This window comes from Paenibacillus cineris, assembly GCF_018333335.1.
Lineage (GTDB): Bacteria > Bacillota > Bacilli > Paenibacillales > Paenibacillaceae > Paenibacillus_AQ > Paenibacillus_AQ favisporus.
Genome location: NZ_BORU01000001.1, coordinates 1,495,021 through 1,610,363, shown reverse-complemented (window position 1 = coordinate 1,610,363; position 115,343 = coordinate 1,495,021). Strand labels below are relative to the sequence as shown.

114 protein-coding genes (2 of these 114 only partly in view) are annotated in these 115,343 nt (G+C 53.9%); 7 read left to right on the top strand and 107 right to left on the bottom strand.

The features are described 5' to 3' along the window. The 77 genes from KI379_RS07825 to KI379_RS07445 all read right to left on the bottom strand — a co-directional run. Positions 1 to 695: the beginning of an FtsK/SpoIIIE family DNA translocase gene (locus tag KI379_RS07825; RefSeq protein ID WP_373309537.1), read on the bottom strand. It extends 1,984 nt beyond the left edge of the window; only the first 695 of its 2,679 coding nucleotides appear in the window; it begins with the start codon at positions 693 to 695; its stop codon lies beyond the left edge, outside the window. A 78-nt stretch (positions 696 to 773) separates the two neighbouring features. Next, a complete protein-coding gene (locus KI379_RS07820) occupies positions 774 to 992 on the bottom strand; it encodes a YlzJ-like family protein (protein WP_076168012.1) in 219 nt (72 codons plus the stop codon). Beyond that, the gene (locus KI379_RS07815) at positions 989 to 1,750 is read right to left on the bottom strand and encodes a ClpP family protease (RefSeq protein ID WP_076168014.1); all 762 of its coding nucleotides are present in this window, start codon (positions 1,748 to 1,750) and stop codon (positions 989 to 991) included. Before KI379_RS07815 ends, KI379_RS07820 begins: the two co-directional genes overlap by 4 nt. A 254-nt stretch (positions 1,751 to 2,004) precedes the next feature. Beyond that, the gene (locus tag KI379_RS07810) at positions 2,005 to 3,684 is read right to left on the bottom strand and encodes a ribonuclease J (RefSeq protein ID WP_076168017.1); all 1,680 of its coding nucleotides are present in this window, start codon (positions 3,682 to 3,684) and stop codon (positions 2,005 to 2,007) included. A gap of 304 nt (positions 3,685 to 3,988) precedes the next feature. Then, positions 3,989 to 4,876, bottom strand: a complete 888-nt coding sequence (gene dapA / locus KI379_RS07805; protein ID WP_212983227.1) for a 4-hydroxy-tetrahydrodipicolinate synthase — start codon at positions 4,874 to 4,876, stop codon at positions 3,989 to 3,991. Between the two features lie 50 nt (positions 4,877 to 4,926). Then, positions 4,927 to 6,144 (bottom strand): aspartate kinase, encoded by a 1,218-nt coding sequence (gene dapG / locus KI379_RS07800; protein ID WP_076168022.1) that lies wholly within the window; start codon positions 6,142 to 6,144, stop codon positions 4,927 to 4,929. A gap of 458 nt (positions 6,145 to 6,602) precedes the next feature. Then, on the bottom strand, positions 6,603 to 7,199 hold the full coding sequence (locus KI379_RS07795; RefSeq protein WP_076168024.1) for a dipicolinate synthase subunit B: 597 nt from the start codon (positions 7,197 to 7,199) through the stop codon (positions 6,603 to 6,605). Further along, entirely contained in the window at positions 7,196 to 8,095 is a 900-nt protein-coding gene (dpsA, locus tag KI379_RS07790; protein WP_076168027.1) for a dipicolinate synthase subunit DpsA, read from the bottom strand. The genes KI379_RS07795 and dpsA overlap by 4 nt, the downstream gene beginning before the upstream one ends. Positions 8,096 to 8,345: 250 nt before the next feature. Then, positions 8,346 to 8,792, bottom strand: coding sequence for a dUTP diphosphatase (gene dut / locus KI379_RS07785; RefSeq protein ID WP_076168030.1), 447 nt, complete (start codon positions 8,790 to 8,792; stop codon positions 8,346 to 8,348). Further along, positions 8,767 to 9,996: a M16 family metallopeptidase gene (locus tag KI379_RS07780; protein ID WP_373309585.1), complete on the bottom strand. Its 1,230-nt coding sequence runs from the start codon at positions 9,994 to 9,996 to the stop codon at positions 8,767 to 8,769. The genes dut and KI379_RS07780 overlap by 26 nt, the downstream gene beginning before the upstream one ends. A 190-nt stretch (positions 9,997 to 10,186) precedes the next feature. Continuing rightward, positions 10,187 to 11,176, bottom strand: a complete 990-nt coding sequence (locus tag KI379_RS07775) for a polysaccharide deacetylase family protein (protein WP_212983226.1) — start codon at positions 11,174 to 11,176, stop codon at positions 10,187 to 10,189. Between the two features lie 203 nt (positions 11,177 to 11,379). Continuing rightward, positions 11,380 to 13,476, bottom strand: a complete 2,097-nt coding sequence (pnp, locus tag KI379_RS07770) for a polyribonucleotide nucleotidyltransferase (protein ID WP_212983225.1) — start codon at positions 13,474 to 13,476, stop codon at positions 11,380 to 11,382. A gap of 150 nt (positions 13,477 to 13,626) precedes the next feature. Beyond that, positions 13,627 to 13,896 carry a 30S ribosomal protein S15 gene (rpsO, locus tag KI379_RS07765; RefSeq protein ID WP_076168040.1) on the bottom strand — a complete coding sequence of 90 codons (270 nt, stop codon included), beginning with the start codon at positions 13,894 to 13,896 and terminating at the stop codon, positions 13,627 to 13,629. 161 nt (positions 13,897 to 14,057) lie between these two features. Then, positions 14,058 to 15,038 carry a bifunctional riboflavin kinase/FAD synthetase gene (locus KI379_RS07760; protein ID WP_373309536.1) on the bottom strand — a complete coding sequence of 327 codons (981 nt, stop codon included), beginning with the start codon at positions 15,036 to 15,038 and terminating at the stop codon, positions 14,058 to 14,060. Next, positions 15,038 to 15,958, bottom strand: coding sequence for a tRNA pseudouridine(55) synthase TruB (gene truB / locus KI379_RS07755; protein WP_212983224.1), 921 nt, complete (start codon positions 15,956 to 15,958; stop codon positions 15,038 to 15,040). The genes KI379_RS07760 and truB overlap by 1 nt, the downstream gene beginning before the upstream one ends. Beyond that, positions 15,955 to 16,932, bottom strand: coding sequence for a DHH family phosphoesterase (locus KI379_RS07750; RefSeq protein ID WP_076168048.1), 978 nt, complete (start codon positions 16,930 to 16,932; stop codon positions 15,955 to 15,957). Before KI379_RS07750 ends, truB begins: the two co-directional genes overlap by 4 nt. A gap of 25 nt (positions 16,933 to 16,957) precedes the next feature. Continuing rightward, positions 16,958 to 17,311: a 30S ribosome-binding factor RbfA gene (gene rbfA / locus KI379_RS07745; RefSeq protein WP_076168050.1), complete on the bottom strand. Its 354-nt coding sequence runs from the start codon at positions 17,309 to 17,311 to the stop codon at positions 16,958 to 16,960. 14 nt (positions 17,312 to 17,325) lie between these two features. After that, the gene (gene infB, locus KI379_RS07740) at positions 17,326 to 19,950 is read right to left on the bottom strand and encodes a translation initiation factor IF-2 (RefSeq protein ID WP_076168052.1); all 2,625 of its coding nucleotides are present in this window, start codon (positions 19,948 to 19,950) and stop codon (positions 17,326 to 17,328) included. Next, complete coding sequence (locus tag KI379_RS07735; RefSeq protein ID WP_076168054.1) at positions 19,943 to 20,266, bottom strand: YlxQ family RNA-binding protein; 324 nt, start codon at positions 20,264 to 20,266, stop codon at positions 19,943 to 19,945. The genes infB and KI379_RS07735 overlap by 8 nt, the downstream gene beginning before the upstream one ends. Next, positions 20,259 to 20,567 carry an RNase P modulator RnpM gene (rnpM, locus tag KI379_RS07730; protein ID WP_076168056.1) on the bottom strand — a complete coding sequence of 103 codons (309 nt, stop codon included), beginning with the start codon at positions 20,565 to 20,567 and terminating at the stop codon, positions 20,259 to 20,261. Before rnpM ends, KI379_RS07735 begins: the two co-directional genes overlap by 8 nt. A 25-nt stretch (positions 20,568 to 20,592) precedes the next feature. Then, positions 20,593 to 21,690, bottom strand: a complete 1,098-nt coding sequence (gene nusA, locus KI379_RS07725; protein WP_076168058.1) for a transcription termination factor NusA — start codon at positions 21,688 to 21,690, stop codon at positions 20,593 to 20,595. 38 nt (positions 21,691 to 21,728) lie between these two features. Then, a complete protein-coding gene (gene rimP, locus KI379_RS07720) occupies positions 21,729 to 22,190 on the bottom strand; it encodes a ribosome maturation factor RimP (RefSeq protein WP_076168060.1) in 462 nt (153 codons plus the stop codon). Positions 22,191 to 22,385: 195 nt separating this feature from the next. Next, positions 22,386 to 26,702 (bottom strand): PolC-type DNA polymerase III, encoded by a 4,317-nt coding sequence (locus tag KI379_RS07715; protein ID WP_212983223.1) that lies wholly within the window; start codon positions 26,700 to 26,702, stop codon positions 22,386 to 22,388. Positions 26,703 to 26,899: 197 nt separating this feature from the next. Further along, positions 26,900 to 28,348 (bottom strand): proline--tRNA ligase, encoded by a 1,449-nt coding sequence (proS, locus tag KI379_RS07710; RefSeq protein WP_076168065.1) that lies wholly within the window; start codon positions 28,346 to 28,348, stop codon positions 26,900 to 26,902. 52 nt (positions 28,349 to 28,400) lie between these two features. Further along, complete coding sequence (rseP, locus tag KI379_RS07705) at positions 28,401 to 29,672, bottom strand: RIP metalloprotease RseP (protein WP_076168067.1); 1,272 nt, start codon at positions 29,670 to 29,672, stop codon at positions 28,401 to 28,403. 216 nt (positions 29,673 to 29,888) lie between these two features. Then, positions 29,889 to 31,028 carry a 1-deoxy-D-xylulose-5-phosphate reductoisomerase gene (locus tag KI379_RS07700; protein ID WP_212983222.1) on the bottom strand — a complete coding sequence of 380 codons (1,140 nt, stop codon included), beginning with the start codon at positions 31,026 to 31,028 and terminating at the stop codon, positions 29,889 to 29,891. Positions 31,029 to 31,046: 18 nt separating this feature from the next. Then, on the bottom strand, positions 31,047 to 31,847 hold the full coding sequence (locus KI379_RS07695; RefSeq protein ID WP_145134901.1) for a phosphatidate cytidylyltransferase: 801 nt from the start codon (positions 31,845 to 31,847) through the stop codon (positions 31,047 to 31,049). Positions 31,848 to 31,868: 21 nt separating this feature from the next. Then, positions 31,869 to 32,636: an isoprenyl transferase gene (locus KI379_RS07690; RefSeq protein ID WP_076168074.1), complete on the bottom strand. Its 768-nt coding sequence runs from the start codon at positions 32,634 to 32,636 to the stop codon at positions 31,869 to 31,871. A gap of 71 nt (positions 32,637 to 32,707) precedes the next feature. After that, positions 32,708 to 33,262, bottom strand: a complete 555-nt coding sequence (frr, locus tag KI379_RS07685; RefSeq protein WP_076168076.1) for a ribosome recycling factor — start codon at positions 33,260 to 33,262, stop codon at positions 32,708 to 32,710. Further along, the gene (pyrH, locus tag KI379_RS07680; RefSeq protein ID WP_076168079.1) at positions 33,262 to 33,990 is read right to left on the bottom strand and encodes a UMP kinase; all 729 of its coding nucleotides are present in this window, start codon (positions 33,988 to 33,990) and stop codon (positions 33,262 to 33,264) included. The genes frr and pyrH overlap by 1 nt, the downstream gene beginning before the upstream one ends. A gap of 201 nt (positions 33,991 to 34,191) precedes the next feature. After that, positions 34,192 to 34,842: a translation elongation factor Ts gene (tsf, locus tag KI379_RS07675; RefSeq protein WP_076168081.1), complete on the bottom strand. Its 651-nt coding sequence runs from the start codon at positions 34,840 to 34,842 to the stop codon at positions 34,192 to 34,194. A gap of 151 nt (positions 34,843 to 34,993) precedes the next feature. Then, the gene (gene rpsB, locus KI379_RS07670; RefSeq protein WP_076168084.1) at positions 34,994 to 35,692 is read right to left on the bottom strand and encodes a 30S ribosomal protein S2; all 699 of its coding nucleotides are present in this window, start codon (positions 35,690 to 35,692) and stop codon (positions 34,994 to 34,996) included. A 206-nt stretch (positions 35,693 to 35,898) separates the two neighbouring features. Next, positions 35,899 to 36,534: an endolytic transglycosylase MltG gene (locus KI379_RS07665; RefSeq protein ID WP_212983221.1), complete on the bottom strand. Its 636-nt coding sequence runs from the start codon at positions 36,532 to 36,534 to the stop codon at positions 35,899 to 35,901. Beyond that, on the bottom strand, positions 36,531 to 37,124 hold the full coding sequence (locus KI379_RS07660) for a hypothetical protein (protein ID WP_212983220.1): 594 nt from the start codon (positions 37,122 to 37,124) through the stop codon (positions 36,531 to 36,533). Before KI379_RS07660 ends, KI379_RS07665 begins: the two co-directional genes overlap by 4 nt. 45 nt (positions 37,125 to 37,169) lie before the next feature. Next, entirely contained in the window at positions 37,170 to 37,481 is a 312-nt protein-coding gene (locus KI379_RS07655) for a hypothetical protein (protein ID WP_076168090.1), read from the bottom strand. Positions 37,482 to 37,589: 108 nt separating this feature from the next. Next, positions 37,590 to 38,999, bottom strand: coding sequence for a DUF342 domain-containing protein (locus KI379_RS07650; RefSeq protein ID WP_212983219.1), 1,410 nt, complete (start codon positions 38,997 to 38,999; stop codon positions 37,590 to 37,592). A 30-nt stretch (positions 39,000 to 39,029) separates the two neighbouring features. After that, positions 39,030 to 39,818: a FliA/WhiG family RNA polymerase sigma factor gene (locus KI379_RS07645; RefSeq protein WP_212983218.1), complete on the bottom strand. Its 789-nt coding sequence runs from the start codon at positions 39,816 to 39,818 to the stop codon at positions 39,030 to 39,032. A 12-nt stretch (positions 39,819 to 39,830) separates the two neighbouring features. Then, a complete protein-coding gene (locus KI379_RS07640; protein WP_076168097.1) occupies positions 39,831 to 40,229 on the bottom strand; it encodes a hypothetical protein in 399 nt (132 codons plus the stop codon). Between the two features lie 2 nt (positions 40,230 to 40,231). Beyond that, a complete protein-coding gene (locus KI379_RS07635) occupies positions 40,232 to 40,729 on the bottom strand; it encodes a chemotaxis protein CheD (protein WP_076168100.1) in 498 nt (165 codons plus the stop codon). Next, positions 40,722 to 41,315: a chemotaxis protein CheC gene (locus KI379_RS07630; protein WP_285855177.1), complete on the bottom strand. Its 594-nt coding sequence runs from the start codon at positions 41,313 to 41,315 to the stop codon at positions 40,722 to 40,724. Before KI379_RS07630 ends, KI379_RS07635 begins: the two co-directional genes overlap by 8 nt. Positions 41,316 to 41,351: 36 nt before the next feature. Beyond that, complete coding sequence (locus KI379_RS07625; RefSeq protein WP_076168106.1) at positions 41,352 to 41,813, bottom strand: chemotaxis protein CheW; 462 nt, start codon at positions 41,811 to 41,813, stop codon at positions 41,352 to 41,354. 79 nt (positions 41,814 to 41,892) lie between these two features. Continuing rightward, positions 41,893 to 43,977, bottom strand: a complete 2,085-nt coding sequence (locus KI379_RS07620) for a chemotaxis protein CheA (RefSeq protein ID WP_212983217.1) — start codon at positions 43,975 to 43,977, stop codon at positions 41,893 to 41,895. A 13-nt stretch (positions 43,978 to 43,990) separates the two neighbouring features. Beyond that, positions 43,991 to 45,388 carry a protein-glutamate methylesterase/protein-glutamine glutaminase gene (locus KI379_RS07615; RefSeq protein ID WP_212983216.1) on the bottom strand — a complete coding sequence of 466 codons (1,398 nt, stop codon included), beginning with the start codon at positions 45,386 to 45,388 and terminating at the stop codon, positions 43,991 to 43,993. A 35-nt stretch (positions 45,389 to 45,423) separates the two neighbouring features. Then, positions 45,424 to 46,338 carry a MinD/ParA family protein gene (locus KI379_RS07610; RefSeq protein ID WP_089546553.1) on the bottom strand — a complete coding sequence of 305 codons (915 nt, stop codon included), beginning with the start codon at positions 46,336 to 46,338 and terminating at the stop codon, positions 45,424 to 45,426. After that, entirely contained in the window at positions 46,335 to 47,768 is a 1,434-nt protein-coding gene (flhF, locus tag KI379_RS07605) for a flagellar biosynthesis protein FlhF (protein WP_212983215.1), read from the bottom strand. Before flhF ends, KI379_RS07610 begins: the two co-directional genes overlap by 4 nt. Continuing rightward, a complete protein-coding gene (gene flhA, locus KI379_RS07600) occupies positions 47,765 to 49,798 on the bottom strand; it encodes a flagellar biosynthesis protein FlhA (protein WP_076168118.1) in 2,034 nt (677 codons plus the stop codon). Before flhA ends, flhF begins: the two co-directional genes overlap by 4 nt. Before the next feature lie 21 nt (positions 49,799 to 49,819). Further along, on the bottom strand, positions 49,820 to 50,908 hold the full coding sequence (gene flhB, locus KI379_RS07595; protein WP_240913006.1) for a flagellar biosynthesis protein FlhB: 1,089 nt from the start codon (positions 50,906 to 50,908) through the stop codon (positions 49,820 to 49,822). 22 nt (positions 50,909 to 50,930) lie between these two features. After that, the gene (fliR, locus tag KI379_RS07590) at positions 50,931 to 51,719 is read right to left on the bottom strand and encodes a flagellar biosynthetic protein FliR (protein WP_089546550.1); all 789 of its coding nucleotides are present in this window, start codon (positions 51,717 to 51,719) and stop codon (positions 50,931 to 50,933) included. A 12-nt stretch (positions 51,720 to 51,731) separates the two neighbouring features. Next, positions 51,732 to 52,001: a flagellar biosynthesis protein FliQ gene (fliQ, locus tag KI379_RS07585; protein ID WP_076168126.1), complete on the bottom strand. Its 270-nt coding sequence runs from the start codon at positions 51,999 to 52,001 to the stop codon at positions 51,732 to 51,734. Between the two features lie 32 nt (positions 52,002 to 52,033). Next, positions 52,034 to 52,786 (bottom strand): flagellar type III secretion system pore protein FliP, encoded by a 753-nt coding sequence (gene fliP, locus KI379_RS07580; RefSeq protein WP_076168128.1) that lies wholly within the window; start codon positions 52,784 to 52,786, stop codon positions 52,034 to 52,036. After that, a complete protein-coding gene (locus KI379_RS07575) occupies positions 52,783 to 53,316 on the bottom strand; it encodes a flagellar biosynthetic protein FliO (protein ID WP_076168131.1) in 534 nt (177 codons plus the stop codon). Before KI379_RS07575 ends, fliP begins: the two co-directional genes overlap by 4 nt. A gap of 8 nt (positions 53,317 to 53,324) precedes the next feature. Beyond that, entirely contained in the window at positions 53,325 to 53,690 is a 366-nt protein-coding gene (locus KI379_RS07570; protein WP_076168133.1) for a response regulator, read from the bottom strand. Between the two features lie 26 nt (positions 53,691 to 53,716). After that, positions 53,717 to 54,991 (bottom strand): flagellar motor switch phosphatase FliY, encoded by a 1,275-nt coding sequence (fliY, locus tag KI379_RS07565; protein WP_212983214.1) that lies wholly within the window; start codon positions 54,989 to 54,991, stop codon positions 53,717 to 53,719. Next, complete coding sequence (fliM, locus tag KI379_RS07560) at positions 54,981 to 55,979, bottom strand: flagellar motor switch protein FliM (RefSeq protein ID WP_076168138.1); 999 nt, start codon at positions 55,977 to 55,979, stop codon at positions 54,981 to 54,983. Before fliM ends, fliY begins: the two co-directional genes overlap by 11 nt. 34 nt (positions 55,980 to 56,013) lie before the next feature. Further along, positions 56,014 to 56,481, bottom strand: coding sequence for a flagellar basal body-associated FliL family protein (locus tag KI379_RS07555; RefSeq protein WP_076168140.1), 468 nt, complete (start codon positions 56,479 to 56,481; stop codon positions 56,014 to 56,016). After that, positions 56,478 to 56,702, bottom strand: coding sequence for a flagellar FlbD family protein (locus tag KI379_RS07550; protein ID WP_076168142.1), 225 nt, complete (start codon positions 56,700 to 56,702; stop codon positions 56,478 to 56,480). The genes KI379_RS07555 and KI379_RS07550 overlap by 4 nt, the downstream gene beginning before the upstream one ends. A 56-nt stretch (positions 56,703 to 56,758) precedes the next feature. After that, entirely contained in the window at positions 56,759 to 57,574 is an 816-nt protein-coding gene (gene flgG / locus KI379_RS07545; protein ID WP_212983213.1) for a flagellar basal body rod protein FlgG, read from the bottom strand. 83 nt (positions 57,575 to 57,657) lie between these two features. Continuing rightward, positions 57,658 to 58,047, bottom strand: a complete 390-nt coding sequence (locus KI379_RS07540) for a TIGR02530 family flagellar biosynthesis protein (protein ID WP_116231250.1) — start codon at positions 58,045 to 58,047, stop codon at positions 57,658 to 57,660. Then, positions 58,044 to 58,670 carry a flagellar hook capping FlgD N-terminal domain-containing protein gene (locus KI379_RS07535; protein WP_212983212.1) on the bottom strand — a complete coding sequence of 209 codons (627 nt, stop codon included), beginning with the start codon at positions 58,668 to 58,670 and terminating at the stop codon, positions 58,044 to 58,046. The genes KI379_RS07540 and KI379_RS07535 overlap by 4 nt, the downstream gene beginning before the upstream one ends. 18 nt (positions 58,671 to 58,688) lie before the next feature. Next, positions 58,689 to 60,155 (bottom strand): flagellar hook-length control protein FliK, encoded by a 1,467-nt coding sequence (locus KI379_RS07530; protein WP_212983211.1) that lies wholly within the window; start codon positions 60,153 to 60,155, stop codon positions 58,689 to 58,691. Positions 60,156 to 60,233: 78 nt separating this feature from the next. Then, positions 60,234 to 61,169, bottom strand: coding sequence for a MotE family protein (locus KI379_RS07525; RefSeq protein WP_212983210.1), 936 nt, complete (start codon positions 61,167 to 61,169; stop codon positions 60,234 to 60,236). A 42-nt stretch (positions 61,170 to 61,211) separates the two neighbouring features. Beyond that, complete coding sequence (gene fliJ / locus KI379_RS07520; protein WP_076168154.1) at positions 61,212 to 61,661, bottom strand: flagellar export protein FliJ; 450 nt, start codon at positions 61,659 to 61,661, stop codon at positions 61,212 to 61,214. Between the two features lie 9 nt (positions 61,662 to 61,670). Next, positions 61,671 to 62,990, bottom strand: coding sequence for a flagellar protein export ATPase FliI (gene fliI / locus KI379_RS07515; protein ID WP_076168156.1), 1,320 nt, complete (start codon positions 62,988 to 62,990; stop codon positions 61,671 to 61,673). Next, positions 62,977 to 63,822, bottom strand: coding sequence for a FliH/SctL family protein (locus KI379_RS07510; protein WP_076168158.1), 846 nt, complete (start codon positions 63,820 to 63,822; stop codon positions 62,977 to 62,979). Before KI379_RS07510 ends, fliI begins: the two co-directional genes overlap by 14 nt. Then, positions 63,815 to 64,831, bottom strand: a complete 1,017-nt coding sequence (gene fliG / locus KI379_RS07505; RefSeq protein WP_076168160.1) for a flagellar motor switch protein FliG — start codon at positions 64,829 to 64,831, stop codon at positions 63,815 to 63,817. The genes KI379_RS07510 and fliG overlap by 8 nt, the downstream gene beginning before the upstream one ends. A gap of 11 nt (positions 64,832 to 64,842) precedes the next feature. After that, a complete protein-coding gene (gene fliF / locus KI379_RS07500) occupies positions 64,843 to 66,423 on the bottom strand; it encodes a flagellar basal-body MS-ring/collar protein FliF (protein WP_076168162.1) in 1,581 nt (526 codons plus the stop codon). Positions 66,424 to 66,521: 98 nt separating this feature from the next. Then, positions 66,522 to 66,833 (bottom strand): flagellar hook-basal body complex protein FliE, encoded by a 312-nt coding sequence (fliE, locus tag KI379_RS07495; protein WP_212983209.1) that lies wholly within the window; start codon positions 66,831 to 66,833, stop codon positions 66,522 to 66,524. 41 nt (positions 66,834 to 66,874) lie between these two features. Next, positions 66,875 to 67,318, bottom strand: a complete 444-nt coding sequence (flgC, locus tag KI379_RS07490) for a flagellar basal body rod protein FlgC (RefSeq protein ID WP_234489631.1) — start codon at positions 67,316 to 67,318, stop codon at positions 66,875 to 66,877. A gap of 12 nt (positions 67,319 to 67,330) precedes the next feature. Further along, the gene (gene flgB, locus KI379_RS07485; protein WP_212983208.1) at positions 67,331 to 67,738 is read right to left on the bottom strand and encodes a flagellar basal body rod protein FlgB; all 408 of its coding nucleotides are present in this window, start codon (positions 67,736 to 67,738) and stop codon (positions 67,331 to 67,333) included. A 526-nt stretch (positions 67,739 to 68,264) separates the two neighbouring features. After that, the gene (gene hslU / locus KI379_RS07480) at positions 68,265 to 69,668 is read right to left on the bottom strand and encodes an ATP-dependent protease ATPase subunit HslU (RefSeq protein ID WP_076168169.1); all 1,404 of its coding nucleotides are present in this window, start codon (positions 69,666 to 69,668) and stop codon (positions 68,265 to 68,267) included. A gap of 16 nt (positions 69,669 to 69,684) precedes the next feature. Next, complete coding sequence (gene hslV, locus KI379_RS07475; protein ID WP_076168171.1) at positions 69,685 to 70,227, bottom strand: ATP-dependent protease subunit HslV; 543 nt, start codon at positions 70,225 to 70,227, stop codon at positions 69,685 to 69,687. Between the two features lie 18 nt (positions 70,228 to 70,245). Then, positions 70,246 to 71,586 (bottom strand): FADH(2)-oxidizing methylenetetrahydrofolate--tRNA-(uracil(54)-C(5))-methyltransferase TrmFO, encoded by a 1,341-nt coding sequence (gene trmFO, locus KI379_RS07470; RefSeq protein WP_212983207.1) that lies wholly within the window; start codon positions 71,584 to 71,586, stop codon positions 70,246 to 70,248. Positions 71,587 to 71,611: 25 nt separating this feature from the next. Continuing rightward, complete coding sequence (gene topA, locus KI379_RS07465) at positions 71,612 to 73,714, bottom strand: type I DNA topoisomerase (RefSeq protein WP_212983206.1); 2,103 nt, start codon at positions 73,712 to 73,714, stop codon at positions 71,612 to 71,614. A 53-nt stretch (positions 73,715 to 73,767) separates the two neighbouring features. Continuing rightward, positions 73,768 to 74,886: a DNA-processing protein DprA gene (gene dprA, locus KI379_RS07460; RefSeq protein WP_244879215.1), complete on the bottom strand. Its 1,119-nt coding sequence runs from the start codon at positions 74,884 to 74,886 to the stop codon at positions 73,768 to 73,770. A 128-nt stretch (positions 74,887 to 75,014) separates the two neighbouring features. After that, positions 75,015 to 75,944, bottom strand: a complete 930-nt coding sequence (gene sucD, locus KI379_RS07455; protein ID WP_076168177.1) for a succinate--CoA ligase subunit alpha — start codon at positions 75,942 to 75,944, stop codon at positions 75,015 to 75,017. A 34-nt stretch (positions 75,945 to 75,978) separates the two neighbouring features. Then, positions 75,979 to 77,139, bottom strand: a complete 1,161-nt coding sequence (gene sucC / locus KI379_RS07450; RefSeq protein ID WP_076168179.1) for an ADP-forming succinate--CoA ligase subunit beta — start codon at positions 77,137 to 77,139, stop codon at positions 75,979 to 75,981. Between the two features lie 322 nt (positions 77,140 to 77,461). Next, positions 77,462 to 77,932 (bottom strand): MarR family winged helix-turn-helix transcriptional regulator, encoded by a 471-nt coding sequence (locus KI379_RS07445; RefSeq protein WP_089546539.1) that lies wholly within the window; start codon positions 77,930 to 77,932, stop codon positions 77,462 to 77,464. Between the two features lie 337 nt (positions 77,933 to 78,269). On the opposite strand from KI379_RS07445, the gene KI379_RS07440 reads away from it, so the two are divergent. Then, positions 78,270 to 79,862, top strand: coding sequence for a YifB family Mg chelatase-like AAA ATPase (locus KI379_RS07440; RefSeq protein WP_212983205.1), 1,593 nt, complete (start codon positions 78,270 to 78,272; stop codon positions 79,860 to 79,862). Between the two features lie 1,408 nt (positions 79,863 to 81,270). On the opposite strand, the gene KI379_RS07430 is transcribed toward KI379_RS07440, so the two are convergent. The 11 genes from KI379_RS07430 to rplS form a co-directional block, all read right to left on the bottom strand. After that, positions 81,271 to 81,657: a YraN family protein gene (locus KI379_RS07430; RefSeq protein WP_244879214.1), complete on the bottom strand. Its 387-nt coding sequence runs from the start codon at positions 81,655 to 81,657 to the stop codon at positions 81,271 to 81,273. Continuing rightward, positions 81,654 to 81,956 carry an EscU/YscU/HrcU family type III secretion system export apparatus switch protein gene (locus KI379_RS07425; RefSeq protein WP_076168193.1) on the bottom strand — a complete coding sequence of 101 codons (303 nt, stop codon included), beginning with the start codon at positions 81,954 to 81,956 and terminating at the stop codon, positions 81,654 to 81,656. Before KI379_RS07425 ends, KI379_RS07430 begins: the two co-directional genes overlap by 4 nt. Beyond that, positions 81,953 to 84,007: a hypothetical protein gene (locus KI379_RS07420; RefSeq protein WP_212983204.1), complete on the bottom strand. Its 2,055-nt coding sequence runs from the start codon at positions 84,005 to 84,007 to the stop codon at positions 81,953 to 81,955. The genes KI379_RS07425 and KI379_RS07420 overlap by 4 nt, the downstream gene beginning before the upstream one ends. Positions 84,008 to 84,436: 429 nt before the next feature. Then, positions 84,437 to 85,117 (bottom strand): ribonuclease HII, encoded by a 681-nt coding sequence (locus tag KI379_RS07415; RefSeq protein ID WP_280518750.1) that lies wholly within the window; start codon positions 85,115 to 85,117, stop codon positions 84,437 to 84,439. Between the two features lie 742 nt (positions 85,118 to 85,859). After that, positions 85,860 to 86,609 carry an amino acid ABC transporter ATP-binding protein gene (locus tag KI379_RS07410; protein ID WP_212983203.1) on the bottom strand — a complete coding sequence of 250 codons (750 nt, stop codon included), beginning with the start codon at positions 86,607 to 86,609 and terminating at the stop codon, positions 85,860 to 85,862. Positions 86,610 to 86,627: 18 nt separating this feature from the next. Continuing rightward, entirely contained in the window at positions 86,628 to 87,305 is a 678-nt protein-coding gene (locus KI379_RS07405) for an amino acid ABC transporter permease (protein ID WP_145134961.1), read from the bottom strand. Between the two features lie 21 nt (positions 87,306 to 87,326). Continuing rightward, on the bottom strand, positions 87,327 to 88,139 hold the full coding sequence (locus KI379_RS07400) for an amino acid ABC transporter substrate-binding protein (RefSeq protein ID WP_163879111.1): 813 nt from the start codon (positions 88,137 to 88,139) through the stop codon (positions 87,327 to 87,329). A 171-nt stretch (positions 88,140 to 88,310) separates the two neighbouring features. Beyond that, complete coding sequence (locus KI379_RS07395) at positions 88,311 to 89,147, bottom strand: YitT family protein (protein WP_212983202.1); 837 nt, start codon at positions 89,145 to 89,147, stop codon at positions 88,311 to 88,313. A 145-nt stretch (positions 89,148 to 89,292) separates the two neighbouring features. Next, positions 89,293 to 90,159 (bottom strand): ribosome biogenesis GTPase YlqF, encoded by an 867-nt coding sequence (gene ylqF, locus KI379_RS07390; protein WP_116231770.1) that lies wholly within the window; start codon positions 90,157 to 90,159, stop codon positions 89,293 to 89,295. A 48-nt stretch (positions 90,160 to 90,207) separates the two neighbouring features. Then, on the bottom strand, positions 90,208 to 90,828 hold the full coding sequence (lepB, locus tag KI379_RS07385) for a signal peptidase I (RefSeq protein ID WP_076168207.1): 621 nt from the start codon (positions 90,826 to 90,828) through the stop codon (positions 90,208 to 90,210). Positions 90,829 to 91,045: 217 nt separating this feature from the next. Next, the gene (gene rplS, locus KI379_RS07380; RefSeq protein ID WP_076168209.1) at positions 91,046 to 91,390 is read right to left on the bottom strand and encodes a 50S ribosomal protein L19; all 345 of its coding nucleotides are present in this window, start codon (positions 91,388 to 91,390) and stop codon (positions 91,046 to 91,048) included. A gap of 451 nt (positions 91,391 to 91,841) precedes the next feature. On the opposite strand from rplS, the gene KI379_RS07375 reads away from it, so the two are divergent. Beyond that, positions 91,842 to 93,119, top strand: coding sequence for an MFS transporter (locus KI379_RS07375; protein WP_212983201.1), 1,278 nt, complete (start codon positions 91,842 to 91,844; stop codon positions 93,117 to 93,119). A 97-nt stretch (positions 93,120 to 93,216) separates the two neighbouring features. Then, a complete protein-coding gene (locus KI379_RS07370; RefSeq protein ID WP_145021968.1) occupies positions 93,217 to 93,765 on the top strand; it encodes a helix-turn-helix domain-containing protein in 549 nt (182 codons plus the stop codon). 116 nt (positions 93,766 to 93,881) lie between these two features. Here KI379_RS07370 and KI379_RS07365 read toward each other — a convergent pair whose 3' ends face one another. From KI379_RS07365 to trhA, 10 genes are all read right to left on the bottom strand, one after another. Continuing rightward, a complete protein-coding gene (locus KI379_RS07365) occupies positions 93,882 to 94,124 on the bottom strand; it encodes a hypothetical protein (protein ID WP_076168215.1) in 243 nt (80 codons plus the stop codon). 21 nt (positions 94,125 to 94,145) lie between these two features. Then, entirely contained in the window at positions 94,146 to 95,105 is a 960-nt protein-coding gene (locus tag KI379_RS07360; RefSeq protein ID WP_212983200.1) for a GNAT family N-acetyltransferase, read from the bottom strand. Between the two features lie 391 nt (positions 95,106 to 95,496). Beyond that, positions 95,497 to 96,852, bottom strand: a complete 1,356-nt coding sequence (locus KI379_RS07355; RefSeq protein WP_089546530.1) for a dipeptidase — start codon at positions 96,850 to 96,852, stop codon at positions 95,497 to 95,499. 144 nt (positions 96,853 to 96,996) lie between these two features. After that, on the bottom strand, positions 96,997 to 97,758 hold the full coding sequence (gene trmD / locus KI379_RS07350; protein WP_212983199.1) for a tRNA (guanosine(37)-N1)-methyltransferase TrmD: 762 nt from the start codon (positions 97,756 to 97,758) through the stop codon (positions 96,997 to 96,999). Then, positions 97,758 to 98,279: a ribosome maturation factor RimM gene (gene rimM, locus KI379_RS07345; RefSeq protein ID WP_145021978.1), complete on the bottom strand. Its 522-nt coding sequence runs from the start codon at positions 98,277 to 98,279 to the stop codon at positions 97,758 to 97,760. The genes trmD and rimM overlap by 1 nt, the downstream gene beginning before the upstream one ends. Positions 98,280 to 98,403: 124 nt before the next feature. After that, positions 98,404 to 98,634, bottom strand: a complete 231-nt coding sequence (locus KI379_RS07340; protein ID WP_076168224.1) for a KH domain-containing protein — start codon at positions 98,632 to 98,634, stop codon at positions 98,404 to 98,406. Positions 98,635 to 98,656: 22 nt separating this feature from the next. After that, positions 98,657 to 98,929, bottom strand: a complete 273-nt coding sequence (gene rpsP, locus KI379_RS07335; protein ID WP_105443645.1) for a 30S ribosomal protein S16 — start codon at positions 98,927 to 98,929, stop codon at positions 98,657 to 98,659. Between the two features lie 86 nt (positions 98,930 to 99,015). After that, positions 99,016 to 100,398, bottom strand: coding sequence for a signal recognition particle protein (ffh, locus tag KI379_RS07330; protein WP_145134972.1), 1,383 nt, complete (start codon positions 100,396 to 100,398; stop codon positions 99,016 to 99,018). A gap of 24 nt (positions 100,399 to 100,422) precedes the next feature. After that, complete coding sequence (locus tag KI379_RS07325) at positions 100,423 to 100,779, bottom strand: putative DNA-binding protein (RefSeq protein ID WP_089546527.1); 357 nt, start codon at positions 100,777 to 100,779, stop codon at positions 100,423 to 100,425. A 126-nt stretch (positions 100,780 to 100,905) separates the two neighbouring features. Continuing rightward, entirely contained in the window at positions 100,906 to 101,553 is a 648-nt protein-coding gene (gene trhA / locus KI379_RS07320; protein ID WP_116231771.1) for a PAQR family membrane homeostasis protein TrhA, read from the bottom strand. Positions 101,554 to 101,782: 229 nt separating this feature from the next. On the opposite strand from trhA, the gene KI379_RS07315 reads away from it, so the two are divergent. From KI379_RS07315 to KI379_RS07300, 4 genes are read left to right on the top strand one after another with little or no spacing between them, the layout of a single operon-like run. Then, positions 101,783 to 102,808, top strand: a complete 1,026-nt coding sequence (locus tag KI379_RS07315; RefSeq protein ID WP_212983198.1) for a glycosyltransferase — start codon at positions 101,783 to 101,785, stop codon at positions 102,806 to 102,808. Between the two features lie 19 nt (positions 102,809 to 102,827). Next, a complete protein-coding gene (locus KI379_RS07310; RefSeq protein ID WP_212983197.1) occupies positions 102,828 to 103,835 on the top strand; it encodes a polysaccharide pyruvyl transferase family protein in 1,008 nt (335 codons plus the stop codon). Between the two features lie 51 nt (positions 103,836 to 103,886). After that, positions 103,887 to 104,321: a hypothetical protein gene (locus KI379_RS07305; RefSeq protein WP_244867304.1), complete on the top strand. Its 435-nt coding sequence runs from the start codon at positions 103,887 to 103,889 to the stop codon at positions 104,319 to 104,321. A 37-nt stretch (positions 104,322 to 104,358) separates the two neighbouring features. Beyond that, positions 104,359 to 104,562 (top strand): hypothetical protein, encoded by a 204-nt coding sequence (locus KI379_RS07300; protein ID WP_076168236.1) that lies wholly within the window; start codon positions 104,359 to 104,361, stop codon positions 104,560 to 104,562. 224 nt (positions 104,563 to 104,786) lie between these two features. Here KI379_RS07300 and ftsY read toward each other — a convergent pair whose 3' ends face one another. From ftsY to plsX, 9 genes are all read right to left on the bottom strand, one after another. After that, complete coding sequence (gene ftsY, locus KI379_RS07295; protein WP_076168238.1) at positions 104,787 to 105,800, bottom strand: signal recognition particle-docking protein FtsY; 1,014 nt, start codon at positions 105,798 to 105,800, stop codon at positions 104,787 to 104,789. A gap of 31 nt (positions 105,801 to 105,831) precedes the next feature. Next, a complete protein-coding gene (gene smc / locus KI379_RS07290; protein WP_212983196.1) occupies positions 105,832 to 109,401 on the bottom strand; it encodes a chromosome segregation protein SMC in 3,570 nt (1,189 codons plus the stop codon). 156 nt (positions 109,402 to 109,557) lie between these two features. Next, the gene (rnc, locus tag KI379_RS07285; protein WP_076168242.1) at positions 109,558 to 110,265 is read right to left on the bottom strand and encodes a ribonuclease III; all 708 of its coding nucleotides are present in this window, start codon (positions 110,263 to 110,265) and stop codon (positions 109,558 to 109,560) included. Positions 110,266 to 110,277: 12 nt separating this feature from the next. Next, positions 110,278 to 111,516, bottom strand: coding sequence for a beta-ketoacyl-ACP synthase II (gene fabF / locus KI379_RS07280; protein WP_089546522.1), 1,239 nt, complete (start codon positions 111,514 to 111,516; stop codon positions 110,278 to 110,280). A gap of 120 nt (positions 111,517 to 111,636) precedes the next feature. Continuing rightward, the gene (gene acpP, locus KI379_RS07275) at positions 111,637 to 111,870 is read right to left on the bottom strand and encodes an acyl carrier protein (protein ID WP_019638123.1); all 234 of its coding nucleotides are present in this window, start codon (positions 111,868 to 111,870) and stop codon (positions 111,637 to 111,639) included. A 99-nt stretch (positions 111,871 to 111,969) separates the two neighbouring features. After that, entirely contained in the window at positions 111,970 to 112,719 is a 750-nt protein-coding gene (gene fabG, locus KI379_RS07270; protein WP_076168247.1) for a 3-oxoacyl-[acyl-carrier-protein] reductase, read from the bottom strand. A 45-nt stretch (positions 112,720 to 112,764) separates the two neighbouring features. Beyond that, positions 112,765 to 113,694, bottom strand: coding sequence for an ACP S-malonyltransferase (gene fabD / locus KI379_RS07265; protein ID WP_212983195.1), 930 nt, complete (start codon positions 113,692 to 113,694; stop codon positions 112,765 to 112,767). Between the two features lie 135 nt (positions 113,695 to 113,829). After that, the gene (locus tag KI379_RS07260; RefSeq protein ID WP_212983194.1) at positions 113,830 to 114,819 is read right to left on the bottom strand and encodes a beta-ketoacyl-ACP synthase III; all 990 of its coding nucleotides are present in this window, start codon (positions 114,817 to 114,819) and stop codon (positions 113,830 to 113,832) included. A gap of 11 nt (positions 114,820 to 114,830) precedes the next feature. Next, positions 114,831 to 115,343: the 3' portion of a phosphate acyltransferase PlsX gene (gene plsX, locus KI379_RS07255; RefSeq protein ID WP_212983193.1), read on the bottom strand. 486 nt of this gene lie beyond the right edge of the window; only the last 513 of its 999 coding nucleotides appear in the window; the start codon falls outside the window, past its right edge; the stop codon is at positions 114,831 to 114,833.

The following is a 115,343-nucleotide window of genomic DNA, read 5'->3' as shown; positions in this document are numbered from 1 at the left end:
TGCGGTTTCTTCTGCCTGGACGAAGCCGCCCGTTTGGAAGCGACCTTGGCCGACTGGCGGCGGTTGTCCATCCGCTTCTGGACATTCTCGCCGGCCTTCACCAGCCTGCTGCGGAAGATTCGCATCAGATCGACATACGACAGATTCGTAATCAGCATAAAGCTGATAATAAACATAACGATCATCATCAGCTTCGAGCCCAAGGTCCCAAACAGCCAATACAGCGCCGCAAACTCGATGGCGCCGATGTAGCCTCCACTGATGTCCTTATTCAGCATGGAGTGATCGCCGCGGGCCGATGGCGACAGCAGTGCTCCCTGCAAGTCCGTATGTACCTGGGATAATATGTTCCCGGTGCTCAATGCGCCAACCGGACCCAGTTTCTTTTCCAATGAAGAAATGCTGCTCATAAGTACCAAGGCCAGGATCAACAGCAGAATTCCGCTTCTCCGCGTATTCCACCGTTTCGGCCATTTTCGCTGAATCATGACGCTGAGGCCCAAGTAGATTCCCACCAGGGGGATCACAAAATAAAACCGCCCTAACAGCAGTCCGAACATTTTGGATAATGACCACCCTACCGTCGCTTCACCGGATAAGGCGATAACGGAAAGGGTGATCAGTATAATTCCGTATATTTCGTATTTCAGCACATTGGTCAGTACTGCCTTCTTCTTCTTTCTTCGCTTAGCCAAAATGTCACCCCCGGCCAATATTATACCATATAATACCGTGGGGCACCTATGTTCTGTTTCTGCTGCTAAAAGTCCATTTTACAGTGTCGGAATGTAGCGTATTACCTGTCCTGGGGCAAACGCCGGGTTGAGGTACGATTCAAGCGGGCAGTCGAGCAGCCGGACGATTTCGGCCCGGCCCGCATCAAGCGGTTTGACTTCCATCAGGACGCCCTGCAGCCTTACCTCCGCCGTTTGGACAGGGGTAAAGCCCTCCTCCCACACAGCATCAAGCGGCATAATGGTATGAAGCGTCATTGAGTAATCCCCTCCGCCTCAATCGGTTGTTTACGCTCATCGATCAGCTTGTTCAGCTTGGCCAGAGCCTGGCCTATGCCTCCTACTTCGTCCATCAGGCCGTATTTGACGGCATCCAGTCCGCCCACCGCCGTACCGATATCCCGGTTCAGCTCGCCGGTGCGGAACATTAATTCCTTAAACCGCTCCTCCGTAATCCGCGAATGGGAGGTGACGAAGCGGACGACGCGCTCCTGCATTTTCTCCATATATTCGAACGTCTGCGGCACACCGATCACAAGTCCGTTCAGGCGGATCGGGTGAATGGTCATGGTGGCGCTCTCGGCGATAAGCGAGTACGTCGAAGCTACCGCGATCGGCACACCGATGCTGTGCCCGCCCCCGACGACGACGGTGACGGTAGGCTTGGTAAGGGACGTGATCATTTCGGCGATGGCCAGTCCAGCCTCCACATCACCGCCTACTGTATTGAGAATAATCATAATTCCGTCCACCTGTTTGCTTTGCTCCGCAGCAACCAGCTGGGGAATAATGTGCTCGTATTTCGTCGTTTTGTTCTGCGGCGGAAGGACCAGATGCCCTTCGATTTGCCCGATGATCGTCAGGCAAAAAATGTTCGACTCGGTTCCCTGCGGCACGTTCATTTGTCCCAGCTGCTTCAGCGTATCCAATGCCGTCGGTTCCGGGTTTACAGCAGGGGCTTGTTCCGGCGCCTCCGTTTCGCTCATCGGCGCACGGCGTGTATTTTGTGTCATCATGTCCTCGTCCTTTCCTAACCATATAATTTCCTGTCATTGTAGTATGGTGGAGGAAAGACATGAATTATACCGAAAAAATAACCCTATTCACAGAGCCTATGCCCGGCCGTCTCTTCAGGTTCCAGTTCCTTTCAGAATCTCCTATTATATCGTCATTAAACGACAAAAAGCCCCCTTCCGCAGGAAACCGTCCAATATTGCCTGCGGAAAGGGGGCGACTGTGTGCTGTTCAAGACGCTGGTTTATTCAATTGATTACACTTCCATGATGATCGGCAGAATCATCGGTCTGCGGCGGGTCTGCTCATAGAGGAACCGGCCCAGTGCATCCTTCACGCCTGTCTTCAAGGAAGCCCATTCATTAACATTTTCACTCATCAATTTCTGCAGTGTACTGGAAACAATGCGGTTCGCTTCATCCAACAGCCCTTCCGATTCGCGAACATATACGAATCCTCTGGAGATAATGTCCGGTCCGGACATGATCGTGCCGTCTTGTTTGCTCAGCGTAACGACTACAACCAGAATTCCGTCCTGTGACAGCAGTTTACGGTCGCGGAGGACGATGTTGCCAACGTCTCCAACGCCCAATCCGTCAATCAGCACGTTGCCAGCTGTTACTTTACCGGCTTTACGGGCAGATCCGTTCTGGATTTCGACGATCTCGCCGATATCCGTAATAAAGATATTGTCCGGATCTACGCCGACAGACTCGGCCAGCAGTGCGTGACGGCGCTGCATGCGATATTCACCGTGGATCGGGATGAAGAATTTCGGCTTCATTAAATTCAGCATGAGCTTCAATTCTTCCTGACTGCCGTGACCCGATACGTGTACTCCGGAATTCGAACCGCTGTAGATGACATCCGCTCCGAGACGGAACAGCTCGTCGATCGTACGGCCGACATATTTCTCATTTCCCGGTACCGGTGTCGCGGCAATGATAACGGTATCACCCGGCAGAATATCAACCTTGCGGTGTGTGGAACGGGCCATCCGCGTCAATGCGGACATTGGCTCTCCTTGGCTGCCTGTGCACAATACGACGACACGGTCAGCGGCCATCTTGTTAACTTCTTCAGGCTCGATCAACATGCCGTCCGGCACGTGAAGGTATCCAAGCTCGGCTGCGATGGAAACGACGTTTACCATGCTGCGTCCGATGACGGTAATTTTCCGTCCTGTGGATTCCGCCGCATTGACCACCTGCTGAATCCGGTGAACATTCGAAGCAAAAGTAGCGATAACTACGCGCTGGGATGATTTCCGGAAAATATCTTCAAGGACGACACCCACGTTTTTCTCCGATGGCGTGAAGCCCGGTTTCTCAGCATTGGTACTATCCGACAGAAGCGCCAATACGCCTTCTTCTCCAATAGCGGCCATCCGCTGCAAGTTCGCATATTGTCCGTTAACCGGCGTATGATCGAACTTGAAGTCGCCTGTATGAACCACGTTGCCTTCCGGCGTTGAGATGCAAATCCCGACCGAATCCGGAATACTGTGGTTGGTTCTGAAGAACGTTGCTTTCAGCGTGGAGCCGAGCGCCACTTCGGAATCTTCGTGAATCAGAATCCGCTTCGTTTCGCCAAGGAGATTGGCTTCTTTCAGCTTGTTCTCCACCAGGCCAAGCGTCAGCTTGGTTCCGTATACAGGAACGTTCAGATGCTTCAGCACGTAAGGCAATCCACCGATGTGATCCTCGTGTCCGTGCGTCAGCAAAATGCCTCTCACCTTGTCACGATTCTCCGTCAGGTAGGAAATATCGGGAATGACGATATCGATCCCGAGCATGTCCTCCTCTGGAAACTTCAATCCGGCATCTACGACTACGATGTCATTGCCGTATTGGATGACATACATGTTTTTCCCGATTTCACCGACGCCGCCCAACGCGAAAATCGCCAATTTATCGTTATTATTTTTTTTAGACAAATGAATCTAACCCTCCTATGGTTTTGGACGTCGTACCATTTAATATTTATATTTCAAAAATATACCGCACCCAGTCACTTGACCTCATTATACATGATAAAAAAGTCAAAACACAAGTCACCCTGAAAGTAGGCATTAGAGTTCCCCAAATCCATGCTGTTTATTTGAAATATCCCTATTGACAAAAAGCCCGTTCAAAAGCAGCGTCCCTGCTTAGGCCTTAACCCAAAGACATGCATCCTAAACACATAAAAACAGCGCCCTGGTAAGGACGCTGTTTCTGTCAGCTTATAAGAGGATTCAATTATTCCGCAAGCGAATGAACCAACCGTTCGATAAATTCCGCTTCTTTTTCATTCGGTCCGATGAGCGGAAGCCTTACGCCTCCGACGGAGTGACCCAACAAATTGAGCGCATACTTGACAGCAGCCGGATTCGGCAGCGGAGTCGGGGACTCAAACAGGCCCTTGAATACAGGAAACAGCTTCTGGTGAAGCCGTGCGGCCTGCACCTGCTCACCTTCCAAATAGGCCGTAATCATGTCCTTCATGGAAGCGCCGATAATATGTCCGGCCACGCTCACGATACCGTATGCTCCTACGGCCATAGCCGGCAGACCCGATGCATCGTCACCGGAATAAACCCGGAAATGCGCCGGCGCCCCGGCTGCGATCTGGGTTACCTGCTCGAGCGAAGCACATTCCTTGGTGGCGACCACGTTCGGAATTTCAGCCAGTCTAAGCGTCGTTTCGGTGCTCAGGCCTATGACGGTCCGTCCAGGGACGTTATACAGCATAACCGGCAGTTTCGTGCTGCGGGCAATGGCTTCGAAATGACGGTACAACCCCTCCTGGTTCGGCTTGTTGTAATAAGGCACAACGAGCAAAACGCCATCGACCCCAAGCTTCTCGGCTTCCTGGGTCAGATGGATCGAATGCGCGGTGCTGTTACTGCCGGTACCGGCAATAATTTTGCAGCGCCCTTTGGCATGGTCTACCGCAAATTCGAACAGCTTGAGCTTTTCTTCCTCCGTCAGCGTCGGGGACTCACCGGTCGTTCCGCAGACAACCAGTGATTCGGACCGCTGGTCCTCAATTAAGTAATCGATCAGCTTGGCGGTTTCTGTCCAGTTCACATTTCCCTGCTCATCAAAGGGAGTCACCATGGCCGTAATCAACCTACCGAAATCCATCTTGTACAACCTCCTAATAGGACGTAAAAGTGCGTTTTCCAGATTTATGACTACCGATGCAGCTCGAATTTGGCGTGCAGCGCCCGAAGAGACTGTACCATATCCTCTTTTTTCACCAGCACCCATATGGTCGTATTCGAATCTGCCGACTGCAGAATTTGGATATTTTGTTCACTTAGGGATTCGACGATTTTGGCCATGATTCCCGGCACTCCGTTGATCCCGCCTCCGATGACGGAAACCTTGGCGCAGCCGGAAAGGCTCTTAGGCCGGAATCCCAATTCCTGAAGCACCCGGATCGCTTTCTCCGAATCATGGTCAAAAACGGTATAGACCGCTCCTGTCGGGGTAACATTAATAAAATCGACGCTGATGGAATTTTCAGCCATGGCTTTAAACACTCTGAGCTGAAGATTATCTCCTTCGTTCTCGCATTCCACCGTGATTTGAGTGACGTTGCTCACGTAGGCGATTCCCGTCACATACCGGTCCATGAAGCCCAGCTGAACGTCCCTGAAGCCTTCCGGCTGGGTAACCAGCGTTCCTTCATCTTCCGAAAAGGTGGACCGCACCCGCACCGGCACATGCGCCTGCATCGCAATTTCAACGGCTCTCGGGTGGATAACCTTGGCTCCGTATTGGGCCATGTTGCAAATTTCAGCGTAGCTTACGACGGAGAGCGGTTTGGCGTCTTCGACGATCCGAGGATCCGCTGTCAGAATCCCGTTGACGTCCGTGTAGATGTCAACCATTTCGGCACGCAGCGCCGCACCCAGCGCCGTTGCCGAAGTATCACTTCCGCCCCGCCCCAAAGTGGTGAAGTCCCCGGTTTCGGTCTGACCCTGAAAACCGGTGACGACGACCACCTGATGTGTTTCGAGCTCCTTCACAATCCGCTCCGGACGGACGTCCTTAATCCGCGCGTTGCCGTATTGATCATCGGTGACAAATCCGGCCTGAGCCCCGGTCAGCACCGTGGAGGTGATGCCTTCATCCTCCAGCAGGCTGCACAGCGTGGCAGCCGATATGATTTCACCGCAGCACAGCAGTAAATCCCGCTCCCGCGACGGGAGAGCGTTCCCGTTCTGGGAGACCCAGTCCAGGAGCGTGTCTGTCGCATACGGCTCCCCCTTGCGTCCCATGGCGGAAACGACGACAACAAGCTGATAACCGTTGTCCAGCTCGCGTCTGATGTGCTTGATGACGAGTTCCCTTGCTTGCGGAGTCGACAAAGATGTACCGCCGAATTTCTGTACTAAGATGCTCATTTCAATTCCCCCATGCTAGATAAGAACGGCAGAACGTTTAGCTGCGTCGATTTCCTGTGACGTGTACAGCCGTGACGGCTGTACCCTTCCTCAGAGCCAAAGCATGAACACATGCGCTTTGGCCAGCAGTTCGTAATCGCAGCCTAGTTTCCTGTTCCCGCCCGAATCGGCATCCTCACAAGATCCGGTGCCGCATCCAACCGGGATAAGCAAAACAGGCTGCGATCACTTCGATCGAGTCGTCCTACATTTACTATTTGGTCTCTACGACCATTTGGTTCATTCAACTTATGTCCTGTACACTGATATTTATCCGATTACGGCGGCCCGGAATAAACGATGCAAACAGCCCCGTGTCTTACGGCATGGGGCGCAAAATTACCGCCCGCAGCATCTGCTAGGGGCTGGACAATGCAGTTTCGGGTGCCGGAACTCGAAACGAATGCAGCCGATCTGTATTACGCGGAAAACATGCGTTGAATCAGCATAGGCTGCAGTTGTCTTCCTTCAAGAGCCGCATCGCATGCTTCGGGGATCAGCTCCATGTTCGCAACCAGCGAATTGGGCTTCTGCACCGGATTATCCTGACCGAACGGAACAAAATAAATGTTCTTGGTCACAAGCAGCTTGGCGATATTCGCTGCGTTTAATCCCAATCCGTCATTGGTGGAAATCGCCAGCACCAGCGGACGCAAATTCCGCATTTGTGCCTTGGCGGCCATCAAGACAGGACTGTCCGTAATGGCATTGGCCAGCTTGCTTGTCGTATTGCCCGTGCAAGGCGCAATGACCAGCACGTCGAGCAGTTTGGACGGTCCCAGAGGCTCCGCATCCACAATTGAGGTGATGATGTCGCTCCCCGTGATGTTCTTCAGCTGTTCCAGCCAGCTCGCGGATGTGCCGAAGCGGGTGTCCGTTACCTGCACCGAATTGGATACAATCGGCACCACTTTGGCACCGGCGTCCATAAATCGTTGAATCTGCGGCATAATTTCAGCAAGCGTACAATGTGAACCCGTAATCGCATAACCTACCGTTTTACCCTGCAAGTTCATTCCCCATCCCCCCGAATCTTGATCTCGTCCGAAATCAACTGTACCAAAGCATTGGCAATAATCATTCCAGCTGTTTTGGGAGCTACGATTCCAGGTAATCCGGGAGCCAGCAAGGCCTTAATTCCCCGCTTCTCCGCATACCGGAAATCACATCCTCCGGGAGCCGAAGCAAGGTCAATAATGACGGCGCTTTGGGGCATTCTTGACAGGATTTGCGCTGTGACTATCATAGTCGGAATCGTGTTAAAAATCAAGTCGACACTTCGCACATGATCCTCCAAATCCCTTGTCAGGAAAGGCTCCCAGCCCATGACCTCCGCTCTGGCAAAATCCTTTTCCGACCTGACGCCGGCCCTCACCTTCGCCCCGAGTCCCTGCAGGCTTTTCGCCATCGTAAACCCGGTTCTACCCAATCCCAGCACAATACAATCCGAACCGTGGATCGTAAACGGCGTATTCTGGATTGCCATCACCAGTGCGCCTTCCGCCGTTGGGATGGAATTAAAAATGGCAACATCATCCCGGTCCAGCAGTTCCAACAGGCGTACCTCGTGGCTTGCGCATAGGCTGCGCAGATAGGGTTTGGCCATTCCCGTATAAACGGTACAATGCGACGGAAGAGCGGCCAAATGCTCATCCAGCAGCTTTAAGGATTCTCCAGAATATGGCGTCTGGATCGCTCCTGTATCATCACACCCGACAACAGGCAGCACGAGAACGTCTGCCGCAGAAAGCAGTTCAGAAGAGAGGCGTTCCCACGAGACTCCCAGGACCCTTTCATTCAGCTTGTCGAATCCGACCACGCTGACGGTGGCATCCATCTCCGAACATTTACGGATCACCTCGATCTGCCGTGCATCCCCGCCTAGGAACACAATATGAACTCCAGTCAGCACAAGGATGTCACTCCTTTCAAAAACACTGTTATGAATCCATCATATGCCGCTGCCTAAGGAGGGGTGAAAGACGCCCGTCAAATAAAAAACGTCTGTAGGCGCAGTGTTCAGGGAGCCGGACCGCACTTAACAGCAATTTCGCTTGCGATATAGGAAGCAGGGTCTCTGAAGCCGATATTTCCTTCTATGTAAAAAAGCCTGGAGACCGAACCCTTTCGGGAACGAACTCCAGGCTGTATTGAACTATAAATTATTTGCCGGTGTGTCCGAATCCGCCCTCACCACGAACGGTTTCGGACAGCACGTCCACCTGCTCAAACGTCACCTGCGGCACTTCCATGAACACCATTTGGGCGATGCGCTCGTTTCGGGTGATCGCAAAAGGCTCCTGGCCGAGGTTGATCAGCAGCACCTTGATTTCCCCGCGGTAATCGGCGTCGATCGTTCCCGGCGTATTAAGGCAGGTGATACCGTGCTTCAGGGCCAGCCCGCTTCTCGGGCGGATTTGTGCTTCCAGCCCGTCGGGCATGGCGATGGCAAACCCGGTCGGGATGAGCCTGCGCTCCCCCGGCTGGAGGACGACTTCTTCTTCAACGGCGGCGTACAGGTCATAGCCGGAGGCGGAGCCGGACATTTTCTCCGGCAGCCGCACATCCTCGTGACCCGGCAATTTATGAATTTGTACGTAGTGTGACAAAATCGTCCCTCCTTAACCCAGCAATAGCGCGGTCCGTCGATCCGACCATCGCCAGCGCGAACGGCTGGCTGAACATCCGGTCCAGCACCGCGTTCACGTCGTTCATCGTCACGTTTTCGATCTTTTCGATCATGTCATCGAGCGAAAAATGCTTGCCCAGCATCAGCTCGTTTTTGCCGAGCCGGTTCATACGGCTTCCAGTGCCCTCAAGGCTCAGGATCAGGCTGCCCTTCAGCTGCTCCTTGCCTTTCCGGAGTTCGTCCTCGCTCATCCCATGAACGGCCACATCCGCCAGCACCTCTTTGGTTAAGCCCATGACCTCATTGGTTTGCTTCGGCGCGGTTCCGGCATAGATCGTAAACAACCCGCTGTCTTCGTTGGAGCTGTGGTAGGAATATACCGAATAAGCGAGTCCCCGCTTTTCCCGGATTTCCTGGAACAACCGCGAGCTCATCCCGCCGCCGATGCTGTTATTGAGCAGAATCATGGCATACTGAAGCGGATCGTGGATCGAGCATCCCGGGAAGGACAGGCAGATATGATTCTGCTCCGTCTTCTTTTTATGATACAAGATCCCGCTCTGGAATGAAGGCACGGTCAATTCGCTCACCCGCCCGCTGGTTTGGAAACCGCCGAAATGGCGTTCCAGCAGCTCCACAATGTTATCGTCAATGTTACCTGCCACGCTGATGACGGTGTTCTCGATCGTATAGTGGTCATCCATGTAGGCGCGAAGGTCGGAAGATCCCATGCTTTCCAGCTGTTCCTTCGTTCCCAGAATCGGATAGGCGAGCGGATGATCCCCGTAGACCGCCTTAGCCATTAGGTCGTGCACCATGTCGTCCGGCGTATCTTCGTACATCGAAATCTCTTCCAGAATGACGTTCTTCTCCTTGGCCAGCTCCTCACCGTCCAGCTTGGAACGGAAGAACATATCAGCGAGCACGTCTACGGCGATCGGCAGATGCTCATCCAGCACCTTGGCATAAAAACAGGTATATTCCTTAGAAGTAAAGGCATTCACATTGCCGCCAATGGCATCGAATTCCTCGGCAATCGCCTTGGCGTCAAACCGTTCAGTCCCTTTAAACAGCATGTGCTCGATAAAATGGGAAATGCCGTTATTGGCCAAGGTTTCGTGGCGGGAGCCTGTCTTTACCCAAATGCCAAAGGAAACCGACCGCATCGTCGGAATCTTCTCCATAACTACTCTAAGGCCGTTGCTTAAGTTTATTTTTTTCACGCGAGAGGCCCTCCTAAAATTAATCCAATGAACCTCCAGGCTGCCCCTGTCCAGTTCTAACTAGTAATCCGTTCTTCATGCAAATGATGGCCGAGCCGTAACTTTCCTGACTACAGCCAGCGCAATCCCTATCCTATCAAAAAAAGACGTCTCACTCAACCTTGGGCGCCGTGACTCTCTCGGGGGACAGCGTCTGGCTGACCGTACCCAGTACAAGGCCTTTCGCCTTGATCACCCGGATCATGCCCTTCAGCGCCTGGGAGGAGGAGGAGGTCGGATGCATAAGAATCAAGGTGCCCGGCTCCACCTTGGCCGAGATCTTGTTGACGATGGAATCCGGTGAAGGCTTCCGCCAATCCACCGTGTCCAGTGTCCACAGCACCGTCTTCAGGCCGAGGCTGGCGGCGATTTGGACAGTCTGCTGATTAAAATCTCCGGAAGGCGGGGCAAACCACTTGTTCGTCACACCCAGTGTATCCTTCAGCAGCTGCTGGGTTTTACTGATTTCGAGCGTGGCCCGTTCGCGGCTCAGTTGGCTCATGTTTGGGTGCGTATACGCATGGTTCTCCAGCTCATGCCCCCGCTTTTGGATCTCCTTGGCCATCTCCGGATTTTTCTTCAACCAGCTTCCGTCAAAAAAGAAGGTTGCCTTTACGTTCTCCGCATCCAGCGTATCGAGCATCGGAACGATGTACTCGTCCCCCCACGCGACGTTAATCATCAGGGAAACCATCGGCTTTTTCGGGTTCCCTTTATAAATCGGTTCAGCCGCCAAATCGCCCAGGTTCACCTTGGGGGGAATTTGACGGTATACATATGTAATCGGAGCCGTGGCTCCCTGGGCCTTAGCCCGCTTATAGGTCTCATCTACGTCGATCTCCAGGCCGTTGTACCCTGGAATGGCTTTCCAGACGCGGTCCACGACCGCATCCACCGGTGGAATCCTCGTGGCCTCGGCCTTCTCCTGAATCTGCTTGTACAGCGGATCCAGCTGCTTCTCGTCCGTCTGGGGCTCAAACGCGGTTTGAGCAGTCAGGTGGTGCCGTACGTCCTGAAAATAGTCCCCGACCGCACCGGTCTGCGCGAGCCCGACGATGGTGGCAAAACAGGCAAGCACGATGGCTGTCCGTCTCCCGTTCATTTTTCCGCTCATCTCCCTTAACATACTTTGTCCCATCATATGAAGGGACGAGCGGGATTATGAATGAGAGGCCGCAGGAAGCAATGGCTCTGGAGTTTATACATTCTGATATCATAAAAAAAGAGCCAGAAGTGAGTACTTTCTGTCTCTTAGACTGCATATGGTAGCAAGCGTGGCTTCTTGACGAAGCCGTTCCGCTTGATTTAAGCCTTGGATTCTGCAACCAATACCGCTTTGCGCGACAGGTTGATACGTCCCTGCTGGTCGATCTCGGTCACTTTGACGGTGATCGTATCTCCGACATTCACGACGTCCTCAACTTTGCCGACACGCTCGGTCGAGAGCTGGGAAATGTGCACAAGTCCCTCTTTATTCGGAAGCACTTCGACGAAAGCGCCGAATTTCTCGACCCGTTTGACGGTGCCGACATAAATTTCGCCGACTTCGACTTCACGGACGATGCCTTCAATAATAGAGCGGGCTTTCTGGTTCATTTCCTCATTGGACGATGCGATGAAGACGCGTCCATCCTGCTCGATGTCGATCTTCACGCCGGTTTCCTCGATGATCTTGTTGATGATCTTGCCGCCTGCGCCGATCACGTCGCGGATCTTGTCCGGATTGATGTTCATAACGATGATCTTAGGGGCATAAGGAGACAAAGTCTCTCTTGGCTTCTGGATCGCTTCCATCATTTTGCTCAGGATAAACATCCGGCCTTCTTTGGCCTGCTTCAGAGCGTCGTTCAAAATCTGGCGGTCAATACCGGCAATTTTGATGTCCATCTGAATGGCGGTTACCCCTTCAGCCGTACCGGCCACTTTGAAGTCCATATCGCCCAGATGGTCTTCCATCCCCTGAATATCCGTCAGAATGGATACATGCTCTCCATCTTTAATCAGACCCATCGCTACACCGGCAACCGGCGCCTTGATCGGTACCCCGGCATCCATCATGGCCAGCGTGCTTGCGCAAATACTTGCCTGGGATGTGGAACCGTTCGACTCCAGCACTTCGGAAACGAGACGAATCGTGTACGGGAACTCGGTCTCCGATGGAATGACCTTCGACAGAGCGCGTTCACCCAGCGCGCCGTGGCCGATTTCGCGGCGTCCCGGTGCACGAAGCGGACGGGCTTCGCCTACGCTGAACGGAGGGAAGTTATAATGGTGCATAAAACGTTTGGTTTCCTGCAAATCGATGCCGTCCAGAATTTGCACGTCACCGAGCGCACCCAACGTACATACGCTGAGAGCCTGGGTTTGACCACGAGTGAACAAGCCTGTACCATGCGTGCGCGGCAGAATGCCTGTATCGCATTCGATCGGACGGATCTCGTCCAGACCCCGGCCGTCAGGACGGACTTTATCGTGGGTGATCAGGCGTCTTACTTCTTCTTTGACAATATCATGCAGCACTTCTTTGACATCTTTCAAGAGCTCAGGCGACTCTATGTATTTTTGTTCAAAGAAAGTTACCGTTTCTTCGTTGATCGCATCGATCGCATCCTGGCGCGCATGCTTCTCGGCAATGCGTACCGCTTCTACGAGGCGCTGTGCAGCGAATTCGCGTACTTCGGCATTAACCTGAGCGTCAACCGCATGAAGCTTCACTTCCATTTTCGGTTTGCCGGCTTTTTGCGTCAGTTCGTCAATGACGGACACGATCTTTTTGATCTCCTCGTGACCGAACATAATCGCTTCCAGCATCGTTTCCTCAGGAACCTCGTTCGCCTCGGCTTCAACCATCATGATGGCGTCTCTGGTGCCTGCGACGACCAGGTAAATGTCACTTTTCTCCTGCTGCGCGATGTCCGGATTAATAATAAATTGTCCGTCTACGCGTCCTACGATGACACCGCCGATCGGTCCGTCAAATGGCACGTCCGAAATGCTCAGCGCTGCGGAAGTACCGATCATGGCCGCAATATCCGGCGAGCAGTCCTGATCCACGCTCATGACAAGGTTCAGCACCTGCACATCGTTACGGAAGCCTTCCGGAAACAGCGGACGAATCGGACGGTCGGTCAGACGGCTGGCCAGAATGGCCTTCTCGCTCGGTCTGCCTTCCCGTTTGATAAAGCCCCCCGGGATCTTACCTACGGCATACAATCTTTCTTCATAGTTTACAGTCAGCGGAAAAAAGTCCAGATCCTTCGGTTCGCTGGAGGCGGTCACTGTACAAAGTACGGCCGTTTCCCCGTAGCGGACCATCACGGCGGCGTTAGCCTGCTTCGCGAGGCGTCCGGTCTCCATGACCAAGGTTCTGCCGCCCAACTGCATTTCAACACGACTTTCCATGAAATCCCTCCTTTATTACTCAATCAGTATTCCCCAGATGGGGATAATTCATATAGTCCTGCATAAAAAGCAACCCGGTTGCCCCGCTGTCACTCCTAGAAGGACAAACGGTGAACAACCAGGCTGCTTTCCGTAGAACAATATGGATTATTAACGACGCAATCCAAGTTTTTCAATCAGAGCGCTATAGCGTTTAACATCCTTGTTTTTCAAGTATGCCAACAGCTTACGGCGTTGACCGACCATTTTCAAAAGACCGCGACGGGAATGATGATCCTTCTTGTGCGTACGCAGGTGGTCTGTCAAATTAACGATGTTCTCCGTAAGGATAGCAATTTGCACTTCAGGAGATCCTGTATCGGACTCATGAGTTTTGTGCTCTTCGATCAGTTGTTGTTTGCGTTCTTGAGTCAATGCCATCCTGTTCACCTCCTTAACATAAATAATCGCCGTTAGCCTAGAAACCGTCGGTGAGATCGTGTATCCAAGCTAAGGTTTCTTTCAGCCCATGGGCATCCAGCAACGTTTATCAGTATAGCATACTTCACCGGCAAAAGTAAATGTTCGCCAGCGCGTAAGCTTTAGCGGCCCGACTTCAAAAGTTCTCTGGCGCGATCCGCGTCCGCCTGGATCTGGGCGATGAGTTCCGGTACGGAAGGAAACTTCCGCTCATTCCGGATAAAATGGACCAGTTCCACCGAGACATGCTCGCCGTAAATTTCCCGGTCAAAGTCAAACAAGTGAACCTCAAAGCTTGGCACCGTTTCGTTCTCATGAAACGTCGGTTTAACCCCCACATTCATGACGCCGGGAAAAATCCTTCCGTTCAAAAAGGCTCGTACCGCGTACACACCCTTAACCGGAATGACAAACTTATCGTCCAGTTTCAGGTTGGCCGTCGGAAAACCGATGGTACGGCCGCGTTTTTCTCCGCCGACAACGGTTCCGCGCAGCCGGTAGCTGCGGCCGAGCAGACGGCCGGCCCGCTCCAGGTCACCCCTTTGCAGCGCTTTGCGAATTTCCGTACTGCTGACCTTGCCGCCTTCCAGTTCGAACGGCGGGATGACTTCGACGTTCAGCCGGCCGTCCCCCAGCAGGCGGAGCATCTCAGCATTGCCTTCCCCCTTGTGGCCAAAGCGGAAATCGAAACCGACCACGGCCGCCTCGATGCCCAAGGGAAACAGCACACCTTCCACAAATTCCTGCGGACTTACATGGGAAAAGGAATCGTTAAACTCAACGACGTATACGATATCGACCCCCAGGCCGGCCAGCAGCTCCTGCTTCTCCTGCAGGGGCGTCAGGCTGCCCTCGTAGTCCCCTTTCTTCATCACGTCCTTCGGATGCGGATGGAATGTCATGACGGCCGAAGGGATGTGCTTGCCCTTTGCCAGATTCACCGCAGAAGAGATGACGCTGGCATGACCAAGGTGCACTCCGTCGAACTGTCCGATGGCTGCGACCTGCGGCTGGGTATGCTCCCGGATGACCTCCGCAGGCAGCGGGTACGATAAATATACGGTCTTCACTGTTCTTTCACCTGCAATTCCATAGATAATCATTATGACTCTGGCAGAAATACCTTGACCGGAGCGATGGCCCCCGTCTCTGCCTGTTTTTCGAAAATGCCGAGAAACGTTCCCTTTGGATCATACAGTCGTATGCATCCGGGCAGCATGACCTCCGGCGTAACCGCTCTGCCCGAGAGCCTCTGACCCTGCAAGGCGGCAGCCGCCTTGTCCTCGGCCACGGTATGTGCCGGAAGATGCCGGACCGCTTCGTCGACCGGAATCAAATGCTCGTCCAGCTCACCCGTCGCCGTCAGGCGCTCGATATCTTCGAGCGTGAGGCACTTCGAAGCGGGAATTCCTGCCGACATCGTGCGCTCCAGCTTCACCATCGTTGACGGCAGATGCAGAGCCCGCCCGATATCTACGCATAACGTCCGAATGTACGTCCCCTTGGAGCACAGAACCCGAAAGGAAATGTCCAGATAAGGCCCTTGCCAGGCCGAGCCGGTCATTTCAATTTCGTGAATCGTCACCTCGCGGCTTTTGCGCTCAACCGTCTTGCCCTCCCGGGCCAGCTCGTAGAGCCGTTTGCCTCCGACCTTGACCGCAGAGTACATGGGGGGCACCTGGGAAATCGTCCCTTCAAAAGAGTGGAGCACCTTCTCCACATCTTCCGGCGTGACATGGACCCCATCCACAGATTCCGTGACCGTACCGGTCAAATCCTCGGTGTCGGTGGCAATGCCCAGCCGCAGGGTAGCTGCATATTCCTTCGGAAGCTCCTGCATGTACTCCACCACCCGGGTCGCCCGGCCAAGGCAAAGCGGCAGAACACCGGTAACTTCGGGATCCAAGGTTCCGGTGTGCCCAATCCGCTTCATTTTCAATATACGGCGCGCCTTGGCAACGACATCGTGCGAAGTCATCCCCGCCGGCTTATCGATGGCCAATACACCTTCTAAGCTGTTCATAAAAATTGTCTCACCCGCTCTATAACCTGAGGAATAATCGTATCCAATGTTCCTTCGATCCGGCACCCCGCTGCGCGGACATGCCCGCCGCCACCAAACGTCTGCGCCAGGGCGGCCACGTCAACTTTGCCTGCAGAACGCATGCTTACTTTGACCGCTTGGTCATTGATCACTTTGAATAAAATGCCGACCTCGACGCCCTGAATATTCCGCGGATAGTTCACGATTCCTTCCAGGTCATCGTTGGCCGCGCCGGCCTCCACCATATGCTCGGGAGTGACGTATACCCAGCTGATTTTGCCGTCCGGCGTCATCTCGAGTGTATTCAACGCTTTGACCAGCACCTTCATCTGGGGCAGGGTCATTGCTTCGAGCAGGGTCTCCGACAGCTCCGGCCCGTTGACCCCATAGCCGAGCAGCTCGGAAGCCGCCGCCATCACTTTAGGGGACGTATTGGAATAACGGAAACCGCCGGTGTCCGTCAGCAGCCCGGTGTAGATCGCGGTCGCAATCTCCTTCGTCCATTGAAATCCGAAAGCATGGATCAGATCATACAAAATTTCGGCCGTCGCCGCAGCGTCCGGCTTAATCAGCGTCGCGCTCCCGTAACCGTTGTTGGTCGGGTGGTGATCGATGTTCAAGATCAAGGCATCCGGAGCGAAGCATTGCTGCGTCAATCCCACTCTCCCAAAATCGGCGCAATCCACACAAATGACATGCTTGAATGAACGTTCCGGTGGATGAAGCTCCATATTCACGATCTGCTCTGACAGGCATAAAAATTTCATCCGTTCAGGAATCGGCCCTTCATTGATCAGAGTAAATTTTTTGCCCAGACATGAGAGAAGCCAGCCCACGGCAACTGTGGAACTGACTGCATCTCCGTCCGGCTGAATATGAGACACTACAAGATAATCATCATGCGTCAGCAAAAACTCCTTTGCCTGCTCAAGCGATTGTTCATAGGTCTGCATTGGCCGTCTCCTTTAAATCTTTTATTTAGTTATCTTCGTTTTTTCCGATTTCACCGAGGAGCTTCTCGATGTGACTGCCATACGCGATGGATTCGTCAAACTTAAAAATCAGCTCCGGGGTATGGCGCAGCCGGACTCGCTTGCCGAGCTCCGAGCGGAGAAAGCCGTTCGCCTTCTCCAGAGCCTTCAGCGTGTTGTTCTTCTGCTCGTTATCCCCCAGAACGCTTAAATAAACTTTCGCCTGCGACAAATCGTTCGTCACATCCACACCGGTTACGGTAACGAAACCGATGCGCGGGTCCTTCAGTTCGCTTTGGATCAGCTGGCTCAGCTCTTTCTTGATCTGCTCTCCAACCCGTCCAGCCCGAATTTTAGCCATGCCTGTTCACCTCTCTACTTGCGCTCCACCGTTTCCATGATGAACGCTTCAATAACGTCGCCTTCCTTGACGTCATTATAGCTTTCCAAAGTAATGCCACATTCATAACCCTGTGCCACTTCTTTAGCGTCGTCCTTGAAACGTTTGAGCGTATCGATCTTACCTTCATGGATGACGATGCCGTCGCGGATCAGGCGGACTTCGGCGTTACGCGCGATCTTGCCTGACGTAACCATACATCCGGCAATCGTACCCACTTTGCTGATTTTGAAGAGGTTGCGCACTTCCGCGTGGCCGATAACCACTTCTTTATATTCCGGATCCAGCATGCCCTTCATGGCCTGCTCGATTTCTTCAATGACGTTGTAAATGACGCGATGCAGGCGGATATCCACTTTCTCCTGCTCGGCGGTTGCGCCGGCCTGCGGATCTGGACGGACGTTAAAGCCGATAACGATCGCATTGGACGCCGCTGCCAGAATGATATCGGACTCGGTAATTGCCCCTGCGCCGCTGTGGATGATTTTGACGCGAACGCCTTCCACTTCGATCTTGGAGAGCGAGCCTTTCAGCGCTTCGACCGAACCCTGCACGTCGCCTTTGATGATGACGTTCAGGTCCTTGATCTCGCCGTCCTTGATGTGCTTGAACAGATCGTCCAGCGTGACGCGGACGTTGCTGCCAAGATCGGACTGACGCTGGGTGATGGCACGTTTCTCGGCAATCGAACGGGCCTTGCGCTCGTCTTCAAATACCATGAACGGATCGCCGGCAAGCGGAACCTCGGTCAGACCGGTGATTTCCACCGGCGTAGACGGTCCGGCCTCCTTCAAACGGCGTCCCTTGTCGTTGACCATCGCCCGGACGCGGCCAAAGCAGTTGCCTGCCACAAACGCATCCCCGACTTTCAGCGTACCGTGCTGTACCAGCACGCGGGCTACCGGTCCGCGGCCTTTATCCAGCTCGGCCTCGATCACCGCACCGCGGGCGCGTTTGTCCGGATTCGCTTTGTATTCGTTCACTTCGGCGACCAGAAGGATCATCTCAAGCAGATCCTCAAGCCCCATTCTTTGCTTCGCGGATACGTTGACGAAAATCGTGTCTCCGCCCCACTCTTCCGGAACGAGACCGTATTCGGTCAGCTCCTGCTTCACTTTATCCGGATTAGCATCCGGTTTGTCGATTTTGTTCACCGCCACGATGATCGGCAGCTCGGCTGCCTTCGCGTGGTTGATAGCTTCCACCGTCTGCGGCATGACGCCGTCGTCGGCAGCGACCACAATGATCGTAATGTCGGTAATTTGCGCACCGCGCGCACGCATGGCCGTAAACGCTTCGTGGCCCGGCGTATCAAGGAACGTGATCTTCTTATTGTTGATCTCTACCTGATAAGCACCGATGTGCTGGGTGATGCCTCCGGCTTCGCCGCCGGTTACGTTCGTGGAACGGATGGCATCCAGCAGCGTCGTTTTACCATGGTCGACGTGACCCATAATGGTGACAACCGGCGGACGCGACTTCAGATCAGCCGGATCGTCGTTCTCTTCGACGGTCTCGAAGCGATCGTCCTCGACCACGATCTTCACTTCGACTTCGACGCCGAATTCGCCGGCAAGCAGCAAAATCGTATCGATGTCGAGTTCCTGGTTGATCGTTGCCATGACGCCCATCTGGATCAGCTTCTTAATGACTTCGGAAGCGTCCTTATGGAGCAGTTTGGCCGTTTCGCCAACGGTCATGTTGCCGCGGACGATAATCTTCTTCGGCGTGTTGTCGATCTTCTCGCGCGGCGGCTGCTGAGACTGTTGTCTGCCGCGGTTGTTCTTACCGCCGCGATTGTTCCGGTTAAATCCTCCGCCCTGGCGGTTGTCGTCAAAGCGTTTCGAACCGTTGTTATTGCCGCGGTTCTGACCGCGATTGCCGCCGCCGCGGTTATCGTTGCTTCTGGAGAAGTTGTTGTCGCCGCCGGCGTTTCCTTGAGGACCGCGGTTTCCGGTGGATTGCTGCTGCGGGCGTCCTGCGCCCGAGCGCTGGCCGCCACCCTGCTGCGACCCTTGAGGGCGATTGCCGCCTTGACCGGATCCTTGGGGGCGATTGCCGCCCTGGCCGGATCCTTGCGGACGGCCTCCTTGAGAACCTTGATTCCGGTTATTCGATCCGGCACCCGCGCCTTGCGGACGGTTGCCCGATCCATTCGATTGACCTTGCGGTCTGCTTTGCTGAGATCCTGAGTGACTTCTGCGGGAATCTTGCCCGCCCTGCGGTCTTTGCGACCCTGTTTGTGTGGTGTTATTCAATTTATTATTCATACCTACCTGCTTTTCCTGTTGTTTTTGTGATGGGTCCGATCCGGCTGCCCGGCCGCCCTGGTTACGCTGAGTGCCTGCCTCGTTTCTGACCGCGGAAGTGCTCGCCACGGTCTGGCGGTCTCCGCCTTCCCGCTTGGCGGCCGCATTCGACTTAATATCCTTGAAAAATTGTTCCACCTTCGAGACCGCATCATTCTCCATAACGCTCATATGATTGTTAACGGGAATATCAAGCCTTTTCAAAATGGTTATGATTTCCTTACTGCTCATATTAAGTGATTTTGCATATTCGTACACGCGCAGCTTATCTTTACTGTCCTGTTTACTCAATATACTCCACCTCCGAATTATCTCCAAGACTCTTGGAGATCATTTCTGCGAATCCTTGATCCGTAATGGCGAGCACAACCCTTTCGGGCTTTCCAATGCTTGTGCCCAGGCTTTCCCGGTCAAATCCGATCACCAGAGGAATGTTGTATGTTCCGCATTTGTCGCGGAACTTTTTTTGTGTATTGGCTGAGGCGTCAGCCGCCAGCATGACCAGTTTCGCTTCGGAAGACCGGATCGCTTTCAGGACGATTTCGTCGCCGGTGACCACTTTCCCCGCCCGCATGGCAAGACCCAGGCGGGATAAAGTTTTACTCATCAACCGAACGTTCCTTTACGGCCAAAAATTCGTCTTCCACGAGCACAAAGTCATCTGCGAGCTGTTCGTAAATTTCCGGTTTGACATGATGCTTCAGAGCCCGATCCAGTGATTTGTTCTTCTGTGCCAGTTTAAAGCAAGATACTTTGCCGCAGAGGTAAGCCCCCCGGCCCGACTTCTTGCCAGTCAGGTCGATCAGCACTTCATCTTCCGGCGTTTTGACAATACGGATCAGTTCCTTCTTGGGCATCATTTCCTGGCATGCCACGCATTTGCGCAGCGGGACTTTTCTTTGTTTCATGCCGCGACCCCCGTCCTGTTTGGAATTAATCGACGGAGACGGAATCTTGGTGCATTTCACCCGAGGATGTTTTCGGTCTGCCGAATTCCTGTTCCGCCTGGCTCTCACTCTTAATATCGATCTTCCACCCTGTCAGCTTGGCTGCAAGGCGGGCGTTTTGCCCTTTGATCCCGATTGCGAGAGACAATTGATAATCCGGCACGATGACACGTGCCATCTTCTCATCTTCAAATACAATCACTTCCAGAACCTTGGAAGGGCTGAGGGCATTGGCCACATACTCTTCCACCTGTTCGGAATAACGGACGATGTCGATTTTTTCACCGCGCAGCTCATTGACAATGGTCTGCACACGCAAGCCCTTCGGCCCGACGCAGGAGCCGACAGGATCCACTTCCGGGTTGCGGGAATACACCGCGATCTTCGAGCGGAATCCGGCTTCACGGGCGACGGAGCGAATTTCCACGACACCGTCAAAAATTTCCGGTACCTCCAGCTCGAACAATCGCTTCAAGAGCCCCGGATGCGTCCGGGACAGCATAATTTGCGGCCCCTTGGTCGTATTCTCCACCTTCGTGATGTAGGCTTTGATCCGGTCGCCGTGCTTGAACTTTTCGTTCGGCATCAGCTCGTTGAGCGGCAGCACCGCTTCCACCTTGCCCAGATCCACGTAGAAGTTGCGAGGATCCTGGCGCTGGACCGTACCGGTCACGATATCCTCTTCTTTGTCGACGAAGGCGTTATAAATCAGGCCGCGCTCCGCCTCGCGGATCCGCTGCGTAACGACCTGTTTGGCCGTCTGGGCGGCAATCCGGCCGAAATCCCGGGGAGTGACCTCGATTTCCGCAATATCGTCAATTTGGAAATGCGGATTGATCTCGCGGGCGGCAGGCAGGGAAATTTCGGTGCGGGGATCCAGCACCTCTTCCACGATCAGCTTGCGGGCAAACACTTTGATAACCCCGGTATTCCGGTTCATGTCGACGCGAACGTTCTGCGCCGTGTTAAAATTCCGTTTGTAGCTGGAGATCAGCGCCGCCTCAATGGCTTCGAACAAAATGTCCTTGCTGATTCCTTTCTCTCTTTCCAACTCATTCATCGCTTCAATAAAATCCATACTCATTGGAAATCAATTCCCCCTTTCAAAGTGCAGCCTTGTATTTAAAAAATAATCGCCAGTCTGGCGCTGGCAACTTTTGCATACGGGATGCTGTATTCCTTCTTGCCCGCAGAAATGACAAGAACGTCGTCCTCGAACGAAAGAAGCCGGCCTTCAAATTCCTTCTGGCCTTCTACCTGCTCGTAAACCGTTACAAAAACATCTTTGCCGACGGCTTTGGCTACGTCTTCCTTCTTCTTGAGCGGACGTTCGGCGCCAGGGGAGGAAACTTCCAGAAAATAAGCTTCGGGAATCGGATCGTTCTCGTCCAGCTTCCCGCTCAGATACTCGCTGATCATCCCGCAGTCATCAATGTCGATGCCGCCTTCCTTGTCAACAAAGACGCGAAGAAAGTAGTTGCTGCCTTCCTTCACGTATTCGATGTCGACAAGCTCGAAGTTATGCTCATCCAAATAGGGCTGTACCATTTGTTCCACAATTCCTTTGATCTTCGGTGTGCTCAAAGATTATAACCTCCAAGGCTTCAAATATCCTATATACCAAAGAGTAAAGAGTGGGTCGCCCCACTCTTTAAACAACGGTTTTATCTACATGATTACCAAAAAAATTATAACATAGTCTGGCAGTACTGACAAGTATGATGCCTTGACTAAACCTTGTGCAGCAAGGGGTTAGGGCGTTGCACACAAAAGACGGAATTAAAATAACGAAAGCTGGTTGCTCTCCGGAAGCCCCCTGAAGCAGCCCATTCCCGTGAGCAGCTCGATGATCGTCTTGCTCGCTTTGGATTTCTGCTGGAAATCCTCAATGGAGAGAAACTCCCCGTATTCGCGGGCGGCGGCGATGTTCTTGGCCGCGTTATCCCCGATACCGGCCAGCGCCGAGAACGGTGGAATCAGCGATTCTCCGTCCACCGTAAACCGGGTAGCATCGGAACGATACAGATCGATCGGCTTGAACGTAAAGCCGCGTGCGGTCATTTCCAGCGCCATCTCGAGGATCGAGAGCATGCTTTTTTCCTTGGTCGTCGCCTGGAAGCCCTTCTGCTCGATCTCTTCGATTTGCCGGTAGATGGCCTCATAGCCCTGGCAGCACAGCTCGATATCGAAGTCTTCTGCCCGGACCGAGAAATAAGTGGCATAATATTCGATCGGATGGTACAGCTTGAAGTAAGCCGTACGCACCGCAGAAATAACATATGCAGCGGCGTGCGCTTTCGGGAACATGTACTGGATTTTCAGACAGGAATCGATATACCACTGCGGCACCTTGCACCGCTTCATCTCCTCGATCCATTCCGGCGTCAAGCCCTTGCCCTTACGTACGCTTTCCGTAATTTTAAACGCCAGGCTCGCATCCATGCCGGCTTTATAAATCAGGAACAGCATGATGTCGTCACGGCAGCCGATCACCGTTTTGATGTTGCAGGTGCCGTTCTTGATGAGCTCCTGTGCATTGCCGAGCCATACGCCCGTTCCGTGGGACAGGCCCGAGATTTGCAGCAAGTCGGCAAAGGAGGATGGCTTTGACTCAATCAGCATCTGGCGGACGAACTTCGTCCCCATCTCCGGCACGCCGTAGGTGGCCACCGGTGTCCGGATTTGTTCGGGCGTTACCCCGAGCGCCTCCGTTGAGTTGAACATGCTCATGACCTTCGGATCGTTCATCGGAATCGTCGTCGGATCGACCCCTGTCAAATCCTGCAGCATCCGCATCATGGTCGGATCATCGTGCCCCAGAATATCGAGCTTGAGCAGGTTCGCGTCGAAGGCGTGATAATCGAAGTGGGTCGTCTTCCATTCCGCGTTCGTATCGTCAGCAGGGTATTGAACCGGCGTGATGTCTTCCACTTCCATGTAGTCAGGGACAACGACGATACCGCCCGGGTGCTGGCCCGTGCTCCGCTTGACGCCGGTGCATCCGGCGGCGAGCCGGTTCAGCTCCGCTCCGCGCCACTTTTTATGGTATTCCTCTTCGTATTTCTTTGTATAACCGAATGCCGTTTTTTCCGCCACGGTACCAATCGTTCCTGCGCGGAACACACATTTTTCGCCAAAAATCTCTTTTGTATAGTTGTGTGCCGTCGGCTGATATTCCCCGGAAAAGTTCAAGTCGATATCGGGAACCTTGTCGCCCTTAAAGCCAAGGAACGTTTCGAACGGGATATCCTGACCTTCGCCCTTCAGCATTTGGCCGCAGTTCGGGCATTGCTTGTCCGGAAGGTCAAATCCGCTTGGCACGCTGCCGTCCAGGAACCATTCGCTGTGCTTGCATTCCGGATTTTTGCAAATATAATGCGCGGGCAACGGGTTAACCTCGGAAATGCCGAGGAAGGTCGCGACGACGGACGATCCGACGGATCCCCGCGAACCGACAAGGTAGCCGTCCTGGTTCGACTTTTTCACCAGCCGCTCGGAAATGAGATAGTTGGCGGAGAAGCCGTATTTGATAATCGGCTCCAGCTCCTTCTCCAGCCGTGCGACGACAACTTCCGGCAGGTCTTCGCCATAAATCGACCGCGCCGTGGCATAGCAAGTGTTGCGGATTTCCTCATCCGCCCCCTCGATAATCGGCGTAAACAGCTTGTCCGGGAACAGCTCGTATTCCTCAAAGCGGTCGGCCAGATCGTTGGTATTTTTCACAACCACTTCCATCGCCTTCTCCGGACCAAGGAACTCGAATTCCTCCAGCATCTCTTCCGTTGTCCGGAAATGGGCATCCGGCTTGCGGATATCTTTCAGCGGGCTGAAGCCTGTGATGCCGTGAATCGTAATGTCCCGGAACAGCTTGTCCCGCGGCTCCAAGTAGTGCACATTGCCGGTGGCGATCACGGGCTTGTTCAGCTTTTCCCCGATCTCGCACACGGTTTTGATGGCGTTCTTCAGCTCTATTGTGCTTCCGACGAGCCCTTTTTCTACAAGGTGCATGTACATCGTCAGCGGCTGAATTTCCAAAATATCATAAAACTCCGCCACCTCGGTCGCCTCCTCCACCGTCTTGTTCAGCACGGTTTCGAAGAACTCGCCCTTCTCGCAGCCGGAGATGACCAGCAGCCCTTCGCGCATCTCCTCCAGCTTCGATTTCGGGATGCATGGCACCCGTTTGAAATATTCGGTGTGCGACATCGACACCAGCTTGTACAAGTTTTTCTTGCCGATCGGGTTCAGCGCGTAGATTCCGCAGTGGAACGGACGAGAATTGGATAGATCCTTGCCGACGTAATCGTTCAGGCGTTCCAGGCGGGTCAGCCCTTTGATCTTCTCGGCATCGGCCAGCAGTCCGTCCAGAATGCCGGCGAGGGCAATCGTATCGTCAATCGCCCGGTGGTGGCTTTCCAGCGCCACTTTATACTTATCCGCCAACGTGTTGAGGCGGTGGTTTTTCATCGTCGGGTGAAGCAATCTGGCCAGCTCCAGCGTATCCAGCGCCGGGTTGTCCAGTTCCGGCATGCCGAGCCCCTTCAGGGCAGCCTGGATGAAGCCCACGTCAAACCGTGCGTTGTGAGCAACAAGTACGCCGTCACCGACAAACTTGACGAAGTCCTGGATGACGGGCTCAAGCTCCGGCGCATCCTTGACCATCTCGTCGTTAATGTTGGTCAGCTGCTGGATGTGATACGGTATTTTTTCATGCGGGTTAACAAACGTAGCATAGCGGTCGACTTCCTTGCCTTCATGCATTTTGACGGCCGCAAGCTCGATGATTTTGTTGTTCGTGATCGACAGGCCGGTGGTCTCGATATCGAATACGATGTATGTCGCAGACTTCAAGTCCATCGGCTTCGGCTGCATGACGACCGGAACGGAATCGTTCACCACGTTGGCCTCGACGCCGTAAATCATCTTGATCCCGTTTTTCTTCGCGGCTTTCGCCGCTTCGGGATAACACTGCACGCCGCCGTGATCGGACACGGCAATCGCTTTGTGGCCCCACTTGGCGGCTGTCTTGATGTACTGGTCGATTGGCGTCACGGCGTCCATCGTGCTCATCGTTGTATGCAGATGGAATTCCACCCGCTTCTCCGGAGCGTTATCCTTGCGGGTAGGTGGCGCCTGGACTTCGATCAAATCCGAAGGGATCATGACCAGCTCGGGAATCGTCATAAAGCGGTCCATCTCGACGCGTCCGCGGGCTTTCACCCATTTGCCGTTGGCGAGCAGGCTCAGAACTTTGACGTCTTCCTTCGTCTTGGCAAACATTTTCATCTGCAGAGAATCCGTAAAGTCCGTCAGGTTAAACATGAACAGCGTGCTGCCGTTGCGCAGCTCTTTGCGGTCCAGGCCAAAAATCGTGCCCTGAACCGTAATTTTCTTCTCTTCGTCCTGGATTTCCTGAATCGGAACCGGCTGCTCCTTGATATCGTAACCGACCTGAAGAAAGACTTCCTCATCGTCACCCTCGGCTGCGCGCGATTCCGCCTCCATGCTGGAAATCATCTTCTGGATAACCTCACGCTCTTCCTCGAGCTTCTTCTGCTCGAACTCCTCGTACATTTCCCGCTGGATTTCGCCGACTTGAATTTTGACGCGGAGAGGAACCTCGAAGTAATGCGCGAAAAAACGAGTGAGCGCCTGGTCGATCTGCTTCTTTCTCGCCAGCTCCAGCGACGTATTGTCGGACATCGTGACCATCAGGGTTCCCCCGTCCAGCTCATGCTTAGCCCTGGCCATCCAGCCGTTGACGGAAGGTATTTCGCGGTGAACCCACTCCAGGAAAAGGTTCCAGTAAGCGCCGACGATGTCTTTGCGGTCTACTTCGTCTGCATATCTGAACACAAACGACAGCTTTGCAATATGCTGCATTTTCTCCTGAAGCCTCAGACAGAACGTCCGGTACACCTCACCGGGGACCAAGGTTTCCTTCCAAATGGTGATTCTCCATTCCTGATTGCTCCGGCTGATCTCCACCTGTTCGATATGACCATCCAGAAAATAGGGATCCACGATCGCGGGCGGTATTTCCCCCTGCTTCATCAGCAGCTCGAACCGTTTTCTCTTTTCCCCCACGTTTTCCATGCTCTCCTCCCCCTTTAAAGCGCTAATCCATAAACATGAAGAGCCTCTGTTCACAAAAATGTCTCGATCTCGTGCACCGACTCATTTCTGGCAGAAGCTCCTCATTCATTATTTCATCCGGCTTCACTACCGATCCGCCGGGTTCTTCCCTGCTTATGCGGGAAACGAATCAAACTCGCAGCTTGGCTGCCGCAGTATTAATACGCTCTGGCAAAAACGACGGTGTGCTTGGCAGGCTGCCCGCATACCAGACAGGTATGCTTCTCTTCCGCAGGCTCGAAAGGAATGTTCCGGCTGGTTGCCCCGGTCTCTTCCTTCACCTTGCTCTCGCAGGCTTCCGAACCGCACCATCCTGCCAGTGTAAATCCGCGCTGCTGTTCCATGCTGCTCTTCATTTCCTCCAGCGTATCCACCGAATAGAAATGGTCGTTCATAAACTGCTTCGCACGATCGAACATTTCCTTCTGTACCTGATCCAGCATCGTCTGAACTTCTTCAACCAGGTTGGCCTGCTGAACGACCTTCTTCTCGCCGGTAATCCGGGAGACGAGCACGCAGACGCCGTTCTCCATGTCACGTGGACCGATTTCCAAACGGACCGGAACGCCGCGCATTTCGTATTCGTTGAATTTCCATCCCGGGCGAAGGTCGCTGCGGTCGTCCACGCGCACGCGGATGCCTGCCTGCTTCAGCTCGGCGAACAGCTCGTCCGTACGGCCAACGACGGCATCCCATGTTTTCGGCGGGCCGATCGGAATCATGATCACCTGCGTCGGAGCCACCTTAGGCGGCAGCGCCAGGCCGCGGTCATCGCCGTGCACCATAATCATCGAGCCGATCAGGCGCGTGCTTGTGCCCCAGGATGTCGTATGCACGTATTCCTGCTTGTTGTCTCTGCTTAAGTATTGAATGTCAAACGCCACCGCAAAGTTCGTGCCCAGGTAGTGGGAGGTTCCCGCCTGAACCGCGCGCCCGTCCTTCATCATCGCCTCAATGGAGAATGTCTCCACCGCACCGGCGAATTTCTCGGAAGGCGTCTTCTGGCCGGTAATGACCGGAATCGCCAAAAACTCTTCCACGAATTGACGGTACACTTCCAGCATCTTCATCGTTTCTTCGCGTGCTTCGGCTTCCGTCTCATGAGCGGTATGGCCTTCCTGCCACAAAAACTCGCTCGTGCGGAGGAACGGCAGCGTGCGCTTCTCCCAGCGGACGACGTTGGCCCACTGGTTAATGAGCACCGGCAGGTCGCGGTAGGATTGGATCCATTTGGCGTACATGTGCCCAAACATCGTCTCCGACGTCGGACGGATCGCCAGACGCTCCTCCAGCTTGTCTCCGCCTGCCTCAGTTACCCAAGGAAGCTCGGGATTAAAGCCTTCGACATGCTCTTTTTCTTTCTGGAAAAAGCTCTCCGGAATAAAGAGCGGAAAATAGGCGTTGCGATGACCCGTTTCCTTGAAACGGCGGTCCAGATCACGCTGGATGTGCTCCCAGATTTCGTAGCCGTCCGGACGGAAGACGATGCAGCCGCGGACCGGCGAATAATCCATCAGATCGGCTTTCTTGATCACATCAATATACCAGCGGGAAAAATCTTCTCCCTGCGGCGTAATCTCCGTCACAAATTGTTTATCGTTTGACATAAAAATGGACTTCCTCCCAAGTTCACCCCGTTCTAGCCGGGGACATCATTAGTTATCCGTTAATCAATCGTAATATATCATTGTAGGTTACGGCAATCATTAATAGGAACAGCATGGCGAAGCCCACAAAATGGACCATGCCTTCCCGGCTCGGATCGATCGGCTTGCCCCGCAGCGCTTCGACACCGAGGAACACCAGCCGGCTTCCGTCCATCGCCGGGATCGGCAGCAGGTTGAAGATCCCCAGGTAGAGGCTGAGAATCGCCGCCCAATACGTCAGCTGCACGATGCCCTGCTTCGCGATCTGGCCCGTCACCTCGAACGTCCGGACAGGTCCGCCCAGATCGTCCATGTTAAACTGCTTGATCAGTTGGCCGAAGCCCTCGAAAATAATTTTGGTCGTATCGACCATCGCGACTCCCGCTCCGCTGAACGTTTCGCCGATCGACGCTTTGCGGCTTGGCAGCTGCGGCGTAATGCCTACCTTGCCGCCTTCCTGGCCTTCCATTGCACGCGGAGTCAGCGTCACATTAAATACCTCGTCTCCCCGGCGGATCGTCCATTCCATCGGCTTGTCCTTGGATTTGGAGGTCAGATCGATCATTTTCTGATAATCCGCGCCGATCTTCACGCCATCGATCGAATCGATGATGTCGCCCTTCTTCAGGTTCGCTTCATAGGCAGGCATTCCTTTGGAGATGTCGCCGATCTGCACGTACGTCGGATTTTCCAGCGGAATCCCCGCCATCTGCAGATGGACCCCGAAGAGTACGAAGGCCAGAATAAAATTCATCAGCGGCCCCGCAAAAATCGAAAGCGCGCGCTGCCCCACCGTCTTGCTGGCAAACTGGCGGTCTCTCGGGGCTATTTGCGTCTCATGGGATTTGGCGACCAGCATCGCCTTCGGATAAATCGGATACTGCTGGCTCTCGCCGTCCACGTTCAGGCGGACCTTCAAATCATCGACCATATCGATGAATTCCACTTCTCCGCGGATGACGTTCTTTCGGTTGTCCAGCTGATCCAGATATATTTTCTTGACTTCGCCGCCGCTGACGCGGACCGCGATGGTCTGGCCGGGGTGAATTTCCACGATTTCAGGATCTTCCCCCGCCATCCGGGCATAACCGCCAAAAGGCAGCAGCCGCAGCGTAAACTGCGTTTCATTCCGTTTATAAGAAAACAGTTTCGGACCGAAACCGATCGCAAATTCCCGTACCAGTATGCCGGCGCGTCTGGCAAAGTAAAAATGGCCCCATTCATGCACCGTCACGATGACGAAAAACATGAGTACCGTCAAAAATACTACCTGCACCATTTCCAAGCGTCGCATCCCCCTTAATTTGTCTGAGACCGAAGTTTCTGTCGCATCTATATCATCAGATGGATTAAAGCCCGCAGCGCGAAAAGAAGCTCGTCTTTAATTCAGTCTATATAGATTATCATTATTCTCCGGTCCCGCACAAGAGAATCACATTCTCGTCATTTTTTAAAATCAGGGGAGTAGAGTGATGTATTGTTATGCCGCTTGCATGCCCGCTTACAGCTTGGCAGCAAGCAGCCGCGTATTCCGGTCGCACTCCTCAATGTCCGCCAGCTGCGGATTCGAAATGTTGGCGTGCCGGTCAAGCACTTCCTCAATAATATCCTCTATTTGTAAAAACGAAATCTCCCTGTTTAGAAACCGGCCTACCGCCACTTCGTTGGCTGCGTTAAAAGCGGTGGTTGCTGTACCACCCATTTTACCACATTCAAAGGCAAGTCTTAAACAAGGGAACCGCTCCATGTCCATTTCTCTAAAATGCAGCTTGCCCACTTCGGCCAGCGACAGCCGTTTGGCAGGCGAATCCCAGCGTTCCGGGTAGGTCAGTGCGTACTGGATCGGTACGCGCATGTCCGGATTGCCCAGCTGGGCGATGATGCTCGTATCGCGGAATTCCACGAAAGAATGAATGATGCTCTCGGGGTGAAGCAGCACGTGGATCTGCTCATACGGCAGGCCGAACAGCCAATGGGCTTCAATCACTTCCAGCCCCTTGTTTACCATCGTCGCCGAATCGATAGTGATTTTCGCCCCCATCGACCAGTTGGGATGCTTCAAGGCATCCTCCACCGTCACCGATTGGAGCTGCTCCCGGGTCAAATCCCGGAACGAACCGCCGGAAGCGGTCAGCGTGATGCCGGCCAGGTCATCGCGGCGTTCACCGTTCAGGCATTGAAATATAGCCGAGTGCTCACTGTCGATCGGCAGCATATTTACGCCTTTCCGCTTAATGGCCTCAGTGACAAGATGTCCTGCGGTTACAAGCGTCTCCTTGTTGGCCAGTCCAATGTGCTTCCCGGCTTCGATCGCCGCCAGCGTGGAATGCAGCCCCGTGCTGCCTACCACTGCCGTTACGACCGTATCGGCGTCCGTGCCGGCCGCTACCTCCACCAGCCCTTCATTTCCATAGAAAATTTCCGTACTTGGCGAAACCTGCGTCTTCACCTGTTCAGCCAGTTCTTTGGTCGCGACCGAAACCTTCTTCGGTCTGAACTGATGAACCTGCCGGAGCAGCAGCTCCACGTTCGACCCGGCCGCAAGCCCTTCGATTTGAAAATGCTCCGGATGCTTCGACACGACATCCAGCGTCTGCGTGCCGATCGAGCCGGTAGAGCCGAGAACGCTTAATTTCTTCATATTGAACCTTCTCTCGTATTAATAAGGCATCAGCATCATGATATGTACGAACGGAAATACGATAATCCAGCTGTCGCAGCGGTCCAGGATTCCCCCATGACCCGGCAGCAGATTTCCCGAATCTTTGATGCCGTATACACGCTTGTACGCCGATTGGACCAGATCCCCAAGCTGACCGGCCACTGCGCATGCCAGCCCGATCGCCAGGGCTCGTCCGATCGTGAGCAGACCGCCCGACAGAAGCGCAAAGACCGCCGATGTCAACATGGCGATGATAACACCGCCAAGGGCGCCTTCGATCGTTTTATTCGGGCTGATCGCCGGCCACAGCTTGTGGCTGCCAATCCATTTGCCCACGAAGTACGCTCCCGCATCGCTCGCCCATATCGACACCAGCAGCAAAAACGTCCAAAACACCCCGTGCCCGTCCGGGGCGCTGCGGGATTCGGCAATGTACGAAAAGCCGACGCCCACATAAACGGCTCCCAGAAAGAGCAGGGAGGTCATCTGAATGTCCACCTTGTTTTTGGTAACGACGGTTACCAGCAGGAACAGGAACAGAAGCAGCCAGATGACGTGCCCGAGTGGAAGCGGAAAGCTGATATCCAGCAGCTTCCACGGGAACATAAACACAAGCACGCCCAGGTATCCCAGCATGGCCGTACCGCTAAACGGAGATACCCGGGTCATTTTTACAAATTCATAATATCCGATCATTGCCATCGCCAGGACTAGAATGTGGTACGGCAGGCCGCCAAGCAGGCAAAATCCCAGAAAAACGACACCCGCAACAATTCCTGTGATCAGTCGTTGTTTCAACGGTATTCATCCCCCATCAGGCTAAGTCAGTCCGCCGTATCGACGCGTTCTGCGCTGGTATTCAGCAACCGCTTCGTATAAATGATTTCGGTTAAATTCAGGCCAGTAAATATCGGTAAACCACATTTCGCTGTACGCGAGCTGCCACAGCATGAAATTGCTGAGCCGCATTTCGCCGCTCGTCCGGATAATGAGGTCCGGATCCGGCATGCCTCCCGACAGCAAATGACGGTCAATCAACTCAGGGGAAATCTCGTCAGGCGACAGCCTGCCTTCCTGAATCTGTTTACCCAGCTCCTTCATGCAATCCGTCATTTCCTTGCGGCTGCCGTAGTTGAGGGCGAAATTGAGGACAAGCCCGTCATTGCCGGCCGTCCGGCGCATCGCTTCCTCCATGGCATTCAGCGTGTGCTGCGGCAGACCGTCGCGGTCACCCATCATGCGGACCTGCACATTTTTTTGGATCAATTCGTCCAACTCGATCGCCAGAAATTCCTGCGGCAGACGCATCAGAAAGTCGACTTCGTCTTTGGGACGCTTCCAGTTTTCCGTAGAGAAAGCATACAGCGTTAAATATTTAATGCCCAGCTCGTCGGCAGCAATGGTTGCCCGCTTCACTGCCTTCATCCCGGTCTGGTGCCCGACGATTCGCGGCAGCCCTCGACTTTTGGCCCAACGCCCGTTGCCGTCCATAATGATGGCCACATGCTCAGGAACGTTGTCCATGGATCGCTCTGGCAAAAGCTGCGGGTCCTTCTGTTTCCACCACGATCGAACTCGTTTGATCATTCTAGTTCCTCCAAGCGGGTTTCTGCAAAAAAGACACAAACCCCACCATAAAAGGAGGGGCCGCAAGTCTCTTATACTTCCATGATCTCTTTTTCTTTAGCTACGAGCACCTTGTCGACTTCCGCAATAAATTTATCCGTCGTCTTCTGGATGTCTTCCTGATGACGGTGCGATTCATCCTCAGAAATATCGGTTTTCTCCATCTTTTTGATGTCGTCGTTGGCATCTCTGCGAATGTTGCGGATCGCCACTTTCGCCTCTTCGCCGAACTTCTTCGTCAATTTCACAAGTTCCGTGCGGCGTTCTTCGGTCAGCGGCGGAATCGAAAGACGAATGATGTTGCCGTCATTGGCCGGCGTAAGTCCGAGGTCGGACTTCATAATCGCTCTTTCGATATCGGCCAGCGAAGATTTGTCCCAAGGCTGGATGAGCAGCGTGCGCGGATCCGGCGTGCTGATGTTGGCCAGCTGGTTCACCGGTGTCATCGCTCCATAATACTCCACTTGGATCCGGTCAAGCAGTGCCGGGGCGGCGCGGCCGGCGCGCAGTGTGGCGAGGTCTCTCTTCAAAGCGCCGATGGCTTTTTCCATGCGTTCTTCTGCGTGTTTTTTTACCGTTTCTGGCATTAGTCTACGCTCCCTTTAACAATCGTTCCGATTTTTTCACCCAAAACGACCCGTTTGATGTTCCCTTGCTCGGTAACAGCAAATACGATCAGCGGAATGTTGTTGTCCATGCAGAGGGATGATGCCGTGGAATCCATCACACCCAGATTCTTGTTCAGCACGTCCATGTAAGTAAGCTGTTCATATTTCTCGGCCGTACTGTCTTTGAACGGATCGGCGGAGTACACGCCATCCACTTTGTTTTTGGCCATCAGAATCACTTCGGCCTCGATTTCAGCCGCACGCAGGGCAGCGGTAGTATCGGTCGAGAAGAACGGGTTACCCGTTCCTGCGGCAAAAATGACCACGCGGCCTTTCTCCAGGTGGCGGATCGCTCTGCGGCGGATATAAGGCTCTGCAATTTGCTGCATGGCAATCGATGTCTGTACGCGCGTCGGCACGTCGATTTGCTCCAGGGCATCCTGAAGCGCCAGCGAATTCATGACCGTCGCGAGCATCCCCATGTAGTCGGCTGTTGCGCGGTCGATCCCGCTGGAACTGCCGGCGATGCCGCGCCAGATGTTGCCGCCGCCGCAGACGATTGCAACCTGAACGCCAAGATCCACCACTTCTTTGACTTGCTCTGCAATGGATCCGATCGTTTCCGCATCGATACCATAACCGTTCTGACCTGCGAGGGATTCCCCGCTGACCTTCAAGACAACTCGTTTAAATACAGGCTGTTCCAAATGTTTACCCTCCACTTTAAAGACATCACCATATGGCGCCAGTTGCTGCAACTAACGTTCGGCGGGCCCTATCCGGTAAACACCACACCAAACCGATGTCATTCTCTTCAGAAAAAAACGTCTGCTCTTTTAAAAAAGAGGGAACACTGCGTGTTCCGCTCTTCTCTTGTTCTAGTTATAGATGCCGCAAAAAAAGGGCTCTTATTGTTTAACTTGCGCCATAACTTCTTCAACGAAGTTGTCGACTTTTTTCTCGAGACCTTCGCCCAGTTCGTAACGAACAAAGCGGCGGATGGAGATGTTTTCGCCGATCGTGCTGATTTTTTCGTTCAGCAGCTGAGAAATCGTTTTGTCCGGATCCTTAATGAAGGATTGCTCCAGAAGGCAGAACTCTTCGTAGTATTTACCGATGCGGCCTTCAACCATTTTTTCAACGATTTTTTCAGGCTTGCCTTCGTTCAAAGCTTGGGCTTTCAAGATTTCTTTTTCTTTCTCTACTTCTGCTTGAGGCACTTCTTCGCGGGAAACGTAACGCGGGCTCGAAGCCGCGATATGCATCGCGATGTCGCGTGCGAACTCTTTGAACTGGTCTGTTTTACCAACGAAGTCGGTTTCGCAGTTGATTTCAACCAGAACGCCGATTCTTCCGCCAGCGTGGATGTAAGCTTCTACAACGCCTTCCGTAGCTGCGCGTCCAGCTTTGTTTGCTGCTGCAGCCAGACCTTTTTCACGAAGGAGTTCTGTTGCTTTGGTGATATCACCGTTTGCTTCTTCCAGCGCTTTTTTGCAATCGAGCATACCTGCGCCTGTTTTTTCACGAAGTTCTTTTACCGCACTAGCACTTACTGCCATCGAATATTCCCTCCAAATAGGATGCTAATTTTTCAGCCAGGCGTCACACCTGATCTTTGTTTTCATCTTAAAAAAAGGGCAGTGAGAGGTTATCCACCTACCAACCACCCTTTTCATTTAATTCATGTCTATATTACGTAACTGTCGAAACTTAGGCAGAAGTTTCTTCGCCTTGGTGAGCTTCCACCACAGCGTCAGCCATTTTGCCAGTCAACAGCTTAACGGCACGGATCGCGTCGTCATTACCAGGAATAACGTAGTCGATTTCGTCCGGATCGCAGTTCGTGTCAACGATACCTACGATTGGGATACCCAATTTGCGGGCTTCGGCAACCGCGATGCGCTCTTTGCGCGGATCGATGATGAACAGGGCGCTCGGCAGGCCTCTCATGTTCTTGATGCCGCCCAGGAATTTCTCAAGACGATCTTTCTCTTTGCGGAGAAGGATGACTTCTTTCTTAGGAAGAACGGAGAATGTGCCGTCTTCTTCCCATTTTTCGAGTTCTTTCAAACGGTTGATCCGTTTTTGGATCGTTTCAAAGTTAGTCAGCGTTCCGCCGAGCCAACGTTGGTTGATGTAGTACATGCCGCAACGTTCTGCTTCTTCTTTGACGGAGTCTTGGGCTTGTTTCTTCGTGCCGACGAAAAGAATTGTTCCGTTCTCTTCTGCCACGCTTTTCACGAAGTTAAAAGCTTCTTCGACCTTTTTAACTGTCTTTTGCAGGTCAATAATGTAAATTCCGTTTCTTTCAGTGAAGATATATTTATCCATTTTCGGGTTCCAGCGACGTGTCTGGTGACCGAAGTGAACGCCAGCTTCGAGAAGCTGCTTCATGGAGATAACTGCCATCTTCACACACCTCCTAAGTTTGGTTTTTTATTGTGTCCTCCGCTGCTTTCATTTCCCGTCAAGACTCCCCATATGGAAAGCACCCTTTACGAAATCCGACAGCGTGTGTTTTAACACCGTCATTTAATATACCATATCTAAAAGCTCGATGCAACGCCTAAGGGACGGCTTTTTTTACATGCAAAAAACCGTCCAGCCGATTGTCGTTAGCGTGACGGTTTTGTCGTAATTTTAGCGATGATGGAACTGAATTCCTCGCCGGGTGAAAACGTGTATTGGCCGGTCTGGATTTTCGTGCTGATCTTGAGCGATCTGCCTTTTTGCACGAATTGGTCGGCGTCGGCGATGACCCCCGCCTTCTCCAGCTTGCCGGCAACGTCTTCCAAGTTGTTCCCGCTGGCGATTTTCACTTCAACCGCTTTGGCCGCCGGCACAGAAGGCGTTTGCGGCTGCTTGGCTGCTGAAGCCTCACCGGATCCCGGAGTGACCGACTGCGGCTGCTTCGAAGCGGCAGGCTGCTGCGGCTTATCCGGCTGAGCCGGCTGTTTACCCGCGTCCGCGGCCTTCGGCGCCTTCGCTGCGTCACCTTTGGGAACCGAGCTCTGCTCAACCATCTGCTGCTTCCATTCCTCCTCGGTCATCAGCTTGTCCTCCTTGCCGACGACCTTCAGGTCCATCGTCTCCGCCTGCTGCTCAAGCTCTTCCTTCGTCAGGCCGGCAGCTGACGGGACCTCTCCGGCCGGGCGTCCGGCACCCTGCCCAAGGATCATCAGCTGCAGCAGGAGGGCTCCAAGCAGGAGGCCGAGGCCAAGTCCCATCATGAATGTCCGATTTCTGATCACAGCGTCTCCTCCTGTTTCGCAAGCTGAAGAATCAACTGGATTTCGCCGCGGTGCATGCCGGTCATTTTTCCGATCGCATCAATGGATTTACCCGTGTCGTACAACTCGAACAGCTCCGGGTACCTGTCCCTGATCGTTGGCTGCTGCTCAGGCAGCGTCGATTCCGTTCCGTCCTGACCCTCTGAATCTGCACCAGCCGCAGCTGCTGACTCCAGGAAAGCTTCCGGCTCCACGGCCGCGGCCGTTTCACGGCTAACCGTGGCCTGTCCGGCAGGCAGGCTCTCCATTTGCGAAAGTCTGGCATCCTGCTGCGCAACCTGCTGTTCAAGCGAAACGAGCCGCTGACGCATCTCCGACAGCTGTTCCTGCTGGGACAGCTGCTTGGCCGCCATATCCTGCTTCATTTGGGAAACCAGCTCGACGAGCTCGACGTTTTCATTTTCAATTTCGGCCATATACTGCTCCAGTGTAGCCTCGACCTGCTTGACCACGCTGCCCTGCTGGCTCTGCTCCTCCTTCCGTTTAGGAAGCATCAAGGCATATACCAACGCGGCAGCGCCCAATATAACGACGATTAACCAAGGTTCCAAGTAACGGCTCTCCTTTGACTGTGATATTCATGACGGGGCATCGGATCATAGGGACACATCCAGATGATGTCCCTTGAAGGGGTGCTGCGCATTTTGCAGGTCCTCATGCTCCTCTGCCGATGTGCTTGCGGTTTGATTTCGCCGTTGCCTGTTCCGTCCGCCCTCATCCCGTACAGCGGCATCCGCCGCTTCGTCCACCGATTCGCTGCGCTTGCTCATTTCCGCCGTTTTCTTAAGCTGCTGTTCAGCCAAAAACTGCTGATCCTGTGCAGGCCGGTGCTGGAGCTCATTTTGCACCTTCCCGACCTCGCTGGTCCGTGGGATCGCAATTTGCATTTCAACCGCCTTCATACTCATTCGTCTTCCCCCTCTTATCGATAGGAATCGTATCCAGAGTACTTTGCTTCTTTTTAGAGATTGTTCAAAAAGACCGCTTTTGACACCTTTTTGAACTCGCACTTTATATTAAATGTACGGAGCCATCGTAATATCGCCATCATGGTAATAAAATGAAACCCGTTCCGCCGGGTCCTTAATAAATCTGGTGTATCTGCCGATAACTATTTTAGAGCCTCCGTAGACCACTTTCACGACGTCGACGCGGGCCCTCACCGAATCTTCCAATGTTTTCTCGATTTCCAGTATACGTTCTTTCGCTTCCATCTGCTCCCGGTCATTCGATTTCTTGGTGGCGTTCAGTTTAAGCCTAAGCGCCATCTTGTCGGGCGGCAGCTGTCCTGAAGCAGCCAGCTGATTCAACAAATACAATGCCTTGTCCGTCTTGTCCTGCGCCTCCACCAGCTGCCTGATCTTGCCCCGCAGGTCGGCCAGCTCGTTTCTAAGCTCGGGCAGAACCCCCACCTCAATCGTCGTCATGGTGGACATGCTGTTGCCGATGGTTCTGGCAATGACCCGCTCTCCCGCCTGAATGACGCCGCCGACGATCAGCCCTTTGGTAGCGTTGCACAGTACGTTTCTTCCTGCCCGGATGTTGGAGTGCATGATGCTCTGCGAGACGATGACATCTTCCCCGGCGATGACGTTGCCGTCCTGGATGAAAGAGCTTTTTACATGTTGGCCCGCTTTCACATAACCTTTGTTGTAACCGATGATCCCGCTCGTAATTTCAATGGCCCCTTCCGCTTCCAGCTCCGCGCCCTCTACACCGCCGACTACCCGGATATCCCCTGCCGCTTTCACACGGAATCCGGTCAGAACGTTCCCGCGGATGACCACGGTACCGACAAAGTCGATGTTGCCCACACTGTAATCCACGTCCCCATTCACCTCATAGACGGGAAAAACGTTGATTTTTCCTTTATCCGTCGTGGCGATCAGGCCGTCGATGGCGGCATACATGGCTGTGTTTTCCGGGTCGACCACCACATTTTTTCCTACCTTAAAATAGGCTTCTTTGCCGGGCTTGAACGGAATCATTTCCCCGGTAACGCTGAGTCCCGGTTTGCCAGGCTCGGGCGGAATCCGTTTGGCGATCAGCTGGCCCTTCATGACATTGTTGAGACTGATCAGTTCTTTATAGTCCACTCTGCCGTCTTCGGTCTCGAGCGGCCTGTGCTCCTTGTCATCTCTGAGGTTGAAGGCAAACTCAATCCGGCCGTCCTTGCCGCTGACCGGCTGCTCACCGAAGGCAATCGCGGTCCGTCCAAACATGTACTCCTGAGGATGGCTGCAAATCCGGCTCAAGACCGCCTGGTCCATGCCGAACTGGACTTGATGGCTCCTCAAAAAGAGCTGAAGCTCTTCCTCCGTCACCTCAAAATCCTCGGAACGCTTGGAGAACTGCAGATAGGCGACGCTTTTATCCTCCGAAAAGGTAATATCCAAATAAGTTTCAAGCGCAATTGGAGCTGTCAATCGTTTTCCTCCTTTCTACTCGTGCAACGGTTAATCGTTTTGCATCAGTAAATCCCGGTGCTTCTCCAGCGTTGCGCGCAGCCGCAAAATGGCCTTGGAATGAAGCTGGGATATTCTTGAAGGTGAAAGAGACATGACTTCGGCGATTTCGCTTAAAGATAAGTCCTCATAATACAGCAGGGATACGACAGTTCTTTCTTTCTCGGTAAGCTTCTCAATTCCTTTAATGAGAGACTCCCGCAAATAAAACTCGTTGACTTTGTAATCCGGATTTCTGGCCTTGTCGTCGACCATCACGGAAAGACGTGTCTCGGATTCCTCCTCGCGAATCGGATCTTCCAGCGAGCAGAGCGACATCACGGCAACTTCCTGGAGCATTTGGTGAAAATCTTTCTCGGACACGTTTAAATATTCGCTCATCTCCGAGTCCGTCACCGTCCGCAGGTGCCTCTGTTCAAGCTGCTGATAGGCGTCCTCGATCCGCTTGGCCTTCTCCCGGACGGAACGGGGCACCCAGTCCCCCTGCCGCAGAGAATCGAGAATAGCTCCCCTTACCCGGAAAGAAGCGTAGGTCTCAAACTGCAGTCCGCGTTTATAGTCAAATTTGTCAATAGCATCGATCAGCCCCATGACGCCGTTGCTGGCCAGATCATCCTTGGAAACATTCCTTGGAAGGCCGATAGCAAGGCGGCTGGAAACATAATCCACAATGTGGAGGTGTTTCTCGATCAGGGACTTTTTCGCTTCAATATTTCCGTGTTCTTTCCATTGCTCCCAGAGCTCGGCATGATTCAGGTGAGAAGCTTTGCGCTCGCTCATTTCCCCCACCCCCTATTTTTCTGACAGGTGTCGAACGGCTTTCGCCAGTTCTTCCGGATCTTTCGCCGAAACCAGCTTCGGCGGATTGAGTGGTGTAAAGCCTCCCCCATCCTCTTGAACGGAGGCAGGCTTCGGCGTCAACAGATCATTTAACTCATCGCTCTCATCCGGGGTCGTCACATCGAACCGGGCACCCCGCTCCTGTTCGGCTGCTGCCTCCTGCTCCGCTTCGGGAACGCTGACCACACCCCATACCCAGCGGAGCAAAAAGGCGAGCAGAAACCAGATGACAAAGGATATCAGCCCTCTGATCAAGCTGGTCATAAACAGGTTGTTTCCCATCGAGATCAGCAGCGTCAGCACGAATCCGACAGCACCAAACACAAGGTTAAACAACAAATTTCCTTTCATGGCTACAATTCCTTTATACCCATTTGTACACTGCGCACGGACAGGATTCCGCTGCCTGAATCCAGTTCAATGGTTCGTCCGTGACTTCCGCCCGTGTCTTCGGCGATTAACGGGATATGAAGATTTGACAGCATCATTTTGCATGATTCCACATTCCTGGGACCGATTCTCATCGTATCCCCGGTACCGGCCATCAGGAACATTTGCGATCCTCCGGCCATCTTGGCGACAATTCTGGAAGGCGAGGCCCCCATGGCCACCAGCCGCTCCAACAAAGCAGGCACTGCGGTATCCGCATATTTGGCGATATTCAGCTGCCCTTCACGGGCAATGTCTGAGGACGGCAGCATAATATGAGCCATACCCGCAATTTTGAGCAGAGGGTCGTGAAGGGTAATTCCGACGCATGATCCGAGGCCCAGCGTGCGGATGACCCCGGGATCGCGCACGACGTTCATGTCGGCCATGCCTACTTTAACGATGCTTTGCTCTTCAATCATTCTCTAGAGGCACTCCCAGGGCTTGAAAAATTTTCGCGAACGAGTCCGGATCGGGGATCAGAAAGAACTTCCCTTCCACCTCATGATCGCCCTCGAGAAAAGTCGTATCGATCAGCAGCGCATCATCACCCATTTGGCCAAACTGGAGCAGCCCGTAGCTCAGAACGGCGCCGGCCATGTCCATCGCCAGGCCAGGGACCGTCGGGGACAAATCCAGCTTCGTAAAGTCGGCGAGCGAGGACAGGTACGAGCCGGCCAAAATATTGCCGATCTCGCAGAGTGCCGATTGCTCCATCTCATCGAACATCCCGTCCTGGTCGACCTGCATGCCGGCCAGCCTCTTCAGCAGGCTTTTGGCTGCTTCCGGGCTTAGAATAAAGAACAAATTGCCTGGAGCGTCGCCTTCCACCCTCAGAAAAATAGCAATGACGATCCGCTCGGCCCCGCCGACCCTGTCGGCAATCTCTTCAAAGGGAAGCAGCTGCACTTTGGGAACCGCCATATCGACCGGCTTATCGAGCAGGCGGGACAGCGCCGTTGCCGCATTGCCCGCCCCGATATTGCCGACTTCCTTCAGGACATCCATTTTGAATTCCTTAAAATGCTTAAAGACCTCCACAAACTACTCCTCTAAGCTTTCCAGCTGAATGATTTCGCTCTTCTTCAGCACTTCGGACAAGTTCAGCATGATGAGCAGACGGTCATCGCCGATTTTTGCCACGCCGTCCAGGTATCTGGCTTTAATGCCTCCGACGACTTCCGGCGGAGTCTCGATCCGGTCTCTGTTCAGATCGATGACGTCATTGGCCGAATCGACGATAAAGCCGACTTCCATTTCGCCTACCACCACGATAATGATCCGCGTTTGGTCCGTATATTCGGTTTCCGGAAGGCCGAAGCGTCCCCGCAGGTCGATCACCGGAATGACGACGCCCCGCAGGTTGATGACGCCCCTAACGAACGTGTATGTCTTCGGAACGCGTGTAATGGGAAGCATGCGCTCAATCGTTTGGACTTTGTCGACTTCGATTCCGTACTCTTCACTGCCCAGCTTAAATACAATGACTTTGATATCTTCTCCCATGCCCTAAACCTCCTTATTTAAATGCGGCGTATTGCAATTCTGTATCGTCGCCGCACGCCTTCCTTTATCGCAAACCTTCCTATTTAATAAAGACGTTCGGATCCAGAATCAAGGCCACCTGGCCGTCGCCCAGAATCGTTGCCCCTGAAATTCCTTTGATTTGCGGCAGATATTTGCCAAGGTTTTTCAGGACGATTTCGTTTTGTCCGATAAATTCGTCGACGGTCAAAGCCGCCAAACGGTCTCCCTTATGGATGACGATGATCTCGGTTTCGCTTTCGTCCTCTTCATTAAAGTCAGGAACCTCAAAAATGCGGCTGAGCGAAATGAGCGGGATCATCGATCCGCGGAAATCCACCATTTTGTTGCCATGCACCTGGCGGATTTGCTCCTTCTTGACGATGCCGGTTTCCACGATCGAGCTGAGCGGGATGGCATATTTCTCGGATCCCATCTTCACGAGCATCGCGGCGATGATCGACAAGGTGAGCGGCAGCTGCACCGAGAAATTGGTTCCTTTCCCCGGTGTCGAATAAATGGTCACCTGCCCGCCGAGCGAAGTGATCTTTGCCTTCACGACATCCAGTCCGACTCCCCGGCCCGATACGTCGGAGATTTTTTCGGCGGTGCTGAAGCCCGGTGCGAACAGCAGCTGGTGCACCTGCTCGTCCGACATGCCCTTCGCTTCCTCCTCGGTAACGATGCCTTTCTTCAGCGCGGATTTCAGGACGTTGTCGCGATAGATGCCGCGCCCGTCTTCTTCTATTTCGATAAAGACGTGATTCCCGCTGTGGAAAGCCCGAAGGTGTACGGTACCCGTCTCCGGTTTGCCGGCGGCAACCCGGTCCTGGGGCGACTCGATGCCGTGGTCGACCGCATTGCGCAAAAGGTGAACGAGCGGATCCCCGATCTCATCGATAACGGTCCGGTCAAGCTCTGTTTCTGCGCCGGTAATGACCAGCTCCAGCTTTTTATCCAGCGATTTGGCCAGGTCGCGGACCATCCGCGGAAACCGGCTGAACACCGTATCGACCGGGACCATTCGCAGCTTCAGGACGATATTTTGCAAATCGGAGCTGACGCGGCTCATGTGTTCTACGGTCTCGGTCAAAGCATGGTTCTGCACCTCCGAAGCCAGCTGTTCCAGACGTACCCGGTCGATCAGCAGCTCGCTGAACAGGTTCATGAGCACATCGAGCCGTTCGATATCAACCCGGATCGTGCGGGCCGGGGCACCGCCGGTTTTGGCGGCCGGCTTGGCGGCTGCCGCAGGCTTGTTATCCTTGCTCTCAGCCGTTGGCGCAGCGGCTGCCGGAGCGGCAGTGTCTGGTTTCGTTTCTTCGGCCACAGCCGCCGCGGATTGAGCGGATGCCGCCCCCATCTCGGCCATTTGCTGCAGGGATTCGTGATCGAGTTCTACTACTGAGGCTTGGTCAATCTCCGAAACGTTCAAAATTTGCTGTTTGAGTTCGGCAGGATCTTTTTGTGTTATGTAGTAGAGTGAGAAGCTTTTTTCGAATTTTTCCTGCTCAATATCCTGCACGGTTGGATGGGACTTAATGACTTCGCCGGACTTCTCCAGCAGATCAAACACCATATAGGCGCGGACCGCCTTCAGCTGGCAATCGTCCCGAATGGCGACGTCAATATACAGCACGCGGTGCCCTTCCCCTATGGACTGCTGTAAAACGGAGTATTGAAATTCATCAAGCTGGATGGCGGTATTGGTTTCTTGCTTGGCCGGAGCGGAGCCTGCGGACTTCGCGCTGCCGGTGGAAGGGGCTTCTCCGCGAACGATCGCCTGAAGGTCGGCAACGATTGCTGATACGTCGGCTTTCCCTTCGCCGCCCTGGGTGATATCCTCCACCATAGCCTCAAGTGCATCGAGCCCTTTAAACAGCGTGTCGAAGATAAAGTCCTGCATTACCAGCTTTTCGTTCCGTACCAGGTCGAGCACGTTCTCCATTTGGTGGGTCAGCGACGCCAGGTCCTCAAAGCCCATCGTAGCCGCCATCCCTTTCAGCGTATGAGCCGAGCGAAAAATAATCTGGACGATGGAGAGATCATTCGGTGTCTGTTCGAGCAGCAGCATGTTTTCATTCAAGGATTGCAGATGATCATTGGACTCATCGATAAACATGGATAAATACTGATTCATGTCCATTATGAGACACCTCCTAATAAGTTTGCTTTCCGTTGCCTACAGCCTGGACGAGCCCTGCGGCAATATTGTGAAGCGGTAACACATGACTCACGCAGCCAAGTTCCACTGCGGAACGCGGCATGCCGTAAACGATGCAGGTCTCCTCGCTCTCCGCAAACGTGCTGGTAACCCCGGCATCGTACAGCCGCTTCATCATCTTTGCCCCGTCACTTCCCATCCCGGTCATCAGCACCACGTGGCGTTTCAGGGACGGAAGCTCAAGCAGGGATTCGAACATGACATCCACCGACGGACGGTGGCCGCCCACCGGACTCTCCTCCGTCAGCGAGATCATTAGGCCCCGGCTCTGATCCGGTACGATCTTCGTATGATAGCCGCCCGGGGCAATATAAGCGAACCCTGGCTCCAATGTCATTCCCTGCTCGGCTTCAACCACGGTCAGCGGGCTGAACGTATTCAGCCGTTGGGCGAGGGATTTCGTAAAATTGGGCGGCATATGCTGCACGATGACAACGGGTGCCGGAAAATCGGCCGGAATGCCCTCAAGGAGCGTCTTCAGCGCCCGCGGTCCGCCGGTAGAGCAGCCGACCGCAACAAGCTGCGTATACGAGGTTGCTGCCCTGCCCTCCGCTGTCCGGCTGGGCTTGGCGGCATCCGTTCCCGCCGGCTTGGTTGTTTTCGCTTCTTGTGCCGAAGGAGCGGATTCCAGCACCTGGTGCGTCAGTTCGCGTGTTGTCCTGCTACTCGTAGAATCCTGATGTTTCTTTCCTGCTCCAGGCTTGGAAAGCTTCGTTGCCTTGGGCTTGTCAGGCTGCTGCAGGACAACCTCCTTATCGGGAGCGCTCTCCTGCGCGGCTGCCCCGTTACGAAGAACGCCGATTTCTTTTGCCAGGTCCGGGAGCGGCCGCTTCCGCCCAAGCTTTGGCAGGACTGGCGTTGAAACCGGTGCAGCCGCGGCGGGCTTGTTCTTCCGCTTCTCTTCCTCCGCTTTCCAAAGCGCTCTCCGTTCCTTGGCCGCCATAGCTGCCTTCATCTGCTCAAGCAGGGCATCCCGAACGTCATCGATCTGCTGCGCATGCGCTACGGACGGCTTGCGGATAAAATCAAACGCTCCGGCCTCAAGCGCCTTGATCGTCTCCCTCATGCCGGCCTCATTGATGCCGGACAGCATGATTACCGGCAGCGGATGCGCCTGCATAATGACCGTAAGCGCTTCGAGTCCGTTCATCACCGGCATCTCCACGTCCATCGTGACGAGGTCCGGCTGCTGGCTTAAAATTTTGTCTACGGCTTCCTTTCCGTTAACGGCCGTATCAACGACCCGAAATGCGGGATCCTTTTCAATGAGATCGGATACGATCTTCCGCATGAAAGCCGAGTCGTCCACTACTATGACTTTGTATGGCGTCATGCCGCTTGTTCACCTCTGTTCCTTAGTACAGAAAATCATTTTGTACGACGAAGCCATTTATGCATAAACCCTTTGATTCCTGTCAAGGCACTTGGTTCCGGGGGAGCCGGTACGAGCAAGTAACGGTATGCGATCCGCTGCAGATCCTTCGCTGCATTGCAGTTCGGGTATGCAAGGGAAAAGGGAACCTGCTTCTTCACGGCTTGTACAACATGACTGTCATCTGCGATATAACCCAGCATGGTCGTTTCCACGCCCAGAAAACGCCGGGCCGCCATGGCGATTTTGTCGGCGGTTTGAGCCGCTTCCTTCTCATCGCCCGCCCGATTAATGATCAGCTTGAAGGTAACGCCCGGTTCCGCGCCGCTGACCACCTTGATTAAAGCGTAGGCGTCGGTGATTGAGGTCGGCTCCGGGGTGGTCACAACCAGGCATTCATCCGCCGAACGGATAAAATTCAGGTTCTCCTTGGACAGCCCGGCGCCGGTATCGAAGATGATATAGTCCATCTCGTCTGCCAGTCCTTCAATCTGCTCCGTAAAATAAGCAAGATCCTGTTCGGAGAGTGAGAGCAGCTCGGATAACCCGGAACCGCCGGCGATAAAAGACAACGAATGCGGTCCCTTCTCGATGATTTCGCTCGCCGACTTCTCACGCTGGAGTAAATGGTACAGGTTGAATTTTGGCGAGATGCCCATCAGGACATCGATATTGGCCATACCGATATCGGCGTCAAACACCAGCACTTTCCGTCCCATCGCCTGCAGGGCAAGGGCAAAGTTGAGCGTAAAGTTCGATTTGCCTACGCCTCCCTTTCCGCTCGTAACGGTGATCAGCTTGGCGGTTTTCCCCTTTCCGGTCAGCCTGGGTTCCATTCCGGCTTCGGCTCCTCTCCCGCCGGATCCCCGCTGCCGGATCAAATCCCTTAATGCTTGTGCCTGGTCCATCATGGCGCCTCTTCTCCAAGCAGCATACCGCACAGCTTCTTGCTGTCCGGAAGCAGAAGGTCTTCAGGCACGTTCTGGCCGTTGGTCATGTAGGACAGGTACAGCGGGTATTCCCGGATCAGGTTAAAGACGGAGCCGCAGCTTCCGGTCTCATCCAGCTTGGTGAAGATCACCTTGTCCAGCCCATACTTGCTGAAGTGTTCTGTAATCTTCTTCATATCCTGGCTCTTGGATGTCAGGCTGAGCACCAGAAAGGTTTCGCTGTGGTCCGTTATGGCGGAAAACAGGCTTTGCAGCTCCGAAACGAGCAGCTCGTTACGATAATTGCGGCCGGCCGTGTCCATCAGGATGATGTCGCAGTCCTGAAGGCGCTGAAACGCCCGCTGCATATCACCGGGCGACTGCACCACCTCCAGCGGGACATTCAGAATGGAGGCGTACGTCCGAAGCTGGTCAACCGCCGATATCCGGTAGGTGTCGGATGTGATCAGGCCAACTTTCCGGTGAAAACGCAGCAGCTGTTCCGCAGCCAGCTTGGCGATGGTCGTCGTTTTGCCGACCCCCGTAGGACCTGCGACATAGACGATCCGTGTCCGGTTGGCAATGCCTCCGCCAAACCGCTCCGAAAGGAACGCCAGCACCTGGCTGCGTACATGTGCAAACAATTCTGCATCCCCAAGCGTCCGGCCGCTCTCTTCCCAAAGATCGAAGGAGGAGGTTATCCATTTCTCGATGAGGTCGAAATCGACCTCCTGCTGGATCAACCGCTCCTGCAGCTTCTCCAGCACAGCCGGCAGCTGCTGCTTCATCATCGACTGACGGGAGATTTTGGCCATCCACGCCTTCATTTCCTGCAGCTCTTCCAGCAGCTTGGCCTCCACGCTGTTTCTTGCCTCCGGCTCTCTATCCTCTGCCGGCCGAGGCTGTTCAGAGCGGCTGAGCGCTCCGGTGTTCTGCCCCCGTTCCGAAAGAGGGAACGTTACGTTGGAAGGCGGCGTCTCGTTCGCAGCTGCTGATTCCCCATAGCCTGCCGCCTGGGTCACGGCCTGGCCGGATTGAACGGATGTCATCTCCGCCCCCCGAGGCTCCGGACGAGCAGGAGTGGTCTCCGGCTGGGCTTGATCAGCAGAATCCTTGGCGCCGGTTGCGGCAAGGGTCAGCTCGGCGGTCTTCTTGTATGCCTGCGGCACGGCCTTCTGTGGGACGGCCGCCTTTTGAGGAGCCGGGGCCTGCCGCTGTTTCGTTGCTGTATTCGCCTGCTCGTCTGCTTCCACCGCGGCGATGACCTCGATTTTTTTCTTCTTAAACATGCCCAGGAAGCCGCCCAGCTTGGTCTCCTTCGTGCTCAGAATGACGGCATCGCTGCCCAGGTCATTGCGGATTTGGAGCATAGCTTCAGGCATCGTATCGACCACATATCGCTTTACTCTCATAAGTTCACCACTCCGACACTTTGAATTTCTACATTGGGTTCAAGCTCGCTGTAAGAAAGAACCGGAATATCCTGCATGGTCCGCTCAATCACCTGGCGCAAATACATCCGGATGGTCGGCGAGGCAAGCAAAATGGGCTGCTGCCCCGATTGAAGCAGGCGGTTGATCTGCTCGCTAAGCTTCTGGTACACCGTCTGGGTAGATACCGGATCCATCGCCAGATAGCTCCCCTGATCCGTCTGCTGGACGCTGTCGGCAATCTTTTTCTCCAGCGTTGGCCCTACTGTAATGACCTTGAGCGTCTCGCCTTCCCTTGAGAACTGCTGCGTAATTTGCCGGGATAATGCCTGCCGCACATACTCGGTCAGCACATCGGGGTCTTTCGTATATTGGCCGTAATCGGCCAGCGTTTCAAAGATCGACACCAAATCCCGAATCGAAATTTTCTCACGAAGCAGCTTGGCCAATACTTTCTGAACATCTCCGATCGACAGCACCGACGGGATGAGCTCGTCGACGAGAACCGGATAATTTTCGCGCAAATTGTCGACCAGCGTTTTCGTCTCCTGCCGTCCAAGCAGCTCGTGGGCATGCTTTTTGATCAGCTCGGTCAAATGGGTCGCCACGACGGACGGCGGATCCACTACCGTATAGCCCGAAAGCTCCGCGCGATCCTTCGTCGCTTCGTCAATCCACAAGGCCGGGAGTCCGAAAGCTGGTTCCAAAGTTTCAATTCCCGTGATCGATTCGTCATCGTAACCGGGACTCATGGCCAGGTAGTGATTTAATAGTAATTCACCGCTTCCGACGGTATTCCCTTTAATTTTGATGACATATTCGTTCGGTTTTAGTTGAATATTGTCGCGGATCCGGATCACCGGTACCACAAGTCCCAGCTCCAAGGCGCACTGCCTGCGGATCATAATGATCCGGTCAAGCAAATCTCCGCCCTGCTGTGTATCCGCCAAAGGAATCAATCCGTAACCGAATTCGAATTCGATCGGGTCTACCTGCAGCAGGTTGATGACACTTTCCGGACTGCGCACCTCTTCGATCTGCTGTTCCTCTTCCAGCTGTTCCACCTCGATCTGCTTTTTGTCCATGTTCCGCTGCATCCGGTAAGCGGCAAAGGCGAGCAGCCCGGCCAGCGGAAGCGTCGTGATGAGATGAATCGGAGTAAACAGCCCGAGGAGGGCAATCGTCGCCGCCACAATGTACAGCAGCTTCGGGTACGACAGCAGCTGTTTGGTCAGATCGTTCGCCAAATTGCCTTCCGAAGAAGAACGCGTCACGATCAAACCGGAAGCCGTTGAAATTAAGAGTGCGGGAATTTGACTGACCAGACCATCCCCGATAGTTAATACCGAGTAGGTGGACATCGCATCCTGGAAGGACAAGCCCCGCATGGCGATCCCGATAATAAAACCGCCGACCAGGTTGATCAGCAAGATGATGATGCTCGCAATCGCGTCCCCTTTAACGAACTTGCTCGCACCGTCCATCGCGCCGTAAAAGTCCGCTTCGCGTTCCACTTTGCGGCGCCGCTCCCTGGCCTGCTGCTCATTGATCATGCCGGCGTTCAGGTCGGCGTCAATGCTCATCTGCTTGCCGGGCATCGCATCGAGTGTGAACCGGGCGGCGACTTCCGCCACGCGTTCCGATCCCTTCGTGATGACGATGAACTGCACGACGACCAGAATCAGAAAGACGATAAACCCGACGGCGATTTCCCCTCTGGCGATCCAGCTGCCGAACGTTTTGACGACGTCTCCGGCAAAGCCCTCGGACAGGATAAGCTTGGTCGTCGAAATGTTCAGCGCCAGCCGGAACAGCGTCGTAATGAGCAGAAGCGAAGGGAAAATGGAAAACTGCAGCGCTTCCTGCGTATTCATCGCGACGAGCAAAATAATGAGCGCGAGCGAAATATTGATGACCAGCAGCACGTCGAGCAGCCAGGACGGGATCGGAAGAATCATCATCATTACAATGCCGATGACGCCGGTCAGTATCGTTATCTCTTTTAATTTCAAAGCTTCCTTACCTCCGATCCCTTATCTCACTTTGCCTTTTAATTTATATACATAAGCCAGTACTTCAGCCACGGCTTGAAACAAATCGGCGGGAATCGAGTCCCCGATCTCCGCCCTTTGAAACAGCGCACGGGCCAGCGGCTTGTTTTCCATCGTAATCACGCCGTTTTCCTTGGCGATCTCCTTGATCCGCAGAGCCACAAAATCCTGCCCTTTGGCTACGATTTGCGGGGCTTCCATGTTCGAGCCCTCGTACTTCAGGGCCACCGCGAAGTGGGTCGGGTTCGTGATGACGACGTCGGCCTTCGGCACTTCCTGCATCATCCGCTGCATCGCCATCCGGCGCTGCCGCTCCCTGATCTTCCCCTTGATCAGCGGATCCCCCTCCATTTTTTTATATTCATCTTTAATGTCCTGTTTCGACATCCGAATGCTTTTCTCGAACTCATACTTTTGATACAAAAAATCCAGTGCGGCCATCACAAACAGGGCGGCCCCTATTTTTAGGCCGAGCGTCATCGTCAAACTGGCCACAAAATGAAACGTCTTCTCGATATTAACCTCGGACAGCTTGCCGATATCCGCGATAGCTCCTCTAAGCGTTTGATAAACGAGAAAGCCGATGATCACCAGCTTTAAGATCGATTTCGCGAACTCGACCAGAGAACGGACCGAGAATATATTTTTAAACCCCTTGATCGGGTCCAGCTTGCTGAATTTGGGCTTCAGCGATTCCCCCGTCAGCATGAAACCGACCTGCATCAAATTGGCGGCGAGCGCCATGACGACGACGGTAAGAAACACCGGCGCCAGCAGCAGCAAAATGTCGATGCCGTATTCCACGGCGAGGCTCATGACGTTGTTAATCGACAAATCCATGGTCAGGCGGTTCAGAAAAATGTCCTTGAACAGTCCGACAAGCCGCTCCTTGAACGATGAGCCGAACATGAGAAGGCTGAAAAAGGAAGCCAGCAGAACGACCGCGCCGGTTAAATCCTGGCTTTTGGCGACCTGGCCCTTTTTCCGGGTATCCTGCCGCTTTTTCGGGGTCGCTTTTTCGGTTTTTTCTCCGCCAAACAGCTGCAGATCCAGGGGATACCTGTAGGACACGTTCCTTCCCTCCATCCTCACATTACGCAGGCTTGTGACCGATAATCCCCAGAAGCGTCTGCATCGACTCAAACATGATTCCGAACAAGTCGCCGAAAATATAGGAAAAGCTCGGTACCAGCAAAAACAGAATCATCAGTCCGACAATAATTTTCAGCGGCATCCCGACGGCAAATACGTTGAACTGCGGTGCGGTGCGTGCCAGAAATCCCAGCCCGATGTCAGTCAGGAACAGCGCTGTGACGAGCGGAGCCGACATTTGAAAGGCAAGGACAAACGACTGGCCGAACGTCTTGATCAAAAATTCCGACAAGCTGCCGTCCGCCATTCTCATAAACAACTCGTTGGAAAGCGGAACCCAGTCATAGCTCCGGATGATGCCGTCCAGCAAATAGTGGTGCCCGTTCATCGTCAGAAACAGCAGCAAGGCGAACATGTATTTGAAGTTGCCCAGCATTGGCGCTGAGGTGCCCGTCATTGGATCCAGCACGTTCGCGATCCCGAAGCCGATCTGGATGTCGATGAAGGAGCCGGCCGTCTGGATCACCATAAACAGCACATAGGCAACGAATCCGAGCAGCAGCCCGATCAGCACTTCCCTGATGATCAGGAGGACGTACGTCACATCTGCCGGAACGCTCTGATGCACGCCATATGTTAGGTACACAAGCGCAGATACGAAAAAAGCGATGCCTATTTTGAAAATATTCGGGACTCCTTTAGAAGAAAGCACCGGAACGACAACAAAAAAGGCTGTAATTCGACAAAAAATAAGCATAAAAACCGGCAGACTTTCCAGCAGCATGTTCATGAATAAGTCCGCCTATCCGATATATTTGTACAAGTTGTCCAAAATGTTAAAAGTGAAGTCCACCAGCGTCGTCAGAATCCATGGCCCAAAGAAAAGAATCGCCAGCAGTACGGCCACGATCTTTGGCACAAATGCCAGCGTCTGCTCCTGAATTTGGGTTGTCGCCTGGAAAATGCTGATCACCAGACCGACGATGAGTCCCAGCAGCAGCATGGGCGCACTGACCTTCAGCACGGTATATACCGCCTGGCCGGCGAGACCGATAATAAATTCCGAATTCATGGCTGAACATCCCGCCCCTTCTTCATACTCATTCAGGTATTAAAGCTCATCAGCAGCGACTTGACGACCAAATACCAACCGTCCACCAGCACAAACAGCAAAATTTTAAACGGCAGCGAGATCATGACCGGCGGGAGCATCATCATGCCCATCGCCATCAAGGTACTGGATACGACGATATCTATAATGAGAAAAGGAATAAAGATCATGAATCCCATCTGAAAGGCCGTTTTGAGCTCGCTGATCGCGAACGCCGGCACCATGACCGTGAGCGGAATGTCCTTGTAGGTATTCGGCTTTTCGATCTTGGTATACTTCATAAACAGCAGCAGGTCCTTCTCCCTTGTGTTGGAGAACATGAACTTTTTCATCGGTTCCGCCGCTTTGTCCAAAGCCTGCGTCTGTGTCAGTTCTCCTTTTAAATACGGCTGCAGGGCCACATCATTGATGGAGGAAAAGGTTGGCGTCATGACAAACAGCGTCAAAAAAAGAGCCAGCCCTACGATGACCTGGTTAGGGGGCATCTGCTGAGTTCCAAGCGACGTTCTGACAAAACCGAGCACGACCACGATCCGCGTAAAACTGGTCATCAGCACAAGCAGCGCCGGCGCGATGCTGATGACCGTGATGAGAAGCAGAATCGAGAGCGAGCTGGTGCTTGGCTTCCCTCCGGAGTCCCCTACCTGGATATCGATATTCGGTATCGGATCCGCAAAGGCGGCCGTCACCGAGAGCAGGCTGATCAATGTAACGATGATACAAACGAACAAAACCTTCTTTTTCATGGCTCCCTCAACCGATCTGTAGTATTGTCTTCCCGCAGGAGCTCTTCCATCTTCTCTTTACGGTTTGACATCCGGCGCAGCTTCTCGTCAAATACTTCATGAAATTCCGGCGTTTCCTCCAGGCTGATCTCCTCGGATACCGGACCCGTTTTGCGCAGCTTTGCAGCAAGCTTGGCCACCAATGGCGATAACCCGTTCTGCGAGTATGCCGGATCCTGTTCAAACGATGCCAGGATGACGGCGACCTCGTCAGGGTCGGTAATTTTATCGACGAGGCGAATATCTTCGCCTACGCCGACCAAATATACGCTGCTGCCGATTTCAATGACCTGGAGCGATTTGTTCGGCCCCAGCCCGACAGCCCCCAGCGTCCGGATCGAACGGCTGCTGAACCAAGTTTTATTTTTCCGGCCGAGAAAACGGATCAGAAGAATAATGAGTGCAATAATCACCGCCAGGACGATGATGACATAAACCAGGCTGAGAGCGTAATTACCGGAGCCGGGAAGCGGCGTATCTGGATTACTCATCTAAAGTCCTAAACTCCCAGCGTCTTATTGATGGCTTCAATAACGCGGTCGGTCTGGAACGGTTTGACGATAAAATCCTTGGCGCCTGCTTGGATGGCGTCGATGACCATCGCCTGCTGCCCCATGGCGGAGCACATGATGACCTTCGCGGCCGGGTCGATCTTTTTGATTTCTTTCAGCGCGGCGATCCCGTCCATTTCCGGCATCGTAATATCCATCGTAATCAGGTCCGGACGAAGCTCTTTAAACTTCTCGATCGCCTGGGATCCGTCCTGGGCCTCTCCGACTACCTCAAAACCGTTTTTAGTCAAAATATCACGGATCATCATTCTCATAAATGCAGCGTCATCCACGATAAGAATTCGATTTGCCATTGATTAAAAATCCTCCCTAAATTTTGCTATTGTAATTTTTGTATTCGGTCCCACTGGCTGAGAATATCCGTGACACGCACCCCGAAATTTTCATCGATAACGACAACCTCGCCTTTGGCGATCAGCTTGTTGTTGATCAGGATGTCAACCGGTTCGCCCGCCAGCTTGTCCAGTTCGATGATTGAACCTTGAGACATTTCCAGGATATCCTTAATTTGCTTCTGGGTCCTTCCTAATTCTACGGTGACTTTAAGAGGAATGTCCATCAATAAGTTTAAATTATTTTGATCGACCTGGCCGAACGAGCCACCTTGTAAATTCGCAAATTGCACAGGCTGCACGTTGACGTTGCGGTTAGGCATAGACCCGTAATGCTGCGGCATGGCCGCATAAGGATTCTGCATGTTCGGATCGTACGCTTGCCCCGGCATGGAAGCGGGCATCCCGGCAGCTGGAGCACCGTAGCCCGGCGCGCCGGACGGCATTCCGTAATCCTGCTGCTGCGGAGCCGGCTGACTGGCTGACGGAGGCGGGTAAGAGGCCTCAGGCTGAGATGCCGGCCGCTCAGGCGCTTCAACCGCTGGAGCCGCCTGCTGCATCGACTGCTCCGCCTCGTCCGAACCATGGATCAGCATGCTGACCATATCCTTGGCGAACTGGACCGGAAGCAGCTGCATGATCGTGGAATCGATCAATTCTCCGATTTTGAGCCGGAAAGAGATCTTGATCAGCGTCTGCTCGGAAGGCAGGCTGTTGACCCCGTCGCCGTTGGCCATGTCCAGAATGTCGATGCCTGGCGGCGAAATATTGACGAACCGGTTAAATATCGTCGACATCGAAGTGGCCGAAGAGCCCATCATTTGGTTCATCGCTTCCTGAACCGCGCTGATATGGATTTCGTTCAGCTCCGCATCCTGCGGATCACCTTCTCCGCCCAGCATCAGGTCGGCGATGACCTGCGCGTCACGCGTTTTAATAACCAAAGAGTTGATCCCTTCAAAACCGTCCACATACGTGACATGAACAGCCACATGGGGCTTGGGGAACTCTTCCTCAAACTGGCTGCGGGTAATGATGGACACCTTCGGCGTCGTAATGTCCACCTTCTTGCCCAGCAGCGTCGAAAGTGCAGTGGCTGCACTGCCAAACGTAATGTTGCCGATCTCTCCCAGTGCATCTTGCTCCAGAGGCGTTAAATAATCGTCTACCGTCGAACCCGCATTTCGGGAGAAGTCGGCCGCTTCGGTCTGTTTCAGCAGGGCGTCGATCTCTTCCTGGGATAAATAATCTTTACTCGTCAAGTTCCTCAGCTCCTTCGCTGACAATTTCGTCGATTTGCACGGCCACGCGGTCTTTGACGGTACCCGGGCTTCCTATAAACTTCAACCGGTCACCAACCTTGATTTTCAGTCCCGAATGTACCGGCTTGGCCAGGCTGATGACGTCCCCTACATTCAATCCCAAAAACTCGGATACGGAGATATAAGACTCCCCAAGCTCGGCGATCATGCTCAGCTTGGCTTGGCTGATCCGGTTTTTGAGCGACTCGGCTTCCTCCGGCACGCTGGACTTCTTCTCCGATACAAACCACTGATGGGCCGAGAGCTTCGACATGATCGGCTCCAGCACTACATGCGGAATACAGAGGTTAATCATGCCCGTCGTATCGCCGATTTTAGTGCTGAGCGAAATCAGGGCGATGGTTTCGTTCGGTGAGACGATCTGCATAAACTGCGGATTCGTCTCCATCGCTTCCATCCGCGGAGAAATATCCAGCACCGTTTTCCACGCTTCCGCCAAGCTCTCGAACGCCCGGCTGAAAATCCGCTCCATGATCGTCGTTTCGATTTCGGTGAGCGAGTTGATTTTGGAAGGAGCGTTTCCGACTCCGCCCAGCAGCCGGTCCAGCATGGCATAAGCCACGTTGGGGTGTACTTCCAGCACCATTCTTCCTTTCAAAGGTTCCGCCTCAAAAATATTGAGAATCGTCATCTTCGGAATCGAGCGGATAAATTCGTCATAAGGAAGCTGCTCAACCTGAACCACGTTAATTTGAACAAACGTCCGCAGCTGTGCGGAAAAATAGGTCGTCAGATAACGCGCGAAATTTTCATGAATCCGTGTCAGACTTCGGATATGATCCTTGGAAAAGCGGACGGCCCGTTTGAAATCATAGGAACGGATTTTTTTCTGGGTCTCTTCTTTTTTAAGTTCCTCCGCATCCATTTCACCGGACGACAGTGCGGCGAGCAGGGCGTCAATCTCATTTTGCGATAATACATCAACCAATCATCTCACCCCCTTACGGTTTCCGGTCGTTATGTTACAGCGGCGTCAAAACAAAGTTCGTGATGGAGATTTGCGTCAGTTTCCCTCGTGTCAAGGTTTTATTGATCAGATTGATCAATTTTGCGCTTAATTGGTCTTTTCCTTTGGAGCCCTTCAGTTCCTCGGGTCTCGTATCGGCGAGCGTCTTAATAATGATGGGCTTGATCTCGAATTCTTTGATCTTATCGAATTCTTCCTTCGATTTTTTGTCGTTCAATTGGAACGCAAAATTCATCAATACGATATAATCCTGATCCGCGAGATTGGTCTTGATATCCGTAATCTCCGAAGTGATTTCCACAAGCTCGTCTGCCGATAATTTTGGAGCCTCGATCGTTTGGGCGGCCGATTTCGTTTCGTTTGAACTGCTCCCGAAATATTTATCCATCAGCAAAAATGCGGCAAGCACGATCAGTGTAATCGCCAGCAGTATCGTTATTAGCCAGGGCAGCATCTTTTTCATGGGGATTCCTCCGTTTGTTGCACTTTAATAGTTGCGTTGTGAACGCCGATTTCCTGATTGTATTGCTTCACCAGGGAAATGACTTCCGCCGCTTTTTCCAAAACAATCATTCGTTTGCCCGTAACCAGGGTAATATACGTGTCCGGCGTTTCTTCCACTGTTTCGATAAGCAGGGCATTCAGCCATAATGGTGAGCCGTTTAACCGGGTAACTAAAATCATAGCAGGCCTCCTATGGAAATCGGAGGAGGACAGGCCTCCCCCGTCACTTCACTTTACTAACGCTTCAGATTGACGACTTCCTGCAGCACCTCGTCGGAGGTCGTAATGATCCGCGAGTTCGCCTGGAAACCGCGCTGGGCGACGATCATTTCGGTGAATTCGCCGGTCAGGTCGACGTTGGACATTTCCAGCTGACCTGCAACGATCGCACCGGTTCCGGTGGCTGCATCATTTGCTTCTCCTGCTTCAAAGTCTCCGTCTGCGATAGCGTTTGGCGTAATACGGTACAAGTTTCCGCCGATTTTCTCGAGTCCTTCCGGATTCGTGACTTTGCCTACGCCAATCTTAAGGGTCGTATCGGTTCCGCCATCTGCCAGCTTTTGAATGATAGTGCCGTCCTGAGAAATGGAGAACGAAACGGCATCCCCAAGGTTAATCGGAGCTCCGCCTGAATCGCAGACAAACATCCCGTCCGACGTAACCAGATTCTTCAGTGCATCGACGTGAAAATCACCTGCTCTGGTAAGAAACGGTGGATCCTGATCTTCGGTCATGCTTACAAGAAAAAAGCCGTCGCCGTCAATTCGCAGGTCCGTCGGGTTGTTCGTCGTCTGCGCGCTTCCCCCGGTGTGCAACGTATCAATCGATCCGATCGACACGCCAAGCCCAATTTGCTTGGCATTGACACCGCCGTTTTCACCCTCAACCGGCGCGGTCACGCCAGATACGGTCTGGCTCATAACATCCTTAAACATGACCCGGCCTGCCTTGAAGCCGGTCGTGTTAACGTTGGCGATATTGTTGCCGATTACGTCGAGTTTGGTTTGGAATCCGCGCATCCCTGAAACGCCTGAATACATCGATCTCAACATGGGTCTGTTTCCTCCTAGGTTTGTGAAATGAACTGCGTCAGTCGGTCAGCAGTTCCCTGGCTTTCCGGTTCGGGCCAGCCAGCTTACGACAGCACAACCGCGCTGTCGATTTGGGTAAACACGTTGTCTTTCATCGATTTGCCGTCCATCGCCGTGACGACCGTCCGATTAGGAACGTTGACGATGAGCGCCATATCCTTCATCAGGATCAACGATTCCTTGCTGCCTTTGGCGGCAGCCTTTTCAACGGCTTGGTTCAGCTTGTCCAGCTGTTCCCCTTTGATCTCGATCCCTCTTTGCTCCAGCCGCTTGGCCGCATGATTGCTGAACTTGAGCAGGCTTCCCTGCAGCAGTTCATCAAATGACGTCTGGGACGAGGCGTCCGGCGTTGCGGCCGGTTTCGAAGTCTTGACGGGTGCGGCCGGATATATCCTTCCGGGATAGAGCTGTCCGATCGTCATCCGTTCGTTCATGCCGATTCCCCGTTCCCGCCTGTCGTGCCCTCTCCTGCCGCTGCGCTTGCTGCCTCGGCGCCTGTCTCTCCGGTTTCAGAGGCGCTGCCCGCAGAACCTTCTGCCGTGCCGCCCGCATTCGACGCACCGTCAGTTGATGGCGTTTCGGTATCAGCCGGAGGAGTACCCTCTTCCTGCTTGGCATTCATGATTTCGACGATCTTCGTAATCGGAATCGCTACCGACCCGACGGAAGCGTACTGAACGCCGTCCTTGACGATAATCGAATCCACGATGCCCGTTTTGATCTCAGACGTACTTTCGCCTGATTGATCGGAGCTGCTTCCGCTATCGACCCAGCTGATCTGTTTGCCGATCAGTCCCGATACGTTGCCAAGGGACTGACTCATGGCGTTCAGCTGGCTGGAAATGTTCATCAGCTGCTCGACCGAGGTGAATTGGGCCATCTGGGCGATAAATTCCTTGTCTTCCATCGGCTGCATCGGATCCTGGTTTTTAAGCTGGGTCACCAGAATGCTCAGAAACTGGTCCTTGCCGAGCGTCTGCGTCTTCGTGCTGGCCTTCTGCACGTTGGAAGCCGAGTAGTTAGGCCAAATGTTGCTTGTCGATACGATATCTGACATGGTTGTTCACCTCCGTTTTTACGCTTTGGCTGTAAACGTATTTCCTTGGTCCGCCTGCTGCCGGGCAAGCCATTCATTCAGCTCGTCTCCCAGCTCAGCCACGGTCAAGGCATCTTCGGAGGAAGCGTCCTTGTCCTTTTGCCGGCGGTTCGGCTGCTGCTGACCCGATTGGGATTGACGGCCGTCGTGATACATTTGGGACTGCAGCGAAGGGTTTTGCGTTACCACAAGTTTCTCAACCTGCACACCCTGCGATTGCAGCGTACTGCGGAGCTGACTCATCTGCTGTTCCAGCAAATCCTTGGCTCCGGCGTGCTCGGTCGTAAATTGGGCAACGAGCTGTCCATTTTGCATCGTCAGCTTAATGTCGACCTGGCCCAGGTGTTCCGGGTACAGCGATATTTTCGCTTCCGAGATGCCTTCTTGCTTCACGATTTCCAGCTTGTTTACGACAAATGTGCTCATTTCTTTGGCAAACTGCGTAACGGGCACCGCTTGCGCCGCTGCTTTATGAGGCGACTGAATGCCTTCTTTCATCACGAGATGCCCTGCCGTTACCGTTGTCTGGCTGGTAAGCGGATCCTCCGGCTTCGCCGCCGCTTCCACCTCTTCTACGGAAGAAGGGCTTGCAGCGGATGCTGCTGTTTGCGCATCGTCATTCGGCTGCTGTCTTGTCAAGATCGTACTCAGCACGGCCTTGCCGCTTGCAGCGGATGCAGTATCGCCTGCCGGCTGCTGCCGGATCGCTTCCAACAACGCGGAGATGCGGCTGGCTTGTCCTTCCGCTTTAGGCTGGAACATTGGTGCCGTATCCTGTGGTGCTGCCGATTCCGAGTCCTTAACCAGAGCCGCCGGTTTGCTTTTCCCAGGAGCTGTGGCGTTCTGAACCAGGTTATGGAACGTTTCCAGCAGTTCTGCCGCCTGCGCCGTGGTGTCCGCCCCCGTATTTGGCTGCTGCAGCACCGTGATCAGCTGGGCCAACGCATCCTGTGCGGCAAACCGTGCCGTCGCCGGGTGTCTGGCCAGTGCCGTCAAGGCTTGATCGCCCTCATTAGCCGGGGTGTCTTCAGGCTGTGCTTCGCCGTTTCCTTGAACGTTCAGCAGCAAGGTGGTTACCTGCTGAATCCAGCTTTGCAGGGCGCTCAGCACTTCAGGGTCTTCGGCAATCGCTTCATCCAGCTGATCGGCATCCAGAAGAAGGCTTTGCAGCAGGGCTGCGGTGTTCTGCTCATCACTGTCCCCGTTCCCTTGAACCGCCGTCGTTTGAGCATTTTTCAGCAGTCCTTCCAAAAGTGACGCCGCGCCGTTCATGGCCGAAGCTTCCTGCGAACCGCCTGCTGTACCTGTCATCAGCTGAGTCAACGAGACTCCAAATGCCGGTACCAGTGCCGTTCCCGCCGAGGCGTTTGCCGCACCGCCGCTTGTTCCCGCTGTCTTCGCTCCGGCTGACGCACCTGCGGAAATGTTTTGAAATATCAGGCTCATCTTTGTTTTCACCTCCTTTCGCGTGCAGTACTACATTCAAGTACTCTGTTGAAAAGAAGCTCTGGTTGAAAAGAATCACTACTTGCTGCTTAGCAGCTTGTTGAGAATGACAGCGCTCGTCTTCTGGTCTGTTTTGCTCATCGAATCCAAAATGCTTGACCGTGTCGAATCTGCCACGGAGCCTAGAATCGTCAGTACTTTGTCCGGACTGATCTTGTACATGGCCAGCAGCAGATTGGCCGCGCTGTCCGCGTTCATCGACCCGAACGTCTGGCTGATTTGAGCCTTGTCCAGCCCGGTTGACGACGGTGTCGTCTGCGCGGCGCTGTCCTTGTTCACTCTGGACTGAAGCGCCGCGATCGCCAAATCGCTGGACGATACGGAATCCTTCATTTTCAGCGTGATATCCGCCGCCATCTTCGGATCCATCTTGGCGAGGATGTTCATTCGGCTGTCCGCATCCATAGCGCTAAGCAGCTGAACGACCTCTTCCGTGGTCATATTCTGCAGAATTGGCGCCGCTTTGCTCGGGCTCATGCCGGCGTACATTTTCGCCAAGTTTTTGACCTGCTTCTCGTAATCGTCGGCGGTATTTCCCGCCTGTGCATCCGCAGACTGCGCGCTGCTCTCTTGGAGCTGATCGATCTGCGTCTGCAGCGATTTGATTTTACTGTCCTGCTGCTTCTGGTCTTCCTTAGCCTTCTGAAGGTCCGCTTCCTTGGCTTCCAGCTGGCTTTTCAGCTCCTTGATCGTAGCGGTCGCGCTCTCCACCTGTGCTTTCGTTTTGTCCAGCTTGGCCGCTGCCGGATCCTTGACCGGGTCAGGAACCCAGTTTTTCACAACCGGAATTTTGTTGGCAACACCGAGCACTTCGTTCCGAACGTTGGTGTTCAGCAGCATCAGAAGCACGCCCAGGAGCACCACCGTAAAGATGATTGGTATAACAAGAAACAAAAACCGTTCAAATCCCCCTGTTGATTCTTTCTCTAATTCTTCAAAACCTGTTCTTGCCACAGTTGTTCCACCCCCAAGCCAGCAGCTCTATATCACGTTCACTCATCTCGCCCTAGCGCCCATGGCAAACCGTACGGTCGCCATCTCGTCAAGCTCGTTCTGCTCATGCAGGAGCGCCTGCTGCTGAAATGCCGTCTTTGCTTTGTCCCGCGCTTTTAACCAGACGTTTTCATCCAGCATCTTTGTGGACAAATGCTTCTGCTGTATCTGAACCTTCATATTGGCTCTGTTCACATCCACATGCTTCATCCGTATGCATTGGTCCAAATATTCGACATACGCCTGAATTTCCTGAATCATGGAGACAGGAACGCATTGGCCGGCAGCTTCCTGAAGCTGCTTGACCATGCTCTCCCGGATATCCAGCAGCTCCCCCAGCGACTTTTCTTCCGCCTGAAGCTTGCCGATGGCGCTGGACAGCATCCATTCCGCCTGGGTACGTTCGTTGCTTTTGAGGTCGACAATTTTTTGGAACGCGTACTGAAATCTCATCCCTTATGGTCATCTCCTTGAAAATTCGGAAATCAAACGTTCTTGAACCTGCTCCAGCGTCACTTTTTCGTCTACGCGCTGCTTGGTAAAATCCCAGATGGCCTGGATGGAATCGATGGCTTCATCGATTTGCTCGTTCGAGCCTTTTTGGTAAGCGCCGATGTTGATCAGATCCTCGGACTCTTTATAGACAGCCATCAGCCGCTTCAAATTATCTGCAGCGTCCGTCTGCTCGCGCGGCGCAATATCCTTCATCACCCGGCTGATGCTGGCAAGCACGTCGATCGCGGGAAAATGGCCCTTGTTCGCGATGCCCCGGTTCAGTACGATGTGCCCGTCCAGGATTCCCCGCACCGCATCCGCGATCGGCTCATTCATGTCGTCGCCGTCGACGAGCACGGTGTAAAAGGCGGTAATGGAACCTTGCGGCCCTGTCCCCGCCCGTTCGAGCAGCTTCGGCAGGCTCGCGAACACCGACGGCGTATAACCGCGCATCGCCGGCGGTTCGCCGATCGCCAGCCCCACTTCCCGCTGCGCCATCGCATACCGCGTCACGGAATCCATCATCAGCATGACGTTCATGCCCCGGTCCCGGAAATACTCGGCGATGGTCGTCGCGATCAGCGCTCCCTTGATCCGGATCAGCGCAGGCTGGTCGGAGGTGGCCACGATGACCACCGATCGCTGCAGCCCTTCAGGGCCCAGGTCGCGCTCGATAAAATCGAGCACTTCCCGTCCCCGCTCGCCGATGAGCGCGATCACGTTGACATCCGCTGCTGTGTTGCGCGCGATCATGCCCATCAGCGTACTTTTCCCGACGCCGGATCCGGCGAAGATCCCGACCCGCTGCCCTTTGCCGATGGTCAGCAGACCGTCGATCGCCCGTACGCCGATGCTGATCGGCTCCAGCACCCGGGGCCGGTTCAGCGGGTTCGGCGGCGTGTTATACGTCGAGCTGTGCGGCATCCGGGTCGGAATCAGGGAGCCGTCGAGCGGCTGCCCCAAACCGTCCAGCACTTTGCCAAGCAGCTCGGAGCCTACCTGAACGCTTAGCGGCTTGCCCGTGCCGACCACATCGCACCCTGGTCCGATCGACTGCAGCTCGCCGAGCGGCATGAGCAGAACCTTGTTGTCGCGGAAACCGACAACCTCCGCCTGCAGCGGCTTGGCGCCTTTGCTCGGATAAATGTAGCAGACGTCTCCGACGCTGGCGTCCGGGCCTTCCGACTCGACCATCAGTCCGATGACCTGGGTGACTTTTCCGTTGATCCGGACTGGATCAATGTTCCGCAAATGCTCCATATACCGTCCGCTGTCAAGCACCTTCATTTTGGTCTCTCCGTTCCCCTTCGTCCAGAGCGATACGTATCAGCTCTTTTTTGATTTCGGTCAGCTGAGTTTCCACGCGTGCGTCGACACTGCCGAACGAAGAGCGGATGACGCAGCCGTGATCATGGACCGTAGCATCCGGCAGGATTTGCAGCTCCGCTTGCGAATCGATCGCCACGCTCAGCTCTTCCCGGGCCGCCTGGACAAAAGCGAAATGCTCCGGCGCCACGCAAAGCGTAATTACACCCTGCTCCCGTTTGCGGGACAAGTTCTTCCGGATAAGATCGATCGCATAATCCCGGTCCACGGTCAGCTGCTTGTCGATCACCTTCTCGGCGATGGCACAGCTCAGATCTACGAGAAAGGGCTCGGCTTCCTGAATGATCTGCTCCTTGATCATATAGGCATGCCGCAAAACCGACTGGGCTTCGGCCATCATTTCCTGAAGCTTGGCCGCAAGATCCGCTTCCGCTTTCTCAGCGCCTTCCCGGTATCCTTCCGCGTAGCCTTCCGACTTCACGGCCTCGATCAGGTGCTCGTCCTGCTCCCTGCGTTCCTGCCACCACGCATTGATCTTCTCCTCGTTCTCGGCCAGTATCCGCTGCGCCTCTTCAGACGCCTCACGGATGTGTCGCTCCGCGAACTCCTTGGCATCCTGCAGCATTTCCTGGCTGAGCCGTTTACTCTCTTCATCCGCCTGGGCCCGGATCTCTTCAATCTTCACTTCATTGTTTACCTCATCCTGCTCCGGAAGCGCATAGTGCCTTGCCAGATCCAGCCGTTTGAGGGCTTCCACCGGTACGTACTGCGAAGATTTAATCAAATTAGACAATGATGTCATCTCCTCCGCCGCGGGCGATGATGATCTCCCCGGCTTCTTCCAGTCTGCGGATGGTGCCTACGATGCGGGTCTGAGCTTCTTCGACGTCACGCAGCCGCACTGGCCCCATATATTCCATCTCTTCCTTGAAGGTTTCGGCCATCCGCTTGGACATGTTGCGGAAAATGACGTCCCGCACCTCTTCGCTCGCCACCTTGAGGGCAAGCTGAAGGTCGGCGTTCTCGATGTCGCGGATGATCCGCTGAATGGAACGGTTGTCGACGTTGACGATATCCTCGAACACGAACATTCTCTTCTTGATTTCTTCGGCCAGCTCCGGATCCTGAATTTCGAGCGAATCGAGGATCGTTCGTTCCGTTCCCCGGTCGACCCCGTTCAAAATCTGGACGATCGATTCGATGCCGCCGGCATTCGTGTAATCCTGTGTCACGGTCGCCGACAGTTTCTGCTCCAGCACGCGCTCTACCTGGGCGATAACTTCAGGTGAAGTGCTGTCCATAACCGCGATTCTTCTTGCCACATCCGCCTGCTTTTCCTGCGGCAGGGAGGACAGAATCGCCGCCGCCTGCTCAAATTGCAGATAGGACAGCACCAAAGCGATCGTCTGGGCATTTTCGTTTTGTATAAAGTTCAAAATCTGGTTCGGATCCGCTTTGCGGGCAAAATCGAACGGGCGTACCTGCAGCGTCGCCGTCAGACGGTTGATGACTTCCAGCGCTTTTTGCGAGCCGAGCGCCTTTTCGAGAATTTCCTTGGCGTAGTTGATGCCGCCCTGCGAAATATATTCCTGGGCCAGACAGATTTGATGAAACTCGGACATAATGAGGTCCTTTTCCACACTGTCCACTTTGCGCACATTGGCGATTTCCAACGTCAGCTGCTCGATCTCATCATCACGCAAGTGCTTGAAAATTTGTGCGGACACTTCCGGTCCCAGCGTAATGAGCAGGATGGCCGCTTTTTGGCGCCCGCTCAGTGCCTGGCTGTTTGCTTTTGCCATAAATCCACCCCCTATTCATCCGCGAGCCATGTGCGCAGCAGGTTGACGAATTCATCCGGCTTTCTCTTCGCCAATGTTTCCAGCTGTTTGCGCACCTGACTTTCGTTCGTCACGCTCTCCAGATTAATGGAAGGAAACTCTGCTGCAGGCGGCAGCGGAAGATCTTCTTCGATTTCCTCTTTGTTCTTGCGGCGGCGGTAAATCAGGTATCCTCCACCCGCAAGCAGCGCAAGCGCGGCAAGGCCGATTCCCCACAGCATGCCTTGGGAAAGCTTGATTCCGCTCGGCTGGGTAACATTACCACTGAAAGGTTGCGAATAGACCGAAACTTTTTTAGCCAAATCAGCGTCTGTATATGTAATACCGGAATCGGCAAGCGATGCCCTTACGATATTTACCAAGATATTCTGAATGGCATCTCTGGTTTGTTGATCTACACTGGTTTGTCCCGTTGGTGGTTCAACTGCTACGTTTATGGTTAAATCTTTTACGGTATACGGACTGGCAACGATGTCTTTGGTAATATGGTTAACCTCGTAATTGATCGTCTTGGACAAATCCTCGGAAGTTACGTCACCTGTGGACGAGTTACTTGGATACCCCGGCACCTGGGTTTGGCCCGTGCCTGCCACTCCGCTATCCGGATTGCTCTTACCCGTATAATTCTTCGAAATTTCCTGAACGCTGATTTCAATGCCTTTCATGTTCTCCGTATCTACCGGTGTCACCATGTTTTCCTTGCTCTGAACTTTATCGAAATTCAGCTTGGAGACGACGAGGACATCGACTTTATTCGGTCCCATGAACTGGCTCAGAAATTCTTTGACGTTCTGGCGAACTTCGCTTTCGAACTTTTTCTGAAGCGCAAAATTTTCTTCGACGGACGAGGACAGCGTTCCCGAACCGCCTTGGGCCGACGACAGCAGCTCCGTATTGCCCTCTGATTCGGTGATGGTGATATTCTCTACCGGCAGATTCGGTACGGCGGTCTTGACCAAGTTGAAGTACCCGTCGATCGTTTGCTGGCTTGGATGATAACCCGGCTTAAAGGTAAGCACGACTGATGCGCTTGCTTTCTCCTGGTCTTCTTCGCTTGCAAACACGCTTTCTTTCGGCAGGTTTACTAGGACTTTAGCCTTACTTATGCCGTTCATGCTCGTGAGCAGCTGCTCAACTTCTCCGTTCAATGCGTTGTTGTACTTGACGTTAAACTCGCTGTCGGTTGTGCCGATCGATGATGATTGATCGAACGTTTTGAAACCGATGGATCCGTTCTGAATGAGTCCCTGTGAGCCGACATCGACCTTGATGCGGGCCGCCTCCGTACTCGGTACTGAAATGGATGTTCCGTTAGGACTCAATTTATACGGGATGTTGTTCGTATCGAGATAGTTCATAATGCCTGCGGAGTCGCTGGCATTCAAGTCCTTGAAGGCCACTTCATACTCCGTTTTGGAAAACTGCATGGTCAGCACGACAATGGCGATGATAATAAAAGCGATCGTAGAAATGAATAAAATTTTCTGTTTTTTGCTGAATTGATTCCAGTACTGAACGACCTTGTCCTTATACTGGACGATTCTTTCGTTCACAACGTCACCCACCCCACCCGAAAACTTAGCATAAATCTATGAATGAATAGGTTCAGGCGATCCGCCAAATCCTTCGTTCACTCTTTTGTCTGCAGCCTTTAAATTTGCGTCCGCATGATCTCCTGGTACGCTTCGATCGCTTTGTTCCGAATCTGCGTCGTCAGCTCCAGGCTGAGAAGCGCTTTTTGCGAAGAAACCATCACCTGGTCCACATCAACTTGTCCGAGCATGAACTGATTGCTCATTTCTTCGGCGGCTTTCTCTTGCCCGGCCACCTGGTTCAGCGCATTTTCCAGATAAGATCCGAAATCGCTAAGGGATTGGGCTGGCGTCTTGCTTGCGCTTGATGTGCTTTGCTTCATGTCGAGCGGTTGGATGCTTTGTGTCGAAAACATCGAGTTTTGAATCATCAATGTCCCTCCTTACCTGCATTTATTTATTCAGACTAGGCTTATCGACCTATTTCCAAGGCCTTCGTGATCATCGCTTTTGAGGAATTCAGTGCTGTGACGTTCGCTTCGTAAGATCTCGTGGCCGAAATCATATCGATCATTTCTTTGGCGATATCCACGTTAGGCATGTAGACATACCCTTGTGCATCTGCATCCGGATGAGTCGGATTGTATACCGGCTTCAGCGGCGTCTGATCCTCCTGGATTGCAGCCACTTTCACACCTTTCCCCGCACTTTGTCCGTTCATTTGTGCTTCCAGCATGCTGGAGAAATCCGATTCATTCGGCGAAAGCACAACCATCTTTCGGCGGTACGGCACCGCTTTGCCGTCAACCACCGACGCTCTCGTCGTTTCCGCATTCGCAATGTTGGACGAAATGACGTCCATCCGCAAACGCTGTGCCGTCAGCGCCGAAGCGCTGATCCCAAAGCTGCTGTTCATGTTCACCCGCGATTATCTCCCTTCAATGGCTGTCCGCATCATTTTGATCTGGTCGTTCATCTGCTGGATGTAGGCGTTGTATTGAAGCTGGTTGTCAGCCAGTGCGGACATCTCCCGGTCAATATCCACATTGTTCATATTGTTGTTCATCGCTGTCGATTGGTCCTCCGTTACAACTGGATCCGGGACCGAATTCGTAGGTCCAATGGCGAAGTGCCGGGGATCGGTGACCCTGCCGCGAAGCTGAGGTGAAGATCCATTAATTTCCTGCTGGAGCAGGCTTTCAAATGACACTTCGGACCGTTTGAAATAAGGCGTGTCGACATTGGCAATGTTGTTCGCAATGACTCTCTGGCGCGCGTTTGCGGCCTGTAGTCCGCCTTCCAAACGTTGAAAGCTGACGCTGTTCAGCAAATCCATTCCGTATCCCCCTTATTTTCCATAACTTTACTATTTGTCCGTGGGGAACTTTCTTCCCAATTTCACTTTTTTTCGACAAAAGTCCTTAGAAATATTGCTTATTCTAGGTCTAAAGTAGAAAAAATTACTATATTGTCGTATATCCTAAGTTTCTTAAAGATTGGGACATATTACAATAAGAAAAAAGCCCTATCTTTTACCAGAAAGAAGGTCTTTGTTCTTAATTTCTCTGAAATTTTTGCTAAATCTTTGCAGGATAAGGGTTTGTGGGCTTACATAGGACAGGCCTGTTGTCACATTTCGATAAAAACTCAGCCTGAATAGTCCTAGAATTTCAGATTTGCGAAAGTGTCGTAAAATAACCCCTCCCTTGCATACGAGCGCAGGATTATAGTTATACCTCCCAGAGAGGTTCTTACGATGTCGGCACTGTCTTTCCTGTGGTCCCTTCCTCAGCACAACAAAAAAAGACATGCCCGAAGGATCTTCATCCTTCTGACATGTCCCCGCTGTGACGGTTGTCGGTTTACAATATATATTGGCTCAGATCACGATCCTGGGCGATGTCGCCCAGCTTTTCGCGCACGTATTCCGGCGTGATAGTCATATTCTCCAAGGTCAATTCAGGAGCCTCAAACGACAAATCCTCGAGCAGCTTCTCCAGAATCGTATGCAGCCTGCGCGCACCGATGTTCTCGGTATTCTGATTGACGGTCGCGGCAATTTTGGCAATTTCCCGGATCGCTTCAGATGAGAATTCGACCTCGATGTCCTCGGTTTTGAGCAGCTCGGTATACTGCTTGGTTAAGGCGTTCTTCGGCTCGGTCAGAATCGACACAAAGTCGTCGAGAGACAAGCTGCTCAGCTCCACGCGGATCGGGAACCGGCCTTGAAGCTCGGGAATGAGGTCCGAAGGTTTGGCGATATGGAATGCACCTGCGGCAATAAACAAAATAAAGTCCGTCTTCACGGGGCCGTATTTGGTCATGACCGTCGACCCTTCCACGATCGGCAGAATATCCCTCTGGACGCCTTCACGGGACACGTCAGGCCCAGAGCCTTTGCCCTGGCTGGCAACTTTATCGATTTCGTCGATAAAGATAATGCCCGACTGCTCAGCGCGAAGAATCGACTCGGCGATGACGTCGTCCATGTCGATCAGCTTGGTCGCTTCCTCCTGCGTCAGCACCTTGCGCGCTTCCCGGATCGGCAGCTTCCGCTTCTTCGTCCGGCGCGGCAGCAGGCTGCCGAACATTTCCTGCATGTTCATGCCCATCTGGTCATTCCCCTGCCCGGCCAGCATATCCATCATCGTCGGCGAGTTGTCTTCCACGTCGATTTCGATCATGTCGTCTTCCAGGCTGCCGGACTGAAGCTTAAACTTCACCTGGCGCCGGCGTTCGGTCACGGTGCTGTCCTGCTCCTTATCCTCTTCCGTATCCTGTGCGTTCTGGTTGCCATTGCCGAACAGCATTTCAAACGGGTTGCGCTGCGCCTTGTTTTTGCCAGCCGGCGGAACGAGAATTTGCACGATTCGTTCGTTGGCGAGCTCCTCGGCGCGGTCTTTTACTTTTTCCGTACGCTCCGCTTTGACCATGCGGATGGACGTTTCGATCAAATCGCGGACCATGGATTCCACGTCGCGGCCGACGTATCCCACTTCCGTAAATTTGGTGGCTTCGATCTTCACAAACGGCGCATTGACCAGCTTCGCCAAACGTCTGGCAATTTCGGTCTTGCCCACACCCGTCGGACCGATCATCAGGATGTTCTTCGGTACAATCTCATCCCGAACATCCTCGGGAAGCCGGTTGCGGCGGTAACGGTTGCGCAGTGCGACGGCGACGGATTTCTTCGCCTGCTTCTGGCCTACAATGTATTTATCCAGTTCGGCCACGATTTGTCTTGGCGTCAAACTTTGGTTATCCATATGCATTCCTCCACCCTTACAGCTCTTCCACAATGATATTTCCATTGGTGTATACGCAAATTTCCGAAGCAATTTTCAAAGCTTCCCGCGCGATATCCTTCGCTTCCAAGTCCTGGGCGTGACGCTTCAGCGCCCGTCCGGCGGAGAGCGCAAAATTGCCTCCCGAGCCAATCGCCAGCACGTCGTCGTCCGGTTCGATGATTTCACCGCCTCCGGAAATGAGCAGCATGCCGGTTTTATCCATAACGATCATGAGTGCCTCAAGCTTGCGGAGAACGCGATCCTGGCGCCAGTCCTTGGCGAGCTCCACGGCGGCACGCTGCAGATTGCCGTGATGCTCCTCCAGTTTGCTTTCGAATTTTTCAAAAAGAGTAATGGCGTCCGCCACGGAGCCTGCAAAGCCGGCAACGACCTGGCCTCTGTACAGGCGGCGCACCTTTTTGGCGGTCTGCTTCATAATGACATTTTCACCGAAGGTCACCTGGCCGTCACCGGCGATCGCCGCTTTTCCGTTATGGCGTACAGCACAAATGGTTGTCGCATGAAAAGATAAATCCATACCTACAGACCTCCTAATCTATACTTCCTGATGTTCGGTTGCCAGTCCGGCTTCCTGGATAAACGCGGCAATCGTCTCCAAAGCCCGATTGGCCAGCGCCTCGTTCTTTTCCTTTTTGTTGCGGATCTTCTTCTCCAATTTCGGCAGCAGGCCGAAGTTGGCGTTCATCGGCTGGAAGTGCTCCGAATCCGCGGTCGTAATATAATGAGCCATGCTGCCGAGTGTGCTTGTGTCAGGGAACACGACAAGGTCCTGTCCAAGCGCCTTTCTCGCTGCATTAATGCCCGCTATAAGCCCGGATGCGGCAGATTCCACATATCCCTCTACCCCCGTCATTTGACCGGCAAAAAACAGGTTCTCATTCGTTTTCAGCTGATAGGTCGGTTGGAGCAGCTTCGGAGAGTTGATGAACGTATTGCGGTGCATGACGCCGTAGCGCACATATTCCGCGTTTTCCAATCCCGGAATCATAGAGAATACGCGCTTTTGCTCTCCCCATTTGAGATGGGTTTGGAAGCCGACCAGATTGTACAGCGTACCGGCGGCATTATCTTGACGCAGCTGCACGACCGAATAAGGCAGTTCACCCGTGTGCGGGTTGACCAGCCCTACCGGCTTCATCGGCCCGAACAGCGCCGTCTGCTTGCCGCGCTTCATCATGACTTCGATCGGCATGCAGCCCTCGAAGTATACTTCCTTCTCAAACTCTTTCAACTGCGCGACTTCCGCATTGACCAGCGCGTCATAGAACGCGTTGAATTCCTCTTCGGTCATCGGACAGTTCAAGTAAGCCGCTTCGCCTTTATCATAACGGGAAGCCAGGTATACTTTGCTCATATCGATGGAGTCTTTCTCGACGATTGGAGCCGCAGCATCGTAGAAGTAGAAATACTCTTCGCCCATAAGTGCTTTGATCTCGGCGGAGAGTGCAGGCGAGGTCAGCGGGCCTGTGGCGATGACGACAATCCCTTCTTCTGGTATATGCTGAATTTCTTCGTTTACGACTTCAATCAGCGGATGGTTATGGAGAGTGCTCGTAATATCCCCGGAAAAACCGTCGCGGTCCACCGCCAGAGCGCCTCCGGCAGGAACCGCATTTTTATCGGCGGACTTCAGGATCAGCGAATCCAGCATCCGCATTTCTTCTTTGATGACGCCGACTGCATTCGTAAGTCCGTTGGCACGCAGCGAATTGGTGCAGACGAGCTCGGCGAACTTGTCCGTATGGTGCGCGGGCGTCTTCACGACCGGGCGCATTTCGTATAATTTCACGGGAACCCCCCGGCTTGCGATCTGCCAGGCAGCCTCGCTGCCTGCCAGACCCGCGCCGATGACGGTTACCTGCTGTACTTCTGTCAACTTCATTACCCCCTGCTGTTTACAATTACATCAATTCTTCGTTGTCTTCGTTCTCTTCCAGGGGCTCGGTATGGTCGCATGCCGTGCATTGGAGACGTGCTCCCTGCTTGTTGCGCTTCTCAACCATCAGAGAGCCGCATTTCGGACAAGGCTTCGGCGACGGTTTATCCCAGGATACGAAATCGCATTCCGGATAACGGTCGCAGCCATAGAAAATCCGCCCCTTCTTGCTGCGGCGCTCGACCACATGCCCTTCCTTGCATTTCGGACAGGTGACGCCGATATCTTTGACGATCGGCTTCGTGTTCCGGCAGTCCGGAAATCCGGAGCAGGCGAGGAATTTGCCAAACCGCCCCAATTTGTATACCATCGGTCGGCCGCATTTGTCGCAAATCTCGTCCGATACCTCGTCCTCGATTTCGATTTCCTTCATTTCTTCTTCGGCTACTTCCAGGCGCTTTTCAAAGGAAGAATAGAACTCGGCAAGCACCTTGACCCAATCCTCCGAGCCTTCCTCGACATGGTCGAGATCGTCTTCCATGTGGGCCGTAAATTCCACATCAAGAATTTCCGGGAAAAATTGTTCCATTTGCTCGATGATCAATTCACCCAGTTCTGTCGGAACGAACTTTTTCTCTTCGATCGCCACGTAACCGCGCTTTTGGATCGTCTCCAGCGTCGGCGCATACGTACTTGGCCGTCCGATGCCGAGCTCCTCCATCGCCCGGACCAACCGGGCTTCGGTGTAGCGCGGAGGCGGCTGCGTGAAGTGCTGCTTCGGCTCGATATCTTCCTTCTTCAGCTTATCCCCTACGGCCAAGGCAGGCAAAAACTTCTCTTCTTCCGTCGTGCCGTCGTCGTTGCCTTCCACGTATACCTTCATAAAGCCCTGGAAGCGGACTTTCGAACCGGATGCGCGGAATACAGCAGGCCCGGCCGCAATATCAACGGAAAGCGTATCCAGTATGGCGGAAGCCATCTGGCTGGCAACGAAACGTTCCCAAATCAGCTTGTAAAGACGGTATTGGTCACGGCTCATGAACGACTTCACCGAGTCGGGATCGCGCATGACCGAGGTCGGGCGGATCGCTTCGTGGGCGTCCTGAGCGTTCGCCGATTTTTTCGAATACTCCCGCGGTGTTTCAGGGACAAACGGATCCCCGTACTTCCCGCTGATAAATTCCTTGGCTTCTTCCTGGGCCGATCCGGCAATCCGGGTGGAGTCCGTACGCATATAAGTGATGAGGCCGACGGTCCCTTCTTTCCCGAGCTCTACGCCTTCGTACAGCTGCTGGGCGACGGACATCGTTTTGGCGGCACGAAAATTAAGCTTCCGGGCAGCTTCCTGCTGCAGGGAGCTTGTCGTAAACGGAGGCGAAGGATGCCGCTGGCGCTCCTTTTCCTTTACTTCGCTGACTTTAAAGGTGGCTCCCTTAATGGCAGCGAGCACTTCGTTTACCTCATCCTCGCGCGACAGTTCTTTCTTCTGGCCGTTCAGCTGCTGGAATTTCGCTTCGAAAACGGCATCTCCCTTGGCGAGCTGGGCCGTGATGGACCAGTATTCCTCCGGAATAAACGCGTTGATTTCGTTCTCCCGGTCGATGATGATCTTGACCGCCACCGATTGAACGCGACCCGCGGACAAACCTTTCTTTACCTTTTTCCACAAAAGCGGACTGATCTTGTAACCGACGAGCCGGTCCAGAATACGTCTGGCCTGCTGTGCGTTGACCAGGTCCATATTGATCTTGCGCGGCGTTTTAAATGCATCCTTGACCGCTTGCTTCGTAATTTCGTTAAAAACAACGCGGCAGCTATCCGTATCGTCGAGCTCCAGGGCATGGGCAAGATGCCAGGCAATCGCTTCACCCTCGCGATCGGGGTCAGCTGCGAGATAAACCTTTTTCACTTTTTTGCTGGCGTCCTTGAGTTCCTTTAATACGGAGCCCTTTCCGCGGATCGTAATATATTTCGGATTAAAGTCATTCTCGACCTCAACTCCGATTTGGCTCTTCGGGAGATCACGCACGTGACCCATCGAAGCTTTTACGATATACTTGCTGCCTAAATATTTGCCGATCGTTTTCGCCTTGGCCGGCGATTCGACGATGACAAGTGAGTCAGCCATAGGTTCATCCCCCTTTCCGAACAATTCTGTGAATGTTAGTCAATAGACTCTTCTTATATAAGCTTGTATATAGCACCAGATAATTGGGTAATCTGCTTTTTTATGATTAAAGATAACAGAACTGAATGCAAATGTCCAAAATCCCATCCGGTCTGCTGCAGCAGCTCATCCAATGTAGACGGCCCTTGTTCCAATATATGGTATATCTCAAGCTCATCCATTGTCAAATGATCTGCAGGCAGCCGCGTGTCCTCCAACATCTGACGCTCCCTATTGTATGTATCTTCAAACCCTTTTGGCAACCATGAATCATATTCTTCGATGACGTCTTCGGCATTCAGCACCATTTTGGCGCCTTGTTTAATCAAGTTCAGCGCCCCGCGGCTCTTGGGCGAGGTGACCGGCCCAGGGACGGCGAACACATCCCTGCCGGCTTCGAGTGCCAGATCCGCGGTAATCAAAGAACCGCTGCGTGAGTCCGCTTCGACGACCAGCGTCCCAAGCGTCAAGCCGGCGATGATACGGTTGCGCTGCGGAAACAAACCGGGATGCGATTTGGTCCCGGAAGGATACTCCGTCAGAATGAGTCCATCCTCGGCGATCCGCTCATACAATCCTCTGTTCTCCGGCGGATAGATCACGCCTTGTCCGGTCCCCATCACCGCAATCGTATTTCCGCCGCGTGCAAGAGCGGCTTCATGGCACACGCTGTCGATGCCTCTGGCCATGCCGCTGACGATCGTGAATCCAGCCGCACTGATGCCCTCCGCCAGCTCCTGGCCGACCTTACGGCCATAGGCCGTCGGTACCCTTGTTCCGACCATGGCGACGCCGGGTGTTTGCAGCAATCCCCGTTTTCCAGTGCAGTACAATACCCATGGAGGCTCCGCTATCTCCTTTAAATATGCAGGGTAATCCTCATCCAAAAAAGTCAGGATGCCGGCGCCTCCCTCAAGCTTACGGGATTTCAGCTCTTCGATCAAATCGGTTGTGATTCGTTCAGATAAAAGCTTCGCCTTTTCCTCGGGAAAACCTGCTTCCTCCCAATCTCTACTATTATAATGGAGCATGTCCCCGGAGAACATACGCTGCCCGCGCAGCCTGGCAATACTCTTCCTCCCGATCCCCTCGGTCTCGTGCAGTGCGATCAACAGCCACCGTTCGTCCTTCACGCCAATCCCACCCTTCCTTATATTTTCCAGTTTTTTGGTGTTGAAAACACAAAAAAGCAACCCTTTATCCCCCGGATGGAGAAATAAAAGGTTGCTTACCTTTGAACCGTAAATAACGCCGGTTTATATTAGTGAGTCGTGCATTTTTCCAGCAGGCCGCGTTCTTCCAGAACGCTTACCAGCGTAGATCCCATTTCCGAAGGCGTCGGAGCGACTTTGATGCCGCATTCCTCCAGCTTGGCGATCTTTTCTTTCGCCGTGCCTTTACCGCCGGAAATAATAGCGCCCGCATGTCCCATGCGCTTGCCTGGAGGCGCAGTAACGCCGCCGATGAAGCCGACGACCGGCTTGGTCATGTTGGCGCGGATCCATTCCGCTGCCTCTTCTTCCGCCGTTCCGCCGATTTCGCCGATCATGATCACAGCATAGGTGTTCGGATCATCGTTAAAGCGGCTCAAAATATCGATGAATTCCGAGCCTTTTACCGGGTCGCCGCCAATGCCTACCGCAGAGGACTGGCCGATGCCGCGGGTCGTCAATTGATGAACCGCTTCGTAGGTCAGCGTTCCGCTGCGGGATACAACGCCCACATGTCCAGGAGTATGGATGTACCCAGGCATGATGCCGATTTTGCATTCTCCAGGTGTAATGACCCCTGGGCAGTTTGGTCCGATCAGGACGGTTTTCTTGCCTTCCATGTAACGGGACACTTTGACCATGTCCAGCACCGGAATGCCTTCCGTAATACAGATGACCAGTTCCATTTCCGCATCGACGGCTTCCATGATGGAGTCGGCCGCAAATGCCGGCGGTACGTAGATAACGCTTGCAGTTGCGCCAGTCGCTTCCTTGGCTTCTACAACCGTGTTATATACGGGCAGGCTGACCGTTTGGCCGTTCTCCAGCGTAATGTCAACCTTGGTGCCGCCTTTGCCCGGAGAAGTTCCTCCGACCATTTGCGTGCCGTAGTCGAGGGCGCCTTTCGCATGGAAAAGGGCGGTTTTGCCGGTGATGCCCTGTGTGATGACTTTTGTATTTTTATCGACCAAAATACTCACGTTTGTTCACATCCCCTATCGTATTTTAAAGATTCTATTTTACGAGTGAGACAATTTTTTGGGCGCCGTCAGCCATGGAGTCGGCAGGCACGATGTTCAGGCCGGATTCGGCCAAAATTTTCTTGCCCAGATCCACGTTGGTTCCTTCAAGACGCACAACCAGCGGACGGGTCAAACCGAGCTGCTTGGCAGCTTCAACCACGCCTTCGGCGATGACGTCGCAGCGCATAATTCCGCCAAAGATGTTGACGAAAATGCCTTTGACCTGCTCATCCGACAGGATGATCTTGAACGCCTCGGTAACCTTCTCTTTCGTGGCACCGCCCCCTACGTCGAGGAAGTTGGCCGGGTCTCCGCCGTAGTACTTGATAATATCCATCGTGGCCATGGCAAGGCCTGCGCCGTTGACCATACAGCCGATGTTGCCGTCGAGAGCTATGTAGCTCAGGTCGTATTTGGAAGCTTCGATTTCTTTTTCATTCTCTTCGTCCAGGTCGCGAAGCTCTTGAATGTCTTTGTGCCGGAACAGTGCGTTGGAGTCAAAGTTCAGCTTGGCATCGAGTGCCATGACATTGCCGTCACCCGTTACAACCAGAGGGTTGATTTCTGCAATGGAGCAGTCCTTGTCAACAAAAGCGGTGTACAGGGCGATCATAAACTGAACCGCCTTGTTGACCAGTTCGTTAGGGATGTTGATCGCATAAGCCAGTCTGCGTGCTTGGAAAACCTGCAGGCCTACGGCCGGATCCACCACTTCTTTGAAAATTTTCTCAGGCGTTGCAGCGGCAACCTCTTCGATTTCCGTTCCGCCTTCTTCCGATGCCATCATCACGACACGTCCGGTAGCGCGGTCAACAACGACGCCGACGTAATATTCCTTGCGGATATCGCAGCCCTCTTCGATCAGAAGCCGCTTGACTTCTTTACCTTCCGGGCCTGTCTGATGCGTAACGAGCACTTTGCCGAGGATTTCCTCCGCGTAAGCACGAACCTCGTCCAGGTTCTTGGCCACTTTGACGCCGCCGGCTTTACCGCGGCCACCTGCATGGATTTGCGCTTTGACAACCGTGACTTGGCTGCCCAGGGATTTAGCGGCTTCAACCGCCTCTTCCACGGTGTAGGCCACCTTTCCGTTCGGAACGGTAACGCCGTACTGCTTTAACACTTGCTTTCCTTGATATTCATGGATATTCATTTACGGTATCCTCCTATCAACATGACTGCTACAAGGCGGGTTCTGATATCTCTTGGAAAATAATATAAACCCAAGCTATTGTAACATGTTTTTAAAACGCTTACCTTAAGAAACTGCGTTTCCATCGACAGCTTTTTGATATCGGTTTAATCCGTTTGAGAGAATATTTGGGATTTGATGGTAAAATCCGCCCTCCAAGTAACGTCTTAGGTCCGATATAATTCCACCTGGAGCCTTGCATCGTTCCAACATGGTTTCATGGATAACAGGGAAAAAGAGCGACAAATTTGCAGATGTTGGTCTGCAAAAATCGCTCTTCACTTCACATCTTGCCCTCTTGCTGTTCGTTGTTGTGATGGACACGGTTCAGCAGACTCTTGAACTGGCCCAGCAAATGCCCGAATTCGCTCTCGTTCAGGCACAGCTCCTGCTGCATGGCGGCCGGAACGTTCAGCGCCTTCTCCTTCAGCTTGTTTCCTTCGTCTGTCAACGTGATGATGACCTTCCGTTCGTCCTGGGCAGAGCGCTCACGGTGAATCAGACCAGCGGCCTGAAGTCTCTTCAGCAGGGGCGTCAAGGTGCCGGAGTCCAGGAAAAGAGCCTCCCCAAGCTCCTTCACGGTACACTGTCCCCGCTCCCAAAGCACAAGCAGGACCAAATACTGGGAATATGTCACACCGAGCTTCTCCAGATGGGGCTGATACAGCTTGGTGATTTCTCGCGAACAGGCATAGATGGTAAAGCACAGCTGATTTTCCAGCTGCAGCTGCGGATTCATTTCACTTGGTTTCATCACTTTCGTCTTCACCTGCCTTCTTGTCATAATATTATCATAATTTTGTCACATTATCATAGTAATTGCGCGATATCTTCTTCAGGGGCAACTGATGCCGTCCAATTATATTGTATACTTTTAAATTTTAAACAACAAATCGGTCTTGAATCACTCCCTTACAAGCATACCTCTATTTCCCATCCCCGATGCCTCCCATCTTGACTTTTACTGCTTATGGTCCTACAATTTTTGTAAACTTAAGCGAAAATAAGGAAGCACCTTTTTTCCGTCAACTACGGCGATCCCGTTCTCGTTTGTCCAGGGAAACCGCCGGGGAATAGGGGTGCTTTATTGTATGTATGGAAAAATGCACAGTACATGTTTATACGGAATTGACGGGGTGATCATTCAGGTGGAGGTCGACATTTCCAACGGACTGCCGCAGACGAGCATTATCGGACTGCCGGACTCCGCCATCCGGGAAGCGGTGGAACGTGTCCGGGCCGGAATCAAAAATTGCGGCTTCACCTTCCCCCTTCAGCGCGTCACGATCAATCTCGCACCGGCCGATCTGAAAAAGGAAGGCTCCGCGTTTGACCTGGCCATTGCCCTTGGCATTCTCGTAACGAGCGGACAGCTTCTGCTGCCGCAGGATGAGAAGCTGCTTCTCATCGGCGAGATGGCGCTCGACGGCAGCCTGAGGCCCGTTAACGGCGTCCTGTCCATGGTGGACAGGGCGAAGCGCGAGGGATTCACCGCCGTTCTGCTGCCGGAGGAAAATGCCGGTGAAGCCGCCTTAATCGATCATATGAATATTTATGCCATCCGGCATTTGAACGAGCTGCGTGAGCTGGCCGCAGAACACTCGGCCACTGACGTGCCCGGCAAAGACCAGCCCCTCCGGATTCAAACCTTGTCCCCGCTGCTGAAAGCACCGGGTACTGCCGCTGATTCCGTATCCGATCACCTTCCTGCAGAAGATTATGCCGACGTGCTTGGCCAGCTCCATGTCAAAAGGGCGCTCACGATTGCTGCCGCCGGCATGCACAACATTATGCTGATCGGACCGCCCGGAACCGGCAAAACGATGCTCATCAAACGCCTGCCGACCATCCTGCCCTTCATGACCGAGCAGGAAGCGCTCGAAACGACCAAAATATTCAGCGCGGCCGGTAAATTGAAGGAACCCGGCTCCGGACTGATCCGCAGACGTCCTTTTCGTTCCCCGCACCACACCATCTCTTCCGGAGGACTGATCGGTGGAGGAACGATACCCAAGCCGGGCGAAGTCAGCCTAGCTCACCGGGGTATCCTGTTTCTGGACGAGCTGCCGGAATTCAACCGCCAGGTGCTCGAAGTGCTGCGGCAGCCGCTGGAGGACAAAACGGTGACGATCAGCAGGGCGCGTGCCGTGCACACCTTCCCGGCGCACTTCATGCTGGCGGCTTCGATGAATCCGTGTCCGTGCGGATACCTCGGAAGCGATCATCCGGAACATCAATGCACATGCAGCTTCAGCCGGATCGCCCAATACCGCGCCAAAATCTCCGGTCCGCTGCTCGACCGGATCGATCTTCAAGTCGAAGTCCCACGCCCTAAGGAATGGTCCACCGATGCACCGAGCCTGTCATCGGCTGAAATGCGCAGTCAGGTGCTCGAAGCTCATGCCCGTCAGCAACAACGATACGGCAGCGGTTACGGCGGATGGAACAGCGAGCTGACCGGCAGTGCGCTCCGGCGCTTTGCCAGGCTCGACTCCGCTTCAGCCGATATGCTCCATCAGACGATCGAAACGCTGGGCCTCAGCATGCGGGCATATGACCGCATCCTGAAACTGGCCCGGACGATCGCTGACCTGGACGGCCAGGAGAATATCGCCTTCAACCATGTGGCGGAAGCGATCCAGTACAGGAATTTGGACCGGCCGCAGATTACGGGGGTGGGGTGAAAGGAAGCAAATTTGCGGTATAAACGCTAGTAAGGTGATTCATGGTTTAAGTCAATATTTTGCGTACTATTACGAAAATAAAATGATGCAGACTGCCCTTCGACCCCTTCGGCCTTCCGGCTTCATGATCTATGCTCTAAGTCGAAGGGATAAAGGCAACGATATCTAAACTCCAGAAAACAAACGTTGAGCTCTATCAGCAGATAGATGCGCAGCCTCAGACGCTACAGGGATATAAGGCGCCTTATTATTGTAAATCATCTGAAGAAACTGGACACTGGGGTTCACAACAAAAAATAACCTGCCATTTGAGGCAGGTTATTTCCGTCAATCCATTCTCTTTTCAAAACCCGGTCATCACATCTGGATCAAATTTAAAACTTGGCAGGTAAATCATCGGGCAGCCAAACGCCCCTATTGGCAGGATAGAACTTCGCATTATCTAATTCAATAATTGTTCTATCTATCTTTTTTTCTATTCTCCATTGCGATCCATGAATAATACAATATCCAGAATATGGATGGACAAATACCTAGTGCAATAGGCTGTTTATCATGTGGCAGCATAAATATAAAAACAATAAAAACGGGTAGCGTAATGGCAAGAAGAATGAGATACTTTTTCCAGTGTCTATTTTTAAACACAGGTTCCTCCTCAAATTCGTAAATGTTCTCACAGGCTTTTTGCCATATCGTCAATCATGCCTCTCTTTTACTTTCACTGTGAATAGGCTAAGAACCAAAGTAAGAATGACATATGTCCACAATCCATGTATTTCAAATCCGTACAGGTATTTGTCCAGAAGCCAAAGTTTAATGGGAGTCAGCACGATAGAAGCCAACATTAAAGCCGGAGTGGTTAAACACCCAATTCCTACAGTGATCAGCATTACCGACATTACCATGGCTAAACTGAATAAAAGACTAATGAGAAACATCAAAAGGGATGCAATCAGCAAAGTTTTAGTATCTGTTATCGAAAGATATGGATTAAAGTACTCATTGCCTATCCAGAACACCAAAAAGGTAACAAGAAAATTCAGAATATTCCTCATGATACCTCCCACGAAATCGTCGTTTCCCCTTTCGATGAAGAACGGGTTGAAGTAAGCTCAAAAAAAGATACTGTCATCCTCTGATGTTGATACCTAGGAAAAATTCTCTTTTAGGCAAGTTCACACATCCCTCTTACTTAGCTTATTCTATGACGAGTTCAAATCACCTTCACCATAAGGTAAATAATTACAATAATACATCCACTTTTCCACCTCTCGGATAAAGCCGGCCGATCTGGATGCACTGCCGCTGTTAGTTGTCTATTGAGAGGATCGTGCTAGCTCAGTGAAAATGGGGTAATAAAAAAACTTCCAATCGCATGGTATTGGAAGTTTTTGATTAGGGGCTCGTCCTAGAACGCCCCCTGTATATGATTAATCGCGGCAATGCTTAGATCGCGCCCCAGTTCCACGGCGACGACGTCAAAGCGCACCTCGCGGCCTTCCAGCCGGTGTGCGTGAAGATACACTTCGGCCGTGCTGCGGACCTGGCGGATTTTGCGGAAATTAACAGATTCTGCGGCTGTGCCGAAGGAGGTGCCGGCGGTCCGGCTGCGCACCTCCAGAAAAACAATGACGCCGCCGTCCTCGGCGACCACGTCCAGTTCGCCGCTGCGGCAGCGCCAGTTCCGGTCGCGGATGCGGTAACCTGCGGAGAGCAGCAGGTCGGCAGCCGCCCGCTCAGCGGCTGCTCCTTTTTGGCGGCGGTTATCCTTCATTTTTCCTTGCCGTCCGTTCATTCGAACGGCCTTTCCCGAGCGAGCCGGTCCGCCCGGTAAATATAGCTGAGAACCTCCGCGACAAGGTGATACAGCTCCGGCGGAATCTGCTGGTCCAGGTCCAGCTTGGAGAGAACCTCCACCAGCGCGGCGTCCTCCTGAACGGGAACCCCGTGTTCCTTCGCCGTCTCGAGAATCGTATCCGCCACTTTTCCCCGGCCCTTCGCCACGACGACCGGGGCATCGTTGTCACCGGGCGCGTATTTGAGGGCGACGGCCTTTTTCAAACTTGGGGACGGCTCCTGCGGCTTGCTGCTCATACCCTCATATCCACCCCCTTGTAGCTCTGCGGCACGAAGTCCGCCACGCGGTGGCCGCCCATGGCCGCACTCAAGCCAGCTGGCTGTTCAGCGGCCGGATTCGGTAGGGGAGCGGCTTTAAGCGTCAGAAGCTGATAGCCGATGGAGGATAGTGCGTCAGCGATTTCAGGCCGTCTGTCTTCCACCAGGGACTGAGCCCATTCCTGATCATTATGGACCTTCAGGCTGACGATCCGGTCGACGATCTGGACGTCGATCAGCGTCTGCCCGAGATGCTTCATCTGAAGGTCAAACCACAGGCGGCAGTTGGATGCATCCAATTCTCCCTTAGGGCCGCGCCTGGACTGGACATGCACCGACGCCGTCTCCTGGCCGTCCGGCCCGTTCAAGGGCAGGAACAACGTGACCTGGGCGAACGGCGCCGTCCGGTCCGTGTTCAGGAGCAGCTGCTGGCCGGTCAGCTGCGAGATGACCTGCTGCGCCGCCTCCTTCAAGGCCGGCGGCGCAGCGTCGTCCTGGACGAGCTGAAGGAGGAGCCCCTTCAGCGTGTCGCGCTGCCCGGTTTCCTGCAGCGCCTGCTCCATCCGCGCGGCGGGCTCAGCCAGCTGCTCCGGCCGCACGGCGTGATGCGCCGGGCCGGGAGGCTGCTGCTGAACCGCATGCGGCCGGACGGTCAGCCCCGGACCGTCCGCGGCTTGGGGAGCGGGCTGCGCGGCGGCGGCCCCTGCCGCGCTCGCCGCTCCCGGCGCAGGCCCCGGCTGTGCCTGGCCTGCCTCTGCCGCTGCACCCTGGCCTGCGGCCGGTGCAGCCAAGGGCTGCCGCGCGTTCCCCGCCGCGGCACCCGGCCCCTGCGGGGCCTCCTGCGCGGGCTGCAGCAGCGCCGCGCGCACGCCCTGCTGCTCGTGCTCCGCACCGAGCAGCTTCAAGAGACGCCCCACCCACGGCTCCGCGCCGTGGGACAGGGGCGTCTTCGGCGAAGGCCCCGTGCCTGCGGGGCCTTCGCCTCCCTGCGCCGCGTGCTGCGGCGCAGGTTCCGCGGCCGGCGCGGCGAAGCCGCCGGCCGCAGACCCGCCCGCCGGCTCAGCCGGGGCGGGCGTTGGTGCGGCGGCACCCGTGAGCGGTGCCGCGCGCAGCTGCTGCAGCAGCGCCTGCAGCCTGGCGACCAGCGGCTGAAGCGCCGCCGCTGGATGGGACGCCGCGGCAGCCGTGCCGGCCGTGGATGTGCCGTCAGCCGCGCGCCCCGCCGCCTTCCCGGCATCCCCCTCTACCTCGGTGTTCTTTGGGCTGCGGACACCTGCCGTTGGCTCCGCTTCGGGAGCCGCTATGCTGCCAGCCCCCGGCTGCGTAGCCGCTCCGGGTAGCGAAGCCGGCGGCTGCTGCCCCGAAGCCTGTAGCGTAATGACGCCCTGTCCGCTTTTGACTGCAGCCCCCGCTTCCTCCGAACCCGCTCCAGCCAGCGCGGTGAACGCATTCAGCTGTTCCTCCAGCACGTGAAGCAACTGGTGCACCGGCGGGCCGAATACTGCCTGCTGCAGCCCGCGGACGCTTTCGGCCGTCAGCGGCAGTCCGCGCTGATTAGCAATCGATGCGGCGCCAAGCCACTGCTCTGTGCTGACCCCGGCAGGTTTTAACGCCAGCGCGTCTTTGAAGACGGCTGCGTTTTCTTTTGTCACATATACGCCCGAAGACCGCAGCGCCTCCAGCATGGCCCGATTCTCCGGCGTATCCGGCAGATCGAGCGATTGAAGCACGTCCGCAAGCGACATCGGAGTCCCGGACCCATAGGGGGAACCCTCCATCGCTTTCAATACCGGAAGGCCGCCGCCATTGTCCGGCTGTACCTGCAGGACCGCTGCCTGGCCGGGCTGAAGCGGCGTTTCCAGCGCCGCCCGTACTTTGACGCCTTGGATCTGCAGGACGGCCTCCTGTCCGTCCTCAGAGACGCTCAGCACAACGCCGCGAACCACTTGCCCTTCCTTCAAATCCAGCTGTTTGGTCTCGCCCGCTTTGGTGTCTCCCATCATGCCGCGCAGCAGTGAACCGATATTCAATGTCCCTCTCCCCCTTCCGTATTCCTTCGTTTATTTATTTATCGGCCGAACCAGCCGCGGGCTGTAGTCCGTCTATCTGCGTTCACGATCTCCGTTGTTTCTTTTCATCAAAGATCGTCCCTTATCTTCATAATTGCTGCAAATGCTCAGCTCTTCAAACATGAAATGTAAAATACCGTCCAACAAATTACGAATCTGGCTGAATACGTTTTATCGGATGCCGGGGTCATCGTTACGTCCTGATTGGTCCGCGAGGAACAGAGACGACGCGAAACGGCGAGCCTGCACCTAAGGTTGGTCTGTTTTCTGAATCAAAGCTTGAAGTTGCTTATCCAGGAAAACCCACCTTCCAAAAGTCTATGATCAGGCAAACCTGACAATTATAGCGACACCCGAATTCCCATTTTACCTGGCAAAAAAACAGCAGCCCTAGAACAGGGTCTGCTGCACGACTTCCATATTTTTCAAAAAACTGCGGCGATGCATCGGTGTCGGTCCCAAAGCTGCCAGCTGCTCACGGTGCAGTTTGGTTGCATAGCCCTTATGGATCGCGATGCCGTACTCGGGATACTTCGCCTCCCATTCTCCTTCACACAGCCGGTCCCGGCTAACCTTGGCCACGATCGAAGCCGCGGCAATCGATTGGCTGTTTGCGTCCCCCTTGATGATCGCCAGCTGTGGAACGGGCACGTCCACATGCTCCGCATCCACCAGCAAAAAATCCGCGGCGATCGTCAGGCCAAGCACCGCCTTTTTCATCGCCAGGCGGGCCGCCTGCTTAATATTGATTTCATCGATCGTTCGGGCATCCACGTACCCGACGCTGACGGCAAGCGCCTGCTCCATAATCACGTCGTACAGAAGGTCCCGTTTTTTGGCGCTCAATTTTTTCGAATCGTCGACGCCCTCCAGAACGAGTCCTTCCGGCAGGATCACGGCCGCCGCCACCACGTCGCCAAATAAACAGCCTCTGCCAACCTCGTCCACACCCGCTATGTACCGGTAATCTCTTTCTATGTATTCGCGTTCATATTTTAGCAGGTCCCTCGGGGACTGCTCGATCTCTTCCGTATCCATGCTGTCTTTCCTCCTCCGTGCTGCAAGAGCCAAGGGGTATTCCCGCAAATTCCCCTGGCAAGTCTATCAAACTCGCAATCTATCCTTTTTATTGTACTATGTTCGGGCAGCGGATTCCAACGAAAAACGACATCTGGCACGCTTCCAAAAATCGGGGTGTGGACTGCTGGGTCCAGAAGATGCGCCGAGCCGATATGTCCGAAAGCATTAGCTGGTGAAAGACCTGGCCCCGCGAAGTTAGCCGTAAAATGTGCCGCAAAGAAAAAAATGTACTGTAAAGAGGCGAGTGTGCTTAAAAAGAAGAGTGTACTGCAAAGAGGAGGAATGTGCTGAAAAAAGAAGTCTACTGCTAAGAGAAAAATGTGCTGTAGTGAGAAATGAACTGCAATGGGAAGAATGTACTTCAAAGAGTGAACATGGATGTTGATATATCAAACGTTTGAATACGGGTTATACGTGGTTTTTGGCAATCCCGAAGTCCACCGTGAACTGACTAAACTCTTTGACATGCGTTACGCAACCAATGAAGAATGATGGTGCCAAGGGCTATGAGGGGTAGCCACAGCCAACACATCCTATGTAAGAACTTCTACCTTACACAAGCTTTTTGACACCACCGTAATCAATCATATTTTCGTACATTTCCAAATGCGGTTATTCAGCTGCTTGAGAAGGCGGTACAACTTTAAACACCCGCGTACCACGATCCCCACACAAAAAAATAGCTGCATCAATGCAGCTATCGTCACCGTGCCCGCAAGCACCAACAAGTATTTTACACCGGCTCGCTGAGCAGCGATAAAAACTGCCTCGTCCGCTCCTGCGCCGGATGGTTTAGCACCTCATTCGGACTGCCCTGCTCCATGATGATTCCTTCGTCCATAAACACGATCCGGTCCGCCACCTGGCTCGCAAATTTCATCTCATGGGTTACGATGGCCATCGTCATGCCTTCTACAGCCAGCTCTTTGATGACCTTCAGCACTTCACCGACCAGCTCCGGGTCCAGGGCGGACGTCGGTTCATCGAATAAAAGCAGCTCCGGACCGATGCCCATTGCCCGGGCAATACCGACCCGCTGCTGCTGTCCGCCGGACAGCTGGTGCGGATAGGAGTCCGCTTTGCCGGCAAGTCCTACCTTGCCGAGAAGCTCCATCGATCTCTCCTTAGCCTCCGCTCGGCTCTTTTTCTGCACGATGACCTGCGCTTCCATCACGTTCTGCAAAGCCGTCATATGGGGAAACAGATTATACGATTGAAAAACCATACCGGTTTTCCTCCGGAAAGCCAGGATGTCTCCCCTTCCCGGCTTGTTTCCTTCCCTGAACGACAAGGCGGAGTCTCCGATCCGCAGAATTCCTTCCGTTGGGATTTCCAGCAGGTTGATGCACCGGAGCAGCGTCGTTTTTCCGGAACCAGAGGGCCCGATGATGACCGTCACTTGTCCTTTTTCGATCGACAGGTCGATTCCTTTGAGCACTTCATTGCTGCCAAAGCTTAATCTCAGGTCGTTGATTTCAATCATGATGCATCCCTCGTTTCGCTATCTTGCGGCATAACGGTCAAACCGGTGTTCGAGCTGATGCTGGAGCGCCGACAGTACGGTGCTGAAGATCAGGTAGATCAAGGCTACCTCGCAGTACAGCAGCAAAGGCTCATACACGACCGCCGTAATTTGCTGCCCCTTTTGGAACAGCTCTGTGAGTGTCACCGTCGCTGCCAGCGACGTATCCTTCAGCAGGCTGATAAAAGAGTTGGCCAGCGGAGGCAGCGATACCCTTGCCGCCTGCGGCAGAACAATCCGGCGCAGCGCCTGGGAACGGGTCATCCCGACCGAATACGCCGCCTCCCACTGCCCCTTGGCGATGGACTGGATCGCGGCGCGCATAATTTCGGAACCATAGGCTCCGACACTGATCGAGAACCCGATCACCGCGGCGGTGAATGCGTCGATGACAACGCCGACGCTCGGAAGCCCGTAGAAAATGATAAACAACTGGACAAGCAGCGGAGTCCCCCGGATGATCCATACATAAAACCAGGCGACCCGCTGGAGAATGCTCCAGTGCGACAATCGGGCCAGCGCAGTAAGGAACGCCAGTACGAAACCGAGAATGAAGGAAATGATCGTCAGGGGAATCGTGAACTTGATCCCCGCCATAAGCAGCGGCACAAAGGAGTCGATAAAAATATCGGTGAGATGGGCGGTTCTGTCATTCATCGGTTAACCCCCTTTTACCGCTTATTTCGATACATCCGTACCAAAGTATTTTTTGGAGATGGCAAGGTACGTTCCATCCTTCTTCATGTCGGCCAGCGCCTGGTTAATGGCGTCCCGCAGCTCGTTGTTGTTTTTGTTCATCAGTACGGCGCTGGTGCTGCCCGTATCGGTTTCGTCCACCACCTTGATCGGAGCGTCGGGACGTCTTGTTTTGAAGTCGAGATAGGACAGTTTGTCGTTCACCGTAGCATCGATGCGCCCGGACAGCAGCAAGTCGATCGCTTGGTTGAATCCGTCGACCTGCACGATCGTGGCACCGTTGTCTTTAGCTATTTGATTCAGATTGCTCGTCAGCGACTGCCCTGCTTTTTTGCCTTTGAGGTCGGCGAGCTTTTTGATGTCCTGATTATTGTCCTTCACAATCAATACCGCCTTGGAGGCGATGTAAGGGTCCGAAAAGTCGTATTTAGCCTTTCGCTCCGCATTAATGGATACTTCGTTCATCACCACGTCGAAACGCTTGGCGTCCAAGCCGGCGATCATGCCGTCCCATTTCGTTTCGATAAACTCCGGCTTAACGCCGAGCCTTTTGGCAATCTCCCGGCCCAGGTCAACGTCAAAACCGGTCAGCGTTCCTTTCTCATCATGATAGGTAAAAGGTGCATACGTTCCTTCCGTGCCGATGCGCAGCTTGCCGCTTTGCTTGATCGTCTCAAGCAGGTTTTTCCCCGTCTGGGCGCCCCCGGTTTGCCCTTCCTGCGGCTTCGTTCCCGTATTTCCACCGCACGCTGTCGTCACGGCCAGCATCAACGTCATCACGATTGCCCAAAACATCCGCCAGCTTCTCACATTTTTCCTCCTCTAACCGTTTTCACCTATTTTGCCACGATGCTGTATTTTCATGCGCGGCCGCCCGTACTTACGCATGATCCCGAAAAAAAAGCCCATGACCCCAGGTCATGAGCTTTCCTCTTCTCTATTCTAAGTCTATTTTCTGCTGCAACACTATTTCGATATGTCGATGAATCCTTCCCCAAACACGTCCCGAACGTCATGAATCGTAATAAACGCCTGCTTGTCCGCAACCTTGACGATCCTTTTCAGGACAGGCACCTCCTGCTTGCTGATGACGATGTACAGCACTTCCTTGGCCGACTTGCTGTAATAGCCGTACCCTTTAAACACGGTGACTCCCCGGTCCATAACCCGGTTAACCTTCTCGGCGATCTCCGCATGCTGCTCCGATACGATCATCACCGCCTTTTTCGGGTTCAGGCCCTCGATGATGAATTCCATCACCTTCGTGCCGACGAACAGCATAATGATCGTCAGCATCAGGCTTTCCGCGCCAATGATAAAGTAGGAGGAGAACGCGACGATCAGATCAAAGAACAGCAGGGCGTAACTGATGTTCCAGTCCCAGTATTTATGGGCAATCCGCGCCAAAATGACCGTACCGGCGGTGGTGCCTCCGGCCCTCACGATCAGCCCGATGCCGACACCGGCCAATACACCGCCAAAAATTGCATTGACGATCGGTTCGTTCGATGTTAGTGTCCAATTTTCGGTCAAATGGAGGAACAAAGAGTTAAACACGACAGCAATGATGGTGTACACCGTCGTCATTTTGTCCAAAAACTTATAACCCACGATCAGCAGTACGGCGTTCAAAATCAGGTTGACCAATCCCGGCGACCATGCAAACAGGTAGTACAGGATGATCGTAATCCCCGTCACACCGCCTTCGCCAAGGTCGTGGGGAATGACAAACAGATTGATATCGAGCGCAAAAATAAACGCCCCCGCGATGATCGTCATGATTTCCATCATTCTTTTTTTCATATGACGGCCTTCCTCTCCCATAAATCAACACGCAAAAAAAGCCCAGTACCTATAACGGAACTGGGCTTGTTCGTTCACTATGATACTGTACATCTCGCTTTGATACACGCTGGACACTTGAATCGTATCCGGCGTTCTTTTCCGATTAGTAAGGGGCTTCCATCGAGAACCGGCCCATTTTGCCGGCGCGCAGCTCCCGCAGCAGCGTCTTCGACGCTTTCTCAAGATCCACCCGTCCGCCGCTCATCAAGCAGCCGCGCTTACGCCCCACCGCTTCCATGATGGAGACGATTTCGTCGCTCTCGTCCGGGTTGTGCGGCATGTCCGCATCGATCTCGAAGCGCTCCCGGAAGGCGTCCCAGTAATACTGGACCAGGTATTTGACCGCAAAAAAGGCGACATCCTCTACGTTCAGGATCTCTTCCTTGATCGCGCCGGTTACCGCGAGGCGGTAGCCAACGTTCTCGTCCTCAAATTTGGGCCACAAAATCCCCGGAGTATCCAGAAGCTCGATTTCTCCGCCTACCTTAATCCACTGCTGGCCTTTCGTCACGCCCGGCCGGTCCCCCGTTGCGGCAATGCTGCGCCCGGCGAGCCGGTTGATCAGCGTCGACTTGCCTACGTTCGGGATGCCGACGATCAGCGCACGGATCGCCCGCGGGTTCATCCCCTTGGCGATTTGGCGATCGATCTTCTCCTTCAGGAGCAGCTTCAGCTGTCCAGGAATCTCTTTCACGCCCGTGCCTGTAGCCGCATCGACCGGAAATGCCGTATGGCCTTCCTCTTTAAAATAATCCTGCCACTGCTTCGTTACCGAAGGGTCTGCCAAATCCGCCTTGTTCATAATGATCAGCCGGGGCTTCCCCTGCAAAATCTCGTCAATCATCGGATTTCGGCTGGACAGCGGAAGACGCGAATCGATCAGCTCGATCACGACGTCAATCAGCTTTAACTTATCCTGTATTTGGCGGCGCGCTTTGGTCATATGACCAGGAAACCATTGAATCGTCACCGTCATCACCTCATTCTCTTGTCCGCAAACAGCCTCATTCCACGTTCATTAATGGTTGATCAAATGGATGTCCTTCACCGGCCAGAAGATGAGGTCAGCCCGTCCGACGATATCCCCGAGCGGCACATAACCGATCATCCGGCTGTCCGTACTGTCGGACCTGTTATCCCCCATCACGAACACATGACCTTCGGGAACCTTGCCATCCGGAAACGCGCTGTTTGGAAAATCTTTGTCATTATACATCTGGCCCGCTTTATGGCTTGCATCGATGGCACCCTGTATGTAGGTTTCATTGACTTTTTTGCCGTTCACGGTCACCGTGTCGCCTTCCACCTTGACGGTATCGCCTGCGACGGCAATCACGCGTTTGATAAAATCCTTGCCTTCGGAAGGAACATGGAACACGATAACCTCTCCACGATGCGGAGCCCGGATGTCGTACAATATTTCATTGACGATCAACCGCTCGCCTGTATGAAAGTTTGGCTGCATGGAGGGGCCGTCCACAATAAACGGTTTGAAGAGAAGCCAGCGGATCAGTGCCACCAAAATCAGGGCAATGATGATCGCTTTCAGCCATTCTACGACTTCATTTTTCCCTTTTTTAGGTGGTTTATGATCTTCTTCCTTCAGTTCCACCGCATCGCTCTGAATGTCCTGCTGCATATATCCACCGCCCTCTCCTAGTTTTGCCGAAAAGAAAAGCTCCCATTACGGAGCCGTGTATGCTTTCTTTGGACCAGCGAAGCGAAAAGGCATTCGTGATCGCCAGAAAAATCTCCGCTTCTCGCGGTCTGTCAACTTGGTTCGTTCATCTATTGACGCCTTTTTTATCCTAAAACGAAAAGGGCTTGAAATCAAGCCCTTTAGCGTTGTTCGCTGATTAACGGCGAATCTCTTTAATTCTTGCTGCTTTACCGCGCAGTTCACGAAGATAGTACAGTTTGGCGCGACGTACTTTACCGTAACGAGCCACTTCGATCTTCTCGATTTTTGGCGAGTTGATTGGGAAAGTTCTTTCTACCCCAACACCGTAAGAGATTTTACGCACTGTAAAAGTCTCAGCGATGCCGCCTCCGCGACGCTTAATCACAACACCTTCGAACAACTGGATACGCTCGCGGGATCCCTCGATAACCTTAACGTGCACTTTCAAAGTGTCGCCAGGACGAAAGCTAGGGATGTCGGTGCGAAGCTGTTCTTTGGTAATCTCTTGTAGGATGTTCATTTAGGACTCCTCCTTCCGTACAGGTGTTCTTGCCTCTTCCGGAAAACCCTCTGTTTTCCTTCATCATCCGCAGCGGACCACCGTATTCCACACAACAGCATTTATTGTAGCATATTTGTTTCATCCTTTGCAACTATAAATCTTCCAGTTGTTGCGCTGCCCCTCGGTTGTAAAAATAGCAAAGTCTCGCTCTCCAAAAAACAGATAATTCACACCGAAAAAAATAGGCTGACCCAATTGTAAGAATAACGTCTATCGACGTACCTTCAAAGAAGACAGACCGCGTTTAAAAGGAAGTTTTTCTTGCGATTATAGAATGGTTCAGCTTCGCTGAAATTTATTAATTCTATAATCTTAAAAAACTTCTTGCCAAAATCGGAATTGACGTTAAAATAAATTTATCATTAAAATAATTTTAACGTTAATAAAAATTGAATGGGGATGTCCTTTCATGAGCGAAACCGTATTACTTCAGCAGAATCAAGGTATGCGCAGGCTGGCGAAACACAAGTTGTATCTAATGATGATCACCGCCAAAATCATTTCGCGGTTCGGGGATTCCGTGGATTCCATCGCCTACAGCTGGATGGTCTACCTGCTTACCGGCTCCGAGCTGCTAATGGGAACACTGTACGCCATCAACTTCGTTCCAGGCATTGCTTTCAGTATGTTTACAGGCGTCCTGGTTGACCGCTGGTCCAAGAAAAAGGTCGTGATCGTGACGAATGCCGGCCGGGGCATCACCGTAACCGTGACGGCGCTGCTCTTTTTCATAGGAGACTTGCAGCCGTGGCACCTGTTTATTTTTACGTTCATCAACTCTACGCTCGAATGCTTCTCAACGCCGGCGGAAATGTCCCTCGTTCCCCGCATTTTGCCCAAGGAGCTGCTGCTCAGCGGCAATTCGCTGACGTCGTCTGCCTCCCGCACCGCAGAGCTTGCCGGTCTGGCCGCAGCCGGCGGCCTGATCGCCCTTCTCGGCATTTCTGGAGCGATGCTGATCGACGCCTTGTCATTTCTACTGGCCGCCCTGTTGTACGTCTGGATCCGCATCGACCGGGATCGTGGGCAGGAAAACGACGACGACACGGATCTGATACAGGCAGAGGAAAGCCCGTCCTACTGGAGCCAGTTTAAAACCGGCCTGAAGTTCGTTAAAGGCCACAAGCTGATGATGATGACCATGCTTTCGGCCGCATTCGTGAATCTGTGCCTCACGCCCAAAAACGTGCTTGAGCCCGTTTATGTCAAACAAATACTCCACTCGGGCCCATACGGCCTCAGTTTGATCGGCATCGCCCTGATTACCGGCATGATTATCAGCGGCCTATGGATCAGCCAGAAGGGCTCAGCTTACCGCAAAAGCAGTCTGATTGTGTTCGGATTTTTGCTGCTCGGGGTTACGTACAGCCTTCTCTACGTCCCCGCCCTTCTAAGGGAATATCCTCTCCATGCCGCGGCTGCCTTTTGCTTTGGCATGGGGCTCGCCATTTCGTTTATCAACACGCCGGTATCCACCTATATGATGGAAGTCACCCCCAAAGCGATGCTTGGCCGGGTCGGGGCGCTGTCAAGCACGATCTGCACCTGCGCCATTCCCGTCGGAAGCCTGCTGGCCGGTTGGGCCGGAGCATTCGTCGGGGTCCACGTGCTGTACCTCGTTTTTGGACTGCTGATGCTGATACCGGGGGTCTATCTGTGGAGCCAGAAAGGATTTATGAAAATCTAGAACGATGGAAACATTTTGTGCTCGGAAGCCATCTCGGCTTATAATGGGGATAAACAATCCGGAAAACAAGATACGGGAAATGTAGAGGTGCACAACATTGGAGACCAAAGAACTGAGCACGATCGAGGAGATCCGGATTTATTCCGATCCATACCGTTTGAAAATATTAAGCTGCTTTCAGAAGGCCGACCAGCCAATGACGATCAAAGATATCGCTGACAAACTCGGGGAAGTTCCGGCCAAGGTCTACTATCACGCCAAAAAGCTGGAGAGCATCGGGTTAATTGTCCTCGTGCACACCAAGCAAATCAACGGAATCACGGCCAAATATTATCAAGCCTTCAAAGGATCCGTACGGATTAAGCGCAGCAAGGACATTGATGAGGCGGCCCAAAAAATCTTCCGTTCCGAAACGCAAAAGCTGCTGGAGGATTTGTATGAGGAGAGCAAGCGTAAGTTTCTGAAGGCTCAGAACCAGGAGGAGCCTGCCGGGAACCTGTCCCATTCCGAGGTCTATTTGACGGAAGAGGAAGCCAAAGCGTTTTTTGAGCAATTGACAGAGTTTGTAGAAAAGCACACCGAGCGCCAGCACCCGGATCAGAAGCTGTACGACGTATTTACCACGATTGCCAAACTGGACGAATAGCCGCCCATACGCCGCAGCCACAGCCAGCCCCCGGCCATTTGCCGGGGGCTGGTTGTCTCTGAGCTGCGAAAATGGGAGTTACCGCTTCTTCACTGCTCTGACCATCCGCTTTGTGACTACAGGAGCTGCCTTGCGGCATGCTCATCCTCCTGGGCCACGTACAAGTCGTACTGTGTCATTCCCCGGCCCGTAAAGGTGTCCCGGCCGGTCGGCTGGCTCACGATGCGCGAGCGGTGGCGGATCCCTCCGCTCAGCAGTCTGGACTTGGCCCTTGCATAGCTGTCTGCGTCGAAAGATGTGAAGATCAGGATCCGCTCTTTTGGAAAAAAGAACCTCCAAATTGCTTTTGCCGGATTCATGCACCATCCTCCTTCTGGGAGCTACATCAGTGCTTTTTTGCCGATATTATATCCTTTCCACGTCCGAAAACCAAGTTTGGCATAAAAATCCACATATTCCGTCCAATCGATCACCAGGTGCTTCACACCTCTGGCCGTCAGCTCCGCGACCCCGTCCTGAACGATCGCCAGCCCGTAGCCTTTCCCGCGGAACCGGTCGTCCACGCCGAGCGGCCCGATGCCGCCAAGCGGTTCACTGAACAGCGGCGCCCAATACGTATTCTGGGCAATCAGCGGGGACTCGCCGTCGTTCACGCGGCAAAAGCCGATCATTTCGTCCCCCAGGAACAGGCCGACGAATTCCCGTCCCTGCCCTCCCCGTTCCCAGTAGCACTGCGCCTCGTAATACCAGCGTCCCGGAAAGCACCGCTTGAAGAAACGGAGCATCTCTTCACGGTCTCCAGGGACAAGCAGGCGGGCGAAGGCGCCATCCCGATACTCGGGCCGCTCTAGGCCATCGTCCGAGGTTTCGTTCACCAGGTCGAACACCTCGTACAGGTATTCGTACCCACGGCGCGCGAACCACGACCTAACCTCCGGCAGTGCGAGCGGCACCCCGGGAAAATAGTGCCACGGGTCACGCCCGATGCTGGCCGATACCGCTCCGGCTTCGCGCAATGCGTTCTCGGCATGACGGAGCAGCCCTGACCCTATGCCCTGACCCTGAGCATCGCGGCGGACGACGATGGCCTGAATCCATCCGCCGCCGTCACCCAGCTGCATCTCGCGCGCCGGCTCCTGCCACTTCTTGGCGATCACGAACCCAAGCAGACGGCCCTCCCCGTTAACGGCCAGCCCGGAAGCGGGGCCATACACGTTCACATCTTCAAAAGTATTTTGCTTCATCAGTTCCCTGCGCATCGGAAAATGGCCGCCCAGTTCCCCGTTCCAAAGGTCACACATCGCATCAAGCCATTCGGCATCCATCGGAATGATCTTCAAATTAACTCCTCCTTCTACAGTTGATCGTACGTGCAAACGAATTCTGCAAAAAAATCTTGTCCATCGGGATATTTCATGTCAGCTCGACCCGTCTTTAGCTGCTGCTCTTCAAGCGGGATTAGGATTGCAGCAAAAAGACTCATACGTCCCGTTATAAAATATTATTACATAACAATTATATTTATTGTGTTATAAAATTTCAATGGAGAATAATTAGGTTTCACAGTCCGTAGTGATGTGGAATTACCATGGAATTCATCAGCATACGGTTCAATCCAGGCTATTCCTTATTGAAGGCTAATATAAAAATCGCCGGATCCGAGCTGACAGCTCTCGATCCGGCGATTTCATTCATTATAATCCTTTTCAGGACTCCTTATTCAGGAGGTCGTTACACTCTTTTCAGGAAATCGACGATGGTCAGCAGGCCAAGATCGAAGTTTTCCAGGTTAAAGTGCTCGTTAGGCGCATGCAGGTTTTCGTCGGGAAGGCCAAAGCCCATGCATACGACCGGAGCGGCCAGTACACGGGAGAACGTCTCCACGATCGGAATGGAGCCCCCGTCTCTCGTAAATACGGGACGCGTGCCGTATACTTCCTCGTAGGCTTCCGCCGCCTTTTGCAGAATCGGCGTGGACGGATCGATCGTAAATGCATTGCCCTTCTCGAACTGGATGACGGTTGCTTTGGCGCCCGTCGGTACGTGGCTGTAGATATGCTTTTCGATTTTGTTCAAGATGTCCTGCGGATCCTGATGTCCCACCAGACGGCATGTAATCTTCGCATGGGCTTCCTTCGGGATGACCGTTTTGCTGCCTTCGCCCTGGAATCCGCCATAGACGCCGTTCAGCTCAAGGGTCGGGCGCGCGCCCGTTCTTTCGGCGAACGTGTATCCCTCTTCCCCATACAGCTCGTCAAGGCCAAGGTCGCGCTTCAGCTTGTTCTCGTCTCCGGACTGCTTCGCAAACTCGGCATGATCCGCCTCCGTAAGCTCCGGAACGCCTTCGTAGAAGCCTTCCACAGTCACGCGGCCCTTGGCATCATGCAGGGAATCGAGCAGGCTGACCATCGCATGCAGCGCATTCGGCACGCCGCCGCCGTAGCTGCCGGAGTGCAGATCTGTATTGGCCGTATGGACATGAACTTCCAGTGAGCACAGACCGCGAAGACCGGTGCAGATCGCCGGCTTTCCTTTTTCCAGCAGGGACGTGTCCGAGATCAGAACCGCATCGGCCTTCAGCAGCTCCTGCTGTGCCTCCAGGAACTTCGGAAGGTTCGGGCTTCCGACTTCCTCCTCGCCCTCTACGCAAAACTTGATGTTGACCGGAAGCTGCTTCTCCTGCTGAAGAATCGCTTCCACCGCTTTAATATGTAAAAAGATCTGCCCCTTATCGTCCGTTGCCCCTCTGGCGTACAGCTTGCCGTCGCGTTCGGCCGGCTCGAATGGCGGGGTATCCCACAAGTTCAGCGGGTCTACCGGCTGCACGTCATAGTGCCCATAGACGAGAACCGTCGGCTGTCCCGGTGCATGCAGATGGTCCGCGTAGACGATCGGGTGGCCGTTTGTTTCGTGGATTTTCACGTTTTCAAGGCCGGCCTTTTTGAGTGTCTCCGCCAGCCATTCTGCCGCCCGCTTAACGTCCGGCTTATGCTCGGACAATGCGGAAATGCTCGGAATGGACAACCATTCCTTCAGTTCGTTCAGATGCTGATCGCGATGGGTTTGAAAATAAGCTTTATAATCCATAATATCCTCCTGTCATATTCATATTTACTGGAATGCTCGCGTCTTGATCCTCATATTTCAGACAACCTTATATCCAGACTAACGCATCTGACGCTAAAAAACCACTCCCTTGCAGAACCCAGGGGCCGTGGTTTTACAGCTCGGTTATTCAAGTCCGCCATCGGTATCTTTCAGCCTGCGGAGCTTTTCCAATGTCTTGCGGTCCCTGTCAGTCAGCTCCACCTCATCCAGCAGGTCCGGCCGCCGCTCCAGCGTCCGCTTCAGCGCCTGCTCCCGGCGCCAAGCCTCGATGTTCGCGTGGTGGCCGCTTAGCAGCATGTCCGGCACTTTCCAGCCCCGGAACTCCACCGGGCGGGTATAGTGCGGGTATTCTAGCAGCCCGGTGCTGAAGGAATCCGTCACGGCCGACGTTTCGTTGCCCAGCACGCCGGGCAGCAGCCGGGAGACCGCATCGATCACGACCGCCGCCGGAAGCTCGCCTCCGGTCAAGACGTAGTCGCCGATCGACAGCTCATCGGTGATGAGGTGCTCGCGAATCCGCTCGTCGTATCCCTCATAATGACCGCAAATGAAGATTAAATGCTCTTCCTTCGCGAATTCCTCCGCTTTTTTCTGGGAAAAGGTTTCCCCCTGCGGGCACATCAGGATGACTCTTGGCTTGGCCTGATGTCCCGCTTTCTCCAGCAGATCCTCGATAGCCGCAAAGATCGGCTCCGGCTTCAGAACCATCCCCCCGCCTCCGCCATAAGGCGTATCGTCAACCGTACCGTGCTTATTCCCGGAGTAATCCCGGAAATTGACGGTATGAAGCGAAATGATTCCTTTCTCCTGGGCCTTCCCGAGAATGCTTGTCCGGAAAACCCCATCCAGCATTTCCGGGAACAGGGTCAGCACATCCACTCTCATTAGTCCAGCAGTCCTTCCATAATATGAACGAGTATTTTTTGGTTCGGAATGTCTACGTCAAGGACGACATCATCGATGACAGGGATGAGGACACTCTTGCCGCCCTTTGGCTGGACCACCCATACGTCGTTCGCGCCTGGCGTCAAAATTTCCGTCACAACCCCAAGCTCCTTGTCTTCGTCGGTCACGACGCTGCAGCCGATAATTTCGTGGAAGTAATATTCGTCTTCCGGCAGCTCCACGAGATGCTCCTTGCCGACTTTCAGCATGCTGCCCTTAAATTTCTCCACATCATTAATATTGTCGTAGCCGTCCAATTTGATGATGTACATATTTTTATGAAGGCGGGACGAATCGACGGTCACGTCGACCGGCTTGCCCCCGTCCTCCGGAACGATCATGAGCTCGCTCCCCTTGGCGAAACGGACCTCGGGAAAATCCGTGTACGACAACACTTTGATTTCTCCCTTGATGCCATGGGTGTTGACGATTTTGCCAACCTTATAAAGTGTTTCCGGCATGTTCTCCTCCTAGCTTCGTGGCGCCAGCGCTTCGGCGCGCTTGTATTGCACGGATCTATTATATAATCTTCAGCATGTACGAAAAAGGGCTAGGACATGCATCCTAACCCCCTTTCGTATATCTTTAAGATATGATATCCACGGTCACGCGTTTATCCATTTTGACTGCTGCAGAAGTCACGACTGTTCGAAGCGCCTTGGCGATCCGGCCCTGCTTGCCGATGACCTTCCCCACATCCTCGGGATGCACGGTTAGTTCATAGACAATCAGGTGATCCTTCTCCACCGTCTTCACAGCCACCTCTTCAGGATGATCCACCAAAGCCTTAGCAATAACACCAACTAATTCTTCCATAGATAACCCTCACGATCAGTCATTATTTCTGCTGCTTGAGCTCATGGAACTTCTTCATCACTCCTGCTTTGCTCAGCAGGTTGCGGACTGTGTCGGATGCTTGCGCACCGTTTTGCAGCCACGCCAGTGCTTTATCTTCATCGATTCTTACGTCAGCCGGTTGGTTGACCGGATTGTAGTAACCGATTTCTTCGATAAAACGGCCGTCACGTGGGGAACGGGAATCCGATACCACGATACGGTAGAAAGGAGCTTTATGAGCACCCATGCGTTTCAGACGAATACGTACTGCCACGAAATTCACCTCCTTCAACAAAATAATCTCTGGGTGACAACCCTTCCCCTAGCGGAGAGGCGGCTGTCTATATACAAATGCAGTGATTAACGGAAAGGAAACTTCATGCCGCCTTTGCCGGCCAATCCTTTCAGCTGCTTTAAAGCTTTGCCCTTCGGACCCTTCGGTCCCATCATATCCGAGAACTGCTTCATCATCCGGCGCATCTCGTCAAACTGCTTGATCAGCCGGTTGACCTCGGCGAGCGATGTGCCGCTGCCGGTCGCAATCCGCTTGCGGCGGTTGTGGTTGATGATATCCGGATTCTGTTTCTCGGCCTTCGTCATCGAGAAGACAATCGCCTCAATGCGGCCCATCTGCTTCTCGTCGACCTTCAAATCCTTGGTCTGCTTCAGCTTGCCCATCCCCGGGATCATGTCCATGATCTGGTCGATCGGGCCAAGCTTCTTCACCTGCTCCATCTGCTCCAGGAAATCGTCGAACGTAAATTCGGCGTTACGCATTTTACGTTCCATTTCCTTGGCTTTCTCCGTGTCGATATTCGACTGGGCTTTCTCGATCAGCGAGAGCATGTCGCCCATGCCGAGGATCCGGGAAGCCATCCGCTCCGGATGGAACGGCTCCAGCGCATCGATCTTCTCGCCGAGCGCTGCAAACTTGATCGGACAGCCGGTTACGGCCTTAACGGACAGCGCGGCACCGCCGCGGGTATCGCCGTCAAGCTTGGTCAGCACAACGCCCGTCAGATCCAGCTGCTTGTTGAAGTGATCCGCAACGTTGACGGCATCCTGGCCTGTCATCGCGTCCACAACCAGCAGCACCTCGTCCGGCTTCACCTCGCTGTGGATTTGGCGCAGCTCTTCCATCAGCTCTTCATCGATGTGCAGGCGGCCCGCCGTATCGATGATCAGATAATCGTTCCCGTTATCCTTGGCATGCTGATAAGCCTGCTTCGCGATTTCCACCGGGCTTGTCTTGTCGCCGAGTGTAAATACAGGTACGCCGATCTGCTCACCCAGCACCTGAAGCTGCTTGATCGCCGCAGGGCGGTAAATATCGCCCGCCGCCATCAGCGGACGGTGGTTCTGCTTCTGCAGCAACTTCGCCAGCTTGCCTGATGTCGTCGTCTTACCGGCCCCTTGCAAACCTACCATCATTATGACGGTCGGAGGCTTGTTCGCCTTCGCCAGCTTCGCCTGGCTTCCGCCCATCAGCTCGGTCAGTTCTTTATTAACGATGTCGATGATGACCATGCCCGGCGTGAAGCTCTCCATCACTTCGGTACCGACGGCCTTCTCTTTCACCTTGGCGACGAAATCCTTGACGACCTTAAAGTTAACGTCAGCTTCCAGGAGCGCAAGACGCACCTCGCGCATCGCTTCGTTAACGTCATCCTCGGACACCTTGCCTTTGCCGCGCAGCTTGCTGAACACGTTCTGCAGCCGGCTCGTCAATCCTTCAAATGCCATGAACCGCCACCTCCTTCTAACGCTTTATTCCAATTGCTGCAATTGATTTATGATTTGATATATTCTCGTTTTATCGGATTCAGACATGCTGCTGGACTCCGTAATGCTCTGCAGCCGCTCAAGTTCTTGGCTACGCTGCTCATGCTTCTGCAGCAGTCCCAGCTTCTCTTCATACATGTCCAGCACCTGCTCAGCCCGCTTGATATGCTCATAGACGGCCTGACGGCTGATGTCGAACTCGGCTGCAATCTCCCCGAGGGAGAAATCGTCATGAAAGTAATATTTAAGGAACGTCTGCTGCTTCTCTGTCAGCAGCTGTTCATAGAAATCAAACAAAAGGTTGATTCGATTCGTCTTCTCGAGCCGATTCTCCTGACTCACTGAGGGACACTCCCTTCGTCAAGGAAAAACACTTTACAGTTCTTCAACGTTCCCTATCATACAGAAAACAAAGAAAGATGTCAAGCAAATATCCTTGTCATCTTGAAAAGTTTCTTGTTTCTCTCTTTACGACCAAGGAAGCAGATAGATCAGCACCGCAAAGAAATGCATCACGCTCCCGCCAAGCACAAACAAATGCCAAATCGCATGGTGATACGGAAAGCCCCTCCACACGTAAAAAATGGTACCAAGCGTGTACAGGATCCCGCCGGCAGCCAGCAGCCAGATGCCTCCCGAAGCTACGGCAGCCGTCAGAGGCCCCCAGGCAACCACGACCATCCACCCCATAATAATGTAGAAAATCGTGGACATAAACAGAAATCGCTTCGTAAAAAATGCCTTGAACACGCAGCCGAGCAGTGCAATCCCCCATACGGTAGCGAACAGCGACCATCCCAGCGGTCCCCGGATCGCAACCAGCATAAACGGCGTATACGAGCCCGCAATGAACAAGTAAATCGAGGAATGGTCAAAAATTTCGAACAGATCCTTGACCCTGCCCTCCTTAAAACTGTGTACCAAGGTGGAGTTGATATACAAAATCAGCATCGTCGTCCCGTAGATCGAAAAGCTGGCGATATGCCATGCCGTCCCCTTCATGGTGGAAAATACGATCAGCAGCACCAATGCGGCAACGCTGAGCAGCGCCCCGATGCCGTGGGTAATGGCGTTCGCCACTTCTTCCTTCCGGGTGTAAGTGTGTGTATTAGCCATAAACAACCCTTTCATCAATCCTTTTATTTTCACCATTATAACCTCCAAGCCGCCCGCATTTCCACTTTCCCTGGGCTTATCCCATGGCGGGGCTCATGATGGACTGACATGCTATCCGTGTCGGCCAGGCTCTTTCCCCATTTCGGCTGTAATTGGTCCTTTCATCCAATTCTATAAAGCTATCAAAGCATATATTGTAAGCGGCTGGTTGAAAGGAGGTATGTAAACTATGGCAATCATTATTTATCCGAAAACGATGAACTGGAAGTACATGAAGCAGCGGCCGCAGCAGCTCATGACTCAGCTAGGGGCCAGGGGCCACCTCGTATTCTTTGAAAACCTGGCGCCGCTGGACCGTGAATTCATAGAAGTGGAGCCGAACGTGTTTTTGTTCACCGACCATCACGCCTTTATGAAGAAGCTGAAGAAGCTTCGCGAAGACCATGCGGTCGTGGGCTGGACCACCTGGGCCAAACAGCGCACACGTCTGACTTCCCTCTACCGTCCGGATGCCATCATTTATGATTGCTGTGATGAGTTTCCGCACTGGGCCAAGTATGAAGTCAAGATGGTGGATGCTTCCGACCATTTGGTCTGCACAGCCGAATCCATCCGGATGCGCCTGGAGCTGGCCTATCCTGATAAACCGGTAACTCTGATCCCGAACGGAGCTGATGCTTCCTTCTTCGATCCCGCTCCGTCCCAGCGCCCTCATGACCTGCCGCAGGGGAAAGTCGCCGCCTATATCGGCGCCTGGGCCTACTGGCTCGATCACGATCTGTTCGCGAAGATGGCGTCGCTCTATCCTGACGTGCATTTCGTGTCTATCGGTGCCGCCTACGGCGATATCCCCGACTATGCGAAGCTTCCGAATGTTCATGTGCTGGGCGAGAAGCCTCACACCGAGCTCAAAACATATCTTCAGCATATCGACGTCGCGTTAATCCCTTTTCAGTATCACCCCATTACCTTGGCAACCAATCCTGTAAAAGCTTATGAATATATGGCATCAGGTGTGCCTGTACTGTCGACGGCGCTTCCGGAATGCATCCGCATGGAACCCCATGTCACGACGGCGACCACACACGACGATTTTATCGCCAAGCTCGGCCGGATGCTGGAAGAGCCCGACTCCCGTGAACAGCGGCTGGCTCGAATCGAATATGCGCGGAGCAACCGCTGGGAAGACCGGGGCGAAGCCGCGCACCAGGTTATCATGAACACCCTACGGAACAAGAGCGAGCAGAAGTTTTAATGAAAGGAGGCGTTTATCGTTGAACATTGGAGTATGCGGTTATTACGGCATGGGCAACTTCGGTGACGATCTTTTTCTGAGAACGCTGCAGCAGGTATTCGAAGGCCATGTGGTGTATCCGTGGACCAGCCGTCTCGATCCGGCACAAACCGACCACGTCATTATCGGGGGCGGGGACTTGATCACGCCGTATTCGTTTAACCCTTATTATTTTCCGGATGCGCTCAAGAACCACCCCAAATGGCTGTACGGCGTCGGCATCGTGGACAACTACCCGGAATCCAGCTGGCCAGCGGACCAGGTTGCGAAATACAGGAATTATATCCGCACGGCGCAAATGGCCGTATTCCGGGACAGCCGTTCGGCCGATATTGCCCAAAGAGCCGGATTCCATCAGCATGTTCAGCAGGCCCACGATATCGTATTTGCGTACAGGCAGCCTGACTACCCAGTCAAACGATTCTCCAGCCGGCCGACCATCGGCCTATGCCTGTTTGCTTACCCTTCGTTCCCGTTTGAAAATATGCTGCAGCTATCGCTCCACCTGATCCGGCAGGGTTACCACCTTGTGTTTATCCCCGTGATCAACCAACCCACTAATATTTACTCGGACCTTACGGTCTGCCAGCAAATGCTCTCCCGGATTAAGGAGGCCCTCCCGGGGGCATCCGCCGAAACGCTGCCTATGCTGATGGAATTAGACCTGACGTACAGCTATATCCAGTCTGTCGATTATTTGATCACCTACAAGCTCCACCCCGCCCTGGTCGCCCTGCGCGCCGGGAAACCGGTATTCGCCCTGAGCCAGATGCGCAAGGTTGAGAGCCTGCTGGATGCGTTCGGGATGAAAAAATACTACTGCGATTACAAGCTGCCTTACGAAGATTTGCAAAACAGGGTCGACGCGTTTCTGGAGGAAAGTCCCAAAGAAATAAAGCTGCAGGAAAAGGCGATCCGCCGCGCGGAGCGTGAAAGCCTGCATCAGCTGCGTCGGCTTAAGGAAGAAATCGAGTCTTACCGATCATAGTCCCTTTCGGGAAAGCAACTGCCAATGAATTAAAGGAGGAGAATAAGAGCCATGACGTTTTTCTGGAATCATAAGCATTGGAAAATCCGGATCCGACAGCTGCATGATCAGATCCTGCATCTGAGCCATGAGCTGCATCATGTGAAGGATGACGTGCGTCAGATTGAAACAAAGCTGAATGAGCACTTGTGGGAATGGAAGGAGCTTAAGGAGGAAATCAGACGGCTGGCCCGACGGATCGAGGAGTTGGAGTCGCTGGCGGATCGCGTTGCGAGACTGGAAGAAGAAGTTATGACGGGCATTACGGACAATCCCGAGCTGCACGCCTACTTTGCAGGCAAGATCGGCAGCGAGGTACGGGTGGATACGGCCAGTGCTACCCTGCAGGGCGTCGTGCTGACGGTAGCCGAAGACGCGGTCGAACTCCGCGAGAGCGGCGGTGACCTGCTGATCATTCCGTTCAGCCGGATTACTTCGGTTCAGTAACCAATGACAATCAATCCCACTCGAAAGGAGAACAACCATGGATTTCAAAGAATTGGTTCGCGGCTTCATAAACTCGGAAGTCGAAGTCATGACGCCCGGCGATATGATCACCGGCACGCTCATCTCGGTTAACGACGCTTCATTGATGCTGAAGGTTCCGCCGGTTATGTACGGCCCACCGGGGGATGTGGCCATCGTGCCGCTCCGGTCGGTCGAGTTTGTCCGAGTGCTGACGGATTAACGGATATGACAGGTTTGACGGGTTTGTCGGGTTCGAACAGCGACCCGCAGCTCGTCGATTCACTTCACGGTCAGACCTCAAGGATGTCTGATTGCTTCTGTTTGAAGCCAAAAATGCGGCGAGGCTGGAGGCATTTTGCTCGGCCCAACGCAAAAAAGAAGGGTGGCTGCATGCCATCCTTCTTTTTGTTTGTTTTTTATGCAAGTATCCCTTCCGTACACGGATCAGTGCTGCGTTTCATCCTGCGCTGCGCCTTCCGCCTCCTGCTCCTGGATCAGTCCGGCGAACAGGGCATGAACAAACTGCTGGGAATCAAACGGCTGCAAATCCTCCATTTTCTCACCAAGGCCTACGAGCTTCACCGGAAGGTTGAGCTCCTGGCGGATCGCCACGACGATACCGCCTTTCGCCGTACCGTCAAGCTTCGTCAGAACAAGGCCGGTGACCCCGCTCTTCTCCCCGAACAGCTTGGCTTGGCTGAGCGCGTTCTGTCCCGTCGTTGCGTCAAGCACCATCAGCACCTCATGCGGAGCGCCCGGAATTTCCCGCTGAATGACGCGGAAAATTTTGTTCAGCTCCTCCATCAGGTTCGTTTTGTTCTGCAGGCGTCCCGCCGTGTCGCAGATCAGCACATCCGCCTGGCGCTGCTTGGCAGCCTGAACCGCGTCAAACATGACCGCGGCCGGATCGGAGCCGGCATGCTGCTTGATGACCTCTACGCCTGCGCGTTCGCCCCACACTTCGAGCTGCTCGATCGCCCCGGCACGGAAAGTATCGCCGGCGGCAAGAAGCACCTTTTTGCCTTCCTGCTTGAAGCGGTGGGCGAGCTTACCGATCGTCGTCGTCTTGCCGACGCCGTTGACCCCGACAAACAGGATGACGGTAATGCCATCTTCGTTCATACGGAGCGCGTTGTCGTCATCGCCGCGCAGCAGCTCCATCAATTTCTGCGAAAGGATCGGCTGCAGCTCCACCGCATCCTCAATCCGCTGCTTCTTCACTTCGGTACGCAGATCGTCGATCAGCTCCATGACCGTGTTCACGCCCACGTCCGCGCCGATCAGAATTTCCTCGAGCTCCTCATAGAACTCCTCGTCGATTTTTTTGCGGCGCGTCATCAGGTCGGTGACCCGTTCCACGAATCCTTTGCGCGTTTTTTCCAATCCGTCCCGGAACTGCTTCGTTACGGATTCAGTCTTGCTTGAAATGCTCTCTCTCAGCTTTCTGAAAAAGCTCATAGGTCTCCTCCATCTCTAAGGTTGAATATGCTTAAGCAATTTCCGCTTCGTCGTCTTCCAGCCGCACAGACACCAGCTTCGATACGCCGCCCTCTTCCATCGTAACCCCGTACAGGACGTCGGCTTCTTCCATCGTTCCCTTGCGGTGGGTCACAACGATAAACTGGGTCTGCTCGGAAAACTCACGGAGATACTGCGCGAACCGTGTCACGTTCGCTTCGTCGAGCGCGGCTTCGACCTCGTCCAGCACGCAGAACGGCACCGGCTTGACCTGCAAAATCGCAAACAGCAGCGCCATCGCCGTCAGCGCCCTTTCTCCGCCGGAGAGCAGCTGCAGGTTCTGCAGCTTTTTGCCCGGGGGCTGGGCCACGATGTCGATGCCGGTCTCGAGCAGATGCTCCGGATCCAACAGCACCAGATCCGCCCGGCCGCCGCCAAACAGCTTCACGAAGACGGTACCGAACTCGCGGCGGATGGCGTCAAAGGTATGCTTGAACCGCTTCGACATTTCGTCATCCATCTCGCGGATGACCTCATAGAGCGTCGTCTTCGCTTCCACCAGGTCCTGCTTCTGCTCATTCAGGAATTCGTACCGCTCGTTGACCCGCTGGTATTCCTCGATCGCACCGAGGTTGACGTCGCCCAGCGCGGTGATGCCCCGCTTGAGCTCGCGCACCTCGGTCTGAACCGCAGGCACGTCATCCGGAATCGGATAGCGCTGCTTGGCCAGCTCGTAGCTCAGCTCATAATCGTCGCTGAGCTTCTTCAGAATGTTCTCCAGCTCCACGTCAAGCCGGTTCACGCCGATTTCGGTCTGGCGCAGCTGATCCTCCACCGCCTTGAGGCGCGTCCGCTGCTCTTTCGTTTCGCTCTCTTCCAGCTCCAGCTTCTTCGACAGCTGCGTCCGGGCCGCCCGCTTGAAGTCCAGCTGCTCGGATGCCTGCTCCTTCTTGAGCCGGTACCGGTTCAAATCTTCGATCTGCTGAATGGATTCCTTCGCGTTGGTCTCCAGATCCGCCTCGATCGAAGCGAGCAGCGTCTTCGTCTGGCGCAGCTCTTTATCATGCGAATTGAATTCGCTTTGCATTCGTTTTAACTGCTCCTCCAAGGAGAAGCATTCCTGATCCAGCTTGCCTTCCCTGACTTTAAGCTGGGTAAGCTGGCTCTGCAGCTCCTCCTTCGCCGATTCGCTCGCCTTGCGGGCAAATTCGGCAGCTTGGATGGCTTGATGCGTCGCCTTTTCTTCTTCCTCCAGCTCGGCCAGCTTCTTAACAGCATTCGCCCGGGCTTCCTCAAGCTCCTTGTTCTCCTCGTTAAAGCCAGTCTTCTCCTGATCGGCCACTTCCACCTGTTCCAGCACATGCCGCAGCTCATGCTCCAGCTGCTTCAGGTCGCTGGACAAGCGCTGCTCCTCGATGCGCTTCTCGTCGCCGGACTGGCGCAGCTCGTCCAGCTTGGCCTGCGTTTCGGTCAGCTGAACCTTGACCTCCTGAATGCTCTGGCGGAGCTTGCGCAGCTGAACCTCCGTATCGTTGATCTCCTGATCGAGCTGGTCCAGCTGGCGCTTGCGGCCGAGCAGGCTGCTGTTCTTCTTATGCTGGCTGCCGCCTGTCATCGAACCGCCGGCATTGACGACGTCGCCTTCCAGCGTGACGACCCGGTAGCGGTATTGGCATCTGGCGGCAATCCGGTTCGCCACTTCCAGGCTTTCCGCGATGATAACGTTGCCGAGCAAGCTGCCGACGACCGGCGCATACCGGCCATCAAATTGCACCAGGTCGGCCCCGATGCCGACGAAGCCTTCCACGCCTTCCACCATCGAGCGGTCACCCGCCGAAATGTTGCGGGGCCGGATGACGTCGAGCGGCAGGAAGGTCGCACGGCCGAGCTGCCGCTGCTTCAGAAAGGAAATCGCCTGGCGCGAGACCGCTTCATTATCCATGACGATATGCTGAAGGGATGCGCCGAGCGCGGTTTCCATCGCCAGCTCCAGCTTCTCAGGCACGCGGATCAGCTCGGCCACAGCCCCGTGCACGCCGGACAGGATGGAGCGCCGGGACGCTTTCAGCACTTCCTTGACGCCCAGCATAAAGCCGTCAAAATCATCGGCCATCTCTTTCATCGTATCCCGGCGGGATACCTGAGCTTCGCGCTTCTGCTCCCATTTGCGGAGCGTGCCCTGGCTCTCGTCCAGAAGCCGCTGCAGCGATTGATACCGCTCGCTCTCGCTTATGTACCCGCCGCGCAGCTCGCGGATTTCCCCGCCCAGCTTCTCGATGGCCGAATCCAGCTGCTGCTTACGCTTCAGCAGCTCCTCCTTCTGGGTTTCCCACTTGCCGGTTTCCTCCGCGGCGCGGTTCATCCGGCGGGAGAGCGCCTCCTGCTGCTGATCCGCATAGCGGATCTCGTTGCGGGTCTGCGCCATCTGGTTCATCAGCTCCAGCAGCGTCCCCTTTAACGTTTCTTCCTGCTGCTGGCTGATGCCTCCAGTCACGCCGGCCAGCTTCGATTCTTCGGCCGACAGCTGATCCCGAAGCGCCTTAAGCTCGTCCCGCGAAGCTTCCAGCTTGGAATTCAGCAGGTCGATTTCCGCTTTGCGGTCTTCGAATCTCTCGTCCCCTGCCGTCAGCGACCCGGCCAGCTGCTCCCGGTTCGCTTCCAGGTTTCGCTTGCGTTCACGGAGCACCTCTGCATAGCCTTCGCTTTTCTCATAAGCTTCGCTGTACTGAAGCAGCTCGCCCTGCAGCGTCTCCACTTCTTCCTCCAGCTTGCGGAGCTGGGCGCGGTCGCTCTCGAGCTTGGCGTCATGCGCCGACACGACGGTGGACAGCTGAAGCTGTTCTTCCTGCAGCACGGCGAGCTTGGCATTCGCTTCGCTCCAGGAGGCGTGAATCTGCTCGATCTGGTACACGTAGAGCGAAATTTCCTTATGCTTCAGCTGCTCTCGCAGCTGTTTATAGTGGATCGCCTTCTCGGACTGCTCCTTCAGCGGACCGATCTGATCCTCCAGCTCAACGACCAGGTCGTGGATCCGAACCAGATTCTGCTCGGTCTCATCCAGCTTGCGGACGGCGTCCTTTTTACGGGATTTATATTTAACGATGCCCGATGCCTCTTCAAAAATACCTCTGCGGTCTTCGGACCGGGTGCTCAAAATCTCCTCGATCCGGCCCTGACCGATAATGGAATATGCCTCTTTGCCGATGCCTGTGTCCATGAACAGCTCCGTGATGTCCTTCAGGCGGCAGGACTGCTTGTTGATAAAATATTCGCTGTCTCCGCTGCGGTGCACACGGCGCGTCACAGTCACCTCGTTAAAATCGAGGGACAGGGCATGATCCTCATTATCCAGGGTCAGCGACACCTCGCCGAAATTGACGGCTTTGCGCGCATCGCTTCCCGCAAAGATAATATCCTCCATCTTGCCCCCGCGCAGCGACTTGGCACTCTGTTCCCCGAGCACCCAGCGGATGCCGTCGGAAATGTTGCTCTTGCCACTGCCGTTGGGACCGACGACAGCCGTAATTCCGCGGACAAATTCCATTTCCGTTTTGTCGGCAAACGATTTGAAACCGGCTAATTCGATCCGTTTTAAAAACATATTCCCTCAATCACCTCTAAACCTAATAATACCACAACATTGCAGCTTGCGAGGACAAGCATATTCCCAATGAATAAAGAGCAAAAAGCAGTCTGAAGGCTCTTCCTGCCATCCATCCGAAAGGCGACTGCTCTTTGCTCTTTGTTTGTCCATGCTTTACAGGGAGCCGTTACCGGCCAGCTTCAGCTGCTTCAGCGCTTCGGCCGCAGCCTGCTGCTCCGCCTCTTTCTTCGAGCGGCCCGATCCTCTTCCCACACGCTCATTCCCCATATACACCTCGGAGACAAACTCGCGTTCATGCGCCGGACCGCGTTCCTCCACAATCCGGTATTCCAGAACGCCCATGTTATGGTGCTGCGTCAGCTCCTGCAGCTCTGTCTTGAAATCGCTCATGTGCACTTTGCCGCCCTCTTCCAGCAGCGGAAACACGTAGCGGTCCAGAAACGCCCGCGCCGCTTCCAGGCCTTGGTCAAGGTACAGCGCTCCTACAAACGATTCAAACACATCCGCAAGCAGGGCCGGGCGGGTTCTCCCGCCGGTCAGCTCTTCACCTTTTCCCAGCAGAACGTACTGCCCGAACTCCAGCTGCTCGGCAAATTTCACCAGCGACGGTTCACAGACGATCGCCGCACGCAGCTTGGTCAGCTCTCCTTCGGGCCGGTTCGGAAACAGATTGTACAAATACTCGGAAACCGTCAGCTCCAGCACGGCGTCGCCCAGAAATTCCAGGCGCTCGTTATCCTGCTGCTGGCTGAAACGGTGCTCATTGACGTAGGAAGCGTGGGTAAAAGCCTGCTTCAACAGCAGCCGATTGTGAAATTGGATTTGAAGTTTCTGTTGTAACTGCTTCAGATCTCCACTCAACAAATCGTCCCCTTACTGCTCGAATTTCTTCAGGATTACAGTGGCGTTGTGGCCGCCGAATCCAAAAGAGTTAGACATGACAACGTCCAAATCAGCCTTTCGTGCAACGTTCGGAACATAATCCAGATCGCATTCCGGATCCGGGTTGTCCAAGTTAATGGTTGGCGCCAGCATCTGGTTCTGCAGCGACAGGCCGCAAATGACCGCTTCAACGCCGCCAGCGGCTCCCAGCAGGTGACCCGTCATCGATTTCGTCGAGCTTACCGCAACCTTGTATGCATGGTCTCCCAGCGCTTTCTTGATCGCGATCGTCTCGGAACGGTCTCCAACCGGCGTCGACGTGCCATGCGCGTTGATGTAGTCCACGTCCTCCGGCTGAATGCCCGCATCGCGCATCGCCATAGACATACAGCGCGCCGGTCCGTCCGGATCGGGCTCGGTCATGTGGTGAGCGTCGCCGCTCAGCCCATAGCCGATCACTTCGGCGATAATGTTGGCCCCGCGTTTTTGCGCGTGCTCCAGCGATTCCAGAACGAGAATCCCTGCACCTTCACCCATGACGAATCCGTCACGGCCGGTGTCAAACGGACGGCTCGCTTTCTCCGGTTCGTCATTGCGGGTGGACATGGCGCGCATAGCGCAAAAGCCGGCCATTCCCGTCGGCCGGATGGTCGCTTCAGCTCCGCCGCAGATCATCACGTCGGCATCGCCGCGCTGGATCAGCTTGTACGAGTCGCCGATAGCGTGCGATCCGGTCGCACATGCCGTCACAGGCGTCGTGTTCGGGCCTTTGGCGCCCAGCATAATCGACAATTGGCCGGAGGCCATGTTCGCAATCATCATCGGGATGAAGAACGGGCTGACCCGCTTCGGTCCCTTCTCCAGCAAAACGTTATGCTGGTCTTCCCATGTTCCGAGGCCGCCGATGCCGGAACCGATGGATACGCCCACCCGGTTCGGATCGGAGTGCTTCTGAATATCCAGCCCACTGTGCTCAAGGGCCGCTTTGCCGGCGACAACGGCAAATTGGACGAATCGGTCCATCTTGCGCGCATCCTTCCGGTCCATAAACGCCTCGGGATTAAAGTCTTTCACCGAAGCGGCAATCTGTGTAGGGTAGTCGCTGACATCAAAGGATTCGATCTGGGACACACCGGATTTGCCTTCCATCAGGTTATTCCAGAAAGTGTCCAAATCGTGGCCCAGTGACGTAACAACACCCATCCCGGTAACAACCACTCTGTGCATCAATAAGTTCACCTCTATATAAACAGCATCTGCAAAATCAATTATCCTATTTGTAAAGCCGATTCACTTGGAAAATGAGGAGAAGTCCCGCCTGTAAGAGCAGTACGGGACTTATCAAATGACTTAGGTATGAGATTGTATGTAGTTTACAACTTCACCTACGGTCGTAATTTTCTCTGCATCTTCATCAGAGATTTCCAGATCGAATTCATCTTCCAATTCCATCACCAGTTCAACAACGTCGAGAGAATCAGCACCAAGATCATCTTTAAAAGATGCTTCCAGTGTAACCTCGGCTTCGTCAGCACCCAAGCGATCGACGACAATGCGTTTTACACGCTCCAATACATCGGACATCCGGTTCACCTCCTCTTTGGTATTATACGAGAAAAGTTTTCAAAATGCCATAGACGCAATGAAAACGGTTATCTCGCTGTTTTTCCTAGATTTCCGGTATTACATGTACATACCGCCATCCACATGAAGCGTCTGCCCTGTCATGTAGGATGCCCCTTCCGTCGCTAGGAAAACCACGACTTTGGCAATTTCTTCAGGCTGTCCGAGGCGGGCGAGCGGAATGTCTTCCAGCATCTTCGCCCGGAGATCCTCAGGCAGCTCTCGTGTCATATCGGTATCAATAAAACCTGGTGCGACACAGTTAACGGTGATGCCACGCGAGGCGAGCTCACGCGCAGACGATTTGGTTAGGCCAATTACCCCCGCTTTGGCGGCGACGTAATTGGCCTGCCCGGCGTTGCCCAGAACACCGACGACCGATGAAATGTTGATGATCCGGCCGTAGCGCTGCTTCATCATCGGACGGCTGACTGCTTTGAGGCAGTTGAACACGCCCTTCAGATTCGTTTCGATCACCTGATCGAATTCTTCCTCTTTCATGCGCATCAGCAAGTTATCCCGGGTAATCCCCGCATTGTTGACCAAAATATCGATTTTGCCCCACGCTGCAACGACCTCTTTAACGAGATCTTCGGCCTGTTCGCTTTTACCGACATTGCCTTGAACGGTGATCGCCTCCACGCCAAGCGCACGGATCTGCTCCGCGACCTCCTTGGCGGCGGCTTCGCTGCCTGAATAGTTGACGGCTACGTTAGCCCCGGCTTCGGCCAGCGCAAGCGCGATGCTGCGGCCGATCCCGCGGGAGCCGCCGGTAACGAGTGCTGTCTGTCCCTGTAAAGGCTTAGACATGCCCATTCCTCCTTTCCTAGAGTATACCCAAAGATTCCTGCGTAATCATTGTTCAAGACTGGCCTTGAGCGTCTCCAGACTGCTTACGTTAATCAGCTTGACGGATTTATCCGTCTTTTTGATCAAGCCGGTCAGCACGTTTCCGGGACCGATCTCGACAAACGTATCCACCCCTTGGGAGATGAGATAGGTCACCGTATCCTCCCACAGCACGGGAGAGTATACCTGCTCCACCAGCAATCCGCGGATTTCCTCCGCAGACGCGGCCGGACGGGCCGTCACGTTCGCAATCACGGGAATAGCCGGTTCATCGAAGTGAAGCGGCTGCAGCTTCCCGCCCAGCTTCTCGGCAGCCGATTTCATCAGCGAGGAATGGAAAGGTCCGCTTACCTCAAGCGGGATCGCTCTTTTTCCTCCGGCTTCTTTCACGCGCTCGCCCACAAGGGCAACGCCCTCCTTCGAGCCGGAGACGACGATCTGCCCCGGGCAGTTCAGGTTGGCCAGCTCCACGAGATGTCCTTCGGCCGTGATGCTGCGGCACAGCTCGGCCAGCGCTTCGCGTTCGGCACCGAGCACGGCGGCCATGGCCCCTTGTCCGCCCGGAACCGCCTGCTCCATAAATTCGCCGCGCGCACGGACCGTTCCTACCGCATCCTCAAAGCTCAGCACGCCGGAAGCCACCAGGGCGCTGTATTCGCCCAGGCTGTGTCCGGCGACAAAGTCAGGAGTAACGCCTTGTTCGCGAACCGCCTCGAATGCCGCAACGCTGGCCGTCAGGAGCGCAGGCTGCGTATTGAAGGTCTTCTTCAGCTCACTGTCCGGACCTTCAAAAATCATATTCGTCATCGGGAATCCCAGCACCTCGTCCGCACTTTCGAAAATGCGACGGGAAGCGGGAACCGCATCATAGAAATCTTTACCCATTCCGACGGATTGGGCCCCTTGTCCGGGAAACACAAACGCAACTTTCCCCATTGCTCAGGCTCCTCTCGTATACTTCTTGATGCAAAGCTTCTATTGTATTGCTTAGTAAGCCAATTGTATTGCTTAATAAGCCAATTCACTTCGTAAGCTATCGATTGATCATTCACATAAGATGAATCATTATGATTACCAGATCAGCACCGATGCGCCCCAGGTCAATCCTCCGCCGAAGCCGACCATTAGCACGCAGTCGCCTTCCTTCATCCGGTCTTCCTCCGCCGCTTCCACCAGCGCGAGAGGAATGGAGGCCGCCGACGTATTGGCGTACTTATCTACGTTGATGACGCATTTATCCGGCGAAAGGTCCAGGCGCTCCATGGCGGATTGAATGATACGGATGTTCGCCTGGTGCGGCACGAACAGGTCGATATCGGCCTTCGTTTTGCCTGCCTTGCGCAGGACGTCTTCCGTGGCCGTATTCATGACGCGGACCGCAAATTTGAATACTTCGCGCCCGTTCATATAAATGTAGTGCTTCTTGCCTTCGAGGGTTTCCTGGGACGCCGGCAGTCTGGAACCGCCAGCTTCCAGTTTCAGCAGCGTACCGCCGGCCCCTTCGGCTCCGAGGTCAAAGGACTGAAATCCCCGGCCTTCGGGAACTTCGCCCAGGATGACGGCTCCCGCGCCGTCACCGAACAGCACGCAGGTGTTGCGGTCGGTATAATCCGTAATCCGCGACAGCGTGTCGGCGCCGATGACCAAAGCGTTGTTGTACATGCCGGTCTTGATAAAATTGCTCGCCGTCGCAAGGCCGTAGACGAAGCCGGAGCAGGCAGCAGACAGGTCGAACGCGGCGGCTTGCTTGGCGCCGAGCTTGTCCTGCAGAATGCAGGCCGTTGACGGAAAGAACGTATCCGGGGTGATGGTTGCGACAACGATCAGGTCCAGCTCTTCAGCCGACATCCCGGCGGACTCGAGCGCCTTCAGGGCCGCTTCATAACACAGGTCCGAAGTCGCTTGTTCCGGAGAAGCGATATGCCGCTCGCGGATCCCGGTGCGGGAGACGATCCATTCGTCGTTCGTCTCTACCATCTTTTCCAGATCGCTGTTGGTTAATATTTTCTCAGGAACGTATTTGCCTGTGCCGATGATGCCTACTGAACGTAATTTTTCCATTCTCTTGTCACTCACTTCCCGCTGATTTCCTTGGATATACTCTCAACCAGTTGATTCTGCAGTGCAACGCGGGCCTGCCGGACCGCGTTCTTGATGGCGTTGCCGTCCGCCGAGCCGTGACTCTTGACGACAAGTCCGCTCAGGCCGAGCAGAGGGGCGCCTCCGTGCTCCTTGTAGTCCAGCTTGCCTTTCAAATTACGCAGCTGAGGCATAAGCAGGGCGGCCCCAAGCTTGCTGCGCATATTCTGGGTGAACTGCTCCTTCAGCAGCTTGAACATCGCGCCGGCCGTTCCTTCCACAGCCTTCAGCAAGATATTGCCGGCAAATCCGTCGCACACGAGGACGTCGCAGCTCCCGAGCATAATATCCCGGGCTTCCACGTTGCCGATGAAGTTGATCGGAAGCTCCTGAAGGAGCGGGAACGCCAGCTTGGTGAGCTCGTTCCCCTTCCCTGCTTCGGTGCCCACGTTCAGCAGGCCGACCCGGGGATTGTTCACGCCCATCACCTTCTCGCGGTAGAGGCT

Bases quoted from the DNA above. Each gene is read 5' to 3' on its own strand.
- smc (WP_212983196.1), bottom strand. From the start codon at position 109,401: ATGTTTTTAAAACGGATCGAATTAGCCGGTTTCAAATCGTTTGCCGAC.
- lepB (WP_076168207.1), bottom strand. From the start codon at position 90,828: ATGCAGCAGGACATTCAGAGCGATGCGGTGGAACTGAAGGAAGAAGAT.
- KI379_RS07820 (WP_076168012.1), bottom strand. From the start codon at position 992: ATGACGCTTCATACCATTATGCCGCTTGATGCTGTGTGGGAGGAGGGC.
- hslV (WP_076168171.1), bottom strand. From the start codon at position 70,227: ATGGATTTATCTTTTCATGCGACAACCATTTGTGCTGTACGCCATAAC.
- trmD (WP_212983199.1), bottom strand. From the start codon at position 97,758: ATGAGAGTGGATGTGCTGACCCTGTTCCCGGAAATGCTGGATGGGGTT.
- rimM (WP_145021978.1), bottom strand. From the start codon at position 98,279: ATGCCGGAAACACTTTATAAGGTTGGCAAAATCGTCAACACCCATGGC.
- KI379_RS07355 (WP_089546530.1), bottom strand. From the start codon at position 96,852: ATGGATTATAAAGCTTATTTTCAAACCCATCGCGATCAGCATCTGAAC.
- KI379_RS07645 (WP_212983218.1), bottom strand. From the start codon at position 39,818: ATGAGCGAGCGCAAAGCTTCTCACCTGAATCATGCCGAGCTCTGGGAG.
- trhA (WP_116231771.1), bottom strand. From the start codon at position 101,553: ATGGCTAATACACACACTTACACCCGGAAGGAAGAAGTGGCGAACGCC.
- flgB (WP_212983208.1), bottom strand. From the start codon at position 67,738: ATGGATTTGCTGAACAGCGTCAGCTTTCAACGTTTGGAAGGCGGACTA.
- KI379_RS07530 (WP_212983211.1), bottom strand. From the start codon at position 60,155: ATGAGCCTGATATTTCAAAACATTTCCGCAGGTGCGTCAGCCGGAGCG.
- KI379_RS07375 (WP_212983201.1), top strand. From the start codon at position 91,842: ATGAGCGAAACCGTATTACTTCAGCAGAATCAAGGTATGCGCAGGCTG.
- KI379_RS07635 (WP_076168100.1), bottom strand. From the start codon at position 40,729: ATGATTGAAGAGCAAAGCATCGTTAAAGTAGGCATGGCCGACATGAAC.
- dapA (WP_212983227.1), bottom strand. From the start codon at position 4,876: ATGGATTTCGGTAGGTTGATTACGGCCATGGTGACTCCCTTTGATGAG.
- fliP (WP_076168128.1), bottom strand. From the start codon at position 52,786: ATGAAAAAGAAGGTTTTGTTCGTTTGTATCATCGTTACATTGATCAGC.
- KI379_RS07555 (WP_076168140.1), bottom strand. From the start codon at position 56,481: ATGAAAAAGATGCTGCCCTGGCTAATAACGATACTGCTGGCGATTACA.
- KI379_RS07340 (WP_076168224.1), bottom strand. From the start codon at position 98,634: ATGGAAGAATTAGTTGGTGTTATTGCTAAGGCTTTGGTGGATCATCCT.
- KI379_RS07260 (WP_212983194.1), bottom strand. From the start codon at position 114,819: ATGGAAAAATTACGTTCAGTAGGCATCATCGGCACAGGCAAATACGTT.
- fabG (WP_076168247.1), bottom strand. From the start codon at position 112,719: ATGTCTAAGCCTTTACAGGGACAGACAGCACTCGTTACCGGCGGCTCC.
- KI379_RS07400 (WP_163879111.1), bottom strand. From the start codon at position 88,139: ATGTTTTGGGCAATCGTGATGACGTTGATGCTGGCCGTGACGACAGCG.
- fliR (WP_089546550.1), bottom strand. From the start codon at position 51,719: ATGAACATGCTGCTGGAAAGTCTGCCGGTTTTTATGCTTATTTTTTGT.
- rpsO (WP_076168040.1), bottom strand. From the start codon at position 13,896: ATGGCATTGACTCAAGAACGCAAACAACAACTGATCGAAGAGCACAAA.
- KI379_RS07575 (WP_076168131.1), bottom strand. From the start codon at position 53,316: ATGAGTAATCCAGATACGCCGCTTCCCGGCTCCGGTAATTACGCTCTC.
- sucC (WP_076168179.1), bottom strand. From the start codon at position 77,139: ATGAATATCCATGAATATCAAGGAAAGCAAGTGTTAAAGCAGTACGGC.
- KI379_RS07440 (WP_212983205.1), top strand. From the start codon at position 78,270: ATGTATGGAAAAATGCACAGTACATGTTTATACGGAATTGACGGGGTG.
- frr (WP_076168076.1), bottom strand. From the start codon at position 33,262: ATGCCAGAAACGGTAAAAAAACACGCAGAAGAACGCATGGAAAAAGCC.
- topA (WP_212983206.1), bottom strand. From the start codon at position 73,714: ATGGCTGACTCACTTGTCATCGTCGAATCGCCGGCCAAGGCGAAAACG.
- flgC (WP_234489631.1), bottom strand. From the start codon at position 67,318: ATGAACAGCAGCTTTGGGATCAGCGCTTCGGCGCTGACGGCACAGCGT.
- fabD (WP_212983195.1), bottom strand. From the start codon at position 113,694: ATGGGGAAAGTTGCGTTTGTGTTTCCCGGACAAGGGGCCCAATCCGTC.
- KI379_RS07410 (WP_212983203.1), bottom strand. From the start codon at position 86,609: ATGATTGAAATCAACGACCTGAGATTAAGCTTTGGCAGCAATGAAGTG.
- KI379_RS07395 (WP_212983202.1), bottom strand. From the start codon at position 89,147: ATGAAAAAAAGAATGATGGAAATCATGACGATCATCGCGGGGGCGTTT.
- pnp (WP_212983225.1), bottom strand. From the start codon at position 13,476: ATGGAAAGTCGTGTTGAAATGCAGTTGGGCGGCAGAACCTTGGTCATG.
- fliQ (WP_076168126.1), bottom strand. From the start codon at position 52,001: ATGAATTCGGAATTTATTATCGGTCTCGCCGGCCAGGCGGTATATACC.
- ffh (WP_145134972.1), bottom strand. From the start codon at position 100,398: ATGGCATTTGAAGGATTGACGAGCCGGCTGCAGAACGTGTTCAGCAAG.
- KI379_RS07610 (WP_089546553.1), bottom strand. From the start codon at position 46,338: ATGATGGACCAGGCACAAGCATTAAGGGATTTGATCCGGCAGCGGGGA.
- KI379_RS07405 (WP_145134961.1), bottom strand. From the start codon at position 87,305: ATGAATGACAGAACCGCCCATCTCACCGATATTTTTATCGACTCCTTT.
- KI379_RS07305 (WP_244867304.1), top strand. From the start codon at position 103,887: ATGACGTTTTTCTGGAATCATAAGCATTGGAAAATCCGGATCCGACAG.
- hslU (WP_076168169.1), bottom strand. From the start codon at position 69,668: ATGGATAACCAAAGTTTGACGCCAAGACAAATCGTGGCCGAACTGGAT.
- dapG (WP_076168022.1), bottom strand. From the start codon at position 6,144: ATGAGCATCTTAGTACAGAAATTCGGCGGTACATCTTTGTCGACTCCG.
- fliG (WP_076168160.1), bottom strand. From the start codon at position 64,831: ATGGCAAAAGCAAACAGCCAGGCACTGAGCGGGCGCCAAAAAGCGGCC.
- acpP (WP_019638123.1), bottom strand. From the start codon at position 111,870: ATGTCCGATGTATTGGAGCGTGTAAAACGCATTGTCGTCGATCGCTTG.
- KI379_RS07625 (WP_076168106.1), bottom strand. From the start codon at position 41,813: ATGGGAGAAGATATCAAAGTCATTGTATTTAAGCTGGGCAGTGAAGAG.
- KI379_RS07620 (WP_212983217.1), bottom strand. From the start codon at position 43,977: ATGGACATGAATCAGTATTTATCCATGTTTATCGATGAGTCCAATGAT.
- KI379_RS07655 (WP_076168090.1), bottom strand. From the start codon at position 37,481: ATGAGTATGAAGGCGGTTGAAATGCAAATTGCGATCCCACGGACCAGC.
- flhF (WP_212983215.1), bottom strand. From the start codon at position 47,768: ATGAGAGTAAAGCGATATGTGGTCGATACGATGCCTGAAGCTATGCTC.
- KI379_RS07780 (WP_373309585.1), bottom strand. From the start codon at position 9,996: ATGGAGAAGATTCCGACGATGCGGTCGGTTTCCTTTGGCATTTGGGTA.
- KI379_RS07630 (WP_285855177.1), bottom strand. From the start codon at position 41,315: ATGGATGTCCTGAAGGAAGTCGGCAATATCGGGGCGGGCAATGCGGCA.
- KI379_RS07430 (WP_244879214.1), bottom strand. From the start codon at position 81,657: ATGAACGGACGGCAAGGAAAAATGAAGGATAACCGCCGCCAAAAAGGA.
- ftsY (WP_076168238.1), bottom strand. From the start codon at position 105,800: ATGAGCTTTTTCAGAAAGCTGAGAGAGAGCATTTCAAGCAAGACTGAA.
- rbfA (WP_076168050.1), bottom strand. From the start codon at position 17,311: ATGGCTAAAATTCGGGCTGGACGGGTTGGAGAGCAGATCAAGAAAGAG.
- rpsB (WP_076168084.1), bottom strand. From the start codon at position 35,692: ATGGCAGTTATCTCCATGAAGCAGCTTCTCGAAGCTGGCGTTCACTTC.
- KI379_RS07445 (WP_089546539.1), bottom strand. From the start codon at position 77,932: ATGAAACCAAGTGAAATGAATCCGCAGCTGCAGCTGGAAAATCAGCTG.
- flgG (WP_212983213.1), bottom strand. From the start codon at position 57,574: ATGTTGAGATCGATGTATTCAGGCGTTTCAGGGATGCGCGGATTCCAA.
- KI379_RS07690 (WP_076168074.1), bottom strand. From the start codon at position 32,636: ATGATCAAACGAGTTCGATCGTGGTGGAAACAGAAGGACCCGCAGCTT.
- rnpM (WP_076168056.1), bottom strand. From the start codon at position 20,567: ATGAAACAAAGAAAAGTCCCGCTGCGCAAATGCGTGGCATGCCAGGAA.
- KI379_RS07775 (WP_212983226.1), bottom strand. From the start codon at position 11,176: ATGAACGGGAGACGGACAGCCATCGTGCTTGCCTGTTTTGCCACCATC.
- fliI (WP_076168156.1), bottom strand. From the start codon at position 62,990: ATGAAGGTGCTTGACAGCGGACGGTATATGGAGCATTTGCGGAACATT.
- KI379_RS07540 (WP_116231250.1), bottom strand. From the start codon at position 58,047: ATGAACGAACGGATGACGATCGGACAGCTCTATCCCGGAAGGATATAT.
- tsf (WP_076168081.1), bottom strand. From the start codon at position 34,842: ATGGCAGTAAGTGCTAGTGCGGTAAAAGAACTTCGTGAAAAAACAGGC.
- proS (WP_076168065.1), bottom strand. From the start codon at position 28,348: ATGTCAAACGATAAACAATTTGTGACGGAGATTACGCCGCAGGGAGAA.
- KI379_RS07550 (WP_076168142.1), bottom strand. From the start codon at position 56,702: ATGATTTTAGTTACCCGGTTAAACGGCTCACCATTATGGCTGAATGCC.
- truB (WP_212983224.1), bottom strand. From the start codon at position 15,958: ATGAACAGCTTAGAAGGTGTATTGGCCATCGATAAGCCGGCGGGGATG.
- nusA (WP_076168058.1), bottom strand. From the start codon at position 21,690: ATGAGTATGGATTTTATTGAAGCGATGAATGAGTTGGAAAGAGAGAAA.
- KI379_RS07570 (WP_076168133.1), bottom strand. From the start codon at position 53,690: ATGGCAAATCGAATTCTTATCGTGGATGACGCTGCATTTATGAGAATG.
- KI379_RS07815 (WP_076168014.1), bottom strand. From the start codon at position 1,750: ATGATGACACAAAATACACGCCGTGCGCCGATGAGCGAAACGGAGGCG.
- KI379_RS07735 (WP_076168054.1), bottom strand. From the start codon at position 20,266: ATGAGTAAAACTTTATCCCGCCTGGGTCTTGCCATGCGGGCGGGGAAA.
- KI379_RS07315 (WP_212983198.1), top strand. From the start codon at position 101,783: ATGGCAATCATTATTTATCCGAAAACGATGAACTGGAAGTACATGAAG.
- KI379_RS07700 (WP_212983222.1), bottom strand. From the start codon at position 31,028: ATGAAGAAATTAAGCGTTCTCGGCTCTACCGGCTCGATCGGCACGCAG.
- KI379_RS07425 (WP_076168193.1), bottom strand. From the start codon at position 81,956: ATGAGCAGCAAGCCGCAGGAGCCGTCCCCAAGTTTGAAAAAGGCCGTC.
- KI379_RS07750 (WP_076168048.1), bottom strand. From the start codon at position 16,932: ATGCAGACCTATGAACAATCGCTTGAGCAGGCAAAGGAGTTTTTGCTG.
- KI379_RS07760 (WP_373309536.1), bottom strand. From the start codon at position 15,038: ATGATTATCTATGGAATTGCAGGTGAAAGAACAGTGAAGACCGTATAT.
- rplS (WP_076168209.1), bottom strand. From the start codon at position 91,390: ATGAACATCCTACAAGAGATTACCAAAGAACAGCTTCGCACCGACATC.
- fliJ (WP_076168154.1), bottom strand. From the start codon at position 61,661: ATGAGATTTCAGTACGCGTTCCAAAAAATTGTCGACCTCAAAAGCAAC.
- KI379_RS07715 (WP_212983223.1), bottom strand. From the start codon at position 26,702: ATGGAAAACGTGGGGGAAAAGAGAAAACGGTTCGAGCTGCTGATGAAG.
- KI379_RS07535 (WP_212983212.1), bottom strand. From the start codon at position 58,670: ATGTCAGATATCGTATCGACAAGCAACATTTGGCCTAACTACTCGGCT.
- KI379_RS07365 (WP_076168215.1), bottom strand. From the start codon at position 94,124: ATGAATCCGGCAAAAGCAATTTGGAGGTTCTTTTTTCCAAAAGAGCGG.
- KI379_RS07300 (WP_076168236.1), top strand. From the start codon at position 104,359: ATGGATTTCAAAGAATTGGTTCGCGGCTTCATAAACTCGGAAGTCGAA.
- KI379_RS07640 (WP_076168097.1), bottom strand. From the start codon at position 40,229: ATGAAAGGAAATTTGTTGTTTAACCTTGTGTTTGGTGCTGTCGGATTC.
- KI379_RS07795 (WP_076168024.1), bottom strand. From the start codon at position 7,199: ATGAACTTGCAGGGTAAAACGGTAGGTTATGCGATTACGGGTTCACAT.
- KI379_RS07615 (WP_212983216.1), bottom strand. From the start codon at position 45,388: ATGACGCCATACAAAGTCATAGTAGTGGACGACTCGGCTTTCATGCGG.
- fliE (WP_212983209.1), bottom strand. From the start codon at position 66,833: ATGATTCAAAACTCGATGTTTTCGACACAAAGCATCCAACCGCTCGAC.